Origin of the sequence: Kitasatospora sp. NPDC059160 (genome assembly GCF_042755465.1) — a bacterium.
GTDB lineage: Bacteria > Actinomycetota > Actinomycetes > Streptomycetales > Streptomycetaceae > Kitasatospora.
The window spans coordinates 1-108,902 of record NZ_JBHZCN010000010.1 but is presented as its reverse complement, the minus strand read 5'-3'; the positions used below and the strand labels follow the sequence as shown (position 1 = coordinate 108,902).

At 73.7% G+C, this 108,902-nt stretch carries 112 protein-coding genes and 2 riboswitches (1 of these 114 running past the window's edge); of the genes, 62 read left to right on the top strand and 50 right to left on the bottom strand.

Translation table 11 applies throughout. The features are described from left to right. Positions 1–525, bottom strand: the 5' portion of a protein-coding gene (locus ACFXOZ_RS06590) for an FtsX-like permease family protein (protein WP_380587940.1). It extends 2,217 nt beyond the left edge of the window; the window shows 525 of its 2,742 coding nt (coding positions 1–525); the start codon lies at positions 523–525; its stop codon lies off the left edge, out of view. Beyond that, complete coding sequence (locus ACFXOZ_RS06585; protein WP_375883836.1) at positions 522–1,316, bottom strand: ABC transporter ATP-binding protein; 795 nt, start codon at positions 1,314–1,316, stop codon at positions 522–524. The genes ACFXOZ_RS06590 and ACFXOZ_RS06585 overlap by 4 nt, the downstream gene beginning before the upstream one ends. A gap of 168 nt (positions 1,317–1,484) precedes the next feature. Beyond that, positions 1,485–1,661, top strand: a riboswitch (M-box (ykoK) riboswitch). Between the two features lie 365 nt (positions 1,662–2,026). Between ACFXOZ_RS06585 and ACFXOZ_RS06580 the strand changes: the two genes are divergently transcribed. The 3 genes from ACFXOZ_RS06580 to ACFXOZ_RS06570 all read left to right on the top strand — a co-directional run bounded on the left by ACFXOZ_RS06580 (position 2,027) and on the right by ACFXOZ_RS06570 (position 5,372). After that, positions 2,027–3,712 carry an NRAMP family divalent metal transporter gene (locus tag ACFXOZ_RS06580; RefSeq protein WP_380521453.1) on the top strand — a complete coding sequence of 562 codons (1,686 nt, stop codon included), beginning with the start codon at positions 2,027–2,029 and terminating at the stop codon, positions 3,710–3,712. Positions 3,713–3,883: 171 nt separating this feature from the next. After that, positions 3,884–4,618, top strand: coding sequence for an MgtC/SapB family protein (locus ACFXOZ_RS06575; RefSeq protein ID WP_375883840.1), 735 nt, complete (start codon positions 3,884–3,886; stop codon positions 4,616–4,618). 76 nt (positions 4,619–4,694) lie between these two features. Continuing rightward, the gene (locus tag ACFXOZ_RS06570) at positions 4,695–5,372 is read left to right on the top strand and encodes a YoaK family protein (protein ID WP_380587937.1); all 678 of its coding nucleotides are present in this window, start codon (positions 4,695–4,697) and stop codon (positions 5,370–5,372) included. Positions 5,373–5,544: 172 nt separating this feature from the next. Here ACFXOZ_RS06570 and ACFXOZ_RS06565 read toward each other — a convergent pair whose 3' ends face one another. Further along, positions 5,545–6,201 (bottom strand): hypothetical protein, encoded by a 657-nt coding sequence (locus ACFXOZ_RS06565; protein ID WP_375883845.1) that lies wholly within the window; start codon positions 6,199–6,201, stop codon positions 5,545–5,547. Positions 6,202–6,591: 390 nt separating this feature from the next. On the opposite strand from ACFXOZ_RS06565, the gene ACFXOZ_RS06560 reads away from it, so the two are divergent. From ACFXOZ_RS06560 to ACFXOZ_RS06550, 3 genes are read left to right on the top strand one after another with little or no spacing between them, the layout of a single operon-like run. Further along, the gene (locus ACFXOZ_RS06560; protein ID WP_375883847.1) at positions 6,592–7,116 is read left to right on the top strand and encodes a helix-turn-helix transcriptional regulator; all 525 of its coding nucleotides are present in this window, start codon (positions 6,592–6,594) and stop codon (positions 7,114–7,116) included. After that, positions 7,113–7,799, top strand: coding sequence for an ABC transporter ATP-binding protein (locus ACFXOZ_RS06555; protein WP_375883850.1), 687 nt, complete (start codon positions 7,113–7,115; stop codon positions 7,797–7,799). The genes ACFXOZ_RS06560 and ACFXOZ_RS06555 overlap by 4 nt, the downstream gene beginning before the upstream one ends. Continuing rightward, on the top strand, positions 7,796–10,030 hold the full coding sequence (locus ACFXOZ_RS06550; RefSeq protein WP_380587933.1) for an FtsX-like permease family protein: 2,235 nt from the start codon (positions 7,796–7,798) through the stop codon (positions 10,028–10,030). Before ACFXOZ_RS06555 ends, ACFXOZ_RS06550 begins: the two co-directional genes overlap by 4 nt. Before the next feature lie 66 nt (positions 10,031–10,096). Here ACFXOZ_RS06550 and ACFXOZ_RS06545 read toward each other — a convergent pair whose 3' ends face one another. Both ACFXOZ_RS06545 and ACFXOZ_RS06540 read right to left on the bottom strand, forming a co-directional pair. Further along, on the bottom strand, positions 10,097–10,585 hold the full coding sequence (locus ACFXOZ_RS06545; protein ID WP_375883855.1) for an NUDIX hydrolase: 489 nt from the start codon (positions 10,583–10,585) through the stop codon (positions 10,097–10,099). A gap of 82 nt (positions 10,586–10,667) precedes the next feature. Further along, complete coding sequence (locus ACFXOZ_RS06540) at positions 10,668–12,152, bottom strand: SDR family NAD(P)-dependent oxidoreductase (protein ID WP_375884028.1); 1,485 nt, start codon at positions 12,150–12,152, stop codon at positions 10,668–10,670. A gap of 313 nt (positions 12,153–12,465) precedes the next feature. On the opposite strand from ACFXOZ_RS06540, the gene ACFXOZ_RS06535 reads away from it, so the two are divergent. Further along, entirely contained in the window at positions 12,466–13,905 is a 1,440-nt protein-coding gene (locus tag ACFXOZ_RS06535) for a GuaB1 family IMP dehydrogenase-related protein (RefSeq protein WP_380521440.1), read from the top strand. 11 nt (positions 13,906–13,916) lie between these two features. Continuing rightward, positions 13,917–14,039: a hypothetical protein gene (locus tag ACFXOZ_RS06530; protein ID WP_380587930.1), complete on the top strand. Its 123-nt coding sequence runs from the start codon at positions 13,917–13,919 to the stop codon at positions 14,037–14,039. On the opposite strand, the gene ACFXOZ_RS06525 is transcribed toward ACFXOZ_RS06530, so the two are convergent. Then, positions 14,014–14,979, bottom strand: coding sequence for a DUF5995 family protein (locus tag ACFXOZ_RS06525; RefSeq protein WP_380587927.1), 966 nt, complete (start codon positions 14,977–14,979; stop codon positions 14,014–14,016). The two genes, ACFXOZ_RS06530 and ACFXOZ_RS06525, sit on opposite strands and share 26 nt — an antisense overlap. Before the next feature lie 181 nt (positions 14,980–15,160). Here ACFXOZ_RS06525 and ACFXOZ_RS06520 point away from each other — a divergent pair, with 181 nt between their 5' ends. Further along, positions 15,161–16,003, top strand: coding sequence for a poly-gamma-glutamate hydrolase family protein (locus ACFXOZ_RS06520; RefSeq protein WP_380587924.1), 843 nt, complete (start codon positions 15,161–15,163; stop codon positions 16,001–16,003). A 37-nt stretch (positions 16,004–16,040) separates the two neighbouring features. On the opposite strand, the gene ACFXOZ_RS06515 is transcribed toward ACFXOZ_RS06520, so the two are convergent. Beyond that, positions 16,041–16,427, bottom strand: a complete 387-nt coding sequence (locus ACFXOZ_RS06515) for a DUF3224 domain-containing protein (protein ID WP_375883865.1) — start codon at positions 16,425–16,427, stop codon at positions 16,041–16,043. Between the two features lie 168 nt (positions 16,428–16,595). Further along, complete coding sequence (locus ACFXOZ_RS06510; protein WP_375883867.1) at positions 16,596–17,684, bottom strand: PP2C family protein-serine/threonine phosphatase; 1,089 nt, start codon at positions 17,682–17,684, stop codon at positions 16,596–16,598. Between the two features lie 260 nt (positions 17,685–17,944). Between ACFXOZ_RS06510 and ACFXOZ_RS06505 the strand changes: the two genes are divergently transcribed. From ACFXOZ_RS06505 to ACFXOZ_RS06495, 3 genes are all read left to right on the top strand, one after another. Further along, positions 17,945–18,892: an RluA family pseudouridine synthase gene (locus tag ACFXOZ_RS06505; protein WP_380521431.1), complete on the top strand. Its 948-nt coding sequence runs from the start codon at positions 17,945–17,947 to the stop codon at positions 18,890–18,892. Positions 18,893–19,056: 164 nt separating this feature from the next. Beyond that, positions 19,057–19,821, top strand: a complete 765-nt coding sequence (locus ACFXOZ_RS06500) for an SDR family NAD(P)-dependent oxidoreductase (protein ID WP_380587919.1) — start codon at positions 19,057–19,059, stop codon at positions 19,819–19,821. Next, positions 19,818–20,885 (top strand): S-adenosylmethionine:tRNA ribosyltransferase-isomerase, encoded by a 1,068-nt coding sequence (locus tag ACFXOZ_RS06495; RefSeq protein ID WP_380587916.1) that lies wholly within the window; start codon positions 19,818–19,820, stop codon positions 20,883–20,885. The genes ACFXOZ_RS06500 and ACFXOZ_RS06495 overlap by 4 nt, the downstream gene beginning before the upstream one ends. 43 nt (positions 20,886–20,928) lie before the next feature. Here the strand turns inward: ACFXOZ_RS06495 and ACFXOZ_RS06490 are convergent, their stop codons facing one another. From ACFXOZ_RS06490 to ACFXOZ_RS06480, 3 genes are all read right to left on the bottom strand, one after another. Then, positions 20,929–21,333: a nuclear transport factor 2 family protein gene (locus ACFXOZ_RS06490; protein ID WP_380521425.1), complete on the bottom strand. Its 405-nt coding sequence runs from the start codon at positions 21,331–21,333 to the stop codon at positions 20,929–20,931. A gap of 119 nt (positions 21,334–21,452) precedes the next feature. Then, positions 21,453–25,136 (bottom strand): SpoIIE family protein phosphatase, encoded by a 3,684-nt coding sequence (locus tag ACFXOZ_RS06485; RefSeq protein WP_380587913.1) that lies wholly within the window; start codon positions 25,134–25,136, stop codon positions 21,453–21,455. Between the two features lie 1,240 nt (positions 25,137–26,376). Next, positions 26,377–27,846, bottom strand: coding sequence for an MFS transporter (locus ACFXOZ_RS06480; RefSeq protein WP_380587910.1), 1,470 nt, complete (start codon positions 27,844–27,846; stop codon positions 26,377–26,379). A gap of 126 nt (positions 27,847–27,972) precedes the next feature. Here ACFXOZ_RS06480 and ACFXOZ_RS06475 point away from each other — a divergent pair, with 126 nt between their 5' ends. Next, complete coding sequence (locus ACFXOZ_RS06475; RefSeq protein WP_380587907.1) at positions 27,973–28,521, top strand: winged helix-turn-helix transcriptional regulator; 549 nt, start codon at positions 27,973–27,975, stop codon at positions 28,519–28,521. Positions 28,522–28,605: 84 nt separating this feature from the next. Here the strand turns inward: ACFXOZ_RS06475 and ACFXOZ_RS06470 are convergent, their stop codons facing one another. The 5 genes from ACFXOZ_RS06470 to ACFXOZ_RS06450 all read right to left on the bottom strand — a co-directional run bounded on the left by ACFXOZ_RS06470 (position 28,606) and on the right by ACFXOZ_RS06450 (position 33,846). Then, the gene (locus tag ACFXOZ_RS06470; RefSeq protein ID WP_380587904.1) at positions 28,606–29,808 is read right to left on the bottom strand and encodes an alpha/beta hydrolase family protein; all 1,203 of its coding nucleotides are present in this window, start codon (positions 29,806–29,808) and stop codon (positions 28,606–28,608) included. Between the two features lie 170 nt (positions 29,809–29,978). Continuing rightward, a complete protein-coding gene (locus ACFXOZ_RS06465; protein WP_380521414.1) occupies positions 29,979–30,809 on the bottom strand; it encodes a hypothetical protein in 831 nt (276 codons plus the stop codon). A gap of 306 nt (positions 30,810–31,115) precedes the next feature. Then, on the bottom strand, positions 31,116–32,186 hold the full coding sequence (locus ACFXOZ_RS06460; RefSeq protein WP_380587901.1) for a serine hydrolase domain-containing protein: 1,071 nt from the start codon (positions 32,184–32,186) through the stop codon (positions 31,116–31,118). A 78-nt stretch (positions 32,187–32,264) separates the two neighbouring features. After that, complete coding sequence (locus tag ACFXOZ_RS06455) at positions 32,265–33,173, bottom strand: glycoside hydrolase family 19 protein (RefSeq protein ID WP_380587898.1); 909 nt, start codon at positions 33,171–33,173, stop codon at positions 32,265–32,267. Positions 33,174–33,429: 256 nt separating this feature from the next. Further along, positions 33,430–33,846: an HIT family protein gene (locus ACFXOZ_RS06450; protein ID WP_380521409.1), complete on the bottom strand. Its 417-nt coding sequence runs from the start codon at positions 33,844–33,846 to the stop codon at positions 33,430–33,432. A 177-nt stretch (positions 33,847–34,023) separates the two neighbouring features. Between ACFXOZ_RS06450 and ACFXOZ_RS06445 the strand changes: the two genes are divergently transcribed. Then, positions 34,024–34,212, top strand: coding sequence for a YegP family protein (locus tag ACFXOZ_RS06445; RefSeq protein ID WP_375883894.1), 189 nt, complete (start codon positions 34,024–34,026; stop codon positions 34,210–34,212). Positions 34,213–34,342: 130 nt separating this feature from the next. On the opposite strand, the gene ACFXOZ_RS06440 is transcribed toward ACFXOZ_RS06445, so the two are convergent. Next, on the bottom strand, positions 34,343–35,038 hold the full coding sequence (locus ACFXOZ_RS06440) for an MSMEG_1061 family FMN-dependent PPOX-type flavoprotein (protein ID WP_380521405.1): 696 nt from the start codon (positions 35,036–35,038) through the stop codon (positions 34,343–34,345). 144 nt (positions 35,039–35,182) lie between these two features. On the opposite strand from ACFXOZ_RS06440, the gene ACFXOZ_RS06435 reads away from it, so the two are divergent. Further along, the gene (locus ACFXOZ_RS06435) at positions 35,183–35,497 is read left to right on the top strand and encodes an antibiotic biosynthesis monooxygenase family protein (protein ID WP_375883900.1); all 315 of its coding nucleotides are present in this window, start codon (positions 35,183–35,185) and stop codon (positions 35,495–35,497) included. A gap of 70 nt (positions 35,498–35,567) precedes the next feature. On the opposite strand, the gene ACFXOZ_RS06430 is transcribed toward ACFXOZ_RS06435, so the two are convergent. Beyond that, positions 35,568–35,813, bottom strand: a complete 246-nt coding sequence (locus ACFXOZ_RS06430; protein WP_375883903.1) for an SCO4226 family nickel-binding protein — start codon at positions 35,811–35,813, stop codon at positions 35,568–35,570. Between the two features lie 281 nt (positions 35,814–36,094). Continuing rightward, positions 36,095–36,222, top strand: a riboswitch (FMN riboswitch). 219 nt (positions 36,223–36,441) lie between these two features. On the opposite strand from ACFXOZ_RS06430, the gene ACFXOZ_RS06425 reads away from it, so the two are divergent. From ACFXOZ_RS06425 to ACFXOZ_RS06380, 10 genes are all read left to right on the top strand, one after another. Then, entirely contained in the window at positions 36,442–37,200 is a 759-nt protein-coding gene (locus ACFXOZ_RS06425; protein ID WP_380587894.1) for a riboflavin synthase, read from the top strand. Continuing rightward, positions 37,197–37,844, top strand: coding sequence for a nicotinamide riboside transporter PnuC (locus ACFXOZ_RS06420; RefSeq protein ID WP_375883906.1), 648 nt, complete (start codon positions 37,197–37,199; stop codon positions 37,842–37,844). The genes ACFXOZ_RS06425 and ACFXOZ_RS06420 overlap by 4 nt, the downstream gene beginning before the upstream one ends. Then, complete coding sequence (locus tag ACFXOZ_RS06415; RefSeq protein ID WP_380521397.1) at positions 37,841–39,148, top strand: bifunctional 3,4-dihydroxy-2-butanone-4-phosphate synthase/GTP cyclohydrolase II; 1,308 nt, start codon at positions 37,841–37,843, stop codon at positions 39,146–39,148. Before ACFXOZ_RS06420 ends, ACFXOZ_RS06415 begins: the two co-directional genes overlap by 4 nt. Before the next feature lie 39 nt (positions 39,149–39,187). Next, positions 39,188–39,661, top strand: a complete 474-nt coding sequence (ribH, locus tag ACFXOZ_RS06410) for a 6,7-dimethyl-8-ribityllumazine synthase (protein WP_375883911.1) — start codon at positions 39,188–39,190, stop codon at positions 39,659–39,661. Positions 39,662–39,763: 102 nt separating this feature from the next. Continuing rightward, positions 39,764–40,036, top strand: coding sequence for a phosphoribosyl-ATP diphosphatase (locus ACFXOZ_RS06405; protein ID WP_363567577.1), 273 nt, complete (start codon positions 39,764–39,766; stop codon positions 40,034–40,036). A gap of 50 nt (positions 40,037–40,086) precedes the next feature. Beyond that, positions 40,087–40,935: an ATP phosphoribosyltransferase gene (gene hisG / locus ACFXOZ_RS06400; protein ID WP_375883914.1), complete on the top strand. Its 849-nt coding sequence runs from the start codon at positions 40,087–40,089 to the stop codon at positions 40,933–40,935. 157 nt (positions 40,936–41,092) lie between these two features. Continuing rightward, positions 41,093–41,533, top strand: coding sequence for a PH domain-containing protein (locus ACFXOZ_RS06395; RefSeq protein WP_380521394.1), 441 nt, complete (start codon positions 41,093–41,095; stop codon positions 41,531–41,533). A gap of 296 nt (positions 41,534–41,829) precedes the next feature. Then, a complete protein-coding gene (locus ACFXOZ_RS06390; RefSeq protein WP_375883919.1) occupies positions 41,830–43,173 on the top strand; it encodes a hemolysin family protein in 1,344 nt (447 codons plus the stop codon). Further along, entirely contained in the window at positions 43,170–44,216 is a 1,047-nt protein-coding gene (locus ACFXOZ_RS06385; protein ID WP_375883921.1) for a hemolysin family protein, read from the top strand. Before ACFXOZ_RS06390 ends, ACFXOZ_RS06385 begins: the two co-directional genes overlap by 4 nt. A 113-nt stretch (positions 44,217–44,329) precedes the next feature. Further along, positions 44,330–45,316 carry an NAD-dependent epimerase/dehydratase family protein gene (locus tag ACFXOZ_RS06380; protein WP_380587891.1) on the top strand — a complete coding sequence of 329 codons (987 nt, stop codon included), beginning with the start codon at positions 44,330–44,332 and terminating at the stop codon, positions 45,314–45,316. A 22-nt stretch (positions 45,317–45,338) separates the two neighbouring features. On the opposite strand, the gene ACFXOZ_RS06375 is transcribed toward ACFXOZ_RS06380, so the two are convergent. Both ACFXOZ_RS06375 and ACFXOZ_RS06370 read right to left on the bottom strand, forming a co-directional pair. Further along, the gene (locus tag ACFXOZ_RS06375) at positions 45,339–47,405 is read right to left on the bottom strand and encodes an AAA family ATPase (protein ID WP_380587970.1); all 2,067 of its coding nucleotides are present in this window, start codon (positions 47,403–47,405) and stop codon (positions 45,339–45,341) included. A 388-nt stretch (positions 47,406–47,793) separates the two neighbouring features. Continuing rightward, positions 47,794–48,450 carry a uridine kinase gene (locus ACFXOZ_RS06370; protein ID WP_375883927.1) on the bottom strand — a complete coding sequence of 219 codons (657 nt, stop codon included), beginning with the start codon at positions 48,448–48,450 and terminating at the stop codon, positions 47,794–47,796. 211 nt (positions 48,451–48,661) lie between these two features. Here ACFXOZ_RS06370 and ACFXOZ_RS06365 point away from each other — a divergent pair, with 211 nt between their 5' ends. Then, on the top strand, positions 48,662–49,825 hold the full coding sequence (locus ACFXOZ_RS06365) for an acyl-CoA dehydrogenase family protein (protein WP_380521388.1): 1,164 nt from the start codon (positions 48,662–48,664) through the stop codon (positions 49,823–49,825). A 172-nt stretch (positions 49,826–49,997) separates the two neighbouring features. Here ACFXOZ_RS06365 and ACFXOZ_RS06360 read toward each other — a convergent pair whose 3' ends face one another. Then, positions 49,998–50,498, bottom strand: a complete 501-nt coding sequence (locus tag ACFXOZ_RS06360; RefSeq protein ID WP_375883930.1) for a hypothetical protein — start codon at positions 50,496–50,498, stop codon at positions 49,998–50,000. Positions 50,499–50,730: 232 nt separating this feature from the next. Here ACFXOZ_RS06360 and ACFXOZ_RS06355 point away from each other — a divergent pair, with 232 nt between their 5' ends. From ACFXOZ_RS06355 to fxsA, 6 genes are all read left to right on the top strand, one after another. Beyond that, the gene (locus ACFXOZ_RS06355; protein WP_218200145.1) at positions 50,731–51,171 is read left to right on the top strand and encodes an Lrp/AsnC family transcriptional regulator; all 441 of its coding nucleotides are present in this window, start codon (positions 50,731–50,733) and stop codon (positions 51,169–51,171) included. A 31-nt stretch (positions 51,172–51,202) separates the two neighbouring features. Further along, positions 51,203–52,810 carry an amidohydrolase gene (locus tag ACFXOZ_RS06350; protein ID WP_380587888.1) on the top strand — a complete coding sequence of 536 codons (1,608 nt, stop codon included), beginning with the start codon at positions 51,203–51,205 and terminating at the stop codon, positions 52,808–52,810. A 61-nt stretch (positions 52,811–52,871) separates the two neighbouring features. Then, positions 52,872–53,120 carry a hypothetical protein gene (locus ACFXOZ_RS06345; protein ID WP_380401365.1) on the top strand — a complete coding sequence of 83 codons (249 nt, stop codon included), beginning with the start codon at positions 52,872–52,874 and terminating at the stop codon, positions 53,118–53,120. Between the two features lie 90 nt (positions 53,121–53,210). After that, positions 53,211–53,483 carry a hypothetical protein gene (locus tag ACFXOZ_RS06340; RefSeq protein ID WP_380587883.1) on the top strand — a complete coding sequence of 91 codons (273 nt, stop codon included), beginning with the start codon at positions 53,211–53,213 and terminating at the stop codon, positions 53,481–53,483. Between the two features lie 119 nt (positions 53,484–53,602). After that, a complete protein-coding gene (gene lnt / locus ACFXOZ_RS06335) occupies positions 53,603–55,255 on the top strand; it encodes an apolipoprotein N-acyltransferase (protein WP_375883938.1) in 1,653 nt (550 codons plus the stop codon). 55 nt (positions 55,256–55,310) lie between these two features. After that, entirely contained in the window at positions 55,311–55,889 is a 579-nt protein-coding gene (gene fxsA, locus ACFXOZ_RS06330; protein ID WP_380587880.1) for an FxsA family membrane protein, read from the top strand. Between the two features lie 121 nt (positions 55,890–56,010). Here fxsA and ACFXOZ_RS06325 read toward each other — a convergent pair whose 3' ends face one another. From ACFXOZ_RS06325 to ACFXOZ_RS06315, 3 genes are all read right to left on the bottom strand, one after another. After that, positions 56,011–56,385 carry an RNA polymerase-binding protein RbpA gene (locus ACFXOZ_RS06325; RefSeq protein WP_350506367.1) on the bottom strand — a complete coding sequence of 125 codons (375 nt, stop codon included), beginning with the start codon at positions 56,383–56,385 and terminating at the stop codon, positions 56,011–56,013. 290 nt (positions 56,386–56,675) lie between these two features. Further along, positions 56,676–58,289 carry a hypothetical protein gene (locus ACFXOZ_RS06320; RefSeq protein ID WP_380521371.1) on the bottom strand — a complete coding sequence of 538 codons (1,614 nt, stop codon included), beginning with the start codon at positions 58,287–58,289 and terminating at the stop codon, positions 56,676–56,678. 112 nt (positions 58,290–58,401) lie between these two features. Beyond that, positions 58,402–58,596 carry a hypothetical protein gene (locus ACFXOZ_RS06315; RefSeq protein ID WP_188305060.1) on the bottom strand — a complete coding sequence of 65 codons (195 nt, stop codon included), beginning with the start codon at positions 58,594–58,596 and terminating at the stop codon, positions 58,402–58,404. Positions 58,597–59,017: 421 nt separating this feature from the next. Here ACFXOZ_RS06315 and ACFXOZ_RS06310 point away from each other — a divergent pair, with 421 nt between their 5' ends. The 4 genes from ACFXOZ_RS06310 to ACFXOZ_RS06295 all read left to right on the top strand — a co-directional run bounded on the left by ACFXOZ_RS06310 (position 59,018) and on the right by ACFXOZ_RS06295 (position 61,649). After that, complete coding sequence (locus tag ACFXOZ_RS06310) at positions 59,018–59,410, top strand: ankyrin repeat domain-containing protein (RefSeq protein ID WP_380587877.1); 393 nt, start codon at positions 59,018–59,020, stop codon at positions 59,408–59,410. 24 nt (positions 59,411–59,434) lie between these two features. Beyond that, positions 59,435–59,950, top strand: coding sequence for a GNAT family N-acetyltransferase (locus tag ACFXOZ_RS06305; RefSeq protein ID WP_380401381.1), 516 nt, complete (start codon positions 59,435–59,437; stop codon positions 59,948–59,950). A 29-nt stretch (positions 59,951–59,979) separates the two neighbouring features. Further along, the gene (locus ACFXOZ_RS06300) at positions 59,980–61,053 is read left to right on the top strand and encodes a serine hydrolase domain-containing protein (RefSeq protein WP_380587874.1); all 1,074 of its coding nucleotides are present in this window, start codon (positions 59,980–59,982) and stop codon (positions 61,051–61,053) included. 95 nt (positions 61,054–61,148) lie between these two features. Further along, the gene (locus tag ACFXOZ_RS06295; RefSeq protein WP_375883953.1) at positions 61,149–61,649 is read left to right on the top strand and encodes an NUDIX domain-containing protein; all 501 of its coding nucleotides are present in this window, start codon (positions 61,149–61,151) and stop codon (positions 61,647–61,649) included. A gap of 9 nt (positions 61,650–61,658) precedes the next feature. Here the strand turns inward: ACFXOZ_RS06295 and ACFXOZ_RS06290 are convergent, their stop codons facing one another. From ACFXOZ_RS06290 to ACFXOZ_RS06280, 3 genes are all read right to left on the bottom strand, one after another. Continuing rightward, complete coding sequence (locus ACFXOZ_RS06290) at positions 61,659–62,309, bottom strand: vitamin K epoxide reductase family protein (protein WP_380521363.1); 651 nt, start codon at positions 62,307–62,309, stop codon at positions 61,659–61,661. A 122-nt stretch (positions 62,310–62,431) separates the two neighbouring features. Continuing rightward, a complete protein-coding gene (locus tag ACFXOZ_RS06285) occupies positions 62,432–63,238 on the bottom strand; it encodes a DsbA family protein (protein WP_380401389.1) in 807 nt (268 codons plus the stop codon). Positions 63,239–63,383: 145 nt separating this feature from the next. After that, positions 63,384–64,058: a hypothetical protein gene (locus tag ACFXOZ_RS06280; RefSeq protein ID WP_380587871.1), complete on the bottom strand. Its 675-nt coding sequence runs from the start codon at positions 64,056–64,058 to the stop codon at positions 63,384–63,386. Between the two features lie 180 nt (positions 64,059–64,238). On the opposite strand from ACFXOZ_RS06280, the gene ACFXOZ_RS06275 reads away from it, so the two are divergent. After that, on the top strand, positions 64,239–65,117 hold the full coding sequence (locus ACFXOZ_RS06275; RefSeq protein ID WP_380587868.1) for a CHAD domain-containing protein: 879 nt from the start codon (positions 64,239–64,241) through the stop codon (positions 65,115–65,117). Positions 65,118–65,137: 20 nt separating this feature from the next. Here ACFXOZ_RS06275 and ACFXOZ_RS06270 read toward each other — a convergent pair whose 3' ends face one another. Continuing rightward, positions 65,138–65,458, bottom strand: coding sequence for a DUF6980 family protein (locus tag ACFXOZ_RS06270; RefSeq protein WP_380521357.1), 321 nt, complete (start codon positions 65,456–65,458; stop codon positions 65,138–65,140). Positions 65,459–65,591: 133 nt separating this feature from the next. Next, a complete protein-coding gene (locus tag ACFXOZ_RS06265; protein ID WP_380587865.1) occupies positions 65,592–66,440 on the bottom strand; it encodes a helix-turn-helix transcriptional regulator in 849 nt (282 codons plus the stop codon). A 132-nt stretch (positions 66,441–66,572) separates the two neighbouring features. Here ACFXOZ_RS06265 and ACFXOZ_RS06260 point away from each other — a divergent pair, with 132 nt between their 5' ends. Together ACFXOZ_RS06260 and ACFXOZ_RS06255 are read left to right on the top strand one after the other, a co-directional pair. Then, complete coding sequence (locus tag ACFXOZ_RS06260; protein ID WP_380587862.1) at positions 66,573–67,298, top strand: SDR family NAD(P)-dependent oxidoreductase; 726 nt, start codon at positions 66,573–66,575, stop codon at positions 67,296–67,298. Beyond that, the gene (locus ACFXOZ_RS06255) at positions 67,262–67,345 is read left to right on the top strand and encodes a hypothetical protein (RefSeq protein ID WP_380587966.1); all 84 of its coding nucleotides are present in this window, start codon (positions 67,262–67,264) and stop codon (positions 67,343–67,345) included. The genes ACFXOZ_RS06260 and ACFXOZ_RS06255 overlap by 37 nt, the downstream gene beginning before the upstream one ends. Before the next feature lie 185 nt (positions 67,346–67,530). On the opposite strand, the gene ACFXOZ_RS06250 is transcribed toward ACFXOZ_RS06255, so the two are convergent. Beyond that, entirely contained in the window at positions 67,531–68,304 is a 774-nt protein-coding gene (locus tag ACFXOZ_RS06250) for a uracil-DNA glycosylase (RefSeq protein ID WP_380521351.1), read from the bottom strand. 172 nt (positions 68,305–68,476) lie between these two features. Between ACFXOZ_RS06250 and ACFXOZ_RS06245 the strand changes: the two genes are divergently transcribed. Further along, a complete protein-coding gene (locus tag ACFXOZ_RS06245; RefSeq protein WP_375883975.1) occupies positions 68,477–69,493 on the top strand; it encodes a slipin family protein in 1,017 nt (338 codons plus the stop codon). A 91-nt stretch (positions 69,494–69,584) separates the two neighbouring features. Then, positions 69,585–70,037 carry a CBS domain-containing protein gene (locus ACFXOZ_RS06240; protein ID WP_375883977.1) on the top strand — a complete coding sequence of 151 codons (453 nt, stop codon included), beginning with the start codon at positions 69,585–69,587 and terminating at the stop codon, positions 70,035–70,037. Between the two features lie 80 nt (positions 70,038–70,117). Here the strand turns inward: ACFXOZ_RS06240 and ACFXOZ_RS06235 are convergent, their stop codons facing one another. Continuing rightward, positions 70,118–70,738 (bottom strand): TetR/AcrR family transcriptional regulator, encoded by a 621-nt coding sequence (locus ACFXOZ_RS06235; RefSeq protein WP_375883978.1) that lies wholly within the window; start codon positions 70,736–70,738, stop codon positions 70,118–70,120. Between the two features lie 85 nt (positions 70,739–70,823). On the opposite strand from ACFXOZ_RS06235, the gene ACFXOZ_RS06230 reads away from it, so the two are divergent. The 3 genes from ACFXOZ_RS06230 (at position 70,824) to ACFXOZ_RS06220 (ending at position 71,874) form a co-directional block, all read left to right on the top strand. Beyond that, positions 70,824–71,336: a DUF1453 domain-containing protein gene (locus ACFXOZ_RS06230; protein WP_380521346.1), complete on the top strand. Its 513-nt coding sequence runs from the start codon at positions 70,824–70,826 to the stop codon at positions 71,334–71,336. Between the two features lie 42 nt (positions 71,337–71,378). Beyond that, positions 71,379–71,549, top strand: coding sequence for a hypothetical protein (locus ACFXOZ_RS06225; RefSeq protein WP_375883984.1), 171 nt, complete (start codon positions 71,379–71,381; stop codon positions 71,547–71,549). A gap of 184 nt (positions 71,550–71,733) precedes the next feature. Beyond that, positions 71,734–71,874 carry a hypothetical protein gene (locus tag ACFXOZ_RS06220; protein ID WP_375883986.1) on the top strand — a complete coding sequence of 47 codons (141 nt, stop codon included), beginning with the start codon at positions 71,734–71,736 and terminating at the stop codon, positions 71,872–71,874. A 1-nt stretch (position 71,875) separates the two neighbouring features. On the opposite strand, the gene ACFXOZ_RS06215 is transcribed toward ACFXOZ_RS06220, so the two are convergent. Beyond that, positions 71,876–74,773: an FAD-binding and (Fe-S)-binding domain-containing protein gene (locus ACFXOZ_RS06215; RefSeq protein WP_380587858.1), complete on the bottom strand. Its 2,898-nt coding sequence runs from the start codon at positions 74,771–74,773 to the stop codon at positions 71,876–71,878. Between the two features lie 134 nt (positions 74,774–74,907). Here ACFXOZ_RS06215 and ACFXOZ_RS06210 point away from each other — a divergent pair, with 134 nt between their 5' ends. The 3 genes from ACFXOZ_RS06210 (at position 74,908) to ACFXOZ_RS06200 (ending at position 76,931) form a co-directional block, all read left to right on the top strand. Beyond that, the gene (locus ACFXOZ_RS06210) at positions 74,908–76,161 is read left to right on the top strand and encodes an RNA-guided endonuclease InsQ/TnpB family protein (RefSeq protein WP_380587855.1); all 1,254 of its coding nucleotides are present in this window, start codon (positions 74,908–74,910) and stop codon (positions 76,159–76,161) included. A 111-nt stretch (positions 76,162–76,272) separates the two neighbouring features. After that, positions 76,273–76,419 (top strand): hypothetical protein, encoded by a 147-nt coding sequence (locus ACFXOZ_RS06205; protein ID WP_380587852.1) that lies wholly within the window; start codon positions 76,273–76,275, stop codon positions 76,417–76,419. Positions 76,420–76,427: 8 nt separating this feature from the next. Continuing rightward, complete coding sequence (locus ACFXOZ_RS06200; RefSeq protein WP_380587849.1) at positions 76,428–76,931, top strand: HIT family protein; 504 nt, start codon at positions 76,428–76,430, stop codon at positions 76,929–76,931. Here ACFXOZ_RS06200 and ACFXOZ_RS06195 read toward each other — a convergent pair. The 3 genes from ACFXOZ_RS06195 to ACFXOZ_RS06185 form a co-directional block, all read right to left on the bottom strand. Next, positions 76,915–77,919, bottom strand: coding sequence for a glycosyltransferase family 2 protein (locus ACFXOZ_RS06195; protein WP_375883994.1), 1,005 nt, complete (start codon positions 77,917–77,919; stop codon positions 76,915–76,917). The two genes, ACFXOZ_RS06200 and ACFXOZ_RS06195, sit on opposite strands and share 17 nt — an antisense overlap. Before the next feature lie 224 nt (positions 77,920–78,143). Beyond that, positions 78,144–78,809 carry a transglycosylase SLT domain-containing protein gene (locus ACFXOZ_RS06190; protein ID WP_375883997.1) on the bottom strand — a complete coding sequence of 222 codons (666 nt, stop codon included), beginning with the start codon at positions 78,807–78,809 and terminating at the stop codon, positions 78,144–78,146. A gap of 694 nt (positions 78,810–79,503) precedes the next feature. Continuing rightward, positions 79,504–80,946, bottom strand: coding sequence for an amino acid permease (locus ACFXOZ_RS06185; RefSeq protein ID WP_380587846.1), 1,443 nt, complete (start codon positions 80,944–80,946; stop codon positions 79,504–79,506). A gap of 283 nt (positions 80,947–81,229) precedes the next feature. Between ACFXOZ_RS06185 and ACFXOZ_RS06180 the strand changes: the two genes are divergently transcribed. Further along, a complete protein-coding gene (locus ACFXOZ_RS06180) occupies positions 81,230–82,231 on the top strand; it encodes a Ku protein (RefSeq protein ID WP_380587843.1) in 1,002 nt (333 codons plus the stop codon). Between the two features lie 49 nt (positions 82,232–82,280). After that, positions 82,281–82,562, top strand: coding sequence for a hypothetical protein (locus tag ACFXOZ_RS06175; RefSeq protein ID WP_380528365.1), 282 nt, complete (start codon positions 82,281–82,283; stop codon positions 82,560–82,562). Between the two features lie 87 nt (positions 82,563–82,649). On the opposite strand, the gene ACFXOZ_RS06170 is transcribed toward ACFXOZ_RS06175, so the two are convergent. Together ACFXOZ_RS06170 and ACFXOZ_RS06165 are read right to left on the bottom strand one after the other, a co-directional pair. Then, the gene (locus ACFXOZ_RS06170) at positions 82,650–84,038 is read right to left on the bottom strand and encodes an NADP-dependent succinic semialdehyde dehydrogenase (protein ID WP_380587840.1); all 1,389 of its coding nucleotides are present in this window, start codon (positions 84,036–84,038) and stop codon (positions 82,650–82,652) included. Between the two features lie 114 nt (positions 84,039–84,152). Beyond that, complete coding sequence (locus ACFXOZ_RS06165) at positions 84,153–84,434, bottom strand: DUF6158 family protein (protein WP_375884008.1); 282 nt, start codon at positions 84,432–84,434, stop codon at positions 84,153–84,155. 145 nt (positions 84,435–84,579) lie between these two features. Here ACFXOZ_RS06165 and ACFXOZ_RS06160 point away from each other — a divergent pair, with 145 nt between their 5' ends. From ACFXOZ_RS06160 to ACFXOZ_RS06150, 3 genes are read left to right on the top strand one after another with little or no spacing between them, the layout of a single operon-like run. Then, positions 84,580–85,185 carry an ArsR/SmtB family transcription factor gene (locus tag ACFXOZ_RS06160; protein ID WP_375884009.1) on the top strand — a complete coding sequence of 202 codons (606 nt, stop codon included), beginning with the start codon at positions 84,580–84,582 and terminating at the stop codon, positions 85,183–85,185. Further along, positions 85,182–86,477: an MFS transporter gene (locus ACFXOZ_RS06155; RefSeq protein WP_380587837.1), complete on the top strand. Its 1,296-nt coding sequence runs from the start codon at positions 85,182–85,184 to the stop codon at positions 86,475–86,477. Before ACFXOZ_RS06160 ends, ACFXOZ_RS06155 begins: the two co-directional genes overlap by 4 nt. Positions 86,478–86,524: 47 nt before the next feature. Then, positions 86,525–87,523 carry an adenosine deaminase gene (locus ACFXOZ_RS06150; protein ID WP_380587834.1) on the top strand — a complete coding sequence of 333 codons (999 nt, stop codon included), beginning with the start codon at positions 86,525–86,527 and terminating at the stop codon, positions 87,521–87,523. An 18-nt stretch (positions 87,524–87,541) separates the two neighbouring features. Here the strand turns inward: ACFXOZ_RS06150 and ACFXOZ_RS06145 are convergent, their stop codons facing one another. The 5 genes from ACFXOZ_RS06145 to ACFXOZ_RS06125 form a co-directional block, all read right to left on the bottom strand. Further along, positions 87,542–88,099 (bottom strand): dihydrofolate reductase family protein, encoded by a 558-nt coding sequence (locus tag ACFXOZ_RS06145; RefSeq protein WP_380587831.1) that lies wholly within the window; start codon positions 88,097–88,099, stop codon positions 87,542–87,544. 105 nt (positions 88,100–88,204) lie between these two features. Continuing rightward, positions 88,205–88,840 carry a vitamin K epoxide reductase family protein gene (locus ACFXOZ_RS06140; protein WP_380587828.1) on the bottom strand — a complete coding sequence of 212 codons (636 nt, stop codon included), beginning with the start codon at positions 88,838–88,840 and terminating at the stop codon, positions 88,205–88,207. Then, positions 88,837–89,631, bottom strand: coding sequence for a DsbA family protein (locus ACFXOZ_RS06135; RefSeq protein WP_375894962.1), 795 nt, complete (start codon positions 89,629–89,631; stop codon positions 88,837–88,839). Before ACFXOZ_RS06135 ends, ACFXOZ_RS06140 begins: the two co-directional genes overlap by 4 nt. An 88-nt stretch (positions 89,632–89,719) precedes the next feature. Beyond that, positions 89,720–90,379, bottom strand: coding sequence for a hypothetical protein (locus ACFXOZ_RS06130; RefSeq protein WP_380587825.1), 660 nt, complete (start codon positions 90,377–90,379; stop codon positions 89,720–89,722). Between the two features lie 98 nt (positions 90,380–90,477). Next, positions 90,478–90,975 carry an SRPBCC family protein gene (locus tag ACFXOZ_RS06125; RefSeq protein WP_380587822.1) on the bottom strand — a complete coding sequence of 166 codons (498 nt, stop codon included), beginning with the start codon at positions 90,973–90,975 and terminating at the stop codon, positions 90,478–90,480. A gap of 347 nt (positions 90,976–91,322) precedes the next feature. Here ACFXOZ_RS06125 and ACFXOZ_RS06120 point away from each other — a divergent pair, with 347 nt between their 5' ends. Then, a complete protein-coding gene (locus ACFXOZ_RS06120; RefSeq protein ID WP_380587819.1) occupies positions 91,323–92,180 on the top strand; it encodes an Fpg/Nei family DNA glycosylase in 858 nt (285 codons plus the stop codon). A 37-nt stretch (positions 92,181–92,217) separates the two neighbouring features. Here the strand turns inward: ACFXOZ_RS06120 and ACFXOZ_RS06115 are convergent, their stop codons facing one another. Together ACFXOZ_RS06115 and ACFXOZ_RS06110 are read right to left on the bottom strand one after the other, a co-directional pair. Next, positions 92,218–93,078: an SAM-dependent methyltransferase gene (locus ACFXOZ_RS06115; protein WP_375894951.1), complete on the bottom strand. Its 861-nt coding sequence runs from the start codon at positions 93,076–93,078 to the stop codon at positions 92,218–92,220. Between the two features lie 188 nt (positions 93,079–93,266). Further along, positions 93,267–93,569, bottom strand: coding sequence for a hypothetical protein (locus ACFXOZ_RS06110; protein ID WP_380587817.1), 303 nt, complete (start codon positions 93,567–93,569; stop codon positions 93,267–93,269). On the opposite strand from ACFXOZ_RS06110, the gene ACFXOZ_RS06105 reads away from it, so the two are divergent. From ACFXOZ_RS06105 to ACFXOZ_RS06090, 4 genes are all read left to right on the top strand, one after another. Then, entirely contained in the window at positions 93,547–94,155 is a 609-nt protein-coding gene (locus ACFXOZ_RS06105) for a polysaccharide deacetylase family protein (RefSeq protein WP_375894945.1), read from the top strand. The genes ACFXOZ_RS06110 and ACFXOZ_RS06105 overlap by 23 nt on opposite strands. A 169-nt stretch (positions 94,156–94,324) precedes the next feature. Further along, the gene (locus ACFXOZ_RS06100; RefSeq protein ID WP_380528342.1) at positions 94,325–94,651 is read left to right on the top strand and encodes a hypothetical protein; all 327 of its coding nucleotides are present in this window, start codon (positions 94,325–94,327) and stop codon (positions 94,649–94,651) included. 94 nt (positions 94,652–94,745) lie between these two features. Continuing rightward, complete coding sequence (locus tag ACFXOZ_RS06095) at positions 94,746–95,618, top strand: sulfurtransferase (protein WP_380528340.1); 873 nt, start codon at positions 94,746–94,748, stop codon at positions 95,616–95,618. A 167-nt stretch (positions 95,619–95,785) separates the two neighbouring features. Then, positions 95,786–97,303, top strand: a complete 1,518-nt coding sequence (locus tag ACFXOZ_RS06090) for a M1 family metallopeptidase (RefSeq protein WP_380587815.1) — start codon at positions 95,786–95,788, stop codon at positions 97,301–97,303. 47 nt (positions 97,304–97,350) lie between these two features. On the opposite strand, the gene ACFXOZ_RS06085 is transcribed toward ACFXOZ_RS06090, so the two are convergent. The 3 genes from ACFXOZ_RS06085 to ACFXOZ_RS06075 form a co-directional block, all read right to left on the bottom strand. Further along, the gene (locus ACFXOZ_RS06085; protein WP_380587812.1) at positions 97,351–98,118 is read right to left on the bottom strand and encodes an aminoglycoside N(3)-acetyltransferase; all 768 of its coding nucleotides are present in this window, start codon (positions 98,116–98,118) and stop codon (positions 97,351–97,353) included. 214 nt (positions 98,119–98,332) lie between these two features. Next, positions 98,333–99,301 carry an NAD-dependent epimerase/dehydratase family protein gene (locus tag ACFXOZ_RS06080; RefSeq protein WP_380587809.1) on the bottom strand — a complete coding sequence of 323 codons (969 nt, stop codon included), beginning with the start codon at positions 99,299–99,301 and terminating at the stop codon, positions 98,333–98,335. A gap of 95 nt (positions 99,302–99,396) precedes the next feature. Beyond that, positions 99,397–100,734, bottom strand: a complete 1,338-nt coding sequence (locus tag ACFXOZ_RS06075; RefSeq protein WP_380528333.1) for a condensation domain-containing protein — start codon at positions 100,732–100,734, stop codon at positions 99,397–99,399. A gap of 216 nt (positions 100,735–100,950) precedes the next feature. On the opposite strand from ACFXOZ_RS06075, the gene ACFXOZ_RS06070 reads away from it, so the two are divergent. Further along, a complete protein-coding gene (locus ACFXOZ_RS06070) occupies positions 100,951–102,255 on the top strand; it encodes an MFS transporter (RefSeq protein ID WP_380528332.1) in 1,305 nt (434 codons plus the stop codon). Positions 102,256–102,316: 61 nt separating this feature from the next. Here ACFXOZ_RS06070 and ACFXOZ_RS06065 read toward each other — a convergent pair whose 3' ends face one another. The 3 genes from ACFXOZ_RS06065 to ACFXOZ_RS06055 all read right to left on the bottom strand — a co-directional run bounded on the left by ACFXOZ_RS06065 (position 102,317) and on the right by ACFXOZ_RS06055 (position 105,512). After that, on the bottom strand, positions 102,317–103,483 hold the full coding sequence (locus ACFXOZ_RS06065) for an MFS transporter (RefSeq protein ID WP_380528330.1): 1,167 nt from the start codon (positions 103,481–103,483) through the stop codon (positions 102,317–102,319). Between the two features lie 65 nt (positions 103,484–103,548). Beyond that, positions 103,549–104,520 (bottom strand): LLM class flavin-dependent oxidoreductase, encoded by a 972-nt coding sequence (locus ACFXOZ_RS06060; protein ID WP_380528328.1) that lies wholly within the window; start codon positions 104,518–104,520, stop codon positions 103,549–103,551. Beyond that, positions 104,517–105,512: an FkbO/Hyg5 family chorismatase gene (locus ACFXOZ_RS06055; protein ID WP_380528327.1), complete on the bottom strand. Its 996-nt coding sequence runs from the start codon at positions 105,510–105,512 to the stop codon at positions 104,517–104,519. Before ACFXOZ_RS06055 ends, ACFXOZ_RS06060 begins: the two co-directional genes overlap by 4 nt. 323 nt (positions 105,513–105,835) lie before the next feature. On the opposite strand from ACFXOZ_RS06055, the gene ACFXOZ_RS06050 reads away from it, so the two are divergent. The 4 genes from ACFXOZ_RS06050 to ACFXOZ_RS06035 all read left to right on the top strand — a co-directional run bounded on the left by ACFXOZ_RS06050 (position 105,836) and on the right by ACFXOZ_RS06035 (position 108,828). Continuing rightward, positions 105,836–106,285 (top strand): MarR family winged helix-turn-helix transcriptional regulator, encoded by a 450-nt coding sequence (locus ACFXOZ_RS06050; protein ID WP_375894915.1) that lies wholly within the window; start codon positions 105,836–105,838, stop codon positions 106,283–106,285. Positions 106,286–106,582: 297 nt separating this feature from the next. Further along, positions 106,583–108,049, top strand: a complete 1,467-nt coding sequence (locus tag ACFXOZ_RS06045; RefSeq protein ID WP_380528325.1) for an AMP-binding protein — start codon at positions 106,583–106,585, stop codon at positions 108,047–108,049. After that, positions 108,046–108,312, top strand: coding sequence for an acyl carrier protein (locus tag ACFXOZ_RS06040; protein ID WP_375894910.1), 267 nt, complete (start codon positions 108,046–108,048; stop codon positions 108,310–108,312). Before ACFXOZ_RS06045 ends, ACFXOZ_RS06040 begins: the two co-directional genes overlap by 4 nt. A 141-nt stretch (positions 108,313–108,453) precedes the next feature. Then, positions 108,454–108,828 (top strand): ectoine synthase, encoded by a 375-nt coding sequence (locus tag ACFXOZ_RS06035; RefSeq protein WP_375894907.1) that lies wholly within the window; start codon positions 108,454–108,456, stop codon positions 108,826–108,828. Positions 108,829–108,902 lie beyond the last annotated feature (74 nt).

Sequence of the window (108,902 nt, the reverse complement as noted above, 5' to 3'; positions counted from 1 at the left end):
GACGGCGACTTCGTGCGGCGCGCCGGGCGCGCGGCCCTCGACCAGGTCGGCCCGGCCGCGCCAGACCGGGTCGCCCAGGTCGGCCTCGGCGGTGAGGGTGCGGACCAGGCCCTCGGGCGAGCTCGCACCGGTCTCCGGTCCGGTCCGGACGGGGGTGAGCGCGCTGCCGGGCGGCAGCAGCGAGCCGACCAGGGCGGTCGGGTCGGTGCTCGCGCCCTTGAGCTGCTCGGGCGTGGGCTGTTGGCCGGGCCGCGGCTGGACGGCGAACGCGCCGTCCTCGGCGACCGGGGCCTGTTCGACGGCCTGGCCCGGGCTGAGCGCGGTGACCAGCGCGTCCGCGCCGCCCACCACCCGCTCGACCCGTTCGGCGGGGGACAGCTGGCCGCTGCGGTGGACCACGTCGGCGCCGGTGACGCCGAGCACGGGCAGGGCGATCATGGCCACGATCAGGGCGCTGCGCCCCTTGGCCCGCAGGGCGTCGCGCCGGGCCATCCGCAGCGCGACCTTCCACGCTCCGAACCTCATCGGGCCACCTCGCCGAAGGAGTTGGCGGTGGAGTCGTCGAGGGGCTGGGAGCGGTGGACGGCGGCCCGGCTGTTGCCGGAGCGGCGTCCGACGCTCTCGGAGGCGACCGAGCCGTCCCGCAGGTGGACCACCCGGTCGGCCCAACTGGCGTGCGAGGCCTCGTGGGTGACCATCATGGCGGCCGCCCCGGCGTCGCAGCGGGCGCGCAGTACGGCGAGCACGGCGTCGCCGGTGGCGGAGTCGAGCGCCCCCGTGGGTTCGTCGGCGAGGACGAGCCGGCGCTCGCCGATCAGGGCGCGGGCGATGGCGACGCGCTGCTGCTGTCCGCCGGACATGTCGTCGGGGAAGCGGTCGGCGAGCTCGCCGATGCCCAGTTCCTCCAGGGCGGCGAGGGCCTCCCGGCGGGCGGTGCGTCCGGAGACGCCGTCGAGCTCGCGCGGCAGGGCGATGTTCTCGGCGGCGGTGAGCGCCGGGATCAGGTTGTAGTCCTGGAAGACGTAGCCGACGGAGCGCCGCCGCAGGTCGGCGAGCTTGCCCCGGCCGAGGCCGCCGAGGGTGACGCCCTCGACCAGCACCTCGCCGCCGCTGGGCAGGTCCAGCCCGCCGGCCAGGGTGAGCAGGGTCGACTTGCCCGAGCCGGAGGGCCCCATCACGGCGACGAACTCGCCGGCGTGGACGGTCAGGTCGACCTCGCGCAGGGCGTGCACCTCGGCGGCGCCGCGGCCGTGCACCCGGGAGACCCCGGCCAGCTGCAGGACGGGCGCGGGTCGGCTCGGATCGATGTGGGACATGGTTCCCCCTCGTGAGCTGTTCAGCTGCATATGTCGGTGAACTATATATGCCGGTGGAGGAAGAGCAAGTCGCGGCGGATTTGGTCAAGGTTCTACAAAGCTGTCGAAGATCGGCCGAAAAGGTGACTCGGGGTCGCCGCGCCGGGTCTATGCTTTGGGAGGTTTGAAAAGGCACCTCGTTCGGTGAGGCGTCTTCACGGACACAGGCCACTGACCCGACGACGTCGAGAGACGCCCAGGTTCAGGACAGGTCTTCCCGAGTTAAGGGTTGACCCCAAGTGGCTTCCGGCCGATCCGGCTGGACACGCCGTGGAGTGCCAAAGCTCTGACGAGTTGGGGTGTACCGGTCCTCGAAGACCGGTGTGCTCCTTGCCGTGTCGTGATGCGGCGCACAGACGGTGCGCCCCCGACCGGGAGGAGGCGAGAGACATGGACTGCGATAGTCCGGGCCACAGTAGCCCCTGCCCCCGCATGCTCTCGAACACCTCCGGCACGCGGTAACAACCTTCCCTGCGCGTTCACCCGAAGCTTCGTCCTGCGCTCAACCATGCCCGGACGCAAGCCGATTGACGCGTCGTCAGCATCATCGTGCCCGCACGGCCGCCGCCGCTCAGCGTCGCCGTACGGCGTGGATGCCGTGCGCCCGCAGGGAGGTCCGCCGCTGCGTGCCCCCTGACGCCCCCTCAAGGTAGGGGGAGGGAGGCCCCGCCATGACCAACGTGATGCTGGACCCGAAGATCCCCACGGTCCCCGCCGCTCCCGCCGCCCTCGCTGCGACCGCCGCCGCCAGGTCCGCCGTCCTGGACGACGCCCATGTCGGCGACATCAAGGGTGCGCTCGGCACCATCCGGCTCGACGACACCACCCCCCGCCACGGACTCTCCGCCCGGCTCAAGACCCTGCTGGCGATCGTCGGCCCCGGCCTGATCGTGATGGTCGGCGACAACGACGCCGGCGCCTTCTCCACCTACGGCCAGGCCGGCCAGAACTACGGCACCCAGCTGCTGTGGACGCTGCTCCTGCTCGTCCCGGTGCTGTACGTCAACCAGGAGATGGTGCTGCGCCTGGGCGCGGTCACCGGTGTCGGCCACGCCCGGCTGATCCTGGAGCGCTTCGGCAAGTTCTGGGGCGCGTTCAGCGTCATCGACCTCTTCCTGCTCAACGCCCTCACCCTGGTCACCGAGTTCATCGGCGTCACCATGGCGGCCGGGTACCTGGGCCTGCCCAAGGTCCTCTCCGTGGTGCTGGCGGCGGCGATCATCATCGCCTCGGCCTTCACCGGCTCCTTCCAGCGCTTCGAGCGGGTCGCCATCACGCTCTGCGTCGGCTCGCTGCTGCTGGTGCCGATCTACTTCATGGTCCACCCGAAGACCTCGCAGATGGCCCACGACTTCGTGACGCCGCAGATGCCCGGCGGCGCCGGCCAGCTCGCGGCCGTCATGATGGTCATCATCTCGATCGTCGGCACCACCGTCGCCCCCTGGCAGCTGTTCTTCCAGCAGTCGTACGTCATCGACAAGCGGATCACCCCGCGTTTCATGAGGTACGAGAAGGTCGACCTGTGGATCGGCATCGCGATCGTGATCATCGGCGCGGCCGCGCTGATCGGCCTCACGGCGGCGGCGTTCGCGGGCACCGACGGCTTCGGCCAGTTCTCCGACACGGCCGCCGTCGCCAAGGGCATCGAGGACAAGGCCGGCCACCTGGCGGGCGTGCTGTTCGCCATCGCCCTGCTGGACGCCTCGATCATCGGCGCCTTCGCCGTCTCGCTCTCCACCGCCTACGCCATCGGCGACGTCTTCGGCATCAAGCACTCGCTGCACCGCGGGGTCAAGGGCGCCAAGGGCTTCTACGCCGTGTACGCCGGACTGGTGGCCGTCGCCGCGACGATCACCCTGCTGTCCAACGGCTACACCCAGGGCCTGATCACCCAGTTCGTCCAGGTGCTGGCCGGGGTGCTGCTGCCCTCCGCCACCGTCTTCCTGCTGCTGCTCTGCAACGACAGGGCCGTGCTCGGCCCCTGGGCCAACGGGCCCCGGACCAACGCCTTCACCTCCACGGTGGTCGGCGTGCTGGTGATGCTCTCGCTGATCCTGACCGCCTCGGTGGTCTGGCCGGACATCAGCTCGGACGCGATCCTGTGGATCATGGGCGGCTGCGGCGTGATCGGGGTCCTGGTCGCGGGCTACTTCTTCACGGCCGGCCGCACCGGCACCAAGGAGGACCCGATCGACCGCACCGGCCGGGAGGACTGGCGGATGCCCCCGCTGGAGACCCTGGGCCGGCCGGTGATGTCCACCGCCCGCAAGGTCGGCATGGGCGCCCTGCGCGCCTACCTGCTGATCGCGATGGTCATGGTCATCATCAAGGTCGTCCAGACCGCGCTCAACCACTGAGCCGCCGAGCGGAGCCCGTACGGACGGGTGGCGGGCAGCGGCTCGCCACCCGTCCGTTCCTTTGCCCGCGATCCCCCGGCCCGCGTTGCCCGCGTTGCCCGTGTGCTCCGTACGGCCCGTACTACCCGTGTTGCCCCGTTTCCCCGTGAATCCTCTGGAGGAGGTGCCGTCGTGCACACCCTGACCACCGTCGAGTTCCTGGTCCGGCTCGCCACCGGCGTCGCCTGCGGCGCGCTGATCGGCATCGAGCGCCAGTGGCGGGCCCGGATGGCCGGCCTGCGGACCAACGCCCTGGTCGCCGCCGGTGCCACCCTGTTCGTCCTGTACAGCGAGGCGGTCGGCGACACCGGCAGCCCCACCCGGGTCGCCTCCTACGTGGTCTCCGGTATCGGCTTCCTCGGCGGTGGCGTGATCCTGCGCGACGGGGCCGGCGTCCGCGGCCTCAACACCGCCGCCACGCTGTGGTGTTCGGCCGCGGTCGGGGTGCTGGCGGCCTCCGGCAAGCTGGAGCTGGCCGCGCTCGGCACCTTCGCGGTGCTCGCCGTCCACCTGGTGCTGCGCCCGGCCGGCCGACTGCTCGACCGGTCCCCGCAGTCCGGCAGCGACCCGGACTCCACCACCCGGGCCACCGTCCACGTGGAGTGCGACCGCAAGTCCGAGACCCACATCCGGGCCCTGCTGCTCCAGGCCCTGACCGCCTCCGGCCTGGCCCCGACCGGCCTGCGCGCCCGCCGCACCGAGCAGGGCGACGCCACCAGCCTGCGGGCCACCGTGGCGATCACGGGCCAGGTGGCCCCGGCGCTGGAGCAGGTCGTCAGCCGGCTCTCGCTGGAGCCGGGCGTCCGGGACCTGCACTGGCACCTGGACGACGAGTCGGACGAACCGGGCAGCCCCGCGCTCGCCTGAGCACGCCTGAGCACGCCGGGGGAGCCGAGGTAGTAGAACGGAGGGACCGTCACGCGTACCCTCCGGAGGCCGTCCGATGCTGAGAGCCGACCCCGAGCACGGGCCGTTGGTGCCGATGCTGCTGGTGCTGACCCTCGTCACCGGGGTGGTGGACGCGGTCAGCTACCTGGAGCTCGGACACGTCTTCGTCGCCAACATGACCGGCAACGTGGTGTTCCTCGGCTTCGCCCTGGCCGGCGCCCCCGGCCTGTCCGCCACCGCCTCGCTGGCCGCCCTGGCCGCCTTCGTGCTCGGCGCCCTGGCCGGCGGCCACCTGGCCCGCCGCCTGCCCGGCCACCGGGGGCACCTGCTGACCGCCGCCGTCGCCGCCCAGGCGGTGCTCGTCGCCACGAGCACCGTCCTGGCGGCCGTGCTCGGCCACGGCTCCGAGCCCGCCCGCTACACCCTGATCGGGCTGCTCGCCCTCGCCATGGGCGGCCAGAACGCGGTGGTCCGCTCGCTCAAGGTCCCCGACCTCACCACCACCGTGCTCACCATGACCATCACCGCCCTCGCCGCGGACCGCACCGGCCCGCGCCGGCTCGCCTCGACGGTGTGGATGTTCGCCGGAGCCCTCCTCGGCGCCGTCCTGGTCCTGCACGCCGCCGTCCCGGTCGCCCTGGGCCTGGCGCTCGCCCTGCTGGTCGCGGTCGCCGCCCTCACCCACCACGCCGCCGGGCCCGTCCCGGCCCCGGCCTGGACGGCGCGCCGCTGAGGCCGCGGCAGCTCCGCCGGTCTGCCTGCCGCCGGACCGGTCCGGCCGTTCCCGTCCGGATCCTGCTGCCCACCTCCCCGGACGGACGGACAGACGGACAGACAGACAGACGGACAGACAGACAGACGGACAGACAGACAGACGGACGGTCGCGTTCGAGGCCGGGCCCCTTTCACTCCTCCCGGCGGTGCCCGGCGCGGCCGCTCCAGAGCGGCTCCAGCCGGGCCCACTCGGCGGTCCAGCCGGTCTCGGCCCGGCGGTTGAGCGCGCTCAGGCGCAGCCGCAGCGCGAAGGCGATCAGGGCGGACAGGGCGAGCAGTGCACCGGCGCCGGTGCAGGCCGCGGAGACGGCGAGGGCGGTGCGGTCGAGCGGCGGATCGGTGGCGTTGCCGGCCGGATCGACCCAGACCTGGACGACGCCGCCGACGGTTGGTGGGCCGGAGGCCTCGACGGTGCCGGTGTGCGGGGTGGCCCCGGGGTAGGTCCAGGCGGCCTCGACCTCGATCCGGTTGCCGTAGCCGCCGGAGAACCGGCTGGTGGGAGCCGTGCCGCGGTTGGGTTCGGCGGTCACCACGGCGTCGATCCGGTGCAGCCGGGTCAGGTCGGTGTCGGCCTGCGGGGCGGTGGCGCGGAAGAGCAGCAGTGCGCCGCCGACGGAGAGGGCGGTGGCCAGCAGCCCGCCGACGACGGTGAGCAGCCAGGCGCGGGCGCGGGACCGGTCGAGCGGGCGGGCCAACGGTTCGTGCCGGGCACCGAAGGCCCGCCGCAGCTGACGGCCGGTTCGCTGCGGGAGCGACGCCGACCTGGCCGGGCGGGGTGTGCTGGACACGCGGGATCTCCTCAAGGACGCGGGCGCGTACGGGGTTTCGTTACCCAATCTCCACCCGACCGCCCCCCTCGCACAAGACCGGGGTTCGCCCCTGGTGCCGGCCGTCCCGGTTCGACCCGATTCGCCCTGGCCGGGCCCGGTCCACCCGGGACGTTCGGCCCTCGGCAGCGACCGCCGGGCCGGGCAGGCTGGAGTCCGGCCGCGCCCTCCGTGCCTGGGTGCGGCCCCGGTCCGGTGACCGTGGGGGTGCCGGGCCGTGGTGCGGCGCAGGGGGCGGTCGTGGGGCCGCCTCCTGCCCGCTCCTGTCGAGGAGTTGACGTTCCACCAGGTCAGCGGCTTGTTCTCGCCGGATATACACTCGATGTATATCCGGGGTGTATGGTCCTCCGCATGAGTGTTCCTTTGACCCTCCTCGGGCTGCTGGAGCGGGAGCCGAGCCACGGCTACGACCTCAAGCGCGACTACGACTCCTTCTTCGGCCGGGGCAAGCCCCTCCCGTACGGCCAGGTCTACGCGACCCTCGGCCGACTGGCCCGCGACGGCAAGGTGATGGCCGGTGAGGCCGAGCCGGGCGACGGGCCCGAGCGCAAGCGCTACGTCATCACCGAGACCGGGGCGACCGAGTTCGAGACCTGGCTCCAGGAGCCGGTCGCCCCCGAACCCACCCTGCAGTCCGTGCTGTTCACCAAGGTGGTGCTGGCCCTGCTGCTCGGCCGCGACGCCGAGCTGTACCTGGACACCCAGCGCAGCGCCCACCTGCGCCGGATGCGCGAACTCACCGAACTGCGCCGCACCGGCGCCCTGGTGGACGCCCTGCTCGCCGACCACGGCCTGTTCCACCTGGAGGCCGACCTGCGCTGGATCGACCTCACCGCCGCCCGGCTGGACGCGCTCGCCGCGGAGGTGCGCGGATGACCGCGGTCATCGAGGCCCGCGACCTCGCCCTCGCCTTCGGTGAGACGCCCGCCCTGCGCGGGGCGAGCCTGTCCGTCGGGGCCGGCGAGGTGCTCGCCGTCATGGGCCCCAGCGGCTCGGGCAAGTCGACGTTACTCCACTGCCTGGCCGGCATCCTGGTGCCCGACGCCGGCGAGGTGCTGTTCGAGGGGCAGCGCCTGGACCGCATGAACGAGGCACAGCGCAGTGCCCTGCGCCGCGACACCTTCGGCTTCGTCTTCCAGTTCGGCCAGCTGGTACCGGAGTTGACGGCCGAGGAGAACGTGGCCCTGCCGCTGCTGCTGAACGGCGTCCGCCGTGGCGCGGCGCTGGCCCAGGCCCGCCCCTGGTTCGCCCGGCTCGGCCTGGACGGCCTGGAGCAGCGCCGCTCCGGTGAGCTCTCCGGCGGCCAGGCCCAACGCGTGGCGCTGGCCCGGGGGTTGGTGGCCCGACCGCGGGTGCTGTTCGCCGACGAGCCGACCGGCGCGCTGGACTCGCTGACCGGCGAGCAGGTGATGGAACTGATGGTCGGCGCGGCCCGCGAGCAGGGCACCACCGTCATCCTGGTCACCCACGAACCGCGGGTCGCCGCCTACGCCGACCGCGAGGCGATCGTCCGCGACGGCCAGGCCCGTACGCTCTCCGCCGGGCCGGTGGCCCCGTGATCCGCTTCGCGCTCCGACTGGCCGTCAGCGGCGGCCGGGAGGCCGTGGCCCGGCTGTTGATGATCGCGGCGGCGGTGGCGATCGGGGTCGGGCTGCTGCTGTCGGTGCTCTCCAGCATCAACGCGATCGACCGCACCAACGCCCGGCAGACCTGGATGAACACGGGTGCCAAGGGGGCGACCGCGGCGGCCCCGGCGGACCCGCTCTGGTGGCACGCGCGGATGGACTACTACCGGGGGGCGAGCGTCTTCCGGGCCGAACTCGCCCCGACCGGTCCCCACCCGCCGCTGGTGCCCGGACTGAGCCGGCTTCCCGCGCCGGGCGAGTACTACGCCTCCCCGGCGCTCGCGAAGCTGCTGCGCGAGACCCCGGCCGTCGAACTGGGCGACCGCTTCCCGGGCCGCCAGGTCGGCACCCTCGGCGAGGACGCGCTGCCCTCCCCGGACACCCTCGCGGTGGTCATCGGCCGCACCGCCGACGAGGTCCGGGCGATGCCCCGGGCCACCACCGTCACCAGCATCGCCACCACACTGCCCACCGACTGCGAGTACGACTGCTACGGCGCGGGTGTGCACGGCGACGCACTCGTCCTGGTGCTCACCGTGGTGGCCGCCGCGCTGATCTTCCCGGTGCTGATCTTCATCGGCACCGCCACCCGGCTGTCCGCCGCCACCCGCGAGCAGCGCTACGCCGCGATGCGGCTGGTGGGGGCCACGCCGGGCCAGGTGTCGGTGATCTCGGCGGTGGAGTCCGCGGTGGCGGCGGCGGCCGGCACGCTGCTCGGGTTCGGCCTGTACTTCGCGTTGAAGCCGCTGGTTGCCGACGTGCCGTTCACCGGTGACCGGTTCTTCGCCACCGATCTCTCCCTGAGCCTGCCGCAGGCCGTCGGTGCGGCGGTGGGTGTGCCGCTGGCGGCCGCGCTCGCCGCCCGATTCGCCCTGCGCCGGGTCACCGTCTCGCCGCTCGGGGTCTCCCGCCGGGTCACCCCGAAGCCGCCGAGCCCGTGGCGGCTGGCACCGCTGGTGGCCGGTCTCGCCGAGCTGGGCTACTTCGTCGGCGACCATCCGAAGACCACTGACGGCCAGTCGCTGGCGTACCTGAGCGGCTTCGTCCTGGTCATGCTCGGCCTGGTGATCGCCGGTCCCTGGCTCACCATGGCGACCGCCCGGGCGGTCGCCCGGCGGACGGGTCGGCCCGCCTCGCTGATCGCGATGCGCCGTCTGTCGGACGACCCGAGGGCGGGCTTCCGCTCGGTCGCCGGCCTGGTGCTGGCGCTGTTCGTGACCACCGCGACCCTGGGCATCATGAGCACCATCAACGTGAACCGGGGCTCGCTCGACGGCGCTCCCGAGGTCCGCAAGGCGGTCGTGGCCACCCCGCTGCTCGGCCCGGAGCGATCCGCCGCGCTCCCCTCGGTGCCCGACGGGGTGCTCGCGCGGGCCCGGGCCGTCCCGGGCTTCGAGGGGATGGCACTGCTGCACGACAACCCCGCCGGGATCGGAGCGTCGCAGTACGGCCGGGAACGGATCGTGCCCGTCCTGGTCCGCTGCTCGGAACTGGCGCAGATCCCCGCCGTCGGCCACTGCGCCCCCGGGGCCGTGGTCGCGGCCGTCGACCGGAACGGCGTCCTGGACCTCCAGGCGCACCCGGAGAAGGAGTGGCCGGCGGCGCCGCTCTCCGCCGAGGAGGCCGCCGCCCTCCCGGTGTTCATCGTCTACGCGACCACCGACGACTCCCCGGCGGCCAAGGAGCAGCTGCGGACCCTGTTCACCGAGGCGTTCCCGGCGTACGTGACCAGGATGGCCGACGACTTCTCCGCCGAAGGGCAGAAGAAGCTCCAGGGCTGGCGGCAGCTGGCGAACGTGGTGCTGCTGACCACCCTGCCGGTCGCCGGGTGCAGCCTCGCGGTGAGCGTGGTCGCCGGACTGTCCGACCGCAGAAGGCCGTTCGCGATGCTCCGGCTGAGCGGCGCGCCGCTGCGGCTGCTGCGCCGGGTGGTCGGACTGGAGAGCGCGCTGCCGCTGCTGGTGGTCTCGGCGCTCGCGATCGGGACGGGCTTCGCGGCGGCGGCGATGTTCCTCAAGTCCCAGATGGACTACGCCCTGGTCTCGCCGGGCCTGACGTACTACGGACTGACCGGCTTCGGCCTGGCCGCCTCGCTGGGCATCATCGCCTCGACCCTGCCGCTGCTGCGGCGGATCACCGGACCGGAGGCCGCCCGCAACGGCTGAGCGCCGTCGGCGAGTTGACCATCCCGCCGGTGGCCCTTTTGCCCGGTTGCCCCGTCGTCCGCGCTCTCAGCGGGCGACGGGGTAGCCGTGCGTCGCGGCCCGCACCGCCGGGGCGTACCGCGGCAGCCAGCTGCCGAGCACCAGCGCGGACGGGTAGAACATCGGCTCCGGCAGCGCGTCCACCGGGAAGCGCTCCCACCCGGCGCACGCGTGCGGCTCGGTGACCACGGCCTCGGCCAGGCTCGGCGGCGCCAGCACGGCGGCGGTCAGCCGGGGCCGGCCGAGCTCGTGGTCCAGGTGCACGGCGAGCACCCGCATGTGCTCGGCCGGCAGCACGATCCCGGTCTCCTCGGCCAGTTCGCGGGCCGCGGTCCGCTCGAAGGACTCGCCCGGGTCGACCTTGCCGCCGGGCAGGCTCCAGGTCGGCGGCTCACCGGCCGTGGTGCGGCGGCCGATCAGCACCCGGCCGTCGCCGGTGGGCACGATGACCCCGGCGCCCAGCATCGGTGCGACGGGTCCGGTGGGTACGACGGGTCCGGTGGGTGCGGTGGTCAACTCGCGTCCTCCCTCGTGGTGCCTGCCGATGTCGGGCCTGCCGGTGTCGGGCCTGCCGTCGTGGTGCCCACCCGTGCGGGGCCTACCAGTTGCCGCGCTCGTAGTCCTTGAGGAAGCAGCCGTACAGGTCCTCGCCGGCCTCGCCGCGCACGATCGGGTCGTACACCCGGGCCGCGCCGTCGACCAGGTCGAGCGGGGCGTGGAAGCCCTCGTCCGCGAGGCGCATCTTGTCCGGGTGCGGCCGCTCGTCGGTGATCCAGCCGGTGTCGACGGCGGTCATCAGGATGCCGTCGGACTCGAACATCTCCTGGGCGCTGGTGCGGGTCAGCATGTTCAGCGCGGCCTTGGCCATGTTGGTGTGCGGGTGGCCGGCGCCCTTGTAGCCGCGCTGGAACACGCCCTCCATGGCGGAGACGTTGACGACGTACTTGCGGCGGGACGCGGAGGCGGCCATCGCCGGGCGCAGTCGGCTGATCAGGATGAACGGCGCGGTGGAGTTGCAGAGCTGGACCTCCAGCAGCTCGACCGGGCCCACCTCGCTGACGGTCTGCACCCAGCTGTTGGTGGGCGCGAGGTCGGGCACCAGGCCGCCGGCGTCGATCGCCGTTCCGGCCTCGATCCGGGCCGGGGTGGCGGAGCCGGTGACCAGCGCGAGCGAGGTGACGTCCTCGGCGGCCAGCCGCTGCTCGCCGCCGCCCGCCTGCTGGGGGAGGGCGGGCAGGTCGACGCTGCCGCTGTTGAAGCGGCCGATCGTGGTGGCCTGCGGCAGTGCGCCGGCGGGCAGCGGCGCGGACTCGGCGTTGACCAGCTCGCGGTAGGACTCCGGCGGGCGGCGGACGGTCTGCGCGGCGTTGTTGATCAGGATGTCCAGCGGGCCGTCGGCGGCGACCTCGTCGGCCAGGGCCATCACCTGGGCGGGGTCGCGCAGGTCGATGCCGATGATCTTGAGCCGGTGGATCCAGTCGGCGCTGTCCGGCATCGCCGTGAAGCGGCGGATCGCGTCGTTGGGGAAGCGGGTGGTGATGGTGGTGTGGGCGCCGTCGCGCAGCAGCATCAGCGCGATGTACATCCCGATCTTGGCCCGGCCGCCGGTGAGCAGCGCGCGCTTGCCGGTGAGGTCGGCCCGGGCGTCCCGGCGGGACCGGTTCAGGAGGGCGCACTTCTGGCACAGGTTGTGGTAGAACGCGTCGACCTCGACGTACCGGGTCTTGCAGGTGTAGCAGGAGCGCGGGCGCTCCAGGATGCCGGCGATCTCGGTGGTGGTGACGGTGGTCAGGCCGAAGGCGCCGGCCGTCTCGTCGTCGATCCGGGTCGGCGCACCGGTGGCGGTGCGGGCGGTGACCTCGCGGTCGTTGGCCGTCTTGCGGGCCCGGGTCTCCTGGCGGCGGCGCTGCTTGAGCGTCCGGAATATGCCGCCGACGGCCTGGCGCACGGTGATCGCGTCCGGGTGGTCGACGTGCAGCTCGTCGAGCTCGGCGAGCACCTCCAGGCAGAGCCGCAGCCGCTCGGGGGCGAGGCCCGGACCGTAGTCGATCTCCTCCTCGCCTTGACCCTGCTCGATGTCCATCTGCTCGATGCTCACGCCCGCTGCTTTCCCGATCGCCCCGCCGTTACCGCCTGAATGCTACGGGAGTGGCCCCGGCCGGGGCGAAAGCCGGAAGCGGGAGCCCGGCCCCGCCGGGCTTTGGAGGATCGCACATGTCTACGCGCGGAGCATTGATCATGCTTTGTGTGCACACCCAGCAATGGTGTTCGAACTGGCTTTTGTCCCCACCCTCACGGAGAATCGAATGCTGGGTGCCGGGCGCCCGAGTGCGCCCCGGCGGCATCGCCGCACCCGCACCCGAGGTGTACCTTCCCCCAGCCGGAGAGCCCCCTTCATGCGCTTCCTGAACGACCTCAAGCCCTCGTACGACCTGACGTACGACGACGTCTTCATGGTCCCCAGCCGTTCCTCCGTGGGCTCCCGGCAGGCCGTCGACCTCTCCTCGAACGACGGCACCGGCACCACCATCCCGCTGGTCGTCGCCAACATGACCGCCATCGCCGGCCGCCGGATGGCCGAGACCGTCGCCCGCCGCGGCGGCCTGGTCGCCATCCCCCAGGACATCCCCACCGAGGTCATCGCCGAGGTCATCTCCTGGGTCAAGCAGCGCCACCTGGTGGTCGACACCGCGATCACCCTCGCGCCCGGCGCCACTGTCGCCGAGGCCCTCTCGCTGCTGCCCAAGCGCGCCCACGGCGCCCTCGTGGTGGTCGAGGACGGCAAGCCGGTCGGCGTGGTCACCGACTCCGACTGCCAGGGCGTCGACCGCTTCACCAGCCTCGCCGACGTGATGTCCCGCGACCTGCTGCTGCTCGACGAGGGCCTCGACCCGCGCACCGCCTTCGACAAGCTCACCGAGGCGCACCGCAAGCTCGCCCCCGTCGTCGACGGCGAGGGCAAGCTGGTCGGCCTGCTGACCCGCAGGAACGCGCTGCGCGCCACCCTGTACACCCCGGCCGTCGACGCGAACGGCAAGCTGCGGATCGCCGCCACCGTCGGCATCAACGGCGACGTCGCGGGCAAGGCCAAGGCGCTCATCGACGCCGGCGCCGACGTGCTCGTCGTCGACACCGCGCACGGCCACCAGGAGAGCATGATCAGCGCGCTGCGCGCCGTGCGCGGCCTGGACCCGCAGATCCCGATCGTGGCCGGCAACGTGGTCTCCGCCGCCGGTGTCCGCGACCTGGTCGAGGCGGGCGCGGACATCCTCAAGGTCGGTGTCGGCCCCGGCGCGATGTGCACCACCCGGATGATGACCGGCGTCGGCCGGCCGCAGTTCTCCGCCGTCCTGGAGTGCGCCGCCGAGGCCCGCCGGCTCGGCAAGCACGTCTGGGCCGACGGCGGCGTGCGCCACCCGCGCGACGTCGCCATGGCGCTGGCCGCCGGCGCCTCCAACGTGATGATCGGCTCCTGGTTCGCCGGGACCTACGAGTCCCCGGGCGACCTCCAGACCGCCGCCGACGGCCGCCAGTACAAGGAGAGCTTCGGCATGGCCTCGGCCCGCGCGGTCAGCAACCGCACCGCCCAGGACTCCTCCTACGACCGGGCCCGCAAGGCGCTGTTCGAGGAGGGCATCTCGCACTCCCGGATGTTCCTCGACCCGGCCCGCCCGGGCGTCGAGGACCTGATCGACTCGATCGTGGCCGGCGTGCGCAGCTCCTGCACCTACGCGGGCGCCAACACCCTGGAGGAGTTCCACGAGAAGGCGATCGTGGGCATCCAGAGCGCGGCCGGCTACGCCGAGGGCAAGCCGCTGCACTCCAGCTGGGCCTGATCCGGCTGGGCTTGATCGGGCTGGGCTCTATCGGGGTGGACCTGATCCGGCTGGTCGGGGCGCTCCGGCTGCCCTGGCGGTCCGGTCTGGCCCGGCTGACCGGCCTGGTCAGCCTGCGGCGCCCGCCGGGCTGATCGGCCCGGCGGGTTCGCCGAGCCGGTTGGGCCCGCCCGCGTCCGTACCGTCGGCCGTCCGGTTCCTCGCTTCGGGGAGCCGGGCGGCCGCGGCCGTTCCGGGGCCCGCCCCGCCCTCGTGCCACTCGGCGTCCGCTGCGAGCGCGGCGCGTCCGGCACGGTCGTGGGCGCTGCGGTCGCCGTGGCCGTGGTGGTCGCCGTGGTCGCCGTAGTCGTCGTACGGCACCAGCGGGAGCAGCAGCGCGTGGCCGAGCAGCCCGACGGAGCCGTCCAGCATGGTGGCGAAGGCCTGGGCGGCGGTCGGGAGCCCGCGCAGTTCCCAGAGCGCCTGGACGGCGGACCAGGCCCCTTCCCGGGCGGCCTCGACCGACCAGGCGCCGAGCAGGTGGGTGAGCGGTTCGGCGCACCCGGGCAGCTCGGACCCGGGCAGCAGCTGCTCCCGGACCACCGCCTCCACCTCGGCCAGCACCCCGTTGATCCGGTGGTAGTCCTGCTCGACCCCGGCCGGTGCGCAGTCCCGGCGGCGGCACAGCTCCACCACCGCGAGCGGCAGGTCGTGCTGGATGTGGGCGTTCATCCCGGCCAGCGCGAACTGCAGCGGGTGCACGCCCGGGTGGGCGCGCAGCGCGAACAGCGGCCGCCAGCAGGCGGGCGGCTCCTGCCCGGCCGCGTCGGCGGCCACGGCCAGCAGGTACCGCCCGGCGAACAGCGCGTCCAGCTCGGCCACCGCGGGCGGGTCGGTGAAGTACCCGTCCGCCAGCCGGTCGCGGACCGCCTCCGTGACGGTGAGGTAGAGGCGGTTGAACACCGCCACCCCGTCCGCCAGGGGCAGGGCCGCCGCGATCTCCCGCAGCCGTCCGGCCACCTCCTCGACCGACGCCGGCGTGCGGGCCGCCACCGTGGCCGCCGTCGCTGCCGAGCCTGTTGCGGTACCGGGCATGTGCCACCCTCCGATGCCGATCGTGCACTGATCGCATCATCGTGACAGCGTGGAGGTAGGCCCGGTGGTCGCGGCGCGCGTCCGCGGAGCCCGTGTCACACGTTCAGGCCGCCCCCGCCGCAATGGGGTGCAGACTTGATCGTTGCTTTGCGTCGACTTTACCGATTCCCCACCTCCTGTCATGATCCCGAACGTGATCAACCGTCGTACCCTGATCGCCGCGCTCGCCGCGGCCCCGGCCCTCAGCACCCTCGGCGCCGCCGTGGGCAGCACCCCCGCGAGCGCCGCCGACCAGTACCCCTCCAACACCGCGCTGTACGCCGACCCCAGCCTGGTCGAGGGCGTCGACTACGGCCGCCGCTACCGCCGGCACCTGATCGACGACCAGAGCCCGCAGGGCCGTCCGGCCTTCATCCGGACCACCGTCGTCGCCCCGCACGGCGGCGGCATCGAGGGCGGCACCTCCGAGCTGTGCCTGGCCGTCGCCGGCTACCACCCCGCCGACCTCGCCCCGATCCCGGCCGCCGGGCCGGTCCACGACTTCTGGATGTTCGAGGGCCTGCGCCCCTCCAACAACAGCGCGCTGCACGTCACCTCGACCCACTGCGACGACACCGTGGTCCGGGCGATGTGCTCCGGCAGCCTCAACGTGCTCTCGCTGCACGGCTGCACCACCGGCCAGGCAGGTCTGGAGGCGGGTGCCCGGGCCGTGCTGGTCGGCGGGCTGAACTCCACCTTCCGCCAGTACCTGATGGAGGAGTTCGGCGCAGCGGGCATCCGCGCCGTCACCGCCTCGGGCGAGGAGGAGATCGCCGGCATCTCCCCGGAGAACATCTGCAACCGCAGCATGCTCGGCGCGGGCGCCCAGTTGGAGCTGACCACCGAGCTGCGGGTCGCGATGTTCGCCCCCGGCAAGAACACCCGGGCCGACCGGGCGGCCAACACGCTGCCCCTGTTCTGGAGCTTCGCGACGGCCGTCCGGACCGCGATCCAGCGCCTGGAGGCGACCCAGCCCATCCTCTGAGCGGACACGGGGCCGGTCCGGGCCGGTGCGCCGGCCGTCAGCCCAGCTCGTAGGCCAGCACGTAGGTGTGGGCGCCGGACGCGTCGACGGCCAGCCGGAACTCGCCGGTGATCCCGGCCAGCTCGCCCGCCCCCGTGCCCGGCACCACGCGTATCGTCACACCGGTGGCGTCCCAGGCCGCGTGCTGCAGCACGAACGAGCCCTTGCGTCCGTCCAGTTCGCCCGTCACGTGCTCCACCGCGACGTACGAGGCCGGCCCGCCCGAAGCGTCGCCGACGGACAGCATCCGCACCTCGCCGCGACCGCTCAGCCCACCCGTGAAGGTCTTGGCGATCCGCACCCGCCCGAACACCGCGCCCTCGCGCTGCTCCGTCTCCACCGGCTCGAACGCCGTCACCTCGAACGACCCGCTCGCCTCGGCCATGGCACGCTCCCCTCGTCGGTCCTCACGCGCCGTCGACACGCGCCGCCCGGCACGTACTCCGACCCGTACGGTCGACTTCCGGCGACCGTGTGTGAAGCGTTGCACACGGCACTGACAATCGCGTCCGCCAGCGGCCTCCCGCGCTCCCGTACTTCCGGCGCCCGTGCCTCAGTGGTCCCAGCGCAGCGCCAGCAGCGCCGCGTCGTCCGCCAGCCCGGCGTCCCCGACCCAGCCCCGGACGTCCGCCAGCACGGCGTCCAGCAGGTCGGCGGGGCTGCTGCCGTGCAGTCCGGGCAGCCGCTCCGCCAGCGGGTAGAACCGGCCCCCGGAGTCCCGGGCCTCGGACACCCCGTCGGTGTGCAGCAGCAACAGGTCGCCCGGGCCCGGTTCGAAACGGCTGGCCGAGTAGTCCTCCCCGGTCAGCTCGCGCAGGCCCAACGGCGGCGCGGGGACGGTCGGCGCCAGCTCCTCGACCCGGCCCGCCCGGCGCAGCAGCGGGGGCGGGTGGCCGCAGTTCACCACCCGCACCGGTTCCCGGCCGGCCGGCACGTCCAGCAGCAGCGCGGTGGCGAACCGGCCGTCGCCCGGCCGCGCGGTGAGCGCCGCGTCCAGCCGCTCGGCGAGCCGCCCGGGGTCGGGCTCGGTGCGGGCCGCCTCCCGGAACACCCCCAGCACGTCGGCGGCCGTCTCCACCGCCGGGAGCCCGTGGCCCTGGACGTCGCCCAGCAGGATCCGCACTCCGAAGCGGGTCTCCACCACGGCGTACAGGTCCCCGCCGATCCGGGCCTCGGCGGTCGCCGCGACGTACCGCACGGCCAGGCGCAGCGGCCCGATCCGTTCGGCGGGCGGCCGCAGCAGGGCCCGCTGGGCGGCCTCGGCCACCGTCCGGACCTGGTACAGCTGCCGCTCCCGGGCCGCCACCAGCACCACGCTGGCGGCACTGGCCAGGGTCGCCGCCAGCACCGTGACCGGCACGCTGATCCGCACCGAGAGCGGCAGCTGGGTGTTGTCGGACTCCAGCGCGCCGACCGCCAGCAGCGCCGCCGCGCCGACCAGCAGTGGCACCCGGGCCTTGCGGGTGGTGGCCCCGAAGAGCACCGGGGCCACCGCGAGTAACGGGGACAGGGTCGCTCCGGGGCCGAGGGCCAGGGCGGCCACCACCGCGGCGACCAGCAGGACGAGGGCGCCGTACAGCAGCAGCCGGGTCCGCCGTGGCAGGTGCAGCGGCGGAAGCCCGTCCGGGCCGTCGGCGCTCACGCGTTCTCCTCCAGTGGTCGGGAAGCTCCAGGCCCCAGGGCCTGTCCCCTGGATCCTTTGGATCCTTGCCGGGTCCGCCGGAATCCAGGAGACAGGCCCGAGGGCCTTCGAACCACTTTCCCCGCCCTGCCCCGGGTCAGCACCTCGGCGCGGGGGCGCACCGGCGGCGTGCCGGTGCTCGGACCCTCGCGGCACCTCACGGCCGGGGCGGCCGGGGCGCGCACTGGGCCCTGTCCGGCAGGGCCTAGGCTGGCCGGGAGATGAGACGCAAGAACCGCCGCCCGGCCTCCCCCCTCCCGCAGCGCCTCGGCGTGGACCCGGTGCACCTGCGGCTGCCCCTGGAGGGCGACTGGCCGACCGTCCGGGAGCACCTGGTCGAGCGGCTGCCCGCGGTGGCGGCGGCGCGGATCGACGCGGCGCTGCGCGCGGGCGAGATCGTCGGCGAGCAGGGCCCGATCGCCCCCGACGAACCGTTTCGTCCCGGCGCGCACCTGTGGTTCTACCGGGACCTCCCGGCGGAGGTGCCCGTCCCCTTCGAGCTGGTGGTGCTGCACCGCGACGAGCACCTGGTGGTGGTCGACAAGCCGCACTTCCTGGCCACCACCCCGCGCGGCCGGCACGTCATCGAGACGGCGCTCTGCCGGTTGCGGCACGCCCTCGACCTGCCCGCGCTCAGCCCCGCCCACCGGATCGACCGGCTCACCGCGGGCCTGGCCATGTTCGTGGTCCGCCCCGAGGACCGCGGCGCCTACCAGACGCTCTTCCGCGACCGGCAGGTGCGCAAGGAGTACCGGGCGATCGCGCCGTACGACCCGGACCTGGCACTGCCGCGCACGGTGCGCAGCCACATCGTCAAGGAGCGCGGGGTGATCGCCGCCCGGGAGCTCGACGCGCCGCCGAACAGCGAGAGCCGGATCGAGCTGCTGGAGCGCCGCGACGGCCTCGCCTGCTACGGGCTGCAGCCGCTCAGCGGGCGCACCCACCAGCTGCGGCTGCACATGAGCGGCCTCGGAGTGCCGATCCTCGGTGACCCGGTGTACCCGGTGGTGCTGCCCGAACCGGCCCCGAACGACTTCCGCCGACCACTGCAACTGCTGGCCTCGACGGTCGAGTTCACCGACCCGCTGACCGGTCGGGAGCGCCGCTTCGAGAGCCGCCGCACGCTCGCCGCCTGGGACGACCCGTCCGGCTGGGCGGCCGGGGGCTGACCTCCCGCTGCGGGGGCGCAGGCCGCCCGGGCCGATCTCCCGCCGGGGGGAGTGGGCCCCCGGGTCCCGGTCCTAGGTCCGGCCGGCGGTCTAGGACGAACGGAGGGCCCGGCCCCGGTTCCAGGGCCGATCCGCCGCCCGCCCGGTGGCGCGATGGTTGGGCCATGAACGCAGCGCAGCACACCGATTCCGCTCCCGTCGCCCTGGTCACCGGTGCCTCCCGCGGCCTCGGGCTGGCCCTCGCCCGCGCCCTCGCCGCCGAGGGCTGGCGGCTGGTGGTCACCGCCCGGGGCGCGACCGCACTCGCCGGGGCCGCGGCCGAACTGTCCGCCCTGACCGAGGTCGTCGCCCTGCCGGGTTCGATCGTCGACGACGACCACCGGGCCCACCTCGCCGCGGCCGCCGACCGCCTCGGCGGCGCGAGCCTCCTGATCAACAACGCCGGTTCGCTCAACGGCGCCACCGCGCCCGGCGCCGAACCGCTGCCCCGGATGGCCGACTTCCCGCTGCCGGACCTGCTGGAACTCTTCGAGGTCAACGCGCTTGCCCCGCTCGCCCTCACCCAGCTCGTCCTGCCGCAACTGCGCACCCACGCCGGGGCCGTGCTGAACATCAGCTCGGACGCCGCCGTGGAGCCCTACCTCGGTTGGGGCGGCTACGGTGCCAGCAAGGCGGCGCTCGACCAGGCCACCGCCGTACTCGCCCGGGAGGAGCCGGAGTTGCGGGTCTGGGCGGTCGACCCGGGCAGCATGCGCACCGCGATGCTGCAGGAGGCCAGTCCCGGTGAGGACATCTCCGGCGAGCCGCTGCCCGAACAGGTCGCCCCGCTGCTGCTCGGCCTGCTGCACCACCGCACGCCGTCCGGCCGCTACCGCGCCGAGGACCTGGCCGCCCGCCCCGCGCCTGCCCCCGGTCGGAGCGGGCGATGACCACCCTGGCCGCGCTGGGCCTCGATGTGACCGTCCCGCCCGAACTCTCCGCCCGCGAACCGGCGGAGGCCCGCGGCACGGCCCGGGACGGCGTGCGGATGCTGGTCGGCCGGCGCGACACCGGCGCCGTCGAGCACCACCGCTTCACCGAGCTGCCCGAGGTGCTGCGCCCGGGGGACCTCCTGGTGGTGAACAACTCGGCCACCGTCCCGGCCGCCCTCCCCGGCCGACTGCCCGACGGCACCCCGGTCGCGCTGCACCTGTCCTCCGCCCAGCCCGACCGACGGGGCTCCTACCTGGTCGAGTTGCGTCGGTCCGTGCCGGGCGCGGCCGCGGCCTACTACCCGCCGGAGGAGTCCCCGGCCCGTCCCGGCCTGCGCGTCGCCCTGCCGGCGGGCGGCGGGGCCGTCCTGGCGCAGCCCTTCACCGCCCGCCTCTGGTACGCCGAACTGTCCCTGCCCGCGCCCCTGTTGTCGTACCTGGACCGGCACGGCCGGGCGATCCGGTACGGCTACGTGGACCGCGACTGGCCGATCGAGGCCTACCGGACGGTCTTCGCGACCGTCCCCGGCAGCAGCGAAATGCCCAGTGCCGCCCGCCCGTTCACGCCGGACTCGGTGGCGCGGCTGGCCGGTCGGGGCGTGCTGGTCGCTCCGGTCACCCTGCACACCGGGGTGGCCTCGCCGGAGGCGCACGAGGCCCCGTACGCGGAGCGATTCCACGTCCCGGCGGCCACCGCCCGGCTGGTCGGTCACGTCCGGGCCGAGGGCGGCCGGGTGATCGCCGTCGGCACCACCGTGGTCCGCGCCCTGGAGTCGGCGGTCGCGCCGGACGGCACGCTCCAGGAGGCGGACGGCTGGACGGAGTTGGTGATCACCCCGGAACGCGGCGTCCGCGCGGTGGACGGCCTGCTCACCGGCTGGCACGAGCCGCGCGCCTCGCACCTGCTGATGCTGGCCGCCGTCGCGGGCCGTCCACTGCTGGCGGCCTGCTACCGCGCGGCCGTGCAACAGCGCTACCTGTGGCACGAGTTCGGGGACGTCAACCTGCTGCTGCCGGACTGAGCCGGTGCCGCGGCCGACTGTCGGTCGCCCGGCCGGCAGGGGCTCAGGCCAGCAGGGTCCGCGCCACGTGGTGGGTGTCCAGGTACTCGCGGACGGCGGTGATCAGCCCGTTCTCGACGGTGAACACGCCCAGGCAGTGGTTCTCGTAGCGGGCACCGTTGGCGGCCGTCCCGACGGCGGTCCACTCGGCCACCGCCTGCGGGCCGTCGGCGAGGACGCCGGTGAGGGTGAGGCTCGGCAGGCCGTCGGAGGCGAAGAGGGTGCCGACCTGGCCGAGGAAGTCGCCGAAGATCTCCTGCTTGCCTCGCCAGGTACGGGAGAGCGCCAGGTCGCCCGGGTAGGTCCAGGTGGCGTCCTCGGCGAACAGGGCGACGGCGGCGTCGAGTTCGCCTGCGGCCAGCCGGGTGACGTACTCGGTGACGACGGTGCGGGCATCGCTCTGCGGCATGGTGGGCTCCTGTGGCTCGTCGTTCCGTCCGGTCGGGCTGCCGGCCGTGGCACCAGCAAAGCCCGGCGGCCGCCCCGGGGGCCAACAACGCCCGCCCCGGGCCGACAACCCGTGGTTGTTCACGCAGGCGGCGGGTAGTCCGGCGGCAGTTCCAGCTCGAACCAGACCACCTTGCCGTCCGCGGTCCGGCGGCTGCCCCAGCGGTGCGCCAGCTCGTTGACCAGGTGGATGCCGCGGCCGCCCTCGTCCTCGCTGCGGGCGCGCCGGATCCGGGGCGTCTCGCTCTCCCGGTCCGCGACCTCGACGGTGAGCACCCGGTTGCAGAACAGCCTTAGCTGGACGGGCGATCCGGCGTGCACCAGGGCGTTGGTGATCAGCTCGCTGGTGAGCAGCTCGGCCCAGTCGGTGAGCGAGGCCAGGCCCCAGGCGGTGAGCGTCTCGCGGGTGAAGCGCCGGGAGTGGGCGACCATCGCGTGGTCGCCGGTGAGCGGCAGGACGGCGATCCGGTCGGCGCCGGCCGGGCGGACCTGCGCCATGATGACGGCGATGTCGTCCTCCTGGGTGCGCCCGGTGAGCCGGGTCAGGACGGCGTCGCAGGTCTGCTCCAGCGAGCGGCGCCGGTCGGCGACCGTGCGGCAGAGCAACTCCAGCCCCTCGTCCAGGTCGTGGCCCCGGCGCTCGACCAGTCCGTCGGTGTAGAGGGTCAGGATGGCCTGCTCGGGGAGGGTGAACTCGACGCTCTCGAACGGGACTCCACCCACGCCCAGCGGAGCGCCGGGCGGCAGTTCGACCAGGTGGGCGTTGCCCTCGGTGTCGGCGACGACGGGCGGCAGGTGGCCGGCGCAGGCGGCGGTGCAGCTGCGGTCCGCCGGGTCGTAGACCACGCAGACGCAGGTCGCGAACTGTCCCTCGCCGAGCGCCGAGGTGGCCTCGTCCAGTCGGTGCAGGACTCGTACCGGGTTGAGCTCCAGGGTGATCAACGTCCTTGCCACCGTCCGTAGTTGGCCCATGGTGGCGGCGGCCCGGATGCCGTGGCCCATCACGTCGCCGACGATCAGGGCGACCCGGCCGGAGGACAGCGGCACCACGTCGAACCAGTCGCCGCCGACCTCGCTCACCACGCTGCTCGGCAGGTATCGGTAGGCCAGCTCCAGGCCGAGGGTGCGGTGGATCTCCTGCGGCAGCAGGCTGCGCTGGAGGGTCAGAGCGGTGTCCCGCTCCCGGCGGTAGAGCCGGGCGTTGTCGATCGCCAGTGCGGTGCGGGCGACCAGCTCCTCGGCCAGCGAACGGTCCGCCGGTCCGAACGGCGCCGGATTGTGGGTGCGGACGAACTCCGCGCCGCCGAGCACCAGTCCGCGCGCCACCAGCGGCACCATCAGGTAGGAGTGCACCCCGGCGGCCAGCCCCGGCTCCACCCGGTCGGGGGAGGCGACGATCCGCCGCAGTTCCTGCTCCGTCACCTCGGAGACCAGGATCGAGCGCCGGGTCCGCAGGCTCTGCGCGTACACCTCGGCCGACTGCGAGGTCTCGCCGACCTGGTCCGCGGCCGCCGTCATGCTGCCGTCCGGCGCCGACTCGCCGACCGCCACCGCCCGCATCAGCACCGGCCCGTCCCTCGGCACCGGCCCGGGCTCCTCGCCGCCGAGCACGGCGTCGCGCAGGTCCACCGTCACGAAGTCGGCGAAGCGCGGGATCACCACCTCCACCAACTCCCGTGCGGTGCGGTGCAGATCGAGCGTGGTGCCGATCCGGTTGCTGGCCTCGTTCAACAGGCCCAGCCGCTGCTGGGCGGCCCAGGCCTCGTCCAGCGCCCGCTGCCGGGCCGCGGCCGCGTCCCGCTCCCGGGTGAACAGCAGCGCATTGTCGATCGACACCGCCGCGCGTACGGCCAACTCCCCGGCCAGCGCCAGGTCCTCGTCCTCGTACGGGCGCTCCACCAGCGTCCGGTAGAAGCCCGCGACACCGACCGGATTGCCGCGCGCGATCAGCGGGACGACCATGAACGAGCGCACGTTCTGCTCCCGCACCGCGGCCGTGCGCACCGGATCGTCGGCGAACCAGGCCAGCCCCTCCTCGTCCATCCGCGGCACCAGCACCGGCCTGCGGTGCGCCAGGCTCCACGCGTACGGCGAACCGGGCTGGAACCGGTGCACCCCGCCCAGTCGGGCGATCGGCGCCAGGGTGGAACCGCGCACCGAGTGGAACGCCATCCGCCGCAGCAGCGCCGAACCGTCCGCCGGGGCGCGCGGCTCGCGCTCGCCCCGCACCAGCTCCTCCAGCACCTCCACCACCACCGTGTCCGCCAGCCGGGGCGTCGCCACCTCGGCCAACTCGTGGGCGGTGCGGTCGAGATCGAGCGTGGTCCCGATCCGGGCGGAGGCCGTGTTCACCAGCGCCAGCCGCTCCTGCGCGGCCTTCGCCTCGCGCAACGCCTGCTGCCGGGCCAGCACCGTCTGGTGCTGGCGCAGGTACAGCCGGGCGTTGTCGATCGCGACGGCCGCGCGCGAGGCCAATTCGTCGCCGAGCGTGATGTCCGCCTCCGCGAAGGACTCCCGCTCGCCGCGCCGCGAGTAGACCACCATGCCGAGCGTCGTGCCCCGCGCCACCAGCGGGGTGATCCGCACCGAGCGCGGCCGGTCGCCCAGGAACGCCCGGCGACGGCTCTCGCTGAGCGCGTCGGCCAGCGGCGACAGCTCCCAGGACGGCACCACCACCGTCCGCCCGGTGATCAGCGCCCGGGCGTACGGGGAGTCCGCGGTCAGCTCGTACACCGAGTCCACCGGCAGCGCGTCGGCCGGGTACAGCGGATCCGTGGTGGCCAGCGCCAGCCGGCGCACCAGCTGGGCCGCGTCCGGGGCGGGCGGCTCGACGTTGCGCCCGGCGATCAGCGCCTCCAGCGCGAACACCCCGCTGATGTCGGCGACCCGGGGCACCATCGCGTCCGCCAGCTCCCGGGCCGTCTGCCGCAGGTCCAGCGTGGTGCCGATCGAGGCGGTCGCGTCGACCAGCAGCGACAGCCGCTCCTGCGCCCTCGCCGCCCGGGCATCGGCCCGGTAGCGCTCGGTGACGTCGATGATGGTCGCGCTCACCCCGAGCACCCGCCCGCTCCGGTCCGCCAGCCGGAAGTACGAGGCGGACCAGGCCCGGTCCCGCTGCGGATCCCCCGGCGTACGGCCCTGGGTACGGAAGTCCACCACCGGGCGGCCGGTCGACAGCACCTGCCGCATCACCGCCTCGGCCTCGTCCCCGTTGATCCCGGGCAGCACCTCGGTGAGCCGGCGGCCCAGGTGCTCGGGCACGGCCAGGCCGTTCGCCACCGCCAGGGCCTCGTTCAGCCGCACGTAGCGCAGACCGGTGTCGAACACCGCCATGCCGACCGGGGACTGGGTGAAGAAACCGTCCAGCACGGCCAGGTCCGCCTGGATCCGGCGCAGCGTCGTCACCTCCGACGCCACCGCCAGCACCAGCGGCTCCCCGCCGGGCCCCCGGACCGGATGGGTCCGGAACTCCAGGTTCACCAGGTGCCCGTCCCGGTGCCGCACCGGGAACACCCCGGACCACTCGCGGCCCGCCAGGATCTCCCGGAACAGCTCCAGCACCTCCGGCCGGTGCTCGTCCGAGGTCAGCAGCCGGGCGGCCTTCGCCCCCACGGCCTCGTCCGCACGGTAACCGAGCAGTGCCTCCGCGTCGCCGCTCCAGTGCAGGATCCGCCCGTCGGCCTCGATCAGCGCCGTGGCGATCGGCACCATCAGCAGGGCGCCGTGCTGCGGCTCCCCCCGGCGTTGCGCGTCATCGTCCACCATGGCCAGAGAACCGCCCGGAGATCGTTCCCACCAGCCCTGCCATCCTCGCACGCAGCCCCCGCGCCCCGCCCCTCGTGGCCGCCGCCGCCCCGTGCGAGCAGGCTGTACCCGATCCGGCACCGGGCGTCACCCGCGACCCTGGCTCCCCGCTCACCCGCGGCAACGCTCCGGCAGCCGAACGAAGTTGGGCAGACGTCTGTCGGACGCCGGGGAACCCCTGCGATCCTCGGAGCGAGCCCGCTCACCCGCGCGCCCCGACCACCTGGAGGAGCCCCCATGCCCGACTTCGGCGGAGGATTCACCGACCCCGACGAGCCCACCGACGACCAGCCCGAAGACCTCTCCGACGAGCCCCCCACCGAGGAAGCCCCCACCCCCAACGACTGACCCCCCATGGCAGGCCCCGACCCCGCACAGGAAGTCAGCCGGTTCGACTTCCTGCGCGGCCTGCGTTCCGGCCGGGCTGCTGTAGTCGCCGTGGGCAGGAGTTGCCCGGCGCCTGTCCGGTGGGTGTGCGTGGAAAATCGGTGGGTTCGACTTCCTGTGTCGGCCGCGGGACCAGATGGCCTTTGCGGCCGAGGGCGGTCGGCTGGTTCGCGTCGGGGCGTCGGCGCGTACGGAAAGTCGGCCGGATCGACTTCCTGTGTTGGTTGTGGCGGGGCCAAGCGGCCTTCCCGTTCCAGGTGGCTGGTTGGTCTGCGTAGGAAGTCGGCGGGTTCGACTTTCTGCGCGGCCTGCGTTCCGGTCGGGCTGCTGTAGTCGCCGTGGGCAGGAGTTGCCCGGCGCCTGTCCGGTGGGTGTGCGTGGAAAATCGGTGGGTTCGACTTCCTGTGTCGGCCGCGGGACCAGATGGCCTTTGCGGCCGAGGGCGGTCGGCTGGTTCGCGTCGGGGCGTCGGCGCGCATGGAAAGTCGGCCGGGTCGACTTTCCATGGGCCTTGGCCCTGGCGGAGTGTGCATTCGGCGGCTGTGTCCGGGAGGTCGGCGGTTTCGACTTCTTGGGCCGGTTGTAGCGGGGCCAAGCTGCCTTACCTACTCCAGGTGGCTAGGTGGTGTGAGTGGGAAGTTGACGGGGCCAGGTGGTTCTTGCAGCCGAGGGCGATTGGCTGGCTCGTGTTGGGGCGTCGGCGCGCATGGAAAGTCGGCCGGGTCGAGTTCTTGTGTTGGTTGTGGCGGGGCAAGGCGGCCGGGTGGGCTGTGTGGGAAGTCGGCGGGGTCGACTTTCTGTGGGCCACGCCCGGTCATGGGGTCTGGGCTCCGGCCTGGGTGCGGCGTTCGGCGTGGCGGGCGGCGAGGGCGAGGGTTGCGCCGAGGAGGCAGAGGGTGGCGGCGAGCAGGACCGCGCGGTCGGTGCCGGTGGCGAGGGCCTGGGCGGCGGCCTCGGGGCCGGGGGTGTGGGGGTGGGCGGAGGAGGCGACGGCGACCGTCGCGGCGACGCCGAGGGCGGAGCCGAGGTAGCGGGAGGTGTTGTTGGCGCCCGAGCCCATGGCCGCGCGGTGGGCGGGGACGCTGCTGACCGCCAGCCGGGCGAGGGCCGCGTTGAGGACGCCGCTGCCGAGACCGGCCACGGCCAGGCCGGGGGCCAGCCGGAGCCAGGAGGAGTCGGGCCCGAGGCCGTACAGTCCTGCCTCGCCGAGCCCGCAGACGAGCAGACCGAGGGCGACCTGGGTGGTGGCCGACAGGTGGGCGGCCAGGCGGCGGGCCTGGAGGGCGGCGACCACGGACAGGCCGGACCACAGGGCGAGTACGCCGCCCGCGGCCAGGCCGGAGAGGCCGAGCACGCCCTGGAGCAGGGTGGGCAGGTAGCTCATGAAGCCGACCAGGGAGAGCCCGGTGAACAGGGCGCCGCCGGTTGCGGCGAGGAAGCCGGGGCTGCGGAACAGGGCCGGGTCGAGCATCGGCTCGCGGACCTTCGTCTCGACCACCGCGAAGGCGGCGAGCAGCAGCACCCCGCCGACCAGCAGTGCCACCACCGGGGCCCGCCCCCAGCCGCCGCGGCCCTCCGCGAGCCCGGCGATGAGCAGGGTGGTTCCGGTGGCGAGGGTGAGCACGCCGTACGGGTCCAGGGCGCGGGGCCGTTCGGCCCGGGACTCGGTGAGGAGGACGGCGGCGCAGGCGGCGACGACGGCCGAGACGACGGCGAGTCCGCCGCCGACCGCCCGCCAGCCCGCCCATTGCTGGACGAGCGCGCCGTAGACCGGTCCGACCGCGATGCCGAGGCCGACGGCCGCGCCCCAGACGCCGAGCGCCCGGATCCGTTGCGGCCCGGCCGGGTGGGCATGGCTGATCAGGCCGAGTGCGGGCGCGAGGACGGCGGCGGAGGCGGCGCCGAGCAGGATCCGGGCGGCCAGGTAGACGGTGCCGTCGGGGGCGAGTGCGGCCAGGGCCTCGGCGGCGGCGAACAGCAGGACGCCGGAGGTGAAGACCCGTTTGCGGCCGTGGTCGTCGGCGGCGCTGCCGGCCGTGAGCAGGAGGGCCGAGATGCCGACGAGGGTGCCGGTGAGGATCCAGGTGCGGCCGGTGGCGCCGAGGTGGGCGGCCTGGGCGGTGGCCGCGAGCGAGGCGGTGGGGGCGGTGTACGCGACGGTGACCAGGGCGGTGGCGGCCGCCGTGACGGCCAGGGTGGCACCGGGCCGGACCGGCCGGACGGGCCAGCGGGGCCGGACGAGCGGGCCGGGCAGTGTGGAAGGGGCAGGCGGTGCGGGGGACATGGGTGTTCCCTCCGGAGGGCGGCCAATGGGTCTGGGTCTGGTGAATGAACCTTCGTCTTGAGTGGGACGCTACCACCGAAAGTCTGTTCATTGAACCCACATCGGCCGTGGACTACGCTGGCCCGCATGGCGCTGGGAACGGACTACGAACTGCAGGACTGCGCACTGGCCCGCGCCCTGGAGGTGGTCGGCGAGCGCTGGAGCCTGTTGATCGTCCGCGACGCGTTCTACGGCGTGCAGCGCTTCAACGACTTCCTCGTCCACCTGGGCATCCCGCGAGCCGTCCTCACCGCGCGACTCAACGCCCTGGTCGCGGCGGGGGTGCTGCGCAAGGAGCCGTACCAGCAGGCGCCGCTGCGCCACGGCTACCTGCTCACCGAGACCGGCCTCGAACTCTGGGGCCCGCTCTACCAGTTGAGCCGCTGGGGCGGCCGGCACGCGACCCCGGGCGGCCCGCACCACCTGTTCGCGCACCGCGCCTGCGGCACCGACCTCGACCTCATCGGCGCCTGCCCCGGCTGCGGCGGCGGGCCCGTCCCCCCGGCCGAGGTCACCATGCGCCCCAACCCGGCCCAGGCCGACGGTCACCGCGAGGACGCGGTCTCCCGCGCCCTGGTCCGCCCGCACCCGCTGCTCGAACCGATCGCCTCGGCAGCCGCCGCCTCCGCCGCGTAGCGGAGCCCCCCGGGCCCCCGGGCGGTGGGCACAGAGCCGAAGGGGCCGCCGGCAGCGTGCCGACGGCCCCTCGGGTGCGCCCGGTCAGGAGTGGAAGCGGACCTCCGGGTCGGCGGCGGTCGGTCCGTCGAGCAGCGGCTGGTCGATGCCCTTCAACTGGAGGTCGAAGAACGCCCCGACGTACCGGCGGGTGAGCTCGACGGCGCGCTGCCCCGTGACGGTGGTCCCCGGAGGCTGGGGCGCGCCGAGCGCCTTGAGGAAGAGCGGGTAGTCGGTGAAGCTGCCGTGGTCGGTGCCGTCGACGGTCAGCCACCGCTTCCAGCCGTCGAGCCGGGGCCAGCTGTCGGTCCAGCTGGTGTCCTCGGCACCGTCGGGCAGCGGGTGGCCGATCATCAGGTAGGGCTTGCCGCCGATTCCGGACTCGGGCACCTCGTAGTCCATGCTGCCGTCCAGATCCACCCCCGCCCGGATCCGGTCGTCGGTCACCAGCGCCGGGACGCTGGCCGCGCCACCGGCGGAGTGCCCGGCCATGCCGATCCGGTCGCGGTCGATCATGCGGGCGTAGCGCCAGGCCGGGTGGGGGCGGGCGGTCAGCTGGTCGATGACGAAGGAGGCGTCCTTCGCCCGGCTCTCGTCCAGGCCCTTCCAGGCCTCGGGGGTGGTGAGCCGGCCGCACTCCACGCAGGGCAGCGTCTGCCCGTCCGGGAAGGTGGTGCCGGTGTTCTCGTAGGTGTGGTCGACCAGGGCCACCACGTAGCCGCGGCTGCCCAGGTCCTCGGCGAGGCTGCTGAGCGAGGCGCGCGGCATGGTGAAGCCGGGGGAGAGGACCACCAGCGGGTAGTGGCCGCCCTGGGGGCGGGCGTCCGTCCTGGACCAGGTCCGGGTGTCGGCCACCGCCTCGGCCGGGACGGTGTTGCCCGGGAGCTTGGCGTCCAGCAGCAGCCGGGCGGCCGCGGCGGTCATGTACGGGGCCGGGCTGCCCGTCCCGGCGTGGGCGGGGTAGTACATCGTGACCATCAGTTGGCGCGGCCCGGCGGAGGGCACCCATGGGTCCGGGCGGTTCTCGTCGACCAGGTGCAGGACCTCCTGCCCGACCGCGAACGGCCCGGTCGGGCGCGGGAGTTCGAGGTGGACGGCGCTCGCCGTGCCGGCGGTGCCAGCAGTGGCGGCGACCGGCGCGGCGGGTGCGGCCAGGGCCGGTGCCGCCGCTGCGACGGACAGGGGCACCGCGAGCAGCAGGGCCGCGACCGCGGCGGTGGTGCGAAGTCGGCTCGTGTGTCGGCTCATACGAGCGACGGTAGGTCGCGGGCAGGCGAACTGACGTCCACTCAGCGATGTACTGATCCCTTGCGGGACGGACCCCCGGTAGCCCCTAGGGGATGATCGGTCGGGCCCGCACGAGCCCGCCGGATCCGCCCGGTGCCGGTCTGCGCCAGCCGACCGCCTCCAGGGTAGACCTAGGCGTCCGCCAAGGTGACCCGGGCCCCGGCCCGGACGGCCTCCAGGAAGTCCGCCGCCGCACGGGCGTTGGGCACCGGGAGGGTGAGCGGCAGGCCCGCCGACCGTGTCCGGAGTTCCAGCTCGCCGAGGCCTGACGCCCGGGCCGAGTGCACCTCCGCCCACCGGTACGCCTCCGCCGCGACCAGGGGGTGCGGAGGTCGGTGCACCAGCCCGCCGGCCGTCACCGTCAGCCGCCCCCGGGCGAACCGGACGCTCCCCTCGCTGCGCAGCGCCTCGTGCAGTGCGGCCCGGAGGTGCGGGGACAGGAACTCGTCCGCCTCCCGCGCCAAGCCCTCCAGCCCGTGCAGGTGGGCCAGCACCAGGGGCTCGGCCGCGCCGACGGGCCATATTCGGATCCGCTCGGGCTCCCGCCGCCGCCCGCCGGGGAAGCCGGGGAACCTGGCGGAGGCGGGGGAGTGCTCGACGGCTTCGATGCCCGCCCACGGCAGCAGCCGCTCGCCGGCGCCCGCCCCGACCAGTGCCAGCCCGCCCTCATGGACCCGTACGGCGCGTAGCCCGGGCGCGGACCGTAGGGCGCCGTACCCGTTCGCGGCCAGCACCGCCGCGGCCGCCACCACGGGGGCCGGCCACCACTCGCCGAACGCCAGGCAGACCACCAGTGCCAGGACCGCCGCCACGGTGTCCAGCCATGTCCGCGCCCGCCACGGGACCGGCCGGAACGCCCGGTGCACCTGCACCACCGGCCCGAGCGGACCGGCCGACCTGCGACGGCCCTGTCCGTTCTCCACGAACGGCCACGCCCACCCGGGCGACCACAGCATCGCCACTTCGCCCTCCTCGCCCTCGACGGTCTCCCCAACCGGAACTACGACTCCCGGATGTCGGACCACCAGGATCGATCGCCCACCACCCTCCGGAACAGTGCCAATCGACACCCTTTGGCCCGAAACAGCCGGAGCGTGTCCGGCAGCAGGGGGTGCCGTTCGGCAGGGGCGACCGAAGCGCCGGTCGGCGGGGGAGGCGAGGTGCAGGAGGCGGCAGGAGGCGGTCGCGGCAGCGGGGGAGGCCCCGCCCGTCAGCGCCCGCCCGTGCCGAGCCCGCCCGTCAGCGCCCGCCCGTGCCGAGCCCGCCCGTCAGCGCCCGCCCGTGCCGAGCCCGCCCGTGCCGAGCCCCACCTGCAGCCGCCGCAGCAGCGCCGTGCCCGCCTCGTCCACCGACCGCCGGGAGTTGGCCAGCACCACCACCCCCACCTGCCGCTCCGGGTCGAACGCGAGGAAGGAGGCGGATCCACCCGTCCCCCCGTTGTGCCACAATTGCAGGTGCCTGCCCTGCTGGGCGTGCAGCCGGTGGCCGAGCCAGCCGAGGTGCGTCCAGGCGAAGGGGTTGACCCGGTGCCTGGTCTCCCGGGTGAGCAGCATCGCCGGCGCCAGCGGTGCGTCCGGCTCGCCCTCGGCCGCCAACTGCGCCCGCAGGAACGCCGCGAGGTCGGCCGCCGTCGAGCGGAGCCCGCCCATGCCGGGGAGCGCCGCGAACTCCCAGGACGGCACCGGGCGCCCGGTCGGCGCGTGGCCGGACGCCAGCCGGGCGGACTGGTCGGCGTCCGGCCGCAGGCAGGTGTCCGTCAGCCCCAGCGGTGCGCAGACCTCGCGGTCCACCAGCTCCCCGTACGTGGTGCCGGCCCGGTGGGCGAGGGCCAGCCCGAGCAGCCCGGCGCCGAGGTTGGAGTAGCGGAAGTTGCGCCCGGGGGCGGAACGCAACCGGGTCCGCCCGAGCCCGGAGAGTATTCGCTCGGCGGTGCAATGGGCGTACGGGTCCGCCCGGTCGGGCCGCAGCAGCGCGCGCAGCAGCACGCCCCGGGGCAGCCGGGGGAGTCCTGAGGTGTGGGTGGCGAGGTGCCGGAGCGTGATCGCCTCCCCGCCCCGGGACGGGACGGCCGTAGAGCGGGGCAGCACCTCCGCGAGCGGCTCGTCGAGGCGCACCGTGCCGTCGAGCGCCAGCCGCGCGAGCGCGAGCGCGGTGAACACCTTGGTGACGGAGCCGACGTCGAACAACGTCCGGGCCCCGGGCACTTCGCCCCCCGGACCCGTCCGCCCGGCACCGCGGATCTCCACGGCGCCACCGGCCACCCCGGCGACCACCACACCGACGCACCGCCCCGTCACCCGGTCGGAGGTCTGCTGCACGAGGCGCGCGAGTTCGTTCATGCCCCGACCTTAGGGCCCGGCTTCGAGCTCCCGCCCTCCGGGCGGACGACGGGAGTTCGAGGACGGACCCTGGGCCCGTCAGCAGCTCAGGTTGCCCCCGGGCACGGTGCCGAGGATCTGGACGAAGCTCTGGTACAGGCTGATCCGGTGCTGCATCTGCGCGGTGTTGTTGCCGTTGCACTCCAGCGCGCCGTTGATGCTGCGGATCGTCTCGCCGAAGCCCTTCCCGTTGACCATCGCGTCGTGCGCGGTCATGGTGCCGGGACCGTTCTGGGTGTTCCAGTACCAGAGGCCGGTCTTCCAGGCCACCGCCGGGTCGGTCTGCATCAGGTCCGGGTTGTGCAGCAGGTCGATGCCGAGAGCGTCGCCCGCCGCCTTGTAGTTGAAGTTCCAGCTGAGCTGGATCGGTCCGCGCCCGTAGTACGCGGACTGCCCGGCCGGGCACCCGTACGGCTGCGAAGTGTCGCAGTAGTGCGGGTAGTTGGAGGTGTCCTGCTCGACCACGTAGACCAGCCCGCCGGTCTCGTGGCTGACGTTGGCGAGGAAGGCCGCGGCCTCCTGGTTCCGTACGGTGTCGCTGCCGGTGGCCGCGAAGCCGGGGTAGGCGCTGGTGGCGTCGAGCAGGCCCTGGTAGGTGTAGAAGGGGTTCCGGTTCGGGAACATCCGGTCGAACTGGGCCTGGCTGACCGGGAATCCGCCCGGGTTCGGGGTCGGTGTGGGGGTCGGGCCGGGGTCGGTGGGGCCGCCGCAGGGGCCCTGGTCGGACCAGACCCCGGAGCCCCCGGTGCTCGGCGGTTCGTTCTGGGTCCACCACTTGGCGGTCCAGTTGTGGCTGTTGTACGAGACGGCGGCGCCGCCGGTGTACACGGCGGTCGCGCTCCACGCGGTGCCGCAGGCGGCGGCGCTGGCGGAGGCCGGGAGGAGCACCGCGAGCGCGAGCGCCGTGACCACGGCGGACAGCAGCGCGAGCAGGCGTTTGACTGACACGTCATCACCCCTTGTGCGGTGGGGGCCGCACGTCGTCGGGACCGGGACCTGGTGGGGCAGGGGAGCCGTGGCCCGTGCGGGGGCGCGTCGTGGGGGACGGCCGACCGGGGTGCGGGCCGGTACGGGGCCGACACCGACTCAAGCGGAGTGGTCTATACCTGTCAAGAGGTCCGGCCGAAGTGCCCGACAGAAGAGCCCGGTCGAAATGCCCGGTCGAACGCCGAAAACCCCCGCCGCCCCTACCCCCCCGCCGCCCCTACCCCTCCTCCAGCGCCGCCCGCAGCCGCGCCGCCACCTCCGCCGCCCCCGCCTCGTCCGGGTACTTCCCCCGCGGCCAGAAGAACCCGCGCAGCCCGTCCTTGGGATTGCGCGGCACCACGTGGACGTGCAGGTGCGGCACCGACTGGCTGATCCGGTTGTTCGCCGCCACGAAGCTGCCCGCCGCGCCCAGCCCCCGCTCCACCGCCGCCGCCACCCGCTGCACCCGCAGGAAGAACGGCCCGACCTCCTCGGGGGGCAGGTCCGCCAGGGTCCGGTGGTGGGCGCGCGGCACGACCAGCACGTGACCGGGGAACAGCGGCCGGCGGTCCAGGAAGGCCACCGCCGCCGCGTCGTCCAGCACCCGGTGCGCCGGTTCCTCGCCCGCCACCACCGCACAGAACACGCAGTCCATCCGTCCATTCAAACCACCGGCGGCCTCCCCGGCACCCCCGCAAACCCGGGTCGGCCCGGCGTCACCCGTCCGGCGGCCGACCGGGTGCGCCCGTGCCCGCACCGGGCGCACGGTACTGCGAGGGGGAGGGGGACGGATCGACGCGGCGCACCCGTGCCGCACGAGGAGGTGGCCCGGATGTCGGGCAAGTTCGAGGTCTACGAGGACACCGGCGGCAAGTACCGGTTCCGGCTCAAGGCGGGCAACGGCGAGATCGTCGCGACCGGCCAGGGCTACGTCAGCAAGGACGCCGCCCACAAGGGCGTCGAGGCCGTCCAACGGGCCGCCGACGGCGCGGCGGTGGTCGACGTCCCGAAGGCCGCCTGACCCGGGCCGGGGCGAGCGAGGGCCCCGCGGCCGGTCCACCCGGACCGGTGGCGGGGCCCACCGGCGCCCGCGCCCACTCGTACCGGCGCCCACTCGTACCCGCGCCGCGCCACTCGTACCGGCGCCGCGCCTACTCGTACCGGTACAGGAGCGCCTCCCGCTCCGTCTGCTCGATCATGTCGATGGTCAGCGAGTCGTCCCTCAGGTGCGACAGCGTGACCTCCGCCGACGTCGGCTGGGCGTCCTTCGCCAGCCAGTTCTCCGGCTTCCAGGCCGAGCCCCGCATGAGCGACTTCGGGCAGTGCGCGTACACCTCCTCCACGGCCACCACGATCGCGCTGCGCGGGGGCTTGCCGACGGCCGTCAGCTGCCGCAGCAGCTCCGGGTCGGTGGAGATGCAGGCCCGCCCGTTGACCCGCAGCGTGGTGTCCCGCCCCGGGACGACGAAGAGCAGTCCGACCCGGCCGTTCTCCAGGATGTTGTGCAGGGTGTCCAGGCGTTTGTTGCCGGTGGCGTCCGGAATGGCCAGGGTGTGCTCGTCGAGCACCGAGACGACCCCGGCCGGGCCGCCGCGCGGGGAGACGTCGCAGCGGCCGGCCGCGTCGGAGCTGGCCACGAACACCAGCGAGGCGCAGGCGATGAGGCGCTGGGCGACCTCGTGGAGGTGGTCCACCTGCTTGCGGCGCGCGTGGTCGCCGGGCTGCTCGTAGACCTCACGCAGCTGGGCCGGCTCGGTGAGGGCACGCGCGCTGAGGGCGGCGAACAGGCTGTTCGGCGCGTCCGGAGCGGGGGTTGACGGTGCGGGAGCTTCCGGTGTGAGGGTCATACCGGGAATCTAACGGAGGGCTCTTCCCGCGCCCCGTCTCCCGGCTTCCTCAACTCTCCGTGAAAGAGTCGCTCCATCCCTCCCCACCAGCGGTTTTCCGCTGATAATGGGGCCAGGGACTCCAGCCAGCCGGAGGTGGTGGCCGTGATCATCAGAATTTGGGCCGGGCAGGTCACGGCCGATCGCATCGAGGAGTTCTGCGCGCACCTGGTCGGCCAGGTGATCCCGCAGTTGGGGCGGACGGACGGGTGCCTCGGCGGTGAGCTGTTGCGCTCGGTGACCGAGGACGGGCACCGGGTGCTCGTGGTCAGCCGCTGGCGCGACGAGGAGGCCCTGCGGGGGTACGCCGGGCCGATGTGGCGGATCCGGCCGGTCTGGTCGGAGGGCGAGTTGCACTACCTCGTGCACCCCCCGGAGGTCACCCACTTCACGCCGATCGCCGCACCCGCCACGCTCTGAGCCCGGCCGGGGCCGAAGGCCCCGGAACGCTCACACCGAGACGGTCATACCGGACGGTCATACCGGACGGTCACACCGAGAACGGCACCGAGTGGATCTCGGCCGCCGGGTGCCCGGTCCGTTCGTGGACCCGCTGCACCGCCTCCCTGGACGGCGCCTCGGACAGGCAGTACACCGTGCCGGACTCGGGGTCCGCCCAGGCCTGCTCGAAGTGCACGCCTTCCTCGCCCTCGACCGCCAGGTCGGCCGTGTGGGCCGCCCTGAGCTGCTCCGGCGTGATCCCGACCATCCCGTGGTGGACGTCCATGAACTTCATCGTGCTCGCCTCCGTACCTTGCGAACTCCGCGAACCCCGCGAACTTTCAGAACCTTCCGAACGCTGCGAGTCCTGCGAACCGCGCGGATCCCGCGAACTCCGCAGACCCCGCCGGCCTTCCGGCCCCACCACCAGGGTCACCCTGCGCGCACGGCGGCGCCACCGGCGCCGTACCGGACCCACCGCGCATTCCCCGCGGGGCCGTGAAACAGGCCACAGCGGAACCCTCTCCCTCGGCTCGCGCCCCGCGTGGCACAATGACGTCATCAGCAGTGACGTTCAGCGCACTCCGGGGTCGGTGAAAATCCGAACCGGCGGTTACAGTCCGCGACCCGTCCGCAGCCAGCGGCCGGTTGACCAGGTGAAATTCCTGGACCGACGGTTAAAGTCCGGATGGGAGGCGTGCGCGGGCGGACGAAGAGCAGTACCCGTGGTCCATCACGAACCGGACCGGACCACGGTCAGGTGAACGGCGGGAGAGGTGTCTCCCGGGTCGGGTGAGCGATCTCCCGGCGGTTCCGGCATCCCGGCGACGGGTCGTGTCGGCAGCCCCGTGCACCGGTGCCCGTCCGTTTGTCATCTCCCTCTGCCGCCCCGGAGTCCGCGCCCCAAGCGCGAGGAGACCCGGGTGTTCACCGGCATCATCGAAGAGCTCGGCGAGGTCGTGTCGATCGAGGAGATCGGCGACTCCTCGCGAATCCGCCTCCGTGGCCCGGTGGTTCGTGTCGGTGCGCGTCACGGCGACTCCATCGCGGTCAACGGCGTCTGTCTGACCGTGGTCGACAGTGCTGAGGAACTGGCCGCCGAGGTCGGCGAGTTCAGCGCCGACGTGATGGCCGAGACGCTGCACCGTTCCAGCCTGGGCGAGTTGAAGCCCGGCTCCCCGGTCAACCTGGAGCGCGCGATGGCGCTCGGCGCCAGGCTCGGCGGGCACCTGGTCCAGGGCCATGTCGACGCCACCGGGCGGCTGTTGAGCCGCGAGCCCGGCGAGCGCGACGCGGCCGGCAACCTGCGCTGGGAGGTGCTGCGCTTCTCGCTGCCGGAGTCCATCTCCCGCTATCTGGTGGAGAAGGGCTCGATCACGGTCGACGGCGTCAGCCTCACCGTGGTGGAGGCGGCCCGCGACAGCTTCACCGTCAGCCTCATCCCGGCCACCCTCGCACTGACCACGCTCGGCGCCAAGACCCTCGGGGAGAGCGTCAACCTCGAGGTGGACGTGCTCGCCAAGTACGTGGAGCGGCTGCTCGAATCGCGCACCCTCCCGAACCTTCCGCACACCGCACCGGCCGCACGGGCCACGCACGCCGCGGACACCACAGACACCACAGACACCGCGGACACCGCACACATCACGCAGATCACGCACAGCACGGGGGACAAGGAATGAGCTGGCTCAGCGGAGAGGCGTTCACCGTCCTCGGTGAACACGTGAAGTGGGCCGACATGATCGGCAACCTGTTCGGCTTCGGCGGCCTGGCGCTCGGCTGGCGCCGTTCGGTGTGGAGCTGGCCGGTCCAACTCCTGTCCGGCGTCGTGCTGATCGCCGCCTACCTCGGGGGCCACGTCCCCGGTCTGATCGGCAAGCAGCTGATCGTCATCGTCACCGCCGCCTGGGGTTGGGCGCAGTGGCGGCGCGGGCGCCGTGACACCGGCACCATCTCGGTGCGGTTCGCCAGTTGGCCCGAGCGGGCCGCCCTGGTGGCCGGCACCGCGGTCGGCACGGTCGCCCTGGCGCTGCTGTTCACGGCCTACCCCGAACTGTCCTGGAGCCCCTGGTCGGACGCCTACATCTTCGTCGGCACGCTCGCCGCGATGGTGGCCCAGGCACGCGGCTGGCTGGAGTTCTGGTTCGCCTGGATCGCGGTCGACGCGGTCGGCGTCCCGTTCGCCTTCAACAGCGGTTACACCTTCTCGGGCCTCACCTACTCCGTCTACTTCGTCCTGGTGCTGCTCGGCCTGCGGTCCTGGTGGCTGAGCACCCGTGAGCCGCGAGCCACCTCCGCCAACGTCCCGCAGGGAGTCACGGCATGACCGAGAACCAGATCCGGCCCGGCGACGAGCCCGGCACCCGACCCGGCATCGACGGCGGCAGCGGCGCCGAGGAGTTCGTCCTCGACCCGGTCGAGCGGGCGATCGCCGACATCGCGGCCGGCCGCGCGGTGATCGTGGTCGACGACGAGGACCGCGAGAACGAGGGCGACTTCATCTTCGCCGCCTCCGCCGCGACCCCCGAGCTGATGGCCTTCACCATCCGCTACAGCTCCGGCGTGATCTGCACCCCGATGACCGGTGAGGAGCTGGACCGCCTCAAGCTCCCGCCGATGACCCAGGTCAACGAGGACCGCAAGGGCACCGCCTACACCGTCTCGGTGGACGCCCGCGAGGGCGTGGACACCGGCATCTCCGCCGCCGACCGCGCCCGCACCGTCCGCCTGCTGGCCTCGCCCGGCACCGAGCCGGGGGACCTGACCCGCCCGGGCCACGTCTTCCCGCTGCGCGCCGTCGACGGCGGCGTGCTGGTCCGCCCCGGGCACACCGAGGCCACCGTCGACCTGGCCCGGCTCGCCGGGCTGCCGCCGGCCGGCGTGTGCGTCGAGGTGGTCAACGACGACGGCACCATGGCCCGGCTGCCCGAGCTGGTCGCCTTCGCCCGCGAGCACGGCCTGGCGATCATCTCCATCGAGGACCTGATCGCCTACCGCCGCCGCACCGAGCTGCACGTCGACCGGGCCGCGACCACCGCCCTGCCCACCGTGCACGGCGAGTTCACCGCGGTCGGCTACCGGGGCACCCTCGACGGCGTCGAGCACATCGCGCTGGTGGCCGGCGGCCTCGGCGAGGACGGCCGACTGCCGGACGGTGAGGACGTGCTGGTGCGGGTGCACTCCGAGTGCCTGACCGGCGACGTCCTCGGCTCGCTGCGCTGCGACTGCGGTCCGCAGCTGGAGGCCTCGCTCCGGCGGGTCGCCGAGTCCGGCCGCGGCGTGGTGCTCTACCTGCGCGGCCACGAGGGCCGGGGGATCGGCCTGGCCCACAAGCTGCGCGCGTACGAGCTGCAGGAGCAGGGGCGCGACACCGTCGACGCCAACCTGGACCTGGGGCTGCCCGCGGACGCCCGCGACTACAGCATCGCGGCGCAGATGCTGGTGGACCTCGGGGTCCGCTCGCTCACCCTGATGACCAACAACCCGCGGAAGCAGACCGCGCTCACCGACCACGGGCTCAAGGTCAAGGGGCGCGAGGCGGTCGAGATCGCGCCCGGTGAGCACAACCTTCGCTACCTGCGTACCAAGCGCGACCGGATGGGCCACGACCTGCCCGGGCTCGGCTCCTGAACCACTGAACCACCCACCGACCACAGGAAGTAGGAAGACATGAGCGGCCACGGAGCCCCCGAGCTGACCATCGACGGCGCCGCCGACCTCAAGGTCGCGGTCATCGCCGCCCAGTGGCACGACAAGGTGATGAACGGCCTGCTGGACGGCGCCCACCGGGCGCTCAAGGAGCTGGGCGTCGCCGAGCCGACCGTGCTGCGCGTCCCGGGCACCTTCGAGCTGCCGGTCGCGGCCAAGCGCCTCGCCGACCGCGGCTACGACGCCGTGATCGCCCTCGGCGTGGTGATCCGCGGCGGCACCCCGCACTTCGACTACGTCTGCCAGGCGGCCACCGTCGGCCTGACCCAGGTCAGCGTGGACACCGGCGTCCCGGTCGGCTTCGGCGTGCTGACCTGCGACAACGAGGAGCAGGCGCTGGACCGGGCCGGTCTGCCGGGCTCCGCCGAGGACAAGGGCCACGAGGCCGTCACCGCCGCCGTCGCCACCGCCGTCGCCCTGCGCGACGCCCGCTGACGGCAGGCCGTCCGGTCCCGGAGCGTGGACGTCCACAGGACTGTCCACGCTCCGGGACCGTTTACCGTCCGCCACCCCGCACGCCGTATGGTGAGTCCCATCATGGCTTCGAAGACATTCGAGGAGCTCTTCTCCGAGCTCCAGCAGAAGGCCGCCACCGGCGACCCCTCGTCCTCCCGTACCGCGCAGCTCGTCCAGCAGGGCGTCCATGCGATCGGCAAGAAGGTCGTCGAGGAGGCCGCCGAGGTCTGGATGGCCGCCGAGTTCCAGTCGGACGAGCAGACGGCGGAGGAGATCTCGCAACTCCTCTACCACCTTCAGGTGATGATGATCGCCCGCGGGCTGACGCTCGACGACGTGTACAAGTACCTCTGAACCGCTCCCGACAGCACCCCTCCACCGAACAGGTAAGGAACCGACTTCCCATGCTGCGCATCGCCGTCCCCAACAAGGGTTCGCTCTCGGGTCCCGCGGCGGAGATGCTCCATGAGGCCGGCTACCGCCAGCGGAAGGACCCGAAGGAGCTCGTCCTCGTCGACCCGGCCAACGAGGTCGAGTTCTTCTTCCTCCGCCCGCGCGACATCGCCGTGTACGTCGGCTCCGGCCGCCTCGACGTCGGCATCACCGGCCGCGACCTGCTGCTGGACTCGCACTCCAACGCGGAGGAGGTGCTCGCCCTCGGCTTCGCCGGGTCGACCTTCCGCTTCGCCCGCCCCGAGGGCGTGGACGTCAAGGACGTGCAGGGCCTGGAGGGGCTGCGGATCGCGACCTCCTACACCGGCCTGGTCGAGCAGCACCTGGCGGACCACGGCGTGACGGCGACGGTCACCAAGCTGGACGGCGCGGTCGAGACCGCCGTGCAGCTGGGCGTCGCCGACGTGATCGCCGACGTGGTGGAGACCGGGACCAGCCTGCGCAACGCCGGCCTGGAGGTCTTCGGCGAGCCGATCCTGATCTCGGACTCCGTGGTGATCCGCCCCAAGGGCGCGGGCGAGGACGCCCGGGTGGAGCAGTTCCTGCGCCGTCTCCAGGGCGTGCTGGTGGCCCGCCGCTACGTGCTGATGGACTACGACATCCGGGCCGAGAAGGTCGGCGCCGCCGTGGCGCTCACCCCCGGTCTGGAGTCGCCGACCGTCTCCCCGCTGCACACCGAGGGCTGGGTGGCCGTCCGGTCGATGGTGCTCCGCAAGGAGGCCCAGCAGATCATGGACGACCTGTGGGGCATCGGCGCCCGGGCGATCCTGGTCACCAACATCCACGCCTGCCGCCTCTGACCTGCTTGCACGCCAGAGAGTAAAGAACGGTTCAATAGGGGCGGGGACGCCGGTCGGCGTCCCCGCCCCTTCGCCGTCCCGCCGTCCCACCGCCACGGCCGTCATGACTGCCACGACCGCCACGACCGCCACGATCCAGAGCCACCGGAGACCCCACGTGTCCACGCCGCCCGTCGAGTTCCCCGTCACCTGGGCGCCCCGGCGCACCCGCGCGGTGCTGCTGCCGGTCTGCGCCGTGCTCGTGGCCCTGTTCGTGGTGCTGGCCGTGCTGCTCCCGGCGAACTGGCAGCTCAACGACCGGATCATGATGGTCGCCAGCGGCGTGCTGTTCGCCGCCGTCGGCCTGATGCTGGCCCGCCCCCGGGTGAGCGCGGACGCCGAGGGCGTGACGGTGGTCAACTTCGTCCGCAGCCGTCGGCTGGCCTGGCCGGAGATCGTCCGGGTCAACTTCCGCCAGGGCGACCCGTGGGCCACCCTCGACCTCGCCGACGGCACCTCGCTGGCCGCGGTCGGCATCCAGTCCGGCGTCGGCAAGGACCGGGCGATCGCGGACGCCCGTGCGCTGCGCGACCTGGTCGAGCACCACGCCCGGGCCTGACCCCGGACGCCCGCACCCCCGGACCCCGCGACGCCCGCACCCCCGGATCCCGCGACGCCCGCACCCCCGGATTCCGGACCCCCGAACCCTGGCCCGGGGCCCCGGCGGGTCCGAACACGCTTCCTACCGTCGCGCCGATATGGTCTACGCTGGTAAAAGTGGGGCAAAACTTCAATCCTGCCCCCGGCACGACCTGTACCGCACCGACCAGAGGAGTGACACTCCCCCTCGATGGACGATCCGTCCGGTAGTACCTGCGCCGCCTCGCTTCCGACCCCCGGAAGGCAGGCGGCACTGTGATCACCGCCTGGCTGCTGTTGCTCGCGGCCCTGCTCCTGATCCTCGCCAACGGCCTCTTCGTGGCCGCCGAGTTCGCCTTCGTGACCGCCGACCGCGGCGCGGTGGAACGTTCCGCCGAAGCCGGCGACGTCAAGTCCCGCCGGGTCTCCCGGGCCCTGCGGCACCTGTCCTTCGAACTCTCCGGCGCCCAGCTGGGCATCACCGTCACCTCGCTGGTGGTCGGCATGCTCGCCGAGCCGGCGCTGTCGACCCTGCTCTCGCCCGTGATGTCGGGCATCGGGGTGCCGGACTCGGCCGCCCGCGGTGTCGCCGTGGTGGTCGGCATGGTGCTGGCCACCGTCGTGCAGATGGTGATCGGCGAGCTGGTCCCCAAGAACTGGGCGATCTCCCGCCCGCTCCAGGTGGCCCGCGCGGTCGCCGCCCCGCACATGGCCTTCTCCTTCGCCTGCCGCCCGCTGATCAGCTTCCTGAACGGCGCCGCGGACCGCACCGTCCGGGCCTTCGGCATCGAGCCGCAGGAGGAGCTGGAGCACGCCCGCACCCCGGCCGAGCTGGTCTCGCTGGCCCGGCACTCGGCCAAGGCCGGCGCCATAGACGAGGAGTCGGCGACCCTGTTCGTCCGCACCCTCGGCCTCGGCGAGCTCACCGCCGAGTCCGTGATGACCCCGCGGATCGACGTCGCCGCCCTCCAGCGCGACGCCACCGCCTCCGACGTCATCAACCTGACCCGGGCCACCGGCCTGTCCCGCTTCCCCGTCTACACCGACACCGTGGACGAGATCACCGGCATCGTGACGCTCAAGGACGCCCTCGCCGTCCCGGCCGCCCGCCGCGGCCTGGTCCGGGTCGCCGAGCTGGCCTCGCCGCCGCTGCTGGTGCCCGAGACCCTGCCCGCCGAGCGGCTGCTGGACCAGCTGCGCCGCCTCCAGCCGATGGCCATCGTGGTCGACGAGTACGGCGGCACCGCCGGGGTCGTCACCGTCGAGGACATCGTCGAGGAGATCGTCGGCGAGGTGCAGGACGAGCACGACCCGGAGGACCACCCCGACCTGCTCCAGCTGCCGGCCGTCGACGGCCTGCCCGTCTGGGAGGCGGACGGCCGCGCCCGGCTCGACCAGCTGGAGGCGATCGGCCTGAACGCCCCGGACGGCCCGTACGAGACCCTGGCGGGCCTGGTCTCCGACCTGCTCGGCAAGCTCCCCGAGGTGGGTGAGCAGGCCGAACTGCCCGGCTGGCGGTTCACCGTGACCGGTGTCGACCGGCACCGCACCAGCCAGGTCCGGGTGGAGCGCACCAGCGCGCCCGGCCGGTTCGGCGAGAACGGGGAGGGCGTCCGATGACCGTGCTCCAACTCGCCGTCGCCGTCGTGCTCCTGCTCGGCAACGCGTTCTTCGTCGGCGCGGAGTTCGCCGTCGTCTCGGTGCGCCGCAGCCAGATCGAGCCGCTCGCCGAGGCCGGGCACAAGCGCGCCCGGACGGTGCTGCACGCGCTGTCCAACGTCTCCGCGATGCTGGCCGCCGCCCAACTCGGCATCACCGTCTGCTCGCTGGGTCTCGGTGCGCTCGCCGAACCGACCATCGCCTCCCTGCTGGAGGGCCCGTTCCACGCGATCGGCGTCCCGTCCGGCCTGATGCACCCGCTCTCGTACGGGATCTCGCTGGCCCTCGTGGTCTTCCTGCACATGGTGATCGGCGAGATGGTGCCGAAGAACATGGCGATGGCCGGCCCGGAGCGGGCCGCGCTGCTGCTCGGCCCGCCGCTGGACCGGCTGGCCCGCTGGCTCGCCCCGGTGATCCGGGCGCTCAACGCCTGCGCCAACGGCGTGCTGCGGCTGTTCCGGGTGGAGGCCAAGGACGAGGTCGAGTCGGTGTTCACCACCGAGCAGCTGATGTACCTGCTGGTCGACTCCCGGGACGCCGGCCTGCTCGACGAGGACCGCCAGGAACGCCTGGAGGACGCCCTGGAGCTGGGCCGCCGCCCGGTCACCGACGTCCTGCTGCGGCCCGAGCAGCTGGTCACCGTGGACCCGAAGGCGACCGCCGCCGAGGTCGAGGAGCTCGCCCTGCGCACCGGCTTCTCGCGCTTCCCGGTCACCGACGGGGACCCGGCCGGCCACGGCTACCTGGGCTACCTCCACCTCAAGGACATCCTCGACGTGGACGACCCGTCGGCGCCCGTCCCGGCCCGGCTGTGGCGGCCGATCACGGTGCTGCGCGGCAGCCTCCCGCTGGACGACGCCCTCGGCGCGATGCGCCGGGCCACCTGCCACCTGGCCGCCGTGCTGGACCAGGACGGCCGCACGGTCGGCGTGGTGATGCTGGAGGACGTCCTGGAGGAGCTGGTCGGCGAGATGCACGACCCGGACCACCGGACGACCGCCTAGCCACGGGAAGCACCCGAAGGCCCCCATCCGGCGACGCCTGTCCGCCGAGGGCGAATCTGCCCACAGCAGGCAACGGTTCCCCTGCCGGCCACCCTCGGAGGAGGGTGGTCGGCATGAGACTCCTGCTGCTGGGTGGAACGAAGTTCGTCGGACGGGCCGTCGCCGAGGAGGCGCTGGCCAGGGGCTGGGAGGTGACGGCCCTCAACCGCGGCACGCAGCCCGCGCCCGAGGGCGTCCGGGTGCTGCGGGGCGACCGCACCGCCGAGGACGGCCTCGCCGCGCTCGGCACGGGGGAGTGGGACGCGGTGGTGGACACCTGGTCCTGGGCCCCGGCGGCGGTGCGCGACAGCGCCCGGCGGCTGAACGGCCGGGTCGGCCACTACGCGTACGTCTCCAGCCGCTCGGTGTACGACCACCCGCTGCGCGCCGGGGCCGACGAGAGCGCACCGGTGGTCGACTCAGCCCCGGACCTCACCGGTGAGGTGGGCTACGCGGAGGCCAAGCGCGGCGCCGAACTGGCCCTGGAGGCGGAGTACGGCGGGCGCGCCCTGCTGGTCCGCGCCGGACTGATCCTCGGCCCGTACGAGGACATCGGCCGGCTGCCCTGGTGGCTGAACCGGATCGCCCGGGGCGGCCCGGTGCTCGCTCCCGGCCCGCGCGAGCTGCCGCTGCAGTACATCGACGGCCGCGACCTCGCCGCCTGGACCCTGGACGCGGCGGCGGCCCGGCTGGGCGGGCCGTACAACGTGGTCAGCCCGGCCGGCCACACCACCATGGGCGGGCTGCTGGAGGCCTGCGTCGGGGCCACCGGCTCGGACGCCGAGCTGCGCTGGACCGACCCGGAGCGGATCCTGGCGGCCGGTGTGCAGCCCTGGACGGAGCTGCCGGTCTGGCTGGCGCCCGGTGAGCTCTACGACTTCCTGCACGGCGCCTCGGTCGCCCGAGCCGTCGACGCCGGGCTGCGCTGCCGCCCGGTCGCCGAGACGGTCGAGGACACCTGGGCCTGGCTGCGGTCGATCGGCGGCGAGGCCCCGCAGCGCGCCGACCGGCCGAGGGTCGGACTCGACCCGGAGCGCGAGGCGGAGCTGCTCAGGGGCTGATGCCCGGTGGGGGAGCCGGTCGTCAGCCCCGGCCGTCGATCAGCTCCCCGTACGCCTGCACCAGGTCCGGCAGCCGCAGCGTCGCCAGGTCCTCCCGGCCCGGCGCCACGCGCAGCAGCGAGAGCCGCAGGTCCCGGTAGGCGCAGGACTTCTCGTACAGGGTGCGGATGAACCGGCCGTTGCCCAGCTCGTCGATCCAGCCCTCGCGCACCACGTGGGTGCAGATGCTGGCCAGCTCCTCGGCCGCGTCCTCGTCCCAGCCGTCGCCGTCCCGGCCGGCCAGCGCCGCGCCGATCGCGGTCAGTTCGTTCGGCCGGTAGCTGGGGAAGTCGACCCGGGTGGTGAAGCGGGAGTTGAGGCCGGGGTTGGTGGCGAGCAGCCGGTTCATCCCCTCCGGGTAGCCGGCCAGGATCACCACCAGCCGGTCCCGGTTGTCCTCGGCCCGCTTGAGCAGCACCTGGAGCGCCTCGTCGCCGTAGGCGTCGCCCTTGGTGTAGCCGGAGTTGGAGAGGCTGTACGCCTCGTCGATGAACAGCACGCCGTCCAGCGCGGAGTCGATCAGCTCGTTCGCCTTGACGGCGGTCTGGCCGAGGAACTCGCCCACCAGGTCCGCGCGTTGGGCCTCCACCAGGTGGTCGCCGGAGAGCAGTCCGAGGGCGTGGAAGACCCGGCCGAGGATCCGTGCCACGGTGGTCTTGCCGGTGCCGGACGGGCCGGAGAAGACGAAGTGCCGCTTCGGCGGCTGGACCGGCAGCCCCTGCTCGGCCCGCAGCCGCGACATCCTCAACTGGGCCGAGAGCGCCCTGACTTGGCGCTTGACCGGCTCCAGGCCGACCATCAGCGAGAGTTCGGCCAGGGCCGCGTCCAACTCCCGTTCGTTGCCGGCGGTCCGGGGCGGCGGAGCGGCGGCGGTGCGGGGCTGGGCCTCGCCGCGCACCGGCAGCGGCGGTGCGGCGGGGCCGGCCGGGGCGCCCGAACCCGAGCGTTCGCCGGCCGCCTGGGGTGCGCCGTCCGCGGCGGCGGGGTCCGGTTCCGGCGCGGTGAGCGGGCCGTCCACGAGGGTCGCGTCCACCGTGGGCCCGCCGCCGACCGGGGCGCCGCCGACCGGGGCGGTGCCGGTGCCGAACTCGGCGTCGTAGAGCGGCCCTTCGGCGTAGCCGGGGTCCTCCTGGTAGCCCGTCCCACCGCCCGCCCCGGCTCCCTCCGGACCCACGCCGTCGAGGCCGCTCCCGTCCAGCCCGACGCCCTCCAGCCCGGCCCCGTCGAGGCCGCCGCCGTCCAGCCCGGCCCCGTCGAGCCCGCCCCCGTCGAGCCCGACGCCGTCCGGGCCGAAGCCGTCCAGCCCGCCGGAGCGCCCGTCCGCGAGCAGCCCGTCCGCGAGCGCGTCCTCGGCCGAGATGGCCGTCAGCCGGGCCGAGGTGTCCATGAACGCCGGGTCCGCCCGGTGCACCGCCCGGTAGAGCGGCAGCGCCGCGGCGCTGCGCCCGGCCCCCTCGTAGGCCCGGGCCAGCCAGTAGCGCAGCTCCTTGCGCTGCGGCTGCTCGGAGCGGCAGCGGGCCAGTGAGGCGGCCAGCGGGGCCTGCGCCTGGGCGCACATGTCCAGCCGCACCCGGGCCATGCCGGCGAAGAGCCCGGCCTCGATGCCCAGCAGCGGGTCGTCCAGCAGCCGGTCGGTGTCCCGGATCAACTGCTCCCAGTCCTTGAGCAGGTAGGACCGGCAGGCGTACAGGAACTGCGCGGACGGGTCCTCGCTGGGGGCCGGGCACTGCTCCAACGCCCGGTCCAGCTCGGCCAGGTGGCGGCCGTCCAGCCAGTGCGAGGCGTGCGCCAGCGCGAGGTCGCGGGCGTCCTCCAGCACCGGCTGCACCCACCACCCCAGCCAGTACCAGGAGCTGAGCGGGCGGCGGTGCAGCCGCCGCTGCTCGCCGAAGCGGTTCTGGTTGCGGTACATGGCGAGCAGGGCGGCCGAGGTGTCGCTGCGCAGCGCGTGCAGGCCGAGCCAGGCGTCGGCCATGCCGGGGTCCAGCCGGACGGCCGCCCGGAACTCCTCCTCGGCCCGGGCGTAGGCACCGGCGGTGTAGGCGTCCATGGCCCGCAGCCAGGCCCGGTCGGCGAGCCGGTCCGGGCCGCCCGCCGTGCTGTCGGAACTGTCGACCGTCGTCACTCACGCCCCCCGCGGTGTGGCCCGGGGCTCGGCCGGCGGATCGCCTGTACGCAGCCGGGCCGGTGGTCGTCGAGCCCCCGGGGCGCATATGCGCCTACCGGGAATCGTACCGGCGCGGGGCTGATCCGGAAGGGTGCCGCACAGGGTCAAATGCGATCGCGCACACGGTGGTTGGGCGGCCGGATGGCCGAAAAACCGCTGACCGGGGGGCTGGGGGAGGGGACCGGACGGCGCTCCCGGCTCACGGGGGAACAAGTCGGGAGCGCCGGGTCCGAAGCGGCCGGAACGGTGGGTTCCGGCGACTGAGGAGAACCTAAGTCCTGGTGATGTCGCAGGTCAAGGGCTTAGTTGAAGGTTCACCGACGGTGCTCGGCACGATCCGCCCGGTCACCCCGTCGACCCTGGTGGCGGCGTGCGGACGGCTCGGGTCGGCGGCGAAGTGCGCCGCCTCCGCGCGGGCCCAACCCGCCCAGAACGCGGCGAGTTCCGGCCCGTCCCGCTCCTCGCCGCGCCGACGGGCCGCAGCGGCCTCCAGCTCCATCCAGATCACCCGGGCCAGCCACGGCCGCACCTCGCGGCGCCCCGCGCCGACCCCCTCCACCAGCACCACCGGGGCGAGCGGCACCCGGGCGGTGCCGGCGAAACGGCGCAGCGTCCAGTCGTACACCCGGTGCTCGGCGTCGCGGCCGGCCGCCAGCGGCTCCAGCACCTGCTCGCGCAGCCGCCCGGTCCAGTCGAAGAGCTCGGTGTGGGTGGCCAGGTCGTCGAGGTGGACCACTGGTGCGCCGCCGAGCGCTGCCGCCAGCCGCCCGGCGAAGGTCGTCTTGCCGGAGCCCGCGTGCCCGTCCACCGCGACCAGCCGCACCGGCCCGCAGGAGGGCGGCAGCGCCCGCAGCTCCCGGACCAGCCCGGTCAGCGGGTCGGCGGGAGCGGGCGGACGGGAGGAGGGGGCGGTTCCGGATGCAGCCACAACGGCAACCCTACGGTGCCGTAGCCCACCACTGCGGACAGATCATCTGTGCAGGTCGTGACGGCAGCGCGGGTTTCGGGCATACTCGCCTTCGCCACGCCTGTGAACGGCCGTTCACCGCAACCCGGTGCCGGTCGGGCCGACCTGCCACACCCGCGCCGGACCACCCGCCACCCCGGGCCGGCGCCCGATCGAGGAGGCGACCCTCGCCATGACCCCGTCCCCCGTGAAAGCCGTGGAGCGCCAGCTGCCCAGCGAGGAGGCCCGCGAGCTGCTGAGCCTCACCCGGGACCTGGTCCAGCGCGAGCTCCAGCCGCGCGCGGCGGAGGACGAGGCCGCGGACCGCTTCCCCCGGGAGGTCTTCCGCACCCTCGGCGAGGCCGGCCTGCTCTCCCTCCCGTACGACGAGAAGTACGGCGGCGGCGAGCAGCCCTACGAGGTGTACCTCCAGGTCCTGGAGGAGCTCGCCGCGGGCTGGCTGGCAGTGGGCCTCGGCGTCAGCGTGCACACCCTGTCCTGCCACGCGCTGGCCACCTTCGGCAACGACGAGCAGCGCGAGACGTGGCTGCCCGGCATGCTCTCCGGCGAACAGCTCGGCGCCTACTGCCTCTCCGAGCCGCAGTCCGGCTCCGACGCGGCGGCCCTGCGCACCCGCGCCGACCTCGACGGGGACGAGTACGTCGTCAACGGCACCAAGGCGTGGATCACCCACGGCGGCCAGGCCGACTTCTACAGCGCCCTGGTGCGCACCGGGGTGGACGGCCCCAAGGGCATCAGCTGCCTGCTCGTGCCCGGCGCCCAGCAGGGCCTGTCGGCCGCGCCGCCGGAGCACAAGATGGGCATGCGTTCCTCGCCGACCGCCCAGCTGCACTTCGACGGTGCCCGGGTGCCCCGCGAGCGGCTGGTCGGGGAGGAGGGCCAGGGCTTCCAGATCGCGCTCGCCGCGCTGGACTCCGGCCGCCTCGGCATCGCCGCCTGTGCCGTCGGCGTCGCCCAGGCCGCGCTCGACCTCGCCGTCGACTACGCCCGCACCCGGCGCCAGTTCGGCCGCCCGATCGCGGACTTCCAGGGCCTGTCCTTCATGCTCGCCGACATGGCCACCCAGATCGAGGCCGGGCGGTCGCTCTACCTCGCCGCCGCGCGGCTGCGGGACGCGGGCCGGCCGTTCTCCAAGGAGGCGGCGATGGCCAAGCTGTTCTGCACCGACGCCGCGATGCGGGTGACCACCGACGCCGTCCAGGTGCTCGGCGGCTACGGCTACACCCAGGACTTCCCGGCCGAGCGCTACATGCGCGAGGCCAAGGTGCTGCAGATCGTCGAGGGCACCAACCAGATCCAGCGCCTGGTGATCGGCCGCCACCTCACCAAGGGCTGAGCCGAGGCGGGCCCGGAGCCCGGCCCGGTGCCGAAGCCCGGCCCCAGGGCCGAAGTCCGGCTCGGAGGCCGAGGCCTCCCCGATACGGCCCCCGGCCGTCACTCCAGGGTGCGGAGTGACGACCGGGGGCAATTCTTTGATCAGGCGTCAACTCGCCTGCTGCCGCAGCAAATCAGCGCCGCGCGAGCCGCCGGCGCTGCTCCGGGATGGTGGCGAGCGGGACGGCCGAGGCGACCGCCCGCCCGGCCTTGGCCGGAGCGGCGACACCGCCGCCCGCGCTGCGCACCGGGCGGTGCACCGGTGCGTGCGAGAACGGCTGGGTGCGCCAGTCGAGCCCGCTCGGCAGCTTGCACAGCGCCTCGAACCCGGTCGGTTCGGCGTCCTCCCGGGTCTCCGCCTCGGCCAGGTCGTCGGTCAGGGTGCCCGAGCCGGGGCAGATCGCGGGGGCGAAGGGGTTCCAGGCCGTCGGCAGCAGTGCGTGCTGCGGCAGTTGCTCCTCGTCCGCCACCAGGGCGATCGGGCGGCGGCACTCGGGGCAGTGGACCCGGAAGATGTCCCAGGTCTCGGCGTCGCCGGGGTCGGTGCCCGGCGCGTGGTCGACCGCGAGGTCGTCGCGGCCGGACAGATCGTCGGTCTCGTCGAGAGCCAGCACGCGCTGGTCGGTAGCAGGCATGGAGATCCCCCTAGGATCGGGCCCGGCGTGGTCGCTCTGGGGCCACAACCAGCACTTCCCTGCGACTCGGGCTCATAACCCTGCGGACTTGCGCACCGTGATGCACCGGGTGTGTCCTTGGCCACACCGCCCGCCACATTCACCAGGCACATGCCCGTACGACACCTGCGGTCCGACCCCGTGCAACCACCGTGCGCCCCCCGTGCTCCCCGAGCGGGTAGGTTTGCGCACCGTGGAGGATCTCGACCAACGCATCGTCCAGCTGCTCCTAGAGGACGGCCGGATGAGCTACACGGACCTGGGCAAGGCCACCGGCCTGTCCACCTCGGCGGTGCACCAGCGGGTGCGCCGCCTCGAACAGCGCGGGGTGATCCGCGGCTACACCGCGATCGTCGACCCCGACGCCGTCGACCTGGCGCTGACCGCGTTCATCTCGGTCAAGCCCTTCGACCCCAGCGCCCCGGACGACACCCCGGAGAGACTGGCCGGCCTGCCCGAGATCGAGGCCTGCCACAGCGTCGCCGGCGACGAGAACTACATCCTCAAGGTCCGGGTCGGCGCCCCGGGCGACCTGGAGGACCTGCTGGCGCGGATCCGCAGCGCCGCCGGAGTGTCCACCCGCACCACGGTGGTGCTCTCCACCCCCTACGAGGCACGACCCCCGAAGATCTGAGCGCGAACCGGCGGGGTGCAGACTTGGGCGCATGACCGAACGCACCTCCCGGACCGTCCTGCTGCGCGGCGGCGCCGTCTACAGCCCCGCCGACCCCTTCGCCACCGCGATGCTCGTGGAGGGCGGGCACATCGCCTGGGTCGGCAGCGACGGCGCCGCCGAGGCGTACGCCGCGACCGCCGACGAGATCGTCGAGCTGGACGGCGCCCTGGTCACCCCCGCCTTCGTCGACGCCCATGTGCACGCCACCTCCACCGGGCTGGCGCTCACCGGCCTCGACCTCACCGGCAGCCCCTCGCTGCCCGCCGCGCTGGCCGCCGTCACCGCCTTCGTCGAGGCGCAGCCGGAGACCGGCGGGGTGCTGATCGGCCACGGCTGGGACGAGACCGGCTGGCCCGAGGGCCGCCCGCCCACGCGCGCCGAACTCGACGCGGCCGCCCGCGGCGCGGCGCTCTACCTCTCCCGCACCGACGTCCACTCCGCGCTCGCCACCACCGCGCTGCGCACCCTCACCGAGGACCTCACCGAGCGCCCCGGCCACCACGCCGACGGCCCGCTCACCAAGGACGCCCACCACGCCGTCCGGCAGACCGCGCTGGCGCACCTCACTCCCGAGCAGCGCCGCCGCGCCCAGCGCGCCACCCTGGCCCGCGCCGCCGAACTCGGCATCGGCGCCCTGCACGAGTGCGCCGGCCCGGAGATCTCCTCCGAGGCCGACCTCGCCGCGCTGCTGGAGCTGGCCGCCGAGGGCGAGGGCCCCGAGGTCTTCGGCTACTGGGGCGAGCTGGGCGGCATCGAGACCGCCCGCCGGCTCGGCGCGGTGGGCGCCGGCGGCGACCTCTTCGTGGACGGCGCGCTCGGCTCGCACACCGCCTGCCTGCACGCCCGGTACGCCGACGCCGAGCACACCGGCACCGCCTACCTGACCGCCGAGCAGGTCGCCGACCACGTCGCCGCCTGCACCGGGGCCGGACTGCAGGCCGGTTTCCACGCGATCGGCGACGCGGCGCTCGCCGCCGTGATCGAGGGCGTGCGCACGGCCGGGGAGCGGGTCGGCGCCGACCGGGTCAAGGCGCTGCGCCACCGCGTCGAGCACGCCGAGGCCCTGGACGACAAGGCGATCGCGGCCTTCGGCGAACTCGGCCTCACCGCCTCCGTCCAGCCCGCCTTCGACGCCGCCTGGGGCGGCCCGGAGGGCATGTACGCGCAGCGCCTGGGCGCCGAGCGGGCGGCCGGCCTCAACCCGTACGCGGCCCTGCTGCGGGCCGGTGTCCCGCTGGCCTTCGGCTCGGACGCCCCGGTCACCCCGCTCGACCCCTGGGGCACCGTCCGCGCCGCGGCCTTCCACCGGACCCTGGAGCACCGGATCTCGGTCCGCGCCGCCTTCACCGCCCACACCCGCGGCGGCTGGCGCGCGATCGGCCGCGACCACGACGGCGTGCTGGTGCCCGGCGCGGTCGCCAACTACGCGCTCTGGGCCGCCGACGAGCTGGTCGTCCAGGCCCCGGACTCCCGGGTGGCGGGCTGGTCCACCGACCCGCGCTCCGGCACCCCCGGCCTGCCCGACCTCACCCCGGGCCACGAACTCCCGCTCTGCCTGCGCACGGTGGTCCGCGGCCGCACCGTGTACGAGCGGTAACACCGTGCACGAGCGGTAATTCGGGTGATCGGCGGGCGGTCGCCCTCCTAGGGTGCCGACCATGACCGAGATCGTCCCCGCCGACTTCACCGTCCCGCGCGAGCTGCTCGCCCCGGAGTTCCGCCTGGAACCCCTGGGCGAGCAGCACAACGCCTCCGACCACGCCGCCTGGACATGGGCGGGCCCGGCGAGGACCGTCGGGCGCGCGGTGCCGGGGCACGCACCTCGCCGCGTTGTCGTCGGTCGCCGATGCTCCGCATGGACTCCCTCCTCCGCCTTGCGATGCACGCACCCCAACACCGCGCGCTGACCCGACGCTCCTCGCCGGGCCCGCCCGCGCACCTCGCACATCCGCGCCACCCCCGGCTGGGCGGGCCGCGGCTGGCCGCCCGCCGACGGCATGCCCCTGGCGGACAACCTCGCGGGCCTGCGCCGGCACGCCGCCGACTTCGAGGCCCGCCGGGGCTTCACCTACACCGTCCTGGAGCCGGACCGGGGCGAGGTGATCGGCTGCGTGTACATCTACCCGGACCGCGAGGACGCCTCCGTGGTCTCGGTCAGCTCCTGGGTCCGCGCCGACCGCGCCGAGCTGGACGCCCCGCTGTACCGCGCCGTCTCCGCCTGGCTCACCGACCACTGGCCGCTGGGGCGCTTCCACTACGCGGAGCGCTGACCCCACCACCCCCCCGAACCGGCCCAGCACCCTGACCTCACGCGCCCGCGACGTTCCGGGGTACCTTCTTCGCACAGCGTCCGAACAGCAAGCCCCAGGAAGATGGTGCGCCGGTGGCCATGCCCGTCACCCAGGAGCGGTCCGGGACCGCTCCCGAGCAGCCGGAACCGGCCCCGACCCCCGGCCGCCTCGCCCGCGCCCTCGCCAAGGTCCGGGCCGGCCTGCCGCGCACCGGCCTCGCCGCGCTGTCCGGCCTGCTGCTCGCGTTCGCCTTCCCGCCGTACGACCTCTGGCCGCTGTCGCTGCTGGGCGTCGCCGCGCTGTCGCTGCTCACCCGCGGCCGTACCTTCCGCCAGGGCGCCTGGACGGGCTTCGCCTTCGGCTTCCCGTTCTTCCTGATGCTGCTCAGCTGGCTGCGGGTGGTCGGCTGGGACGCGACCGTCGGCCTGTCGGTGATCGAGGCGCTGTTCCTGGCCCTGCTCGGCGGGGCGCTGGCGCTCACCTCCCGGCTGCCCGGCTGGGCGTTCTGGGCGGCCGCCCTGTGGGTCACCCAGGAGTGGGCGCGCGACCGGCTGCCGCTGGGCGGCTTCCCCTGGGGCCGACTGGCCTTCGCCAACACCGCGACGCCGTACACCCCGCTGGCCGCCCTCGGCGGCGCGCCGCTGGTGACCTTCGCCGTCGCCCTGTCCGGCACCCTGCTCGCCTGGGCCGCGCTGCGCCTGCGCGGGCCGGGCCGGGCCCCGAAGGCGGCCGCGCTGGCGGCGCTCGGCGCGGTGGCCGCGCTGCTGGCCGGCTACCTCGTCCCGGTGCCCACCGCCGCGGCCGACACCGTGAAGGTCGCCATCGTCCAGGGCAACGTGCCCAACCCGGGCATGGACTTCCTCGGCCGCCCGATGATGGTGCTCAACAACCACGCCTCGGCCACCGAGCGCCTGGCCGCCGACGTGCAGGCGGGCAAGGTCCCGCGCCCCGACGTGGTGATCTGGCCGGAGAACTCCTCCGACCTGGACCCGTTCAGCGACCCGCTGGCCCGCCAGCGCATCGACGAGGCGGTCAAGGCCGTCGGCGTGCCCACCCTGGTCGGCACCCTGGTGGACGGCCCGGACGCGCAGCACGTCCAGAACGAGGGCATCGTCTGGGACCCGGTCACCGGCCCCGGCGCCTCCTACACCAAGCAGCACCCCGTCCCGTTCGGCGAGTACGTGCCGTTCCGGGCCCAGCTGATGAAGGTGATCACCCGCCTCCAGCGGGTCGCCCGCGACTTCTACCCCGGCGACCACAACGGCGTGATGCAGCTCGGCCCGGCGCGGATCGGCGACGTGATCTGCTTCGAGGTGGCCTACGACGAGATCGTCCGGGACACGGTGGACAGCGGCGCCCGGGTCCTGGTCGTCCAGACCAACAACGCGACCTACGCCGAGACCGGCCAGCCCGAGCAGCAGCTGGCGATGAGCCGGCTGCGCGCGGTCGAGCACGGCCGGGCCGTGCTGATCGCCGCCACCAGCGGCATCAGCGCCGTGATCGCCCCGGACGGCACCGTCGAGCAGCGCACCCGGGAGCTGACCCCGGCCGAGCTGTCCGCCACCGTCCCGCTGCGCGACGGCACCACGGTCGCCGACGAGGTCGGCTCCGCCCCGGAGTGGACGCTGGCCGTCGGCGGCCTGCTGGCCTGCGCCGCCGCCCTGCTGGTCGGCCGCCGCCGGAAGGCCGTGGACGGAACGCTCCACGGAACACCGGCCGCCGCGGAATCGTTGGACCAGGTGGTGCCGTAGCCGGCCCGGACCTCCCGTGCGGCGCGCAGAGCACCGCTTGGAGTGGATCCGTACCGTGACCCAGCAAGCTACCCCCGCCCGTCCGGCCCCGCGTAGCAGGCTGCGCCGGGTGCTGCCGCTGCTGTTCACCGCCTGGCTGGTGCTGGAGATCTGGCTGCTGGTGCAGGTCGCCTCCTGGCTCGGCGGCCTCACCGTCCTGCTGCTGCTCATCGCCGGCGCGGTGATCGGCGGCTCGCTGATCAAGCGGGCCGGGCTCAAGGCCCTGTCGGCGGCGATCGAGCAGAGCAAGAACCCGCAGTCCGAGCAGCCGCAGACCGGCACCAGCATGACCGTGGGGGCCGGGCTGCTGCTGATCGTGCCGGGCTTCCTGTCCGACCTGGTCGCCCTGACCCTGCTGTTCCCGCCGACCAGGGCACTGTGGCGGGTGGCCGGCCGCCGGATCGCGGACAAGGCGATGCGCAGCACCTCCGCCGTGGGCGCCGACGCGTTCGCGGACGCGATGCGGCTGCAGGAGCAGATGCGCATCCACCGCCCGGACGGCAAGGTCGTTCAGGGCGAGGTGGTCGACCCGGAGAGCGGTCCGCGCGGACCGCAGGGCCCCGACACCACCTACCGCCCGCCGATCTCCGGCTGACGCCCGCTGCTCCGGCACCCACTGCTCCGGACAACGCGAACTGCTCCGGACAACGCGAAAGGGACCCTGGTGGCCAGGGTCCCTTTTCGCGTCCTCCCGCCTGCGGCGGGAGCGAGATGGGTCAGGCGCTCTTGCGGGTGTCACGCGGGTGCACCGCGAGGTTCATCCCGCCGGAGCGGAGCACGGCCAGCCGCTCGGCCAGCACCTCCTCCAGCTCCTCGCGCGTCCGGCGCTCCATCAGCATGTCCCAATGGGTGCGCGTGGGCTTGGTCTTCTTCTCCTCAGGCTCGTCACCGTCGAGGAGAACCGCCTCCTGGCCGCAGAAGCGGCATTCCCAGGCCTGAGGGATCTCCGCCTCGACCGAGAAAGGAACCTCGAATCGGTGTCCGTTCTGACATGCGTACTCGACGGTCTGGCGCGGAGCCAGATCGATACCACGGTCGGTCTCGTAGCTAGTGGCCCCGAGTCGCGTGCCGCGGAGAGCTCGCTCGCTCATGAATCGTGCCTCCCGGGCTTAATGGCCCACAGGACTAGTGGTCGCTGTTCTGGTCGCTGTTCTTCGTCGTTCGGTCAACGCTCGGCTTCCGACGAAGATTCCCGTCCCGGGACATGCGTCGTCTGTCGTGCCGCCCCTGTTTGTACCCACCGTCGCCCGATTTGTCACATCTGGCCGGTGATATCACCCCAGGTGTCACCAATTTCACATCTGGTGATCGTGCGGACTTTCTGTGACGAGCGTACCGGTCGGCGATTCCGCGGCGCCGGTCGCCCCCGCTTCCCGGGCGGTCAGGAGATCGGTCGGGAACGGATCATCGGCTCGGTCTTGCCGAGGTCGACCGGGCGGGCGGGCGCGGCGGCGTCCGGCGGGACCACCGGCGGGCGGTCCGGGCGGGGCGGCGCCGCGGAGGCGGGCTCGGTCCGGCTGTCGCGGTGCGGCAGCAGGGCGATCACCGCGTCGCGCAGTTGGGCCGGGGCCTCCTCGTCCAGCGGGTCGACGGTGGCGGGCACCTGGAGCCGGACCGGGGTGCCGTTGCCGATCCGGGCGTAGCCGCGGCCGACCGGGGCGTGGGCGGCGGGCACGATGTCCAGCGGCGCGCCGAGCGCGGCGTGGCCCTCCTCGGGCCCGGCCGGGCCGAGCAGCACCCTGGCCCGGGCGGTGGCCCGGACGGTCGGGGTGATCCGGTCCCGGGCCTCGACGTCGTCGGCGATCACCACGGTGACCCGGGCGGCGCGGCCGTGCCGCAGCGGAAGTTCCAGCAGCTCCTGCGGGTCGGGGCGGCCCTCGGCGTGGGCGAGCTCGCCCAGCTCGGTCGGGTGGTCCAGCAGCAGCCAGAGCGGCCGGGTGAGGTCCTCGGGCAGCGGGGTGCCGGTGTGCCGGGCGGTGTTCAGCGCGGTGAGCCGCCGCTCGGTCTCCTGGGCGGCCCACTCCAGGGCGGCCAGCGCGCCGTGCAGGCTGGTCTCCACGGTGTGCACGCCGGGCCGGTTGACCAGGCAGGCGTGCTCCCCGGTGCCGGCGCCGTCGATCACCACCAGGTCGCCGTACGGGAGCGCCTGGAGCGCGATCGAGCGGATCAGGCTGGAGGTGCCGTAGCCGGCGACGCCGAGGGCCAGCAGGTGCGGCTCGGAGGAGCGCGGGCCGGTGCGCCAGACCACCGGCGGCTGCTGGGCGGTGGCCCCGCCCTGGTGGACCGGGATGGTGCGGGCGGTGCCGTCCTCGTCGGTGAAGCCGAGCACGATCTCGCCCGGGGCGGCGACGAAGCGCTGGGCGGCGATGTCGGTGGGCAGTGGGGCCAGCGCGGTGATCCGCAGCCGGTTGGACTCCTCGTCCCAGTCGAAGCGGTACTCCCGGGCCCGCCCGGCCTTGCCCTGGACGACCTGCTCGATCCGGGCCCGGGCGGCGGGCTCGGTGTCGGTGAAGTAGGCGGGGTAGCTCAGCTCCAGCCGGGAGAGCCGGCCCTCGCCGTCGAACTCCCAGGAGCCGAAGGCGTTCTTGTAGCCGCCCTCGAAGTGGTACAGCGGATTGGCGTCCTCGGGGCCGCACAGGTACGGCGTGAGCGCCGAGTAGAGGGCGGCGAGCTTGACGTCGGCGACGTCGGGCGCGGGCGGGGCGGGCGCCGCCTTGGGGGCCCGGCCGGCCCAGGCGGCGCTGGCCATCAGGCCGACCAGGGCGAACAGCAGGCCGTGCGGCAGCAGGTAGATGCCGACCAGCATGGCGGCCGACAGGAACAGCGTCGGGCCGCGCCGCTCCTTCGGGGTGGCCTGCCAGCGGCCCTTGGCCCAGCCGGCGTGGTGGCGCAGCCCGCGGCCGATCACGGTGAGCGGGGCGAACATGTCGGTGGCGTGGTCCCCGGCGGTTCGGGCGAACTCGCGGCCCTTGCCGAGATGGCGGTGGAGCGGCATTCCGTGACTCCCCGGTCGAGTGGGACGGGTGGGGTGAGGGGGCACTGCTCGTGGTACGACGGGGCCCGGGGCGGTGGGATCCGCGCCCGGGCCGGTGGGGGAAAGGCGGCGCCTAGAACCGAAGGCCGCCGAGCAGGCTCGCCAGGCTGGCGCCGCCCGCGGTGATGCTGGGGGCGATCGAGGAACCGGCGACGTAGAAGCCGAAGAGGGCGCAGACGATGGCGTGCGAGACCTTTAGTCCGTCCCTGCGGAAGAACAGAAAGGCGATGGTGCCGAACAGGACGATGCCGGAAATCGAGAGGATCACTTCTGCTCCTCGGGGAGGGGGACGGGGGACAGTGTTACTTAAAGTGCCCTAATCGTGACAAAAAGTAATAGATGATGGAACGGCGCAAATGGGTGGTTCTGCCGTTCATTGCCGTCGGGTGAGCCGGGCGGCGGTGTGCGAACCGGCCGGGGTGGGGGCCTGGAGTCGTGCGGGATCCGGGTGGGACCGGTGCCGCGAGGCATTCCCGGGGGGCGGGTGGGAAGTTTCCGGGGGGTCCCGGAAGTTCGCTCGAATGGCCGCGCAACCCGTGCGGCCGGACGTCGTACCGCACGGCGTACCGCGCCCGGGGCCGGTGGGGCCGCCGTCCGGAATCCGGACGCCCGCTGGTCCGTCGGCGGCGCGGGCCGCTACGGTGCGGTACGCACGAGCCCTCGTCACCCCTCTGGAAAGGCAGTCCGCCATGACCGATGCCCCCGACGCCGAGGTGATCGCGCTCGCCGGGAAGCTCTTCGACGCCGCCCGGGCCGGCGACACCGCCACCCTGACCACCGCGCTCGACGCCGGGGTCTCCGCGGACCTCACCAACGGCAGCGGCGACACCCTGGTGATGCTGGCCGCCTACCACGGCCACGCGGCCACCGTGGAAACCCTGCTCCAGCGCGGCGCCGACCCGAACCGCGCCAACGACAAGGGCCAGACCCCGCTCGCCGGGGCCGTCTTCAAGGGCGGCTCGGACGTCGTCGACGCCCTGCTGGCCGGCGGCGCCGACCCGAGGGCCGGTGTCCCGTCCGCCGTCGACGCCGCCGCGATGTTCGGCAAGACCGAGCTGCTCGCCCGGTTCGAGTCTCAGTAAGGGCAGGTCGTAGGCTCTTCGACCATGGAGAGCACCGCCGCGCAGGCCGCCAGCACCGTCGAGTTCCGCATCACCGGGTACGCCCACCCCGACGCGCAGGCCCTGTCGGCGGAGGTGCAGCAGGAGTACGTCCGCCGCTACGGCGACCCGGACGAGACCGTGATGCACCCCGAGGACTTCGAGGCCCCGGCCGGCCTGTTCATGATCGCCTACCTGGACGGCCGGCCGGTCGCCTGCGGCGGCTGGCGGGCCAAGCAGGCCGGCCCGGACGGACTGCGCGACGGCGACGTCGAGCTCAAGCGGATGTTCGTGGTCCCCGCCGCCCGCGGCCGGGGCCTGGCCCGGGCGGTGCTGCACCGCCTGGAGGAGACCGCGGCCGAGGCCGGGCACACCCGCGTCATCCTGGAGACCGGCAGCGAGCAGCCCGAGGCCATCGCGCTGTACGGCTCCGAGGGCTACACGGCGATCCGCAAGTTCGGCATCTACAAGGACCACCCGCTGAGCATCTGCCTCGGCAAGGAACTCCCCGCGGCGGTCTGAGCGGCCGGCGCCCCGGGTAGACACCCGGGGTGGACCACCGAGCACCCGAGGCGGAGCGCCTCCCCGCCCTGGCCGCGCCCGGCGGGGAGCTGGACCGGCTGGTCCTGGCCGGCCTGCGCGCCGTCGGCGCGGGCGCCGTCTGGGCCGTCGGCGACGCCGGGGGCGCCCTCGGCGGCGGCAGTCACGGCACCCTCGGGCAGGGCCCGTACGCGCGGCTCGCGCCGGGGCCGGACACCCTGTACGACCTCGCCAGCCTCACCAAGGTGGTGGCGCTCTGGCCCGCCGCCGGAGTGCTGTGGCAGTCCGGCCGGCTGCCGCTGGACGAACCGCTCGGCCGCTGGTGGCCGCCCGCCGCCGGGCGGCCCGTCGGCGTCGTGACGGTCCGTCAACTCATGGCCCACACGGCGGGGTTGCTGCCGTACACCCGCTTCGAGCAGCTCTACGGGCGGGAGCCGGCGGCGATCCGGGCCGGAGTGCTGGCCGCCCCGCTGCACCGTGCGCCGGGAGCGGCCGTGGAGTACACCGACCGCGCCGCCGTGCTGCTCTGCTACCTGGTCGAGGACCTCGGCGGCGCGCCGCTGGACGTCCTCGCCGAGCGCTGGACCTGGCGGCCGCTCGGCATGACCGACACCCGGTACGGGCCGCTCGGCGCCGCGGACACCGCCCGGACCGCGCCCACCGAGTGGCACGAGCCGACCGGCGCCCACCTGCACGGCGTCGTCCACGACCCCTCCGCCCGGCTGCTCGGCGGCGTCTCCGGCAACGCCGGCGTCTTCTCCACCGCCCGCGACCTGGCCCGCTTCCTCACCGCCGTGCTCGCCCCGCCGCCCGAACTCCCGTGGGGCGCGCGGTGGATCACCGCATCGCTGCGCGAGCAGACCGGCGGCCTGGCCCCCGCGCGCGGCCTGTCCTGGCTGGTCGCCGCCGGCACCGACCCGGCCGAGGGCACCTTCGTCCACTACGGCTTCACCGGCACCGGCTGCTGGGTCTCCCGCCGCCAGGGCCGCTGGGCCCTGCTGCTCAGCAACAAGGTGCACCACGACCGGAACACCCAGCCGCTGACCGACCTGCGCAACGCCTTCCGGCGAGCCGTCTTCGGGTGATACCCGATCGGGTGGATTAGGTACGAACCGCCTTTGCCGGGGCGGCGGTTGCGGCAGAGTGACCGGGACGGGCAGCGGCCGGCGGAGGAGGCGCGATGACGGAGACCTGGGCACTCACGGAGGAACAGTGGCTCGCCCGGATACTGCGCGCCTACATCGGCTGCAGCGTGCTGCTCACCGGCGAGGACGGCAAGGTCCTGCTGCTGAAAGCGAGTTACCGCGACCAGTGGCAGTTCCCCGGCGGCGGGATGGACCCGGGGGAGGGCCCCGCCGAGTGCGCCGCCCGCGAACTGCGGGAGGAGACCGGGCTGTCGGCGGGCGAGCTGCGGCTGCTGGTGGTGGAGTGGCGCGAGGCGATCCCCGACCAGGGCCGGCACGCCCACCCGGCCGTGCACTTCATGTTCGACGGCGGTGCGGTCGAGCGGGGCGCGGTGATCCGGCTGCAGGCGGAGGAGATCGCCGACCACGGCTACTTCACCCCCGCCCGGGCGGCCGCCCTGCTGCACCCCAGCGCGGCGCGCCGGCTCACCGGGGCCCTGGAGGCCCGGCGCACCGGCGCCGCCGTACTGCTGCACTCGGCGGGGTACGTGGGCTGACCGGGCCGGTCAGAGGAGGGTGCTCCAGTAGTACCAGAACCGGTTCAGGACCAGCAGCGCGATCACCGCCGCCCACAGCACCGGCAGCGCCCAGTGGTAGCGCGCCGCCTCCCGGACCACCGCCCGCGCCCTGGGCCCGACCGGGATCACGCCGGAGCGCAGGTTGTGCAGCGTGACGTACCAGAACAGCACCACCACCGTCGCCCAGACCACCATGCAGTACGGGCACAGCGCGCCGATCTCGTACAGCGCCTGGTCGATCAGCCAGTGCACGAACACCACGCCCAGCGCCGTCCCGGCGTGCAGGCCCAGCCAGAACCAGCGCCGGTACGCGGCGCCCGCCAGCAGCCCGGCCCCGATCGCCGCCAGCGCGCCGAACGCGGCCAGGCCGAGCAGCGGGTTCGGGAAGCCGAAGACCTCCGCCTGCTCGGTGCGCATCACCGAGCCGCAGCTGATCACCGGATTGATGTTGCAGCTGGGGACGTACGACGGGTTCTCCAGGATGCGGAGCTTGTCGAAGGTCAGGACGGCCGAGGCGGCCAGCCCGACCAGTCCGCCGAGGAACAGCAGGAGGGCGAGGGCCCGGCTCGCGCCGATCGGGCCACGGCCGGCGGCGTCGGGGACGGACGGGGAGGGGTGCACGGTGGTCGGGGCGGTCATGACAGCACACTCCGGTGGCTGGCTGGGAGGAGCCGGCCCGGCCGGGAGTTCGGCCGGGCCGGTGGTGCCGTGCGGGGCGGTGTGGTGCGGGGTGGTGAGGGACGGGTGCGGTGCGGGGCGGCCTACTGGAGGCCGGCGGCCTGCTTCACCTGGGCGGTGAACTGCTCCGGCGTGGCGGTGGTGTTGCCCGCGAACAGGTTGATCGTCTTGCCGTCCACCTTGACCGTCGGGGTGCCGGTCACCTGGCTGTTGTTGAACGCGTCGGCCACCTTCGCCGCCCACGGCGCGTACGTCCGGTCGGTGACCGCCTTCACGAAGGCGTCCGTCTTGAGCCCGGGCACCTGGCCGGCCAGGTCCAGCAGGTGGTTGACGTCGCCGAAGTCGTCGCTGCGCTCGTCCGGCTGGTTGGCGTACAGCACGTCGTGGAAGGCCTTGAACTTGTCCACGCCCTCGTTCAGCGCGGCGCCCGCGGCGGCCAGCGCGGTGCGCGAGCCCTTGCCGCCGAGGTTCTTGTCCAGGAAGGCGGCCAGGTGGAACTCCACCTTGATCTGGCCGTCCTGGGTGAGCTGCTTGACGGTCTGGCCGTTCGCCGCCTCGAAGTGCTTGCAGACCGGGCAGCGGAAGTCCTCGTAGACCTCCATGGTGTGCGGGGCGTCGGCCTTGCCGAGGGTGATCACCGTGCCGTCCGGGCCGGTGGCGTTCGCCGGCACGACCAGCGGGGCCGAGGAGGCGGCCGCGGCCGCCTTGTCGTCGTTCTTCGAACCGGTGTTGATCGCGAGCGCGACACCGCCGGCCAGCGCCAGCACGACGACGGCGGAGACCGACACGACGATCAGCTGACGGCGCTTGGCGGCCTGCTGCTCGCGGCGCTGCGCCTCCTGGATCCGCTCGCGGGCGCTGACGCGCTTCTTGTTCTTGTCCTGAGCCATGGGGAAGTCAACTCCTGTACGCGGCGCGCGGGCGCGCGCGGGTGGCCGCACTCGGGTGCGGCGGGGGCAGGTGACGCGGAGTCGAGCGCGCTGCCCACGGGCGTACGGAACCGTGCACGCTCAGGTGACGGAAGGGGGTACGCGCTCAGCAGGCAGGCGCGAGAACCGGCGGACCACGCCGGGGAGCCGGGCTCAGCACCACGTCCTCGCGGCGCGGCCGCTCGTGGTCGGACACCGGCAGCGGCACCCGCAGCACCGGGCGCACCGGGGCGGGGAGCAGCAGCAGGACCAGCGCCCGCAGCGGGCGGGCCAGCGACTGGTGCAGCGCGCGCAGCGCCCGGGCCAGGCCGGACAGCGCGGCGTCGCCCAGCCGCAGCCAGGCCGAGGCGGCCAGCGCGATCGCCAGGTGCACCACCAGGAGCAGCAACTGGGTCGCCGCGGGCGCCAGTTCCCCGGTGTGCCCCAGCGGGCCGCCCAGCAGCGAGCCGTCCACCGAACCGCCGCCGCAGACCAGCAGGTTCACCCCGCGCGCGGACACGTGCTCGGAGAGCACCGGCCCACAGGCGGTCTGGCCCAGGTTGAAGGTGGTGTTCAGCAGCAGCTCGACCGGCACCATCACGGCGGTGATGTGCAGCAGCCGGCGTTCCCCGCCGGCCATCGCGGCCACCACCAGGAAGACGACGGCACTCGCCGTGGCCACCAGCGACAGCGACAGCGGGCGACCGGTGATGACCACCTGGCCCAACGCGGCCATCGGCACGGCGAGCGCGGTGAACACCGCGGCCCGCAGGGCCCTGGTCGCATGGGTGGAGGTCAGCACGCTCCGGAGTATGCCATGCCCCTCGTGCCGGGCACGAGGGCGCGTAGGACCCTTGACAGCCCGGGCGGTGCCCGCTCGGGCCGTGACGGTGCCCGCTCGGGCCCTGCGGGGTCGACAGCCACCGCCCGGTGCCTACCCTGGAAGGCATCACCGGTGACCCCGACGAGGGGGTGCGCGTCCATGGCGAGGCCCGAGACCACGGTCGGAGAGGTGCTGCTCGACCGCGTCGAGGCCCAGGCGGTGGTGCTCGCCGGACTGGACGACGCCGTCCGGGCGGACGAACCCGACGCCGTGCACCGGATGCGGGTCGCCTGCCGACGGCTGCGCAGCGCGCTGCGGACCTTCCGCCGGCTCCTCGACCCCGGCGCCACCGACACCCTGGTCGCCGACCTGCGCTGGCTGGGCGCCACCCTCGGGCGGGCCCGGGACAGCGAGGTGCTCGCCGAACGGCTGGCCGCCCGGGCCCGCGAACTGCCCGAGGCCTGCGGGCCGGAACGGGTCGCCGGGTCGCTGCGGGAATGGGGCGCGGCCGAGTACCGCCGGGCCCGGCCCGAGGTGGTCGCCGCCCTCGACAGCCCCCGCCGCCGGGCCCTGACCGAAGCCCTGACCACCCTGCTCGCCGACCCGCCGCTGCGCCCGCGCGCGGCCCGGTCCGCCGGCCCCGAGCTCTCCCGGATCGCGGCCCGCGAACAGCGCCGCACCGCCGCCCGGGTGCACACCGCCCTCGCGGCCGGCCCCGCGGAACGCGACGGCGCCCTGCACGAGGCCCGCAAGGCCGCCAAGCGGGCCCGCTACGCCGGGGAGACGGCGGCACCCGCGGTCGGCGCGGCGGCGGAGCGGTACGCGGAGCGGATGAAGGCCGTCCAGGAGGTGCTGGGCGAGCACCAGGACGCGGTGGTCGCCGCCGCGGCCCTGGCGTCCCGGCCCGCGGCGGCCGGCGAGCCCTTCGCCTGCGGGGTGCTCTACGCGGGCCAGCTGGCGGCGGCGGAGGCCGCCCGGGCCCGGCTGCCGCAGGTGTGGGCGGGGGCGGCGGGCCGCAGGCTGACGCGGTTCGAGTAGGGCCCGGGAGGCCTGTGGCCCTAGCGGGTGTCGCCGCCGGGCAGGGTGAGCCAGCGGTCGTCCTCGAACTCGGCGGGGATGTCCTGCGCCCAGGGGTCGATGCCCCGGCGTTCGAGCTCGTCGAACCAGCGGTCCCGCTGGGACTCGGGGAGCCGTGTCGCGCACCACGGGCAGAAGTCGATGCCGATGCTCGCCCGGCCGCCGTCGTGGACGACGATCCCGTACTCCTGGTACTTGGCGATGAACAGCACCACCGCGTCGGGGCAGTCGTACGGGTTGTCGTGCTGGTGGCACTGCCGGTCCAGCTGCCTGGTCATGGACTCGCAGCAGTGCGCTGTCATCGCCTCGGGTACTCCGGGTCGTCAGGTGGGGGCACGTCGGGTTCGGGTGGAGGCTACGGCCGTTCGGAGGCGCGGCGGTACCGGTTTTCCCGTCCTGCCTGCGCTGTCCGTCCCGCGTGCCCTGCCCGCTGGGTCACGTTCCGCGCGCGGCGGCGAAGGCGCGGCGGGTGGGACTGTCCGGTGGGGCGAGGAAGGCGAAGACGTGGCGGCCCTCCTCGGGGAGCGGCAGCACGGTGTAGTCGAGGACGGCGGTGTCCAGCGCGGGGTGGCGGACGTGGAGGCGGCCGGGGCCGGGCGGGGCGGCCCGGTGGTGGTCCCAGAGCGCGGCGAACTCCGGGCTGGCCGTGGAGAGCCGGCCGACCAGGGCGAGCAGGGTCCGGTCGCGGGGGCGGTCGGCGTGCTGGGCGCGCAGGGAGGCGACCAGGTCGGCGCCGATCGAGCGGTCGGCGGCCGTGTTGCCCGGCGAGCGGTCCCGGTACGGGCAGCAGAAGACCTGCCAGAGCAGGTTGCGCTCGTGCGGCGGCCGCCGCTCCGGCCCGGCCAGCAGCAGGGCGGCGGGCCGGTTCCAGGCCAGCAGGTCGAAGGTCGGGCCGGTGACGAAGGCGGGGGCGGCGTCCAGGGTCTCCAGCAGGGCCAGGGTGGCCGCGGGGACGGCCGGGTCGGTGGAGGGGCCGGTGGAGGGGCCGGTGGCGGGCGGCGCCGTACGGTCGCGCCGTACGGCCAGCCGGTGCAGGTAGGCGCGCTCCGGGCCGCTCAGGTGCAGGGCCTCGGCGAGACCGTCCAGGACCGGGCCGGTGGGCACCCGTTGGCGGCCCTGTTCCAGCCGGGCGTAGTAGTCGGCCGAGATCCCGGCGCGGGCGGCGACCTCCTCGCGGCGCAGCCCGGGGGTGCGGCGGCGGCCGGCCGCGGGCAGGCCCGCTTCGGCGGGCGCGAGTCGGGCACGGCGGGCGCGCAGGAACGCGCCCAGCGGGGTCTCGGGCATGCGCGCCAGGCTGCCACAGCCAGGCCGGCCCTACCAGGACCGGGCTGTCCCTGGCTGGGCGGTCCCTGGCTGGGCGGTCCGGGGTACGACCGGCCGCTGGTGGGCCGGCGGGGGTGGCGGCAGGCTCGCCGCATGGGACTTCTCGACGACAAGGTCACGATCGTCACCGGTGCCGGGCGGGGCATCGGCGCCACCTCCGCCCGGCTGTTCGCCCGGGAGGGCGCGCTGCTGGTGCTGGCCGCCCGCTCCGCGCCGGAGGTGGAGGCGCTGGCCGACGAACTGCGGGCCGCCGGCGGGGAGGCGGTGGCGGTGGCCGCCGACCTGACCACCGCCGAGGGCGCCCAGCGGACGGTGGACGCGGCGCTGACCGCCTTCGGCCGGCTGGACGCGGCCTTCGACAACGCGGGCAACGGCCTGCCGCCCGCTCCGCTCGCCGAACGCTCGGAGGCCGAGTGGGACGACACCCACGCGCTCAACCTGCGGGGCACCTGGCTCTGCCTGCGCGCCCAGCTGCGGGCGATGGCGGCGGCCGGCCGCGGCGGCTCGGTGGTGCTCAACTCCGGGGTGGGCGCGCTGGTCGGGGGCTTCGGCGACGGCGCCCAGCAGGCCGCCAAGCACGGACTGACCGGCCTGGTGAAGGCGGCCACCGCCGACTACGCGCGGTACGGCGTCCGGGTCAACGCCGTCGCGCCCGGGGTGGTCCGCACCCCCGGGACGGAGGAGTACTTCGCGGCGGGCCCGGAGTTCGCCGCCCTGGTCGCCCGCTCGACCCGCTGGGCCGTCCGGGCCTGGACACCGAGGTGGCGGAGGCGGCGGCCTGGCTGCTCAGCGACCGGTCCTCGTACGTGGCGGGCGTGACCCTGCCGGTGGACGGCGGGATCACGGCCACCCGGCGGTTCGACTGAGCCGTGCCGTGCGGGGCCACGCGCCAGGGCGTGTCTGACAATTCCCGCCGGGCACGCGACGCCGGGGCACGCACCTCGCCGCGTTGTCGTCGGTCGCCGATGCTCCGCATGGACTCCCTCCTCCGCCTTGCGATGCACGCACCCCAACGCCGCGCGCTGATCCGACGCGAATTGTCAGACACGCCCTAATGGGGGCTGAGCCCCGCCGAGACGGCCGCCTCGCGGAGCAGCTCGCGGAGCATCGCGGTGGTCAGCCGGCCGGTGTTCGTGTTGCGCGGGCTGACGTGGTAGCAGCCGTACAGCCGTAGGTCGGGGCCGCCGTCCCGGGCGGGGAGGGTGACCAGGGCGGCGTGGCCGAAGGCCGGGCGCGGTCGGGGCACGGTCCAGCCGGCGTCGGCGAGCACCGGCAGCACCGCCTGCCAGGCGAAGCCGCCGAGGGCGACGACCGTCCGCACGGTGGGGCGCAGCAGTTGCAGTTCGCGGGTGATCCAGGGGCGGCAGGTGTCGCGTTCGGCGGTGCTGGGCTTGTTGTCGGGCGGGGCGCAGCGCACCGGGTCGGTGATCCGGACGCCGTACAGCTCCAGGCCGTCGCCGTGCCGGACGGACTCCGCGCGGTTGGCGAGCCCGAGCTCGTGGAGGGCCGCGTAGAGGAGGTCGCCGGAGGGGTCGCCGGTGAAGATCCGGCCGGTGCGGTTGCCGCCGTGGGCGGCGGGGGCGAGACCGACCAGGACGAGCGGGGCGTCGGGCGGGCCGAAACCGGGGATCGGCCGGGCCCAGTAGTCCCAGTCCTGGTAGGCGCGGCGCTTGGTGCGGGCGGTCTCCTCGCGCCAGGCGACCAGCCGGGGGCAGGCCCGGCAGTCGGTGACGACCCGGTCGAGGACGGTGAGTCCGGTGGCGCGGGCGGCGGCCTCGGCCGGGTGGCGGGGGTCGCCGGGGTCATCGGCGGGGGCCGGCTGCATGGGCCCGATCCTAGGGCGTGCGGCCCGGGGAGGGTCCTGTGGTTCAGGACGTTCGATCCGGCCTTGTCCGCGCAGGCGTAGCGTTGAAGCAGTTGCTCCGGTGGCTCCCGGCCCGGTTCGGTCGGCGGTGGCCGGACGCGCCGGTGTGCGCGGAGGCCGCGAGGAGGCCGCGATGATCGTCGATGCGGTGCTGGGGGCGCTCGGGGGACTGGCCGGGCTGGGGGCGATCTGGGCGGGGCTGAGCATCCGGGTGGTCCAGCAGTTCCAGAAGGGCGTGGTGTTCCGCTTCGGCAAGGTGCGCGAGGAGATCCGCGAGCCGGGGCTGGTCGCGCTGATGCCGATCGCGGACCGGCTGCGCCGGGTGAACGTGCAGATCGTGACGATGCCGATTCCGGCGCAGGAGGGCATCACCCGGGACAACGTGACCGTGCGGGTGGACGCGGTGGTCTACTTCCGGGTCGAGGACCCGGTCAAGGCGACGGTCAACGTGCAGGACTACAACTTCGCGATCTCCCAGGTCGCGCAGACCTCGCTGCGGTCGATCATCGGCAAGAGCGAGCTGGACGACCTGCTGGCCAACCGCGAACCGATCAACCAGGGGCTGGAGTTGATGATCGACAGCCCGGCGCTGGGCTGGGGCATCCAGATCGACCGGGTGGAGATCAAGGACGTCGCCCTGCCGGAGTCGATGAAGCGCTCGATCGCGCGCCAGGCGGAGGCCGAGCGGGAGCGGCGGGCGCGGATCATCACGGCGGACGGCGAGTTCCAGGCCTCGGCCCGGCTGTCGGAGGCGGCGGCGGTGATGAGCGCGACCCCGGCGGCGCTCCAACTGCGGTTGCTGCAGACCGTGGTGGAGGTGGCGGCGGAGAAGAACTCGACGCTGGTGCTGCCGTTCCCGGTGGAGCTGCTGCGGTTCCTGGACAGCGCGACGGAGTCCCAGCAGCGGGACCTGCTGGCGGCCGCCGCGGTCGCCGCCGCCGCGAAGTCCGCGGAGCAGGCGGTGGAGCGCGGGGAGGTGCCGGAGGAGGAGCTCCCGCACGAGCGGCCCCGGCACGAACTGCCGCCGTTGGAGAAGCTGTTGAACGCGTCGCCGCTGGACGGAGCGGAGCTGGACGGGCTGGGTTCGGACGGGGCGGACCCGGAGGCCCCCGGCCCGACGGAGCGCGCCGAGCCCGGGGCGGCGTCCTGAGCGCCACCGGGCCCGCCCGGGCCCGGTGGCGTGGGTCACCCGGTCGGACCAGGATGGACGAGGGGCTGGAAGCCAGGCCAGGAGGCGGACCATGACCATCGCCAGCGACATCATGCACCCGGGGGCGGAGTGCATCCGCGAGCACGAGACGCTCGCCGCCGCCGCCCGGATCATGCGGGAACGACACGTGGGCGCGCTGCCCATCTGCGGGGAGAACGACCGGCTGCTGGGCATCGTGACGGACCGCGACATCGTGCTGCGCTGCGTCGCGGAGGGCCGTGACCCGTCCGAGGTGACGGCGGGTGAACTGGCGCTCGGCCGGCCGATGACGGTGGAGGCGGACGAGGACTGCGAGCAGGTGCTGCGGGTGATGGAGCAGTACCAGGTGCGCCGCCTGCCGGTGATCAACCACCCGGAGCACAAGCTGGTCGGCATGATCAGCGAGGCCGACATCGCCCGCGGGCTGCCGCAGGCCCGGCTCGCGGAGTTCGTGTCGGCGGTCTGCGCCGAGGCGGCGCCGAAGAAGGAGGCGCTGCAGGGCTGACCCGGCCGGCCCGGCCGCGGGCGCGGTCGGCCCACCACGCGGACCGGGCTCGCCCGGGCGGCGGGTTCCTCGGCGCGTCGTCAGCCGCTCGCCAGGGTGTCGAGGTGGCGGCGCAGCACCGCGCGCAGTGCGTCCGGGCCGACCAGGTCGGGGTGCTGGACGGCTTGCAGGGTGAGGCCGTCCAGCAGGGCGGAGAGCCGGCGGGTCTCGACGTCGAGGTCGAGGCCGGGGAGCAGCGCGCCGGAGCGCTCGGTCTCGACCAGGACGCGCCGCACCAGTTCGTCCAGGCCGGCCTGCAACTCGGCGGCGCGGGGACGTAGTTCGGGCCGGGTGCGGGCGGCGGTGACGAACGAGAGCCAGAGTGCGGACTCCTCCCGGCGCCGGGCGTCCAGCGGGAGGGTCTCGGCGAGCAGCCGGGCGGTCTGCTCGCGCCGGTCGGTACCGGGGGTGGGCTCCGGGTCGAGCAGGGCGCGGGCATGGGTGCGGACGCGGGCGTCGATCCGACGGGCCAGTTCCTGCATCGCGAAGAGCATCAGCTCGGAGCTGCCGGCGACGTAGTGGCGGACCGAGCCGACGGCGAGTCCGGCCTCCTCGGCGACGTTGCGCAGTGAGGCGTGCTCCAGGCCCTCCCGGGCGGCGACGCGCAGGACGGCGTCGGCGACGGCCTGGCGGCGTTCGACGGGGTCGACGATCTTCGGCATGTTGCCGTTATAGCACGGGCGAGCTACATTGCTGCCTGGGCTGATTTAGCACGGCTGAGCTATAAAAATCGGGGAGTGGGGCGGGATGGGCAACTGGGTGCACGTGGCACTGATCGGGGTCGTGGTGGCCGTGGTGGTGGTCCGGCGGCTGCGCGGTGAGCCGCTCAACGCGCGGGACCTCTTCGCGCCGCCGGTGGTGCTCACCGCCCTCGGGTTGTGGGCACTGTCGCAGCGGCACGGCCTCGGGGTGGGCGACTACGTCTGGATCGGCGCCGGTGCGGCGCTCGGTGTCGGCCTCGGCGCGCTGCGCGGCGCCACCATCCGGGTGTACGAGCGGGAGGGCGTGCTGTGGCAGCGCTACACCGGGCGGTCCTTCCTGGTGGCCGTGGTCTCGCTCGCCGCGATGGCGGGCTTCGCGCTGCTCGCCGAGCGCGGCGGCCTGGCGGCGGACGCCCGTCCGGTCCAACTCTCCATCGGCGTGGGCTTCCTGGGGGAGGCGCTGGTGGTCGGCTACCGCGGGCTCGCCTCCGGGGCCCCGTTCGCGCCCGAGAAGCGGGGCGCGAGGTCGCCGCTCGGGCCGGATCGATTCGGGCGGTAACTTTGGTTGTCGTCGACCCTGTTGGTAACTGTGGTTGTCGCCATGACTGCTGTGGAGATCACCACCGAGGAGCAGGCCGAACTGGCCAAGGCCCTCCTCGACGCGCTCAATCCCGTCGCCGCCGCCGTGCGAGCCCGGGCGACCGGGCTGCCCGAGGAGCGGATGTGGCACGCCGATCCGGCCGAGATCGCCCTCTCCGTGCTGGCTGCCTGACGGTGAGGTCAAGCGACTTGCCGCGACCGCGGCCGCCACCGCCGGCTCCTACGGCGCCAGCTACGAGCAGCTGGGCGCCGCCTGGGGCATCACCCGGCAGGGCGCCCGGAAGAAGTGGCCGGAGGCCGTCAGCCGCCCGGCGGCCCAGCCCGGCTCGCTCGAACTGTTCGGCGGAACATTCGAGTTGGCCGCGGACCGGGCCGCCGACGGCTGGCACTGGACGGCTGTCGGCGCCGACGGGGTGAGCGGCGAGGCGGCCGCCGGCCACCCGACCCGGGAGGAGGCCGCCGCTCACGCCGGGGCCTTCCTCGCCGAGCACGCCTAGCTCATTCCGAAGACTGCTCCCGCAGCTCCCGGGCGATCAGCTCGGCCAGGTGCAGGGCCCTTCGCCCGTCGGCCAGTTGGGCGATCTGGGTGCGGCAGCTGAACCCGTCCGCGAGCACCACGGTGTCGGGCCCGGCGGCCCGGACCTCGGGCAGCAGGACGCGCTCGGCGATCGCCCGGGACACCTCGAAGTGCCCCCGTTCGAAGCCGAAGTTGCCCGCCAGCCCGCAGCAGCCGGAGTCCAGTACCCGGTTGTCCAGGCCCAGTCGGGCCTCGACCCGGCGGTCGGCGGCGCTGCCGAGCACCGCGTGCTGGTGGCAGTGGGTCTGGGTGACGGCCTCCAGCCGGACCGGGGGGAGCGGCGCCTCCGGGGCGTACTCGTCGATGAACTCGGCGAAGGTGCGCGTCCGTTGGGAGAGTGGGCGGCCTTCCGCGCCGAGGAGTCGGGGCAGGTCCTCGCGCAGGGTGGCGGTGCAGCTGGGGTCCAGGCCGACCACGGGGGTGTCGGCCGGGAGCCCGGTGGCCGCCAGGGCCGCCAGGCTGCGCCGCAACACCCGCCGGGCGGTGCCGAGTTGACCGGTGGAGTACCAGGTGAGGCCGCAGCACACCGGCCCGTCGGGCAGTCGGACGTCGAAGCCCAGGTGTTCCAGTACCTCGACGGCCGAGCGCAGGACGTCGGGCTGGAGGTGGTCGGAGAAGGTGTCCGGCCACAGCAGGACCGGTCGGGCGCCCGCCGGGGTAGGGCGGGTGGCGCGGTGGCGCCGGTACCAGCGGGTGAAGGTCTCGGGCGGGAGGACCGGCAGCACCCGGCGCCGGTCGATCCCGCCGAGCCGTTTGAGCAGGGCGCCGGCCCGGGAGCGGGCCAGCGTGTTGGCGGCCGCGGGCGCCGGTGCGACCATGCGCAGCCACAGTGGCAGCCAGCCCATCGAGTAGTGGGCGAGCGGGCGGGGCCGCCGCCGGTAGTGCTGGTACAGGAACTCGGTCTTGTAGGTCGCCATGTCGACGTGCACCGGGCAGTCGCTCGCGCAGCCCTTGCAGCTCAGGCAGAGGTCCAGGGCCTCCCGCACCTCCGCCGAGCGCCAGCCGTCCGGCACGGCCTCGCCGCGCAGCATCTCGGCCAGCAGCCGGGCCCGGCCCCGGGTGGAGTGCCGCTCCTCGCCGGTGGCCATGTAGCTCGGGCACATCACCCCGGTGGTCGGGTCCACGCACTTGGCGACGCCCACGCAGCGGTGCACCGCCCTGGTGAGGCTGCCGTCGTCCTGCTCGTACGGCAGGGCCAGCGGCAGCGGGCGGCGCGGGGCGGTGACGAAGCGCAGGTCGGCGTCGAGCGGGCGGGGGTCGACCAGGGCGCCCGGGTTGAGCAGGTTCTCCGGGTCCCAGATCCGCTTGAACTCGCCGAACAGGGCGATGACTTCGGGCGGGTACATGCGCGGCAGCAGCTCGGACCGGGCCTGCCCGTCACCGTGCTCGCCGGAGAGCGAACCGCCGTACGAGACCGCCAGGTCGGCCGCCTGCTCCAGGAACTCCCGGAAGACCGGGGCCCCGTGCGGCCGGTCCAGCGGGAAGTCGATCCGCAGGTGCACGCAGCCGTCGCCGAAGTGCCCGTACGGCACGCCGTGCAGGCCGTGCCGGCGCAGCAGGGCGCGCAGGCCGCGCAGGTAGTCGCCGAGCCGCTCGGGCGGGACGGCGGAGTCCTCCCAGCCGGGCCAGGCCTGGCCGCCGCCGGGCAGGCGGGTGACGATCCCGGCGCCGGCCTCCCGGACGGCCCACAGCTGGCGCTGCTCGACCGGGTCGGTGACCAGGGCGACGGCGGCCGCGGGCTCCCGGCGCACCGCGTCGGCCAGTCGGCGGGCCGCCTGGTAGGCCGCCAGGGCGGTGGCGCCGCCGGTCTCCAGGAACAGCCAGCACCCGCCCGCGGGCAGCCGGTCCAGGGCGGGCGGGCGCGGGCCGGCGGCGAGCAGGGCGGCGATCAGGTCGGCGGCCATGCCCTCGGCGGTGAGCGGACCGTACGGCAGCAGCGCGGGGACGGCGTCGGCGGCGGCGCCCTCGTCGGGGTAGCCGGCCACCACGAGGGCGCGGGCCGGCGGGTCCTCGACCAGTCGGACGGTGGCGCCCAGCAGCAGCGCGCAGGTGCCCTCGGTGCCGGTCAGCGCCCGGGCCAGGTCGTGGCCGTGTTCGGGCAGCAGCGCGTCCAGCGGGTAGCCGGAGGTGCGGCGGGGCAGCTGCGGCATGCCCTGCCGGATGACGGCGAGGTTGCGGTCGGTGAACTCCTGGAGTTCGCGGTGCAGTCGGCCGGCCCGGCCGGGCAGGTGCGTCAGCGCCGCGCGCTCGGCGGCGGTGAGCCGTCCGCCGACGGTCAGTTCGGTGCCGTCGGCGAGCAGCAGTTCCAGCCGCTCCACGTTGTCGGCGGTGCGGCCCCAGGCGAGCGAGTGGGAGCCGCAGGAGTCGTTGCCGATCATGCCGCCGAGGGTGCAGCGGCTGTGCGTGGACGGGTCCGGGCCGAAGCGCAGCCCGTACGGCCGGGCGGCGCGCTGGAGGTCGTCCAGCACGGTGCCGGGCTGGACGCGGGCGGTGCGGGCCTCGGCGTCCACCTCCAGCACCGCACCGAGGTGGCGGCGGAAGTCCAGGACCACCGCACCGGGGCCGATCGCCTGCCCGCCGACGCTCGTCCCGGCCCCGCGGGCCACCACCGGCACGCCGTACTCCCGGCACAGTGCCAGCGCGGTGCGCACATCGTCCGGGTCCGCGGGTTTGACCACCCCGAGCGGCAGCTGCCGGTAGTTGGAGGCGTCCTGGCTGTACACGGTGCGCTCGGCGGCGTCGAAACGGACCTCCCCGCGCAGTACGGCGGCCAGTTCACGGGCCAGTTCGGCCCCGGGGACGGTAGAGGGACGGCTCACCTTTGATCTCCCAGGTTGCTCCGGCCTTCGGGCCGGGGAGGAATGGGGGCTTGGCCCGGAGCCGCGAAGCGGCGGAGTGATCCTCGGGGGCGCCGACGTGGGCCGTTGTCAGTGCCTGTCGGTAGGTTGATCTGGTGCATCTTCGGTACTCGTATCGCATCTACCCGACGGCAGGTCAGCGTGCTTCGCTCGTCCGGACGTTCGGGTGTGCGCGGGTGGTGTACAACGACGCCCTCGCGGCGCGAAAGGAAGCCCGTAAGGGCGGCCTGCCCTACCCCAAGAGCACCGATTTGCAGAAGCAGGTGATCACGGCGGCGAAGAAGACCCCTGAGCGGGCGTGGCTGGCCTCGGTCGGGGTGGATCCGCTGATCCGGTCCCTGCGGGATCTGGACACCGCGTACCGGAACTTCTTCGACTCGGTATCCGGCAAGCGCGCCGGTCGGCCGGTCGGGCTTCCGCGGTTCAAGTCGCGCAAGGACAGCCGGCAGTCTCTGCGCTTTACCCTCAACGGGTTCCGCATCCGGGGCAATGGGAAGCTGAACCTGGCGAAGATCGGCGATGTACGGGTGAAGTGGTCGCGGGCACTGCCTGCCGACCCGTCGTCCGTGACGATCGTGCTGGATGCGGCCGGGCGGTATTACGCCAGTTTCGTCGTGGACGTCGAACCCGAGCACCTGCCCGAGGTCGATGCCGAGGTCGGCATCGACCTCGGGCTGACCACCTACGCCGTCCTCTCCGACGGCAGCGTGATCGACAACCCCCGCTTCCTCCGCAAGGCGGAGAGGAAACTCAAGGCTGCGCAGCGGGAACTGTCCCGCAAGGCCAAGGGATCGAAGAATCGGGCCAAGGCCCGCCGGAAGGTCGCCCGGGCGCACGCCAAGGTGGCCGACACCCGCATGGACTGGCTGCACAAACAGACCACCACGTTGATCCGCGAAACCCAAGCGGTGTACCTGGAGGATCTGAACGTACGTGGCCTTGGCCGTGGCCGTCTGGCCAAGTCCGTCCACGACGCCGGATGGGCCACCTTCCGGCGCCTTCTTGAGGAGAAGGCCGCCCGGTACGGACGCCATGTCGGGATCGTGCACCGCACGTTCCCGTCCTCCCAGCTCTGCTCGGACTGCGGACACCGCGACGGACCCAAGCCCCTGCACGTACGCGAGTGGGCCTGTCAGGTGTGCGGTGTTCTCCATGACCGTGACCTCAACGCTGCTCGCAACATCCTGGCCGCCGGGCAGGCGGACAGGCTAAACGCCTCTGGAGGACCGGTCAGACCTGGCGTGGCGATCCCACGCCAGGCACGGCCCGTTGAACGGGGAACCCACCTCGGTGACCTTCGGACCACGGGTGACCGTGCCGCAGGCGCGGGAGGAATCCCCGTCCTCTAGGGCGGGGAGGATGTCAACAGGGCCTCCCAGGAAGTGGACTCCGCCGATGATCGCAGCCGGGGCGCCGCACCGATGCGGGGCACGACCGGGCTACCGCCGACGGGGTGTCATGTGACGGGCTCGGCCGTCGTGATCAACGACTCCGCGGACCCGGCCAATCCCGACGCCTACCTCGCCCGGCTGCCGATCGGCGAGCGCCCGGCCGTCCCGACCGACGGCGCGCCGTTCGGGGACATCTTCCCGTACGAGGCGAGCTGACGGTCCGGGTGCTCCAGTCACCGGTCCTGCCCGAGCCGCCCCGCCACGGCGAGGACGGTCCGGAGAGCTGCGGGCAGTGCGCCCGCCCGGACTCCGACTTCCTCTGGACCGACGAGCACTGGCGGCTGAGCGGCGCCGACGCCCCCAGCGGCCTGCCCGCCACCGTGCTGCTCCAGCCGCGCGCCCACCACGACCTGCTGGACCTGCCGGCCGAGCTGTCCACCCGGCTCGGCCCGATGCTCCAGCGGGTGGAGCGGGCCGTGCTGTCGCTGGGCGGCATCGGCCGGGTCCACGTGAACCGCTGGGGCGACGGTGGCGCCCACCTGCACCTGTGGCTGATCGCCCGGCCGGAGGGCCTGACGCAGCTGCGCGGCTCCACCCTGCCGCTGTGGATGGACGTGCTGCCGCCGCTGCCCGCCGGGGTGTGGGCCGAGCGCGCCCGCCGGATCGCCGCCGCGATGGCGGCTGGGGGCGGCACCGCGCCCGCCCGCCGGGCTACTTGCGGCCGGTGAGGGTGCCGCGGGCGATGTGGGAGAGCTTGGCGACCTCGAAGGCCGGGTAGGCGCCGCCGGCCAGCAGGGAGAACTTGATGCCCTCGCGGCCGGCCGGCTTGCGGTGGCCGGGCGGCTGGAAGCGGTGGTGGTGCTCGGCGGCGCGGTGGAAGAACTGGGGGCGTTCGGCGCGGGTGACGCAGCCGGCGAGGTCGAAGACGAACAGGTAGTGCCGGATCATCCGGACGAACAGGGCGTCGCGGACGGCGTACAGGTGGGGCTGGTCCTCCAGCAGGGCGAAGCTGCGCTCGTACTGCTCGAAGAGGTCGAACACGCTGCTGCCCGGCCCGCCGGCCGGGTGGACGGTCTCCCGGCGGCGCAGCTGGACGCACTCGCGGGCCAGGACGGCGGCCGTGCGGGCGCCGAGCAGCGCCGCGTGCACCACCGGGATCTCCTCGTAGCGGCCGTCGGGGAAGGCGAGCCCGAGGTCCTCCCAGTGGCCGCGGCGGATCAGCCGGTCCCAGACCAGCGGGGGCGCGCCGAACAGCTCGGGCCGGTCGAAGGGGGCGAAGGGCTCGGGGCCGGCCTCGGCGAGCAGGGCCTCGGCGCCGCCCGGCCAGTCGCGGTCGTTGTGGCGGCGGGAGTGGCCGAACAGCAGGACGTCGACCGGGCCGGTCTGCCGGAGCCGGTCGGCGAGCGCCTGGAGGGCGTCCCGGGGGAGCAGGTGGTCGGCGTCGAGGAACAGCAGGTGCTCGCCGGTGGCCCGCGCCGCGCCCGCGTTCCGGCTCACCCCGACCCCGACGGCCGCGTTCAGGTGCAGCACCGACACCCGGGGGTCCCGGGCCGCGTAGGCGTCGGCGAGCCCGCCCGCGGTCTCGGGGGAGCGGTCGGCGACCACGATCACCTCGACGTCGGCCAGGGTCTGGGCGAGCAGCGAGTCCAGGCAGTCGGCGAGCTGTCCGTGCTGGTCGTAGGCGGTGAGCACGACGCTGATCAGGGGTGAGGGCATGACGCCGGAGCGTAAGAGGGCGCGCGAACCGTGGCAAAGGGCTGACGGTGCGTAATTACGAGCAATTAGTGGCAAATCGTACGAGCGTACGCCATATCTTCACGCCGCCTTCCGGACGCGTCCACGCCAGGTGGGACGCACCGGGCCGGACGTGCGCCGGGCCCGCGACGCGGGGTGCGTCGCGGGCCCGGGACGGGTGCGCGGGAGGGCCGGAGCCGGGCGGCTCAGTACCAGTGGTGGCTCTGCCAGAACGCCCAGGCGCCGCACGGGCTGCCGTAGCGGGAGTTCATGTAGTCCAGGCCCCACTTGATCTGGGTGGCCGGGTTGGTCTTCCAGTCCGAGCCGGCCGAGGCCATCTTGGTGCCCGGCAGCGCCTGGACCAGGCCGTAGGCGCCGGAGGAGGCGTTGACGGCCATCGGGTTCCAGCTGCTCTCGCGGGCCACGATGTTGCTGAAGCACTGCAGCTGGCCGGCCGGCACGATCTGGGCGGCGATCTGCTGCGGGGTGCCGGTCGGGGCGGCGAGGCTCTGGCGCTGCTGCGAGCGGGAGGCGGCGGCGTCGGCCTGGGCCTTGGCGTCCGCCTGGGCCTTCGCGTCGGCCGCGGCCTGCGCCTGGGCGTCGGCCTGGGCCTTGGCGTCCGCATCGGCCTTCGCCTGGGCCTCCTGGGCCGCCTGGGCGTCCTGGGCGGCCTGCTGGGCAGCGGCAGCGGTGTCGGCCTGCGCCTGGTCGGCCACCGGCTTGCCGTCCACCGAGACGGCGGCCGCGGGGGCGGCGGCCTCGGCGGTGTTCCCGGCCTGCGGGATGGCGAGCGCGGCGGTGGCGGCGCTCGCGACCACGAGGGTGGCGACGCCGGTGATCAGGGAGTTGCGGCGGGCATGACTGAGCTGCATGGAGCGGGCGGTCCTTTTCCGTCGGGGGCCGTGCCGGGGCACTGGGCGCGGGGCATCGCACGGGCTCCGGGTGAGCGGGGCCCGCGCGGCCGTCCGGGACGGCCGTGGCGCCCCGGCCGAGAGCGGCGGGGCGGGCGGGCTGCGCACGGCGGACGGGGCCGGCCGGCGCTGCCTGGCGACGGGCCATTCTTGGCAGGGCCGGGGACGGGTGGCAAAAGGGTTCGCTACTACGACGAGTAGTGGCCGAGCGGGCGCTTGCGGTCCGGCGTGCCGGTGTGTTTGTGGTGCTTTGTCCGGCTTTGATGTTCGCGGGTCGAGGGTGGGGGCCGCCGACGGAAGGTGGGGCCGGAAGGCTCCATGGCCTGGGTTCTTCGGGGCGGGCCCGGTGTCCGGGCGGGCGGCCCGGGAGTGACGGTCGGTGTCGGGGGCGGCACGGGCGGAGTGCGACAACTATCCAGGACCGTAGATGCGAAACCCCCTGTGGGCGGGCTCACACGTCCGCGGCGCCGACATCGACGCAGCGTGACCGGCCGGTCGCCGGTCATCGGTCTACCGCCACCGGTCCGCAGTCCGCAGTCCGCCGCGCGGCGGGCCGTCCGGCCGACCGCCCTCGTCCGGGCATGGAACGGCACCGGGCCCGGGAGCCTCCGCAACGGCTCCCGGGCCCGGCGTTCCCGCGCGGGGGCGGACGGGTTCAGGACCCCGCCGCCACCGCCGCCCGCCGGCGCCGGCCCACCACGGCCGAGGCACCGAGCACGATCGCCGCGGCCACCAGCGACAGGTACATCTGCTTGCGTCCGTCGGGGTCGGTGAACATGTACACCACGACGAAGCCGATCATGCCGATGGCCACCCAGGTGAGATAGGGGTACAGCCACATCCGGACGGTGTGCCGCTCGGGCATCTCACGCTCGATGATCTTGCGCATCCGCAGCTGGGTCGCGCAGATCACCAGCCAGACGAAGAGCGCGATCGCACCGGAGGAGTTCAGCAGGAAGGCGAACACGGTGTTCGGCGAGGTGTAGTTGAAGAAGACCGCGATGAAGCCGAAGACCACCGAGGAGAGGATGGCCACCATCGGCACGCCGCGCGAGTTCACCGTCGCGAAGACCTTCGGGGCGTCGCCGCGCCGGCCGAGCGAGAAGGCCATCCGGGAGGCGGTGTACATCCCGGAGTTGAGGCAGGAGAGCACCGCCGTCAGCACGATCACGTCCATCACCTGGCCCGCGTGCGGGATGCCCACGTGGTCGAGCACCGCCACGTACGGGCTGTCCTTCACCGCGGCGGAGTCCCACGGCAGCAGGGTCACCACCAGCAGGATGGAGCCCAGGTAGAAGATCCCGATCCGCCAGATCACGCTGTTGGTGGCCTTGCTGACCGCCTTCTCCGGGTCCTCCGACTCGCCTGCCGCCAGGGTGACGATCTCGCTGCCCATGAAGGCGAAGACGACCGTGAGCATGCCGGTGAACACCGCGCCCACGCCGTGCGGCAGGAAGCCGCCGTGGCCGGTCAGGTTGCTGGCGCCGACCGCGTGGGTGTCCGGCAGCACGCCGAAGACGGCGAGGGTGCCGATCACCAGGAACGCGGCGATCGCCACCACCTTGATCCCGGCGAACCAGAACTCGAACTCGCCGTAGGAGGCGACCGAGAACAGGTTGGTGGAGGTCAGCACCGCCATCACGATCAGGGCCCAGCCCCACTGCGGCACGCCCGGCACCCAGTGGTTGAGGATCTTGGCGCCGGCCGTCGCCTCGACGGCGAGCACCACGACCCAGAAGAACCAGTACAGCCAGCCGATGGTGAAGCCGGCCCAGCGGCCCAGCGCGCGGTCCGCGTACGCCGAGAACGAGCCGCTCTGCGGGTCGGCCGCCGCCATCTCGCCGAGCATCCGCATCACCAGCACCACCAGCACGCCGGCCAGGGTGTAGGAGAGGAGGATGCCGGGACCGGTGGAGGCGATGCCCGCACCGGAGCCGACGAACAGGCCGGCGCCGATCACGCCGCCGATCGCGATCATCGACAGGTGCCGGTTCTTGAGCCCGGCCTTCAGGTGGCCGTCGCCGCCGTGTCCGACCGGGCCGAGCTGGTGGGGGACCTGGGTGGTGTCCGCGGCCTGCTTGGTGGTGTCCGCACTCATGGAGGGTGCCTTCTGCCTTTCCGGCGCGGCATGACCCTCGGCTCGTCGTGCCGGAGGGTGGGGGACAGACCCGCGCATTGCGGTGCAACCTAACTTCTACGCCCGGGTATCGGAACAGCTGAGAGATAACTGTTCGCTCACCGGACACAAAAGGCCAGGTCAGGGTGGGTGGAGAAGTGGCGGGAAAGGCTCAAATCTGACGCAGCGTCATGCTGGCGGGAACCCGCCAGGGCCCTGCCGGAGCAAGTGGCCGATCCGGCCGAACGCGCGCACAGTGGGAACCATGCAGACCACCTGGAAGGGGACGATCAGCTTCGGGCTGGTCAGCATCCCCGTCCACCTCTACTCCGCGACCCAGGAGCACGACGTCCCGCTGCACCAGGTGCACGCCAAGGACGGTGGCCGGGTGCGGATGAAGCGGTACTGCGAACGGGAGGAGAAGGAGGTCCCGTACGCGGAGATCGCCAAGGGCTACGAGTCGCCCGACGGCCGGACGGTCACGCTCAGCGACGACGACCTCGCCGACCTGCCGCTGCCCAGCAAGAAGATCATCGACGTGCTGGCCTTCGTGGACGCCACCGAGATCGACCCGCTGATGTTCTCCAAGGCCTACTACGTGGGCGTCGCCGACAAGGCCGCCGCCAAGCCGTACGCCCTGCTGCGCGACGCGCTGGTGGAGTCGGGGCAGATCGCCGTCACCAAGATCGCGCTGCGCACCCGGGAGTCGCCCGCGGTGCTGCGGGTGCACGACGGGACGCTGGTGCTCCAGACCTGCATCTGGCCCGACGAGGTCCGCCCGGCGGCCGGGATCGCGCCCGAGGAGGACGTCGCGGTGCGGCCGCAGGAGCTCAAGATGGCGCGGTCGCTGATGGACACCCTCTCCGAGGACTTCGACCTCTCCCAGCTCCACGACGACTACCAGCAGGCGCTCCAGCAGGTGATCACCGCCCGGCTGGAGGGCGTCGAGCTCCCGCACGAGGAGGAGCCCAGCGAGGCGCCGGACAACGTGATCGACCTGATGGAGGCGCTGCGCAGCAGCCTCCGGCAGGCCAAGGGCGGCCGGGCGCCGGCCACCCCGGCCGCAGCGGAGCCGGTCGACGAACAGCCGGCCGCCGAGGAGCCGGCGCCGCGCAAGCGCGCCGCCGCGAAGAAGGCCGCCACCGCGAACAAGGCCGCCACCGCGAAGAAGACCGCCGCCGCCGGAAAGGCCGCGGGCACCGGGAAGGCCGCCCCGGCGAAGAAGACCACCACCCGCAAGTCCGCGGCTCCGCGCAAGGCCTCCTGACCGCGCGGGCCGCCCCCTCCCCCTCACCCAGCACCGGAGGCGATCCCGAATGGACCTGCTCAGCTACAAGGAACTCGAAACCGGGCCGGACGCCCCGAAGAACCCGAGCCTGGGCCACCGGGCCTGGCGCTGGCTGCTCAGCCTCAGCCCCACCGTGGTGACCTTCATGGTCGCGCTCTCGATCGGCCTGCTCATGGTCGAGGTCCAGACGGAGTGGGACCCGATGATCGGGCTGATGGCCTTCTTCTGGCTGCTGACCTTCATCGCGCTGGTCGGCATGGTCGCCCGCTGGGCGACGCCCGGCCGGGGCAGGCACCGGACGGTGGGCTGACCTGACCTGACCTGACCTGACCTGACCTGACCGGCCCGAACCCGGGTACCCGCAGCCGTACCGGAGGCGTCGCGGCTCCGGGAGCGATCAACCGATCCACACCGTGGTGACGTTGCAGAACTCCCGGATGCCGTGCCCGGACAGCTCCCGCCCGAAGCCGGAGCGCTTGACCCCGCCGAAGGGCAGCGCCGGGTGGGAGGCGGTCATGCCGTTGAAGAACACCCCGCCGGCCTGGATGTCGCGGACGAAGCGCTCCTGCTCGCCCTGGTCGGTGGTCCAGACGTTGGAACTGAGCCCGAACGGCGTGTCGTTGGCGAGGGCCACCGCCTCGTCCAGGTCGGCGACCCGGTAGACGGTGGCGACCGGGCCGAAGGTCTCCTCCAGGTGGATCCGCATCGCCGGGGTGATGCCGGTCAGCACGGTCGGCTCGTAGAACCAGCCGGTGTCCCAGCCCATCGGGCGGTTGCCGCCGCACTCGACCCGGGCGCCGTGGGTGCGGGCGTCCTCGACCAGTTCCTCCAGGTCGTCCCGGCCCTGGCGGCTGGCCAGCGGGCCGACGTCGGTGGCCTCGTCCATCGGGTCGCCGATCCGCAGCGCGCGCATCGCCTCGGTGAAGGCGGCGGTGAAGCGGTCGTAGACGTCGGTGTGCACGATGAAGCGCTTGGCGGCGATGCAGGACTGGCCGTTGTTCTGCACCCGGGCCCGGACGGCGGTGGCGACCGCGGCGTCCAGGTCGGCGCTCGGCAGGACCACGAACGGGTCGCTGCCGCCCAGCTCCAGCACCGCCTTCTTCACCTCGTCCGCGGCGGCGGCCGCGACCGCCCGCCCGGCCGGCTCGCTGCCGGTGAGGGTGACGGCGGCGACCCGGCGGTCCCGGACCACCCCCTCGACCGCGCCCGAGCCGATCAGCAGGGTCTGAAAGCAGCCCTCGGGGAAGCCGGCCCGCCGGAACAGCTCCTCGATCGCCAGCGCGGTGCGCGGCACGTTGGAGGCGTGCTTGAGCAGACCGACGTTGCCCGCCATCAGGGCCGGCGCGGCGAAGCGGATCACCTGCCAGAACGGGAAGTTCCACGGCATCACGGCGAGCACCGGGCCGAGCGGGCGGTAGCGGACGTACGCCCGGGAGGCGCCGCTGTCGGCCACGTCGGCCGGGTCCGGGTGCTCGTCGGCGAGCAGCGCCTCGGCGTGGTCGGCGTACCAGCGCATCGCCTTGGCGCACTTGGCGGCCTCGGCCCGGGCGGCGGCGAGCGGCTTGCCCATCTCCGCGGTCATGGTGCGGGCGAGCGCGTCCTGGTCCCGGTCCAGCAGGTCGGCCGCGCGGTGCATCAGTTCGGCGCGGGCGGCGAACGGGGTGCTGCGGTAGCCGTGGAAGGCGGCTTCGGCGCGGGCCAGCCGCCGCTCGATCCCGGCCGCGTCGAGCGCTTCGAAGGTCTGGACGATCTCGCCGGTCGCGGGGTTGACGCTGGCGATGGGCATGCGGGGCTCCCAGTGGGGGGTCGGGTCCGGTGCTCTGCCCTCACACCCTCCCCGACGCCCCGCCCCGGGGCGCGCCACCACCGCCCGGCGTGTCCCGCCGGGGGCCGGCGGGCGTCACTCCGGCAGCGACTCCACCCGGGCGGCCGCCTCCCGGGCCCGGGCGCCGGCCCTGGTCCGGGCCGCGGTCACCTGCCGCAGGGGGAAGCGGTTCAGGTACTCGGCCTCCAGCTGGCCGGTCCGCAGGGTGTGCCGTTTCAGCGCCTCCTCCGAGCCGTACAGGAAGGTCTCGTGGCGGGTGCGGTGCAGTTGCTCCAGCTCGTGCAGCAGGGTGTCGTTGCCCAGTGCGTGCGGGGAGATGCCCGCGGGCCGGATGTGCGGGTCGTCGGCGTGCTGCATCGCGGTGCCTCCTCGGCGGAAGTCCCCTCCTCCAGGGTGCCCGCCGACCGCCGCCGGTGCACCCGATCGTCCGGGGCGGTCCGGATGGACAAGGAGAATTGTAAAAGAGCTGTCGTACAAGAGTTCTTGTGGATATCCTCCCGGCATGGACGAGACGACAGGCAGGACGACCGACGAACCGCGCGGCACCCGGGAGATCCAGGACTCCCGGGTGCTCGCCGCCCTCACCCACCCGTTGCGCTGGCGGCTGATCGACCTGCTCAAGGTCGACGGCCCGGCCACCGTCGGGAGACTGGCCGAGCGCACCGGGCAGGCGGTGGGCAACGTCAGCCACCACCTCAAGGTGCTGGCCGAGAGCGGACTGATCGAGGAGGCGGCCGAGCTCGCCCGGGACCGGCGGGAGCGCTGGTGGCGGCTGGCCGACCGCGAACTCAGCTGGACCAGGGCCGACTTCGACGGGGACCCGGCCGCCGAGGCGGTCGCCGACGCGGCCGGATCGATCCTGCTGGAACGCAAGGTCGAGCTGGTCCGCGAGTGGTCCGCGCGGCGCGGCGGGTACGACCCCGACTGGCGGGACGGCTGCTCGGTGGCCACCGAGGCCTGGCTGCGGCTCACCCCCGAGGAGGCCCGGGAGCTGGCCGCCGACCTGCACGAGGTGATCCAGAAGTGGGCCCGGCGGCCGGTGCCCGAGGACGGGCGGGAGCGCGAGACCGTCCTGGCCTTCGCCCACAGCGTCCCGGCCAGGCCGTGACCGCCACCCTCGCCCCGCCCGCCGGGGGCCCCGAACTCCGTTCGCGCTGGGGCCTGTTCGCCCAGCGGGACTTCCGGCTGCTGTGGGCCGGGCAGACCGTCAGCCGACTGGGCAGCAGCGTCACCACCGTCGCACTGCCGCTGGTCGCGGTGCTCACCCTGGGCGCCGGGCCGCTCGCCGCGGGCCTGCTGACCAGCGCGATCTGGCTGCCCTGGCTGCTGTTCGGCCTGCCGGCCGGGGTCTGGGTCGGCCGGGCGCCCCGGCGGACCGTGATGATCGCCTGCAACCTCGGCTCCGCCGGGCTCCTCGCCAGCGTGCCGGTGGCGGGGTGGTTCGGCGTCCTCACCCTGGCGCACCTGCTGGCCGTGGCCTTCCTCGGCGGCGTCTGCTCGGTGTTCTTCGACGCCGCCGACCAGGCGTACCTGCCCGAGCTGGTCGCCCCGGCGGACCTGATCGAGGGCAACGCCAAGCTCCAGGGCAGCGGCTCTGCGGCCGAGGTCGCGGGCCGCGGACTGGCCGGGCTGGCCGTCCAACTCATCGGCGCCGCAGGCGGGTTGCTCATCGACGCGGTGAGCTTCCTGATCGCGGCCGGCACCCTGCTGCGGATCCGCGCCCGGCCGCAGCCGGTGCCGCCGGTGCCGGAAGGCCTGCGCGGACAGGTCCGCGAGGGGCTGTCCTTCCTGCTGCGCGACCCCTACCTGCGGGCCTTCCTCTGCTTCGGCGCGGCCGCCAACTTCGCCCTCATGGGCTACCAGGCGATCCTGGCGCTGTTCCTGGTCCGGGAGGCCGGCATCGCCCCCGGCTGGGTCGGCGTGCTCGCCTCCGCCGCCGCCCTCGGCGGGGTGCTCGGCGCGGCGGCGGTCCGCCCGCTGTGCGCCCGGCTGGGGACGGCCCGCGCGGTGCGGACCGTGCTGCTCGGCGCCGTCCCGCTCGGGCTGCTGATGCCGCTGGCCGGGCCGGGAGCGGGCACCGCCCTGTACGTGGTCGGCGCGCTCGGGGTGGTCGCGGCCGTGGTGTTCTGCAACGTCGTGCTCGGCAGCTTCCGGCAGTCCTACACCCCGCCCGGGCTGCTCACGAGGGTGGCGGCCGGATCGATGTTCGCCGTCCACGCCACCATCCCGCTCGGCGCCCTGACCGGCGGCGCACTGGGCGAGGCGATCGGCCTGCGACCCACCATGTGGGTGATGACGGGCCTGCTCGTGGTGGCCGGGGCGCTGCCGCTGTTCTCGCCGCTGCGCACCCTCCGGGAGCTGCCCACGGCGCCCCCGAAGATCGGCGAGATCATAGGATGAATTCCGTACCTTCAGGCCCAATCCCCGACAGCTCGGACAGATCGCACATGCCGCTTCCCAAGGCCGAACTCCACCTGCACATCGAAGGCACCCTCGAACCCGAGCTCGCCTTCGCCCTCGCCGCCCGCAACTCCGTCGAACTGCCGTACGCCGACACGGAGGAACTGCGGAAGGCGTACTCGTTCAGCGACCTGCAGTCCTTCCTCGACCTCTACTACGCGCTGATGACCGTGCTGCGCACCGAGCAGGACTTCGCCGACCTCGCGGACGCCTACCTGGCCCGGGCCGCCGAACAGGGCGTGCGGCACGCGGAGATCTTCTTCGACCCCCAGGCGCACACCGCGCGCGGGGTGCCGCTCGGCGTGGTCGTGGACGGCCTGACCCGCGCGCTGTCGCGCAGCGAGCAGCGGTACGGCATCAGCACCCAGCTGATCATGTGCTTCCTGCGCGACGAGTCCGCCGACTCCGCCCTGGACACCTTCGAGGCCGCCCGCCCGTACTTCGACCGGATCGCCGGCATCGGCCTGGACTCGGCCGAGGTCGGCAACCCGCCCGCGAAGTTCCGCGAGGTCTACCGCCGGGCCGCCGAGGCCGGGCTGCGCCGGGTCGCCCACGCGGGCGAGGAGGGCCCGGCCTCGTACATCACCGAAGCGCTGGACGTGCTCGGCGTGGAACGGATCGACCACGGCCTGCGCTGCCTGGAGGACGGCGAACTCGTCGCCCGACTGGTCCGCGAGCAGGTCCCGCTGACCCTCTGCCCGCTCTCCAACGTCCGGCTGCGCTGCATCGACACCCTCGCCGACCACCCGCTGCGGGAGATGCTGGACGCCGGCCTGCTGGTCACCGTCAACTCCGACGACCCGGCCTACTTCGGCGGCTACGTCGAGGACAACTTCCGCGCCGTCCGGCAGGCCCTGGCCCTCGACCAGGAGACCCTGCGCCGACTGGCCGCCAACTCCTTCCGGGCCTCCTTCATCGACGACCGCCGCCGCGCCGAACTCCTCGCCGAGGTCGAGCGGTTCACCTTCGACCCGATCGACGGCTGACCGCCCGCCGGCCCTGCGTCAGTCCAGCGGCGAGGGCCCGCTGCGGGCGTAGCGCAGCAGGGTCACGCCGTTGGTGAAGCGGTGGGTCTCGACCGGGGTGAGCGGGACGGGGCGGTCGGTCGGGCGGAACAGCAGGGTGCCGCGGCCGAGGACGACGGGGTGGACGAGGAGGCGGAACTCGTCGATCAGGTCCTGGGCCAGGAAGGAGGCGGCCAGGTCGGCGCCGCCGAGGGCGAGGTTCCCGCCGGGGCCGGCGGCGAGGGCGGCGACCGTGCCGGGGGTGACCTCGCGGACGACGGTGGTGTTCCAGTCGGCGTGGTCGAGGGTGCGGGAGAAGACGGTCTTCGGCTTGGTGCGCCAGATCTCCGCGAACTCCGCGACCGGGCCCGCGGCGGCCGGGTCCCGGTCGGCGGTGGGCCAGGAGGCGGCCATCAGTTCGTGGGTGCGCCGGCCGGAGAGGAAACCACCCATGCGGACGAGTTCGCGGTTCATGTGGGCGTGCACCTCGTCGTCGATGAGCTGCCAGCCGAGGTCGTGGTCCGGTCCCTCGAAGTAGCCGTCCACGGACACGGACATGAAGAGGACGATCCTGCGTCGCATGGCGGCCTCACCGGGGGAGGGCCCCCGCCGCCCGCTGCCCGCTCCCCGGGGTGGGAGCGGGCGGCGGGCGGCGGACGGGCGTCAGATCAGGGTGCTCCAGTAGTACCAGAACCGGTTGAGCACCAGCAGTGCGATCACCGCGTACCAGAGCACCGGGACGACCCAGTGGTAGCGCACGGCCTCCCGCACCACCGTCCGCGCCCTCGGCCCGACCGGGATCACGCCGGAGCGCAGGTTGTGCAGGGTGGTGTACCAGAACAGCGGGATCATCGCGGCCCAGACCACCATGCAGTACGGGCAGAGCGCGCTGATCCGGTACAGCGCCTGGTACATCAGCCAGGTCACGAAGCCGATCCCGAACACCGTCCCGGCCTGGAGGCCGAGCCAGAACCAGCGCCGGAACGACGCCCCGGCCAGCAGCCCGGCGCCGATCGCGATCACCACGCCGAACGCGACCAGGCCGATCAGCGAGTTGGGGAAGCCGAAGGCCTCCGCCTGGTCGCTGCGCATGACCGAGCCGCAGCTGATGATCGGGTTGATGTTGCAGCTGGGGACGTACGACGGGTCCTTGAGCAGCCGGATCTTGTCCAGGGTGAGGACGGCCGAGGCGAACAGGCCGACCGCGCCGCCGAGCAGGAGCAGCCAGGCGAAGGGGCGGCTCGCACCGAAGGTCCGCGTGCTGGCGGCGGCGGGTACGGCCTGGGCGGGCGGCGTCACCCGGTCACCTGCTTGACCAGGGCGGTGAACTGCTCGGGCGAGACGGCCTTGCCGTTGGTCAGGACGTCCAGCTTCTTGCCGTCGAGCTTGACGGTCGGGGTGCCGGTGACGTCGCTCTTGTTGAACTCCTCGTTCACCTTGGCCGCCCACGGCGCGTAGGTGCCGTCCTGGACGGCCTTCACGAAGGCGTCGGTCTTGAGGCCGGGCACCTGGCCGGCCAGGTCCAGGATGTGGTTGACGTCGCCGAAGTCGTCGCTGCGCTCGTCCGGCTGGTTGGCGTAGAGCACGTCGTGGAAGGCCTTGAACTTGTCCACGCCCTCGTTCAGGGCGGCGCCGGCGGCGGCCAGCGCGGTGCGCGAGCCCTTGCCGCCGAGGTTCTTGTCCAGGAACGTCGCGAGGTGGTACTCGATCTTGTAGGTGCCGTCGTCGGCGAGCTGCTGGACGGCCTTGCCGGTGGTCGTCTCCAGCTGCTCGCAGAACGGGCAGCGGAAGTCCTCGTAGACCTCCAGGGTGTGCGGGGCGTCGGCCTTGCCGTAGGTGATCACGGTGCCGTCGGTGCCGCTCGCGTTGGCGGGGACGACCAGCGGGCCGCCGGCCCCGGCGGTCGAGGAGGAGCCGGAGGAGCCGCCGACGGCGAAGGCGACGCCGGCCGCGAGGGCGAGCACGGCGACGGAGGCGCCGCCGACCACCACCCGGCGGCGGACCCGGTCGGCGCGCTGGGCCTGGGCGCGGGCCTCGCGCATGCGCTCGGTGGCGTTGGTCTTCCGGTCGGTCTTACGGGCGTTGCTCATGGGGTGTCGTCCTGTGCTCTCGGGTGCGCGGGCGCGTGGCGCTGGGCGCTGGGCGTGGCGGGGAGCGAGGACCGTCGAGGGGAAGCGCTCAGACGGTCAGGGCGAACACCGGGGGGCCGCGGCGGACGGCCGGGCGGACGACTGCCGCCTCGGCGGGGACCAGCACACGGCTGGCGCGGGGGAAGGGCGCCCGGAGCACCGGGCGGGCCGGGACGGGGGCGGTCAGCAGCCGCAGCCAGCGGGCGGCGGCCGGGAGGTGGCGGTGCAGGAACTCGCCCAGCGTCCGGAGGGCCCGGGTGAGGCCGCTCAGCGCGGCGTCCGCGCGGCGCAGCCAGAAGGCCCCGGCCAGGGCGATCACGGTGTGCAGGAGGAGCAGCACGAGGATGCCGGTCTGCTCGGACACGCCGTGGCCGAGCAGGAACCCGCCGAGCGAGCCGCCGCCGCAGAGCAGCGGGCGCAGGCCCTGCCCGGCGTCGGGCGGCAGGGACGGGCAGGAACGCTGGGCCAGGTCGAACAGGGCGCTGACGCCGAGCTGGAGGGGGAGGAACGCCGCCGCGATCGCCGGGTAGCCGCGTTCGCGGCCGGCCAGGGCGAAGGCCAGGACGAAGACGGCGGCCGAGGCCAGGCCCATCGTTCCGACCGGCAGCGAGCGGCCGGTGACCAGCACCTGGCCGAGCCCGGCGAGCAGCACGACCAGCGCGGCGAAGACCGCCGCGCGGAGCGTCCTGGTGACCGGGCCGATGTCCATGGCATCCGAGTTTGCCACAGGTTGAAAGTGGAACGGTCTTGTCGGCGGCGGGCTGTGAAGAGCCTCACCGGCCTTGCTGAGCTGGGCTTATGTGGTTCTTACGGGGTGTGGGGGTTCCCGTGGGGGTGGCCGGCAGGGCTTGAGGCGGGGTGGCCGTTTGCGGTGGTCACCCGGGCTTCGAGGATGTCTCGGAAGTGTTCGAGGTCTTCGCGGACCGTGCGCTCGATCGCTCCGGCCTGGGCGAAGCCGCGAGGGCCGCCGAACTCGCGGTGGACGGCCTCCGGGTCGTACTCCAGCCGGATCTGGAGGCGGGTGTGCTCGGGGTCGAGGGGGAGCAGGGCGAAGGCGCCGCTCAGGTGGACGGAGTCCAGGGTGCGCCAGGCCATCACCCGGCCCCGGCCGCGGTCGGTGATCTCGGTGTCCACGGAGCGTTCGGCGCCGTGGATGCGGATCGCGAGGTGGGCGTGGTTGCGGCCGTGGGGGTGGGCGGTGCGGACGCCGTCGACGAACCGGGGGTACTCGTGGACCCGGTGGAGTTGCTCCCAGGTGGCCAGGGCGGGGGCGGTGATGTCGATCTGTTCCTCAAGGGTGGTCATGGGGTTTCCTCCGGAACCAGGGTGCGCTTGGTCGGGGGGTGGGGCAAAAGGGGGCCGCTGCGCGGGGCTGGGGTGTGGGGGTGGGCTTTCGGGAGGGTGGGTTGGTCCGGGGGCGGTTCCGGGGGTGGGTGCTCCGGCGGCTGGGTGATTTTCCGACCGCCGACCCTGTGGGCACGTGGCTGGGCGCCGTGGGCGGTCTGAAAATCACCCGTTACGCCGCTCTCCGCACCCACCCCCTCCACCGCCCCCTCCCGCAGCGCGTCCCTCTCGCCTGGGTCGGGTGGTGGGGGTGGGTGGTTGTTGTGGGTGGGTTGGTGCGGGTTTGGGGGTGGGAGGAGACTGGGCGCATGCCGGAGTTGCCCGAGGTTGAGGCGTTGAGTTCCTTTTTGGCCGCGAGGGTGGTCGGGCGGGAGATCGCGCGGGTGCAGGTGGTGGCGATCAGTGCGTTGAAGACGTACGACCCGCCGGTGGCTGCCTTGGAGGGGCGGGCCGTGGGGGCGGTGGGGCGGCGGGGGAAGTTTCTGGACTTCGAGGTGGGTGGGGTGCATCTGGTGGTGCACCTGGCGCGGGCGGGGTGGGTGCGGTGGAGGGACTCGTTGCCGGTGGAACCGGCGAAGCCGAGTTCGCGGAACCCGTTGGCGGTGCGGGTGGGGTTGGACGGTGGGGACGGGTTCGATCTGACGGAGGCGGGGACGAAGAAGGGGCTCGCCGTCTATGTGGTGCGGGATCCGGTGGAGGTGCCGGGGGTGGCGAGGTTGGGGCCGGAACCGTTGGATCTCGGGGTGGAGGAGTTCGCCGGGTTGTTGCGGGGGGAGCGGCGGAGGTTGAAGGGGGTGTTGCGGGACCAGACCGTGTTGGCGGGGGTGGGCAACGCCTACTCGGACGAGGTGCTGCACGTGGCGCGGATGTCGCCGTACAAGCTGGCGTCGAGCTTGACGGAGGAGGAGACGGCGCGGTTGTACGAGGCGTTGGGTGACACCTTGCGGGACGCGGTGGAGCGGTCGCGGGGGCTGGCGGCGGGGGAGCTCAAGGCGGAGAAGAAGGTGGGGATGCGGGTGCACGGACGGACCGGGCTGCCGTGTCCGGTGTGCGGGGACACGGTGCGGGAGGTGTCCTTCGCGGACTCGTCGTTGCAGTACTGCCCGACGTGTCAGACCGGGGGGAAGCCGTTGGCGGACCGGAGGATGTCGCGCTTGTTGAAGTGACGCGCCCGGGTGGGGTCACCCGGGCGCGTCGGTGGTGTCAGCGCTTGATGGCGACGCCGCCCCAGTAGTAGGCGGCCTTCGGGTCGGCCGGGGGCTCGCCGTCGGGGCGCCAGGCGAGGACGGGGGAGAGACCCGGCTCGACGAGGTCCCAGCCGTCGAAGAAGCGGAGCACGTCGTCGTAGCCGCGCGGGACGAGGGTCATTCCGCCGGCCCGGGCCGCTTCGGCGACCTTGCCGACGGCTTCCGGGGCGAAGTCCGCGGTGGGGGTGGTGAGGGCGATGCAGCTGCCGGCGGGCAGGGCGTCGCGCAGGGCGGCGACCCGGCCCCAGGGGTCGTCCTCGTCGGCGATCAGCATCAGGACGGCGATCATCAGCAGGCCGACCGGCTGGGTGAGGTCGAGGGTGGAGGTGAGTGCCGGGTCGGAGAACAGTTCCTCGGGCTTGCGCAGGTCCGCGTGGATGTAGGTGGTGCGGCTGGCCGGGCTGGAGACCATCAGGGCGCGGGCGTGGGCGAGCACGATGGGGTCGTTGTCGACGTACACGACGCGGGTGCCCGGGCTGACGGCCTCGGCGATCTCGTGGGTGTTCGGCGAGGTGGGGATGCCGGTGCCGAGGTCGAGGAACTGGCGGATGCCGTGCTCCCGGGCGAGGTGGCGGACCGCGCGCCCCTGGAAGGCGCGGTTGGCCTTGGCCATCTCCTTGACGCTGGGCACGGCCTCCTCGATGGCCTGGCCCATGGCGCGGTCCGGCGGGAAGTTGGTCTTGCCGCCCAGCCAGTAGTCGTAGACGCGCGCGGAGTGCGGAGTGGTGGTGTCGACGCCGAAACGTTCCCACTGGCTCAGCTCGACGGCGTCCTCGTCCTGCGGGCCCTGCTGGGGGAAGTCCTGACTTGTCGTCATGGCCACGTCCTCTGATGGCAGATCATCACACTGGGGAAGGCACAGCGTAGCGGCCATGGGGGGAATGGGGGGAAGGGGTGTCGGTAGGTCGGTGGGATGGGGGTGGTGTGGGCTGTCGGAGTGGTGATCGGCGCCCGGGGGGAGGGGTGCTGACCAGCGGGGCAAGCATCCAGAATGCTGTCTGATCGTCAGATTACTTCTTCGGTGACCGCTCGGGTCACCTCGCGCAGGCTGCTGATGGTAGCGGCCGGGATGTCATTGCTCGGCGGTGCCGCCGCCTGCAAGAGCCCTTGGAGTGGTGGGGGTGTCGCTGCTCCGGAGGGGGTGGCGGAGGTGCTGGCGACGGAGGTGCCGGGGGCGCCCGGGGCTTCGGTGTCCTCGCCGACGCCCTCGCCGGTGCCGCTGTCCGCCACTCCGTCGGCGAGTCCGGCGGCCAGTGCGGCGCCGAGTGTCCAGCCCGTCCGCAAGGTGCTCAGCGATGCGGAGAGCAAGCCGGTCTACGACCTGGACCCGGCCCAGCGGGTGGTGGCGCTCACCATCGACGACGGGCCGGATCCCAAGTACACGCCCCAGGTGCTGGCCCTGCTCCAGCAGCACGGGATCCGGGCGACCTTCTTCCTGATCGGCGAGAACGCCGTCGAGCACCCGGCCCTGGTGAGGGAGATCGCCGACCGGGGCCACCACATCGCCAACCACACCTGGACCCATCCGGACCTGCGGCACATGTCGGAGAGTCAGGTGCGGGACGAGCTGGAGCGCACCAGCGACCTGCTGCACCGGACCACCGGGCGGCTGCCCACCTGGTTCCGGGCGCCGGGCGGGGACTTCTCGCCGGTGTCGCTGCGGGTGGCCGCCGAGATGGGGCTGCGGAACATGGCCTGGTCGATCGACCCGAGGGACTGGTCCCGGCCGGGGACGTCGTCGATCATCGACACGGTGCTGAAGGAGGTGCGGCCGGGTTCGATCGTGCTCAACCACGACGGGGGCGGGGACCGGTCGCAGACGGTGGCGGCGCTGAAGGCGTACCTGCCGGTGCTGATCGACTCGGGGTACCTGTTCACGGCGCCGCCGAATTGACAGTAAGAATGTCGGAGAATCGGAAGGCTGGGGTTGGTAGCGGCTTTTTCTCTAAACCACTCGAATGGGTGGATTAGGAGAACCGTTTCTTCGGATTTCTGGCCTCTAGGGTGATCTCGCACCAATTCATCAGGTACCTGACGGGTGCCACCTGAAAGGCTTTTCGACCATGCGTATCCGCAATGCCGTACTCGCCGTCGCCAGCGCCGTCGCCCTCGTCGTCTCCGTCCCGATGTCGGCCAACGCCGCCACGGGTGACTTCCTCTACAAGGTCGGCCCCGGTGTTCCGGCAGGGCTCGCCGACCCGGAGAGCGGCAAGTGCATCGACCTGTTCGGGGCGACCGAGGCGGACCCGGCGTTCGCCCCGGAGAACTTCACCAACTCGACGGCGACGGTCTTCCTCGACTTCGACTGCGCGGGTGACGTCTTCTACGTCATGAACCCCGGAAAGAAGCTTGGCAACCGGTTGAAGCTGCGCTCGGTCGTGTTCTCCTGAGCCGGGTGGCTCGGGCCGGACGGTCGGCGTAGCGTCGAACTGTCCGGCCCGGTCGCCGGTGCGGTGGCCCGGGCGGAGTGAAGGAGGTCCGGGGATGACCGGCGACGGCTACGCGCATCCTGAGGCACTGGTCCGCACCGAGTGGCTGGCCGACCATCTGGACGACGGGACGGTCCGGGTGGTCGAGGTCGACGAGGACGCGGGGGCGTACGAGCGGGGGCACATCCCCGGGGCGGTCGGGTGGGACTGGACCGTCGATCTTCACAGCCAGGTCGGGCGGGACTATGCCGACCGGGAGGGTGTCCAGCACCTGTTGCGGGCGGCCGGGGTGGAGGAGGACACGACGGTCGTCTTGTACGGGGGCAACAACAACTGGTTCGCCGCGTACGCGTTCTGGCTGCTGCGGCTGCGGGGGTACGGGCCGGTGCGGTTGTTGGACGGCGGGCGGAAGAAGTGGGAGCTGGAGGGGCGGGAGCTCACCCACGAGGTGATGGACTACCAGCACTCGGGCTACCGGCTGACCGGGCCGGAGCGGCCGGAACTGCGGGCCCTGCGGGACGAGGTGCTGGCCAAGGCGGAGGTGTTCGCCAAGCCCGGTGCGGACGCGGTGCTGGTCGATGTCCGGTCCCCGGCGGAGTTCCGCGGGGAGCTGATCGCGCCGCCGCACCTGCCGCAGGAGCAGGCCCAGGTGCCCGGGCACATTCCCGGGGCGGTCAACGTGCCCTGGTCGCAGGCCGCGAACGACGACGGGTCGTTCCGCTCGGCGGAGGAGCTGCGGGCGCTGTACGGCGGCAAGGGGGTCGGGGAGGAGCGGGAGGTGATCGCCTACTGCCGGATCGGCGAGCGGTCGGCGCACACCTGGTTCGCGCTCACCGAGCTGCTGGGGTACCCGCACGTCAAGAACTACGACGGCTCCTGGACGGAGTACGGCTCGCTGGTGCGGGCGCCGGTGGTGCTGGGGGCCTGAGGGGGCCTCGGGGGCGGTGCGGTACGGGTGGGGCGGGTGACGGGGGTGGGGCGGCGTGATTTCGGCGCGTTTCTTTTCATGAACATCTCACAATTGGGGAGTGGACTGCGGGCTGCCGGGACAAGGATCGATCCGACCCATCGATCCGGTGATCCTGGAGGACCACGTTGCGCAAGAGGCTGATCGTCTCCGCCGCCAGTGCCCTGAGCCTGTTCCTGGCCGTCCCCGCCTCGGCCGCCGACTTCCAACCCGGCGCGGCCGGGATCGGCGACCCCTACTACCCGACCTACGGCAACGGCGGCTACCGCGTCTCCCACTACGACATCCGGTTGAAGTACCAGCCCGCGACCGACGAGCTGGAGGGCACCACCACCATCCTCGCCACCGCGACCCAGGACCTCTCCCGGTTCAACCTCGACTTCGCGCTGAACGTCTCCGAGGTGCAGGTCAACGGGCGGGCGGCGGCCTTCGCCACCAGCGGTGAGCAGGAGCTGGAGATCACCCCGGCCCGGCCGCTGGCCAAGGGCAGCCAGGCCACCGTGGTGGTCCGCTACAAGGGCGTGCCGTCCACCGTGAAGAAGTACGGCTTCACCGCCTGGCACCGCACCCCCGACGGTGCCGTGGCGGCCGACGAGCCCGAGGCCGCGTGGTGGTGGTACCCGAGCAACGACCACCCGAGCAACAAGGCCACCTACGACGTCTCGGTGCTGGTGCCGGACGGCAACCAGGTGATCAGCAACGGCGTGCTGACCGGCACCAGCTCGAAAGCCGGCTGGACCCGCTACAGCTGGCGCGAGAACAAGCCCCAGGCGACCTATCTGACGACCTTGGCGGTCGGGAAGTTCGACATCACCACCGACACCACCGCGAGCGGGCTACCGGTCTACAACGCGTACAGCAAGGACCTCGGCGAGAACGCGGACGCCGCCCGGGCCAGCGTCGAGCGCACCGGCGAGCTGGTGGACTGGCTGAGCGGTTACTTCGGCGACTACCCGTTCAGCTCGGTCGGCGGCTACGTGCCCAACGTCCCGACCGGCTACGCCCTGGAGACCCAGACCCGGGTCTTCTACAGCCCCAAGCAGTTCGCCAAGGGCACCAACACCTCGGTGGTCGTGCACGAGCTGGCCCACCAGTGGTACGGCGACAGTGTCTCGGTCGCGCACTGGAGCGACATCTGGCTGAACGAGGGCTTCGCGAGCTACGCCCAGTTCCTCTGGTCCGAGCACGAGAACGAGGGCACCGCCCAGGAGCTGGCCGACTACATCTACGCCTCGCACCCGGCCGACGACCCGTTCTGGAGCGTCAAGCCGGGCGACCCGGGCGCGGACAACCAGTTCTCCAACGCGGTGTACGACCGGGGCGCGGTGGCCATCCAGGCACTGCGCAACACCGTCGGGGACGAGAAGTTCTTCAAGATCCTCAAGGGCTGGCCCACCGAGCGCAAGTACGGCAACGCGACCGTCGCGGAGTTCCAGGCGTACGCGGAGAAGGTGTCCGGGAAGAAGCTCGGGGACCTCTTCAAGACCTGGCTGTTCACTCCGGGCAAGCCGGCCGTCGGACCGGTGGTGCCGGGGGCACCGGCCGCCGCTTCGCTGGCGCCGGGGGCGCGGGACGACGTCAAGGCGCTGGTGGAGCCGAAGTCCTGGAAGAAGATCCAGGACGCCCACTCGGTGCACGAGCACTGACACCCGGTGGGGTGAGGTGACGGGCGTGGCCCGGCCGGAGGGCCGGGCTACGCCGCTCCGGGGCCGTCCGCCGCGAGCAGTTCGGTGAGGCGGCGGACGGCGAAGGGTATGAGCTCGCGGACCGGGACCAGCCGGCACGGCGCGTCGCCGACCAGCACCTCGCGGATGCCGGCCAGCTCCTCGAACTCCCGCCCCACGACCGGGAAGTGGGTGTCGTTGTCGTTGCCCACGTCCGGGGTCTCGATCCACACCCGCTCGCCCTGGATCGCCATCGGGAAGCGGCGGAGCTTGAGCCGGCGGTTCGGGGCGAAGGTCTCCGCGTAGTGCAGGAAGGTGTTGCGGTTGTGTCCGACGCCGACCAGCAGCACGTACCCGCCGAGGTCGTGCAGGGCGCCGAAGGGCGACTCCCGGCCGACGGCCCAGCCGAGCGAGCGGCGGGCGGTGACCTCGCGGGCGTGGGCGCCGACGGCGGCGACCGAGGCCTGCGGGTGGGTGCTGCGCAGGCTCTCCGGCAGGCTGCGCAGGGCCTCGGCGATCGCGCCCATCGGGGAGGGCAGTCCGGGGTGGAACAGCGGGACGGAGGCCCGAAGTTCGGCGATCTCGGGGGTGGGCAGCCCGGCGTGGTCCGGTGCCGGGTCGCAGACGACGGAGCCGGTGAAGGCGGGCGTGGCCACCGTGCCGCCCGGCCCGACGGCCTCGCGCAGGCTGGCCACCACGGCTGCCGCCCCGCCCTCGACCCGGCCGAGGCTGGAGAGCGAGGAGTGCACGATGATCGCCATGCCCGGGCGGACGCCGACCCGGTGCCAACCCTCCACGAGGTCGGCGGTGGTGAGCGGGCTGGTGCCCGGTGTGGTTATGGTCCCCCCTGATGGCGGTGGTGGGTAGGGCTGATGGGCGTGCTGGTGCATTCGTACCGGTGTGGTGCGATTGTTCGGGCCCGACCCTAGCGGGTGGCACTGACAATCGGTCAGGAGGGGGGTGCCGTGCGTCAGTCCACGGCGCCGGAGCCCGTCCGCTCCGGGGCGCTGGTCAGCGGGCGTCGTGTGCGGCCAGGACCAGGGCCTCCTGCTCGGGGGTGAAGCCGTGCCCCAGCGGCGGTTCGCCGCGCTCGCGGTCCCAGGCGAGCACGTCGGCCGCGGTCACCGCGAGCGGGGTGGCGGGCAGCCCGGCGGCGCGCGCCCGGGACGGGTCGCGCTGCTGGCCGGGCCAGAGGGGTTCGGCCCGGACCAGCGGGAAGAACGGCGGCGGGGCGGTCTCCGGGGGGACGGGCACGAGCTCGATCCCGGTGCCCGCTACCTCGGCGCAGGTGGCGATCAGGCCGCCCAGGGTGGTCGGTTCGGCCGGGCCCACGGCGTGGAAGGCGCCCGGTCGGCCGTCCTGGAGCAGCCGGAGCACCAGCCGGGCCAGGTCGCGCGAGTCGACCACCTGGACGGGCTGTTCGGGGCGCCCGGGCAGGGCGATCCGGCCGCCGCGGGCCGCCCGGCGGGCCCAGTACGTCAGTCCGCGCTGCTCGTCGTGCGGCCCGGCCACCTTGCCGGGGCGCACGATCGTCGCCCGGTCGCCGTAGCGGGCGGTGACGTCCTGCTCGCAGGCGACCTTGAGCCGGCCGTACGTCTCCTCGGACAGCTCCTCGGCCTCGCGCAGTGGTGCGCGGAGCGGGGCGGACTCGTCGGAGTGCGGGGCGAGCCCGGACCGGTGGTAGACGGCGTGGCTGGAGACGAAGAGGTAGCGGCCGACCCGGTCGCCGAGGGCGGTCATGGCCTGGTCGACCTGGCGGGGGCGGTAGCCGGTGACGTCCACCACGGCGTCCCACTCGCCCGTGCGCAGGGCGGCGTAGTCGCCGGTGTCGCGGTCGCCGCGCAGGTGGCGGGCTTCGGGGAAGAGGCCGGGGTTGGTCCGGCCGCGGTTGAACAGGGTGACCTCGGCGCCGCTGCGCAGGGCGTCGGCGGCGATCGCGCGGCCGACGAAGGAGGTACCGCCGAGTACGAGGATCCGCATGGATTCCAGGGTAGGGCCCGGGGTCAACCCGTTTGTGCGGTCTCCTCGTGGGCGCACCGCCCCCGGTGGTCGGGGGCGGTGCGGGCGGGGCCGGGTCAGCGGTGGGCGGCGGCCTCGGTGAGGATCAACTCCTCGATGCCGTAGAGGAACCGTTCCATCGCGGGGCGGGGGAGGACGGCCGGGTCGGCGGTCATGGCGAGGCTCAGTGCCTCGGGGGACTGCAGGGCGTCCAGGGCGTAGGTCAGGCCCGGGCGGGGCTCGAAGTCGACCGGCCAGCTGAGGGTGGTGCCCTCGTCGCCCGGGGCGTGTGCGGCCGGGAGCAGGTCGCGGGTGTCGTTGAAGACGCAGGAGCGGTCGGCGAGCGGTACGCCCTCGGCGGAGAGCTGCTCGACCTCGGCGGCCAGGGCGAGCTTGTCGTAGTAGGCGTGCCGGTAGGTGCCGATCGCGGCGGAGTGGGTGCGGCGGACGACCTCGCCGAACTCGGCGGTGGCGTCGGGGAGGTGGAACAGTCCGTCGCCCGCGACCACGCTCACCGCGTTGGTCAGCTCGGGCAGGAAGCGGTTGTTGACCACGACGTTGAGCACGGCCTCGGTGGTGCCGGCGAGGCGGGCGGTCATCGTGGCGGTCGCCGCCAGCAGGACGGAGGAGGTGCTCACCCGGTGGGTGGCGGCGACCAGTTCGACCGCGCCGGGCAGGGCGGGGGAGCGCAGGACGGCGTTGGGGAAGTCGGCGGGGTGCTCGGTCGCGGGCGGCTCCGGGAACAGCCGGGGCGGGGCGAGGCGGAGCTTGCGGACGAACTGCTTGCGGGCGCCGGTGTCGCGCTTGCGGCCCCGCTCGGAGGTCTGGAACTCGGCCTCCTCCAGGGGCTGTTGGGCGGGCGTGCGGAGCCCGGCGAGTTGGCTGGGGGAGTGCCCGAGGCTGAGCGCGGTCAGGTCGGCGACCAGGCGGTTCATCCCCGCGCCGTCGACGGCGGTGTGGGAGAGTGCCAGGCTGATGTGCCGGGCCAGGCCGTCGGCCGTCACCACGCCGACCCGGAGGGGCCACTGGGTGGCGGTGTCGAAGGGGCGTCCGGCCAGGTCCCGGTGCAGTCGCTCACCGGCCTCGGTCGGGTCCTCGCCGTCCGCCAGCGGGTGCACCTCGACGGTCAAGGTGCCGTCCGGGTCGACGACTTGGCGCAGCGTGCCGTCCGGGGCGGGCAGCAGTCGGGTGTGCAGCGAGTCGTGCAGGTGCAGCAGTCGGCCCAGGGCGTCGAGCACTCCGGGCAGTGGCAGGCCCGGGTCCAGCGGGGCCGCGGTGGCGATGGTGTAGCGCGGCACGTCGGCCGGGGGGAGTCGGCGTACGGCGTCCCAGATGGCCCGTTGGCCCCAGGTGGCCGGTCCGGTTCCGGACCGGCCGGACGAGAACGCGATCTCCAGCAGTTGGCGTGTGGTCACCGTGTGGCTCTCCAGGGTGCGGTCGTTCGGTGCGTCGGTGCCGGTGCGTCGGGAGCGCGGGTGCTGCTGGGGAGAGTGTGGCGCACGGTCCGCCGGGCGTCGAGGGGGTGGCCGGCCGGCGAGGCGTCCGGTATGCGGGACCGGGGTTCCATGACTATCTCGACATGAAGTATCTTGATGTCGAGATTGACGGTGGACGCGAAACGAGGACCTGTCATGCGGGGGAACGGACTGTGGTCGCAGCTGCGGCGGCCGCCGGGCGGGCGGGACGCCCGCATCATGCTGCTGGCCCAGGGCGTGGACCGGACCGGCACCGGGGTGTGGGCGGCCGCGTCCGTGCTGTACTTCACCTATGTCTGCGGCATGGACGCCGGGCGGCTCGGACTGCTGCTCGGGGTGGGCGCGGTGGCCGGGATCATCGGTTCGCCGCTGTCCGGACGGGCCGCCGAACGCTTCTCGGTGCGCGGGCTGCTGATCGGCTGCCACCTGCTGCGGGTGGCCACCATGGCGCTGCTGCTGGTGGTCCAGGACTTCACCGCGCTGCTGGTCTCGGTCGCGCTGACCTGCCTGGCCGAACGCGGCGCCAAGACCCTGGAGATGCTCTTCGCCACCCGGGTCGCGGGCGAGCGGCGGGCCACCTACCAGGCGCTGTTCCGCAGCGTGGCCAACGGCGGCTACGCGGTCGGGACGGGCGTCGCGGCGATCGGCCTGGCGTTCGGCACCACCACCGCGTACCGGGCGCTGATCGTGGCCAACGCGCTCTCGTACCTGCTGGCCGCCGCCCTGATCCGGCGCACCGAGGAGCCGGCCGGGCGCGGTCTGGGTGCGGCGGAGGCGGAGGCGGAAGCGGGGGCGAAGGCGAAAGCGGAGGCGTCCGCCGCCGGGGGCGGCGCCGTGCCGAGCCCCTGGCGCGACCGCGGCTACCTGCTGTTCGTGCTGCTGGACCTGCCGATGTGCCTGGACGACTCCGTGCTCAACGTCGGCCTGCCGCTCTGGCTGATCCACCACACCGACGCGCCGCACGCCGTGGTGCCGGCCTTCCTCACCCTCAACACCGTGCTGGTGGTGGTGCTGCAACTGCGCGTCTCCGGTTGGGCGGAGCGGCCGGGCGGGGCGACCAGGGCGGTCGGCTGGTACGGGGTGACGCTGCTCGCGAGCTGCCTGCTGATCGCGCTCTCCACCGGCGGCGGCCCGCTGACCGCCTCGCTCGCCCTGCTGGCCGCGGCCGCGCTGGTCACGCTCGCGGAGCTGATGCGCTCGGTGAGCTCCTGGGAGCTGGCGGTCAGCCTGGCGCCGCCGCGGGCCCGGGCCTCCTACCTGGGGGTGGCGGGGATGTCCCAGTCGGTCCAGAAGTCGGTGGGGCCGATGCTGCTGACCGGCGTGGTGATGGCCGCCGGCCCGGTGGGCTGGCTGGCGCTCGGTGCGGCGTCCACCGGGCTCGCCGCGCTCCAGCGCCGGGCCAGCCTGCGCCGCCTCGCGGCGCTGGCGGTGCCGGAGCGGGTGCCCGTGGCGGTCGGCTGACCGCCACGCGGACCGCGGGGGCAGCCCGCCCGCCGCGATCCGGCCGCAGCGGGCGGGCCGTTCAGGAGGCCGGAACCTTCGAGGGCTCCCGTACCTCCTCGACGGGGGTGCGCGCCCGGAGGGTGCCGACCAGGAGGGCGCCGGCGAGGGCCGCGGCGCCGGTGAGGGAGGCGAACACGGTGGAGGAGGTGGCGATCCCGGCGGCGTCGCTCAGGTAGCCGGTCAGGATGGGCAGGATGCCCGCGAACAGGTAACCGCCCGCGCTGAGCGCCGCGTTGGCCTCGGCGAGCCGGGTCGGGACGACTTCCGTCCCCAGCCGGGAGAAGCCGCCGTACTGGCCCATGCCCTGCCCGACGCCCGCGGCGACCGCGGCGAGGGTGAGCAGGGCGAGGGAGTGGGCGCGGACGGCGGTGGCGGTGCCGAGCATGGCGACGCCGGTGACGACGCCCGCGATGGTGAGGATCCGCCCCAGCGGCAGGTTCCGGATCGCGAACTGGACGCCGGTGGAGGCGCCGAACATCATGAAGCCGATCCCGCCGGTCACCAGCCGGTTGCCGGTGTGCAGCAGGGAGGCGAGCAGGATCGGCCCGAGCGCGAGCAGCAGGGACGTCCCCGTCATGCCGGGGATGTAGACCAGCAGGCTGGTGGCCAGGCCGCGGCGGTTGACCCGGGGGACGGACGGCAGGCGCAGCCACCCCGGCGCGGGTTCCTCCCGGGAGACCGGCACGGGCGGCAGGTGGAGGGTGTACACGACCGCCAGGGCGGTCAGGAGCAGGACCCCCTCCAGGACGAAGACGGTGACGGTGGGGGCCGTCCAGTACTGCGAGACGCTGCCCCCGAGCAGGGGGCCGGCGGCCAGGCCGGTGCCGATGGCCACCGATCCGGCGAGGACCGCCTGCGGGCGCCGCCCGGGGCCCCCGACGTGGGAGACCGCCGCGGTGCCGGCCGAGAGCACCGCGCCGACCGCCACGCCGGTGAGCAGCCGCGCGACGATCAGGGTCAGGACGTGGGTGGCCGTCATGAACAGCGCGCAGGAGACCAGTCCGGCGACCAGGGCGGGGGCCAGCACCCGGCGGGTGCCGTACCGGTCCGCCAGGGCGCCGGTGAACGGCAGGGCGAGCAGCAGTCCGCCGATGTACGCGGCGAAGATGACCGTCGTGGTGCCGGTGGAGAAGCCGATGCGGTCCTTCCAGAGGGCGAGCAGCGGGGTGGGGATGTTGGACAGCATGAACACGGCGGTGATCGGCCACGCCGCCGCCCACACCGCCCACCCCGGCGCCTGGGACCGGCCGTTCACAGCTCGCGCAGGAGCGGGAGGAGCTCCTGCGCGGTCCGCCGGACCGCGTCGCGGTAGGCGGCCTCCGTCAGCTCGGCGGTGGGCAGGCGCAGGATCAGGTGGCGGGCGCCGTTCTTGACGTACTGGTGGAGCCAGTCGGCGACCTCCTGCGGGGTTCCGCCGAAGATCCCCTGGGTGGTGCGCATGGTGGTGAGCGGGAGGCCGTAGTAGGCGCGGAAGTACGACCAGAGGGTCTCCTCGGCCTGCTCCCGGGTGCGGTCGACCGCGACGGAGAGGTAGACGGAGCCGGTGACCGCCTCGGCGGGGCGGCCCGCCTCCTCGCGCGCGGCGGTGACCTGCTCCCAGCCCGCGCCGTAGTTCTCGGGGGTGGTGGAGGTCGGCATCCAGCCGTCGAAGCCGCGGCCGGCCCGGCGCAGCATCTGGGGGCCGGAGTGGGCGATCCACAGCGGCGGGCCCTGCGGCTGGTGCGGCAGGGGCAGCAGGGCGGCGTCCTGGAGCCGGTAGTGCTTTCCCTCGTAGGAGACGGGCTCGCCGCGGGCGGCCCAGAGTGCCTGGCAGATCTCGACGGTCTCCCGCATCCGCCCGAAGCGGGTGGCGAAGTCCAGCCCGTAGTTGGCGAATTCGCGCTCGGTCGCGGGGGAGGCGAAGCCGGAGCCGATGCCGGCGATCACCCGGCCGCCGGAGATCCGGTCCAGGCAGGCCAGTTCGTGCGCCAGGTGGACGGGGGCGCGCAGCGGCATCAGCACGGCGGTGCCCAACTGCACCCGCTCGGTGGCCGAGGAGGCGGCGGCGAGGGCGAGCAGCGGGTTCATCCGGGAGCGGGCGAGCGGGGATTCGCCGGCCCAGATCGAGTCGAAGCCGGACTCCTCGGCCAGGGCGGCGATCGAGGCGAGGTTGGCCGGGTAGGGGCCCTCGTCGACGACGGCCTCGCGGCCGGGCAGGACGATGCCGACCTTGAGGGCGGTCACTGGTCCCACCCCACGGCGGGGACGAGGCCCTCGATCTCGACCAGGAGGTCGTCCCGGCAGACGGCGACGTTGAGGTACTTCACCTCAGTACCCAGACCAAGTGTCTCCTCACAGACAGCGCGTACCGCCGGAACATCGTCTTCATGTCGCACGTAGGCCTTGATCATCCGTAGGTCCTTGAGGTCGTGTCCCGCGTCGATGCCCTGGGCCGCGAGGTTCTCGCGGGAGATCAGGTGGGCGATGTTGTCCAGGGTCTCCCGGGTCTGGCGCCGCACGTCGCCCGGGTGGACGGTCTCGTGGCCGAGGATGGACGCGGTGCCGGAGACGTAGAGGGTGTCGTCCAGGAGCGTGGCGCGGGCGAAGCTCGGCGACTTGGGACCGTACTGGTCGGGGTAGTGGTAGGCGGAGGTCTGCCGGCTGTTCTCCAGGTGGCGGGGCACGCCTCTTCTGGTCGCCAGCAGGACGAAGGCTATGCCGCGGCCCTGGGTGCCGATCCCGGTGGCGGCGGGGAGTTGGGCGGTGGTGTCGCCCATGTAGGTCTGGAAGGCCTGGGCGCGGCCCTGGACGAAGTCCCGGTAGACCTCCATGCCTTCGGCGTTGGCGCCGAGGATGTCGCCGACGAAGTTCCACATCCGGAAGACGTGGCCGTAGTCGAGGTGGTTGACCAGGGCGAAGGCCTTCTCGTACATCTCCCGCACCGGTGGGGTGTAGACCGACTGCTCGGGCAGGAGGCCGGCGACGAAGAGGTGTCGGCCGTCGTGGGCGTAGGCGCTGTCCTCGCGCAGGACCCAGCGCGGCCGTTCGGCGACGGTCCACACCTCGCGGAAGGCGTCGCCGTTGGTGACCGCCATCGGGATGGTCAGGTCGGGGTGGCCGTGCTCGACCCGGGTGAGGCCGGTGGCGGCGCCGTAGGTCACGGTGGCGAGGACGTGGCGCCCCGGCTCCGGGGACGGCGGCTGGGCCGCGGAGGCGAAGTGGGCACGGATGCTCATGTCAGCAGGTTCCTTCGGTGCGGCAGGCGGCGCCGTCGTCGGCGACGTCCTGGTGGGCCTGCGCGTCGAGGATCGCCCCGCGCAGGTGCTGGGGCTCGGGACTCCCTCGAAGCGGGTGTCGCCGATGGGGACGGGGGCAGGAGCGGGGTGTGGCGGGGCCGAGGCGGCCCGCGCTCCTGCGGTGGCGCTGAACAGGCAGAATGTTTGCTTGTACGTGCAATGAACTGCGCTTGGGGGACCCACGGAATAAAAATCGGGGGCGCCAGGATCTTGCATGCGCATGTACTCTTCTGTCAAGCAACACCTCTGCAAGGGAGGCATTTATGGCAACCTCACCGCACGCGCCGCTGCGCAGCTCCGACCAGGCAGCCTGGGGGCGGGTGCTGACGCTCCATTCGTTCGTGGAGCGGGAGCTGGCCCTGGCGCTCCAGCGCCAGCACGGGATCGGACTGTCGGAGTACCGGTCCCTGGAGCACCTGCACCACTCCTCGACGAGCGAGCTGCGGATGCAGGACCTGGCCGACCGGGTCGGCCTGGGGCAGTCGTCGGTGACCCGGCTGGTGGGCCGGCTCGAAACGGCCGGCTTCGCCTTCAAGGACCTGTGTCCTTCGGACAAGCGCGGGGTCTACGCGGTGATCACGGACGAGGGGCGCCAGCGCTACCAGGCGGCGCGGGCGACCTACGCGGAGGTCCTCTCCTCCGCGCTGAACTCCTTCACCGCAGACCCCGAACTGGGCCCCACGGTCCAGGCCCTGCGCGCGACCCAGGTCTGACCCGTCGCCCCCCGGCGCGGCACAGTGGTCCGGTCCCGGGCTCCCCCCGGTCCCGGACGGCTGTGGCGCGCCGGCGTGGCGCCTCCGCCCGCCCATCCCGGCCCCGAACGCATTCCGCGTTCGGGGTCTTTTGCTTGGTCATGCAAGTCTGGTGGTCTGCGTCACACCCACTTCGGCAAGTGCATGCTTGACCAAGCATGGACTTCGCCCGGTACGGTCTTCCTCGACACCGCACGAATTCGAACAGCCGATCGGTACCCGTTACCGGCGGCTGAGCCGACCGCGAGGAATCCCGCCGTGCCATCGTCCCGCTTGGCCGAGACCGTCGCCGCCCACGGCGACGAGCGGCCCCACCACATCGCGCTCCACTTCAACGACCAGGCCGTCACCTACGGCCGGCTGAACGACCTGACCCGCAGTCTGCGCAAGCACCTGTCGGCGCTGGACCTCCCGTCCGGCGGCACGGTGTGCGTGCCGGCGCACAAGAACCCGCAGACCGTCGCCCTGCTGCTCGCCGTCGCCCAGGAGGGCCTGGTCGCCCTCGCCCCCTCCCCGGACCTGGGCAGTGCCGCACTGGAGCGCCTGGCGCAGCAGGCCAGGGTCTCCCACCGGCTCACCGCGACCGCCGACGGCGCGCTCGCCGCGGCGCCGGTACCGGCGGACGAGGCCGAGGCGACGGGCTTCGCGGTGGCGGACCCGGCCCGGAGCAGGCTGCTGCTGACCACCTCGGGCTCGACCGGCACCCCCAAGATCGTGCCGATCGAGACCGCCGGGTTCGACGCCTTCGCCGACTGGGCCGTCAGCGAGTTCGCGCTGTCCGCCGAGGACACCGCGCTGTCCTACGCCCCGCTCAACTTCGACCTCGCCCTGCTCGACATCTGGACCTTCCTGCAACTGGGCGCCACCGTCGTCCTGGTGGAGCAGCAGCGGGCCACCGACGCCGCCCACCTGGCGGGGCTCGCCGCCCGGCACCGGGTCACCTTCGTCCAGGGCGTGCCGATGGTGTACCGGCTGCTGCTCGACCACGGCGGCACCTTCCCCGCCGTACGCCACGCGATCTTCACCGGTGACCGGATGCCGGCGGACCTGCTCGCCAGGGTCGCCCCCGCGTTCCCCGGGGCCGCCTTCCACAACGTCTTCGGCTGCACCGAGACCAACGACTCGTTCATCCACCGGGTCGACCCGGCGGCGACCGGGCCGATGCCCGTCGGCCGCCCCATCCGGGGCACCGAGGCCGTGGTCGTCGACTCCGACGGCCGGCGCCTCGCCACGGTCGGCACCGGGGAACTCCTGGTGTCCACACCCTTCCAGACCACCGGCTACCTGCGCCGGGAGCTCAACGACGCGGTGTTCACCCAGCTGGACGGCCGGGTCTTCTACCGCACCGGCGACATCGTCACCCGCAACACCGAGGGCCTCTACTTCCTGGAGGGGCGCGCGGACTGGCACGTGAAGGTCAGGGGCGTGCGCACCAACCTCCAGGAGGTGGAGACCGTGATCGCGGCCCACCCCGACGTCGCCGAGGCCGTGGTCGTGCCGCTTCCCGACCCGGAGGCCGGTGTCCGCCTGCACGCCCACGTCGCCCAGCGCCCGGGCAGCGCCCTCACCACCCTGGGCCTCCGCGCCCACCTGGGGCGGGAGTTGCCGCGCCACGCCATCCCGGCTTCGGTGCACCTCACCGCCCTTCCGCTGCCCCGTACGTCGACCGGAAAGCCCGACCGGAACCTGATCAAGCAGACCCGTCTGAAGGAGACCACCGCATGAGCAGCACCGCCATAGCCGCCGAGGTCCGCGCCTACGTGGTGGACCAGTTCCTGGCCGGCGAGGACGTATCGGACCTCACCGGCGACTACGACCTGATCGAGTCCGGAGTCATCGACAGCCTGGGCCTGGTGCGGATGCTCGCGCACTTCACCACGGCCTACCGGATCCCCGTCGACGACATCGACTTCGGCCCGGACGACTTCCGCACCCTGGACGCCATCGCCGCCGTGATCACGGAGCACAGCCCGGCCGTGGCTGCCTGACCACCCCGCAAGAGCCGCCCCACCCCGCAAGAGCCGCACATCTGCAAGAACCGCCCCACCCCGCAAGAGCCGCACACCCGCAAGGCCCGTACCTCCGCAACACCCGTAGTTCCCACCCTATTCCGAAGGAGAACCACAGAGATGTTCACCCGCAGCCTCGATGATGTCGCCCCCGTCGAGTGGGGCAACGGCCTGAGCACCCGCCTGCTGACCAAGAGCGACGGGATGGGCTTCGCCGTCGCGGACACCCTGGTGCGCAAGGGCACTTCCAGCGCCCTGCAGTACCGCAACCACCTGGAGGCCTGCTACTGCATCAGCGGCTCCGGTGAGGTCGTGGAGCACGACGGTACCCGCCACAAGATCGTCCCGGGCACCATCTACGTCCTCAACCAGCACGACCCGCACCACCTGGTGGCCTCGGCCGACGAGGACCTCCACCTGGTGTCGATCTTCAACCCGCCGATCAACGGCGACGAGAAGCACGTCCTCTCCGAGGACGGCTACTCCCAGTACTGAGCCGCCGATCAGCCGGCGCCCCACCGCCGGCCGGTCGAACCGGTCCCGGCGCGGAGCCCCGCACGGCTCCGCGC

Coding starts and splice junctions, on each gene's coding strand:
- ACFXOZ_RS06585 (WP_375883836.1), bottom strand. CDS start 1,316: ATGTCCCACATCGATCCGAGCCGACCCGCGCCCGTCCTGCAGCTGGCC.
- ACFXOZ_RS06580 (WP_380521453.1), top strand. CDS start 2,027: ATGACCAACGTGATGCTGGACCCGAAGATCCCCACGGTCCCCGCCGCT.
- ACFXOZ_RS06570 (WP_380587937.1), top strand. CDS start 4,695: ATGCTGAGAGCCGACCCCGAGCACGGGCCGTTGGTGCCGATGCTGCTG.
- ACFXOZ_RS06560 (WP_375883847.1), top strand. CDS start 6,592: ATGAGTGTTCCTTTGACCCTCCTCGGGCTGCTGGAGCGGGAGCCGAGC.
- ACFXOZ_RS06555 (WP_375883850.1), top strand. CDS start 7,113: ATGACCGCGGTCATCGAGGCCCGCGACCTCGCCCTCGCCTTCGGTGAG.
- ACFXOZ_RS06540 (WP_375884028.1), bottom strand. CDS start 12,152: ATGGACATCGAGCAGGGTCAAGGCGAGGAGGAGATCGACTACGGTCCG.
- ACFXOZ_RS06535 (WP_380521440.1), top strand. CDS start 12,466: ATGCGCTTCCTGAACGACCTCAAGCCCTCGTACGACCTGACGTACGAC.
- ACFXOZ_RS06525 (WP_380587927.1), bottom strand. CDS start 14,979: ATGCCCGGTACCGCAACAGGCTCGGCAGCGACGGCGGCCACGGTGGCG.
- ACFXOZ_RS06520 (WP_380587924.1), top strand. CDS start 15,161: ATGATCCCGAACGTGATCAACCGTCGTACCCTGATCGCCGCGCTCGCC.
- ACFXOZ_RS06515 (WP_375883865.1), bottom strand. CDS start 16,427: ATGGCCGAGGCGAGCGGGTCGTTCGAGGTGACGGCGTTCGAGCCGGTG.
- ACFXOZ_RS06505 (WP_380521431.1), top strand. CDS start 17,945: ATGAGACGCAAGAACCGCCGCCCGGCCTCCCCCCTCCCGCAGCGCCTC.
- ACFXOZ_RS06500 (WP_380587919.1), top strand. CDS start 19,057: ATGAACGCAGCGCAGCACACCGATTCCGCTCCCGTCGCCCTGGTCACC.
- ACFXOZ_RS06495 (WP_380587916.1), top strand. CDS start 19,818: ATGACCACCCTGGCCGCGCTGGGCCTCGATGTGACCGTCCCGCCCGAA.
- ACFXOZ_RS06490 (WP_380521425.1), bottom strand. CDS start 21,333: ATGCCGCAGAGCGATGCCCGCACCGTCGTCACCGAGTACGTCACCCGG.
- ACFXOZ_RS06485 (WP_380587913.1), bottom strand. CDS start 25,136: ATGGTGGACGATGACGCGCAACGCCGGGGGGAGCCGCAGCACGGCGCC.
- ACFXOZ_RS06480 (WP_380587910.1), bottom strand. CDS start 27,846: ATGTCCCCCGCACCGCCTGCCCCTTCCACACTGCCCGGCCCGCTCGTC.
- ACFXOZ_RS06475 (WP_380587907.1), top strand. CDS start 27,973: ATGGCGCTGGGAACGGACTACGAACTGCAGGACTGCGCACTGGCCCGC.
- ACFXOZ_RS06470 (WP_380587904.1), bottom strand. CDS start 29,808: ATGAGCCGACACACGAGCCGACTTCGCACCACCGCCGCGGTCGCGGCC.
- ACFXOZ_RS06460 (WP_380587901.1), bottom strand. CDS start 32,186: ATGAACGAACTCGCGCGCCTCGTGCAGCAGACCTCCGACCGGGTGACG.
- ACFXOZ_RS06450 (WP_380521409.1), bottom strand. CDS start 33,846: ATGGACTGCGTGTTCTGTGCGGTGGTGGCGGGCGAGGAACCGGCGCAC.
- ACFXOZ_RS06445 (WP_375883894.1), top strand. CDS start 34,024: ATGTCGGGCAAGTTCGAGGTCTACGAGGACACCGGCGGCAAGTACCGG.
- ACFXOZ_RS06440 (WP_380521405.1), bottom strand. CDS start 35,038: ATGACCCTCACACCGGAAGCTCCCGCACCGTCAACCCCCGCTCCGGAC.
- ACFXOZ_RS06430 (WP_375883903.1), bottom strand. CDS start 35,813: ATGAAGTTCATGGACGTCCACCACGGGATGGTCGGGATCACGCCGGAG.
- ACFXOZ_RS06420 (WP_375883906.1), top strand. CDS start 37,197: ATGAGCTGGCTCAGCGGAGAGGCGTTCACCGTCCTCGGTGAACACGTG.
- ACFXOZ_RS06415 (WP_380521397.1), top strand. CDS start 37,841: ATGACCGAGAACCAGATCCGGCCCGGCGACGAGCCCGGCACCCGACCC.
- ribH (WP_375883911.1), top strand. CDS start 39,188: ATGAGCGGCCACGGAGCCCCCGAGCTGACCATCGACGGCGCCGCCGAC.
- ACFXOZ_RS06405 (WP_363567577.1), top strand. CDS start 39,764: ATGGCTTCGAAGACATTCGAGGAGCTCTTCTCCGAGCTCCAGCAGAAG.
- hisG (WP_375883914.1), top strand. CDS start 40,087: ATGCTGCGCATCGCCGTCCCCAACAAGGGTTCGCTCTCGGGTCCCGCG.
- ACFXOZ_RS06385 (WP_375883921.1), top strand. CDS start 43,170: ATGACCGTGCTCCAACTCGCCGTCGCCGTCGTGCTCCTGCTCGGCAAC.
- ACFXOZ_RS06380 (WP_380587891.1), top strand. CDS start 44,330: ATGAGACTCCTGCTGCTGGGTGGAACGAAGTTCGTCGGACGGGCCGTC.
- ACFXOZ_RS06375 (WP_380587970.1), bottom strand. CDS start 47,405: ATGGACGCCTACACCGCCGGTGCCTACGCCCGGGCCGAGGAGGAGTTC.
- ACFXOZ_RS06365 (WP_380521388.1), top strand. CDS start 48,662: ATGACCCCGTCCCCCGTGAAAGCCGTGGAGCGCCAGCTGCCCAGCGAG.
- ACFXOZ_RS06360 (WP_375883930.1), bottom strand. CDS start 50,498: ATGCCTGCTACCGACCAGCGCGTGCTGGCTCTCGACGAGACCGACGAT.
- ACFXOZ_RS06350 (WP_380587888.1), top strand. CDS start 51,203: ATGACCGAACGCACCTCCCGGACCGTCCTGCTGCGCGGCGGCGCCGTC.
- ACFXOZ_RS06345 (WP_380401365.1), top strand. CDS start 52,872: ATGACCGAGATCGTCCCCGCCGACTTCACCGTCCCGCGCGAGCTGCTC.
- ACFXOZ_RS06340 (WP_380587883.1), top strand. CDS start 53,211: ATGCCCCTGGCGGACAACCTCGCGGGCCTGCGCCGGCACGCCGCCGAC.
- lnt (WP_375883938.1), top strand. CDS start 53,603: ATGCCCGTCACCCAGGAGCGGTCCGGGACCGCTCCCGAGCAGCCGGAA.
- ACFXOZ_RS06325 (WP_350506367.1), bottom strand. CDS start 56,385: ATGAGCGAGCGAGCTCTCCGCGGCACGCGACTCGGGGCCACTAGCTAC.
- ACFXOZ_RS06320 (WP_380521371.1), bottom strand. CDS start 58,289: ATGCCGCTCCACCGCCATCTCGGCAAGGGCCGCGAGTTCGCCCGAACC.
- ACFXOZ_RS06310 (WP_380587877.1), top strand. CDS start 59,018: ATGACCGATGCCCCCGACGCCGAGGTGATCGCGCTCGCCGGGAAGCTC.
- ACFXOZ_RS06305 (WP_380401381.1), top strand. CDS start 59,435: ATGGAGAGCACCGCCGCGCAGGCCGCCAGCACCGTCGAGTTCCGCATC.
- ACFXOZ_RS06295 (WP_375883953.1), top strand. CDS start 61,149: ATGACGGAGACCTGGGCACTCACGGAGGAACAGTGGCTCGCCCGGATA.
- ACFXOZ_RS06290 (WP_380521363.1), bottom strand. CDS start 62,309: ATGACCGCCCCGACCACCGTGCACCCCTCCCCGTCCGTCCCCGACGCC.
- ACFXOZ_RS06285 (WP_380401389.1), bottom strand. CDS start 63,238: ATGGCTCAGGACAAGAACAAGAAGCGCGTCAGCGCCCGCGAGCGGATC.
- ACFXOZ_RS06275 (WP_380587868.1), top strand. CDS start 64,239: ATGGCGAGGCCCGAGACCACGGTCGGAGAGGTGCTGCTCGACCGCGTC.
- ACFXOZ_RS06270 (WP_380521357.1), bottom strand. CDS start 65,458: ATGACAGCGCACTGCTGCGAGTCCATGACCAGGCAGCTGGACCGGCAG.
- ACFXOZ_RS06265 (WP_380587865.1), bottom strand. CDS start 66,440: ATGCCCGAGACCCCGCTGGGCGCGTTCCTGCGCGCCCGCCGTGCCCGA.
- ACFXOZ_RS06260 (WP_380587862.1), top strand. CDS start 66,573: ATGGGACTTCTCGACGACAAGGTCACGATCGTCACCGGTGCCGGGCGG.
- ACFXOZ_RS06250 (WP_380521351.1), bottom strand. CDS start 68,304: ATGCAGCCGGCCCCCGCCGATGACCCCGGCGACCCCCGCCACCCGGCC.
- ACFXOZ_RS06245 (WP_375883975.1), top strand. CDS start 68,477: ATGATCGTCGATGCGGTGCTGGGGGCGCTCGGGGGACTGGCCGGGCTG.
- ACFXOZ_RS06240 (WP_375883977.1), top strand. CDS start 69,585: ATGACCATCGCCAGCGACATCATGCACCCGGGGGCGGAGTGCATCCGC.
- ACFXOZ_RS06235 (WP_375883978.1), bottom strand. CDS start 70,738: ATGCCGAAGATCGTCGACCCCGTCGAACGCCGCCAGGCCGTCGCCGAC.
- ACFXOZ_RS06230 (WP_380521346.1), top strand. CDS start 70,824: ATGGGCAACTGGGTGCACGTGGCACTGATCGGGGTCGTGGTGGCCGTG.
- ACFXOZ_RS06225 (WP_375883984.1), top strand. CDS start 71,379: ATGACTGCTGTGGAGATCACCACCGAGGAGCAGGCCGAACTGGCCAAG.
- ACFXOZ_RS06195 (WP_375883994.1), bottom strand. CDS start 77,919: ATGCCCTCACCCCTGATCAGCGTCGTGCTCACCGCCTACGACCAGCAC.
- ACFXOZ_RS06190 (WP_375883997.1), bottom strand. CDS start 78,809: ATGCAGCTCAGTCATGCCCGCCGCAACTCCCTGATCACCGGCGTCGCC.
- ACFXOZ_RS06185 (WP_380587846.1), bottom strand. CDS start 80,946: ATGAGTGCGGACACCACCAAGCAGGCCGCGGACACCACCCAGGTCCCC.
- ACFXOZ_RS06180 (WP_380587843.1), top strand. CDS start 81,230: ATGCAGACCACCTGGAAGGGGACGATCAGCTTCGGGCTGGTCAGCATC.
- ACFXOZ_RS06175 (WP_380528365.1), top strand. CDS start 82,281: ATGGACCTGCTCAGCTACAAGGAACTCGAAACCGGGCCGGACGCCCCG.
- ACFXOZ_RS06170 (WP_380587840.1), bottom strand. CDS start 84,038: ATGCCCATCGCCAGCGTCAACCCCGCGACCGGCGAGATCGTCCAGACC.
- ACFXOZ_RS06165 (WP_375884008.1), bottom strand. CDS start 84,434: ATGCAGCACGCCGACGACCCGCACATCCGGCCCGCGGGCATCTCCCCG.
- ACFXOZ_RS06160 (WP_375884009.1), top strand. CDS start 84,580: ATGGACGAGACGACAGGCAGGACGACCGACGAACCGCGCGGCACCCGG.
- ACFXOZ_RS06150 (WP_380587834.1), top strand. CDS start 86,525: ATGCCGCTTCCCAAGGCCGAACTCCACCTGCACATCGAAGGCACCCTC.
- ACFXOZ_RS06145 (WP_380587831.1), bottom strand. CDS start 88,099: ATGTCCGTGTCCGTGGACGGCTACTTCGAGGGACCGGACCACGACCTC.
- ACFXOZ_RS06135 (WP_375894962.1), bottom strand. CDS start 89,631: ATGAGCAACGCCCGTAAGACCGACCGGAAGACCAACGCCACCGAGCGC.
- ACFXOZ_RS06130 (WP_380587825.1), bottom strand. CDS start 90,379: ATGGACATCGGCCCGGTCACCAGGACGCTCCGCGCGGCGGTCTTCGCC.
- ACFXOZ_RS06125 (WP_380587822.1), bottom strand. CDS start 90,975: ATGACCACCCTTGAGGAACAGATCGACATCACCGCCCCCGCCCTGGCC.
- ACFXOZ_RS06120 (WP_380587819.1), top strand. CDS start 91,323: ATGCCGGAGTTGCCCGAGGTTGAGGCGTTGAGTTCCTTTTTGGCCGCG.
- ACFXOZ_RS06115 (WP_375894951.1), bottom strand. CDS start 93,078: ATGACGACAAGTCAGGACTTCCCCCAGCAGGGCCCGCAGGACGAGGAC.
- ACFXOZ_RS06100 (WP_380528342.1), top strand. CDS start 94,325: ATGCGTATCCGCAATGCCGTACTCGCCGTCGCCAGCGCCGTCGCCCTC.
- ACFXOZ_RS06095 (WP_380528340.1), top strand. CDS start 94,746: ATGACCGGCGACGGCTACGCGCATCCTGAGGCACTGGTCCGCACCGAG.
- ACFXOZ_RS06080 (WP_380587809.1), bottom strand. CDS start 99,301: ATGCGGATCCTCGTACTCGGCGGTACCTCCTTCGTCGGCCGCGCGATC.
- ACFXOZ_RS06070 (WP_380528332.1), top strand. CDS start 100,951: ATGCGGGGGAACGGACTGTGGTCGCAGCTGCGGCGGCCGCCGGGCGGG.
- ACFXOZ_RS06065 (WP_380528330.1), bottom strand. CDS start 103,483: ATGCTGTCCAACATCCCCACCCCGCTGCTCGCCCTCTGGAAGGACCGC.
- ACFXOZ_RS06055 (WP_380528327.1), bottom strand. CDS start 105,512: ATGAGCATCCGTGCCCACTTCGCCTCCGCGGCCCAGCCGCCGTCCCCG.
- ACFXOZ_RS06050 (WP_375894915.1), top strand. CDS start 105,836: ATGGCAACCTCACCGCACGCGCCGCTGCGCAGCTCCGACCAGGCAGCC.
- ACFXOZ_RS06040 (WP_375894910.1), top strand. CDS start 108,046: ATGAGCAGCACCGCCATAGCCGCCGAGGTCCGCGCCTACGTGGTGGAC.
- ACFXOZ_RS06035 (WP_375894907.1), top strand. CDS start 108,454: ATGTTCACCCGCAGCCTCGATGATGTCGCCCCCGTCGAGTGGGGCAAC.